The sequence below is a fragment of the Actinoplanes siamensis genome, assembly GCF_016862395.1.
Lineage (GTDB): Bacteria > Actinomycetota > Actinomycetes > Mycobacteriales > Micromonosporaceae > Actinoplanes > Actinoplanes siamensis.
The window spans coordinates 1-113,357 of record NZ_BOMW01000036.1 but is presented as its reverse complement, the minus strand read 5'-3'; the positions used below and the strand labels follow the sequence as shown (position 1 = coordinate 113,357).

The 113,357-nt window shown below is 71.5% G+C and carries 104 protein-coding genes, 1 tRNA gene and 2 pseudogenes (1 of these 107 running past the window's edge); 43 read left to right on the top strand and 64 right to left on the bottom strand.

From position 1 onward, the window contains the following. Both Asi03nite_RS20245 and Asi03nite_RS20240 read right to left on the bottom strand, forming a co-directional pair. On the bottom strand, positions 1 to 776 hold the 5' portion of the coding sequence (locus Asi03nite_RS20245) for an amidase (RefSeq protein ID WP_203681919.1). The gene continues 583 nt to the left of window position 1, outside the view; only the first 776 of its 1,359 coding nucleotides appear in the window; it begins with the start codon at positions 774 to 776; its stop codon lies off the left edge, out of view. A 26-nt stretch (positions 777 to 802) separates the two neighbouring features. Then, positions 803 to 1,954 carry a cystathionine gamma-synthase gene (locus Asi03nite_RS20240; RefSeq protein WP_203681917.1) on the bottom strand — a complete coding sequence of 384 codons (1,152 nt, stop codon included), beginning with the start codon at positions 1,952 to 1,954 and terminating at the stop codon, positions 803 to 805. A 24-nt stretch (positions 1,955 to 1,978) separates the two neighbouring features. On the opposite strand from Asi03nite_RS20240, the gene Asi03nite_RS20235 reads away from it, so the two are divergent. The 7 genes and pseudogenes from Asi03nite_RS20235 (at position 1,979) to Asi03nite_RS20205 (ending at position 4,477) form a co-directional block, all read left to right on the top strand. Next, the gene (locus Asi03nite_RS20235; protein WP_203681915.1) at positions 1,979 to 2,425 is read left to right on the top strand and encodes an HIT family protein; all 447 of its coding nucleotides are present in this window, start codon (positions 1,979 to 1,981) and stop codon (positions 2,423 to 2,425) included. 2 nt (positions 2,426 to 2,427) lie between these two features. Next, positions 2,428 to 3,087, top strand: coding sequence for a peptide-methionine (S)-S-oxide reductase MsrA (gene msrA / locus Asi03nite_RS20230; RefSeq protein WP_203681913.1), 660 nt, complete (start codon positions 2,428 to 2,430; stop codon positions 3,085 to 3,087). 64 nt (positions 3,088 to 3,151) lie between these two features. Next, positions 3,152 to 3,382: a hypothetical protein gene (locus Asi03nite_RS20225; RefSeq protein ID WP_203681911.1), complete on the top strand. Its 231-nt coding sequence runs from the start codon at positions 3,152 to 3,154 to the stop codon at positions 3,380 to 3,382. Continuing rightward, entirely contained in the window at positions 3,372 to 3,683 is a 312-nt protein-coding gene (locus tag Asi03nite_RS20220) for a type II toxin-antitoxin system PemK/MazF family toxin (RefSeq protein ID WP_275409481.1), read from the top strand. The genes Asi03nite_RS20225 and Asi03nite_RS20220 overlap by 11 nt, the downstream gene beginning before the upstream one ends. 47 nt (positions 3,684 to 3,730) lie before the next feature. Further along, positions 3,731 to 3,808 (top strand): annotated as a pseudogene (locus tag Asi03nite_RS20215) (peptide-methionine (S)-S-oxide reductase MsrA); the annotation flags it as partial. Between the two features lie 97 nt (positions 3,809 to 3,905). Continuing rightward, positions 3,906 to 4,190, top strand: coding sequence for a type II toxin-antitoxin system Phd/YefM family antitoxin (locus Asi03nite_RS20210; protein ID WP_203681909.1), 285 nt, complete (start codon positions 3,906 to 3,908; stop codon positions 4,188 to 4,190). Beyond that, positions 4,187 to 4,477, top strand: coding sequence for a type II toxin-antitoxin system RelE family toxin (locus tag Asi03nite_RS20205; protein WP_203681907.1), 291 nt, complete (start codon positions 4,187 to 4,189; stop codon positions 4,475 to 4,477). The genes Asi03nite_RS20210 and Asi03nite_RS20205 overlap by 4 nt, the downstream gene beginning before the upstream one ends. 453 nt (positions 4,478 to 4,930) lie before the next feature. Here the strand turns inward: Asi03nite_RS20205 and Asi03nite_RS20200 are convergent, their stop codons facing one another. Beyond that, positions 4,931 to 5,407, bottom strand: a complete 477-nt coding sequence (locus tag Asi03nite_RS20200) for a hypothetical protein (RefSeq protein WP_203681905.1) — start codon at positions 5,405 to 5,407, stop codon at positions 4,931 to 4,933. A gap of 312 nt (positions 5,408 to 5,719) precedes the next feature. On the opposite strand from Asi03nite_RS20200, the gene Asi03nite_RS20195 reads away from it, so the two are divergent. From Asi03nite_RS20195 to Asi03nite_RS20185, 3 genes are all read left to right on the top strand, one after another. Then, a complete protein-coding gene (locus Asi03nite_RS20195) occupies positions 5,720 to 5,956 on the top strand; it encodes a hypothetical protein (protein ID WP_203681903.1) in 237 nt (78 codons plus the stop codon). A 266-nt stretch (positions 5,957 to 6,222) separates the two neighbouring features. Then, a complete protein-coding gene (locus Asi03nite_RS20190) occupies positions 6,223 to 6,606 on the top strand; it encodes a DUF2267 domain-containing protein (RefSeq protein WP_203681901.1) in 384 nt (127 codons plus the stop codon). Positions 6,607 to 6,911: 305 nt separating this feature from the next. Then, positions 6,912 to 7,289 carry a hypothetical protein gene (locus Asi03nite_RS20185; protein ID WP_203681899.1) on the top strand — a complete coding sequence of 126 codons (378 nt, stop codon included), beginning with the start codon at positions 6,912 to 6,914 and terminating at the stop codon, positions 7,287 to 7,289. 91 nt (positions 7,290 to 7,380) lie between these two features. Here the strand turns inward: Asi03nite_RS20185 and Asi03nite_RS20180 are convergent, their stop codons facing one another. Then, the gene (locus Asi03nite_RS20180; RefSeq protein ID WP_203681897.1) at positions 7,381 to 7,548 is read right to left on the bottom strand and encodes a hypothetical protein; all 168 of its coding nucleotides are present in this window, start codon (positions 7,546 to 7,548) and stop codon (positions 7,381 to 7,383) included. A 93-nt stretch (positions 7,549 to 7,641) separates the two neighbouring features. On the opposite strand from Asi03nite_RS20180, the gene Asi03nite_RS20175 reads away from it, so the two are divergent. The 4 genes from Asi03nite_RS20175 to Asi03nite_RS20160 all read left to right on the top strand — a co-directional run bounded on the left by Asi03nite_RS20175 (position 7,642) and on the right by Asi03nite_RS20160 (position 11,888). Further along, positions 7,642 to 9,075, top strand: coding sequence for a CYTH and CHAD domain-containing protein (locus tag Asi03nite_RS20175; RefSeq protein WP_203681895.1), 1,434 nt, complete (start codon positions 7,642 to 7,644; stop codon positions 9,073 to 9,075). A 3-nt stretch (positions 9,076 to 9,078) separates the two neighbouring features. After that, positions 9,079 to 10,035, top strand: a complete 957-nt coding sequence (gene ppk2 / locus Asi03nite_RS20170) for a polyphosphate kinase 2 (RefSeq protein WP_203681893.1) — start codon at positions 9,079 to 9,081, stop codon at positions 10,033 to 10,035. Between the two features lie 281 nt (positions 10,036 to 10,316). Then, the gene (locus Asi03nite_RS20165; RefSeq protein ID WP_203681891.1) at positions 10,317 to 11,237 is read left to right on the top strand and encodes a ribonuclease Z; all 921 of its coding nucleotides are present in this window, start codon (positions 10,317 to 10,319) and stop codon (positions 11,235 to 11,237) included. Positions 11,238 to 11,384: 147 nt separating this feature from the next. Continuing rightward, positions 11,385 to 11,888, top strand: coding sequence for a GNAT family N-acetyltransferase (locus tag Asi03nite_RS20160; protein ID WP_203681890.1), 504 nt, complete (start codon positions 11,385 to 11,387; stop codon positions 11,886 to 11,888). Positions 11,889 to 12,505: 617 nt separating this feature from the next. On the opposite strand, the gene Asi03nite_RS20155 is transcribed toward Asi03nite_RS20160, so the two are convergent. The 3 genes from Asi03nite_RS20155 to Asi03nite_RS20145 all read right to left on the bottom strand — a co-directional run bounded on the left by Asi03nite_RS20155 (position 12,506) and on the right by Asi03nite_RS20145 (position 14,877). Next, on the bottom strand, positions 12,506 to 12,790 hold the full coding sequence (locus Asi03nite_RS20155) for a hypothetical protein (protein WP_203681889.1): 285 nt from the start codon (positions 12,788 to 12,790) through the stop codon (positions 12,506 to 12,508). Positions 12,791 to 13,170: 380 nt separating this feature from the next. Then, positions 13,171 to 14,529 carry a cystathionine beta-synthase gene (locus tag Asi03nite_RS20150; RefSeq protein WP_203681887.1) on the bottom strand — a complete coding sequence of 453 codons (1,359 nt, stop codon included), beginning with the start codon at positions 14,527 to 14,529 and terminating at the stop codon, positions 13,171 to 13,173. A 3-nt stretch (positions 14,530 to 14,532) separates the two neighbouring features. Next, positions 14,533 to 14,877, bottom strand: a complete 345-nt coding sequence (locus tag Asi03nite_RS20145) for a YkvA family protein (protein ID WP_203681885.1) — start codon at positions 14,875 to 14,877, stop codon at positions 14,533 to 14,535. Between the two features lie 197 nt (positions 14,878 to 15,074). On the opposite strand from Asi03nite_RS20145, the gene Asi03nite_RS20140 reads away from it, so the two are divergent. From Asi03nite_RS20140 to Asi03nite_RS20130, 3 genes are all read left to right on the top strand, one after another. Continuing rightward, positions 15,075 to 16,094: an SGNH/GDSL hydrolase family protein gene (locus tag Asi03nite_RS20140; protein WP_373872142.1), complete on the top strand. Its 1,020-nt coding sequence runs from the start codon at positions 15,075 to 15,077 to the stop codon at positions 16,092 to 16,094. 45 nt (positions 16,095 to 16,139) lie between these two features. Beyond that, positions 16,140 to 16,928 (top strand): SGNH/GDSL hydrolase family protein, encoded by a 789-nt coding sequence (locus tag Asi03nite_RS20135; RefSeq protein ID WP_203681883.1) that lies wholly within the window; start codon positions 16,140 to 16,142, stop codon positions 16,926 to 16,928. 76 nt (positions 16,929 to 17,004) lie between these two features. Continuing rightward, positions 17,005 to 18,249: an acetyl-CoA C-acetyltransferase gene (locus Asi03nite_RS20130; RefSeq protein WP_203681881.1), complete on the top strand. Its 1,245-nt coding sequence runs from the start codon at positions 17,005 to 17,007 to the stop codon at positions 18,247 to 18,249. A 147-nt stretch (positions 18,250 to 18,396) separates the two neighbouring features. Here the strand turns inward: Asi03nite_RS20130 and Asi03nite_RS20125 are convergent, their stop codons facing one another. The 16 genes from Asi03nite_RS20125 to eno form a co-directional block, all read right to left on the bottom strand. Further along, positions 18,397 to 18,702 carry a hypothetical protein gene (locus Asi03nite_RS20125; RefSeq protein ID WP_239102799.1) on the bottom strand — a complete coding sequence of 102 codons (306 nt, stop codon included), beginning with the start codon at positions 18,700 to 18,702 and terminating at the stop codon, positions 18,397 to 18,399. Between the two features lie 401 nt (positions 18,703 to 19,103). Beyond that, a complete protein-coding gene (locus tag Asi03nite_RS20120) occupies positions 19,104 to 19,943 on the bottom strand; it encodes a Bax inhibitor-1/YccA family protein (protein WP_203681880.1) in 840 nt (279 codons plus the stop codon). A 210-nt stretch (positions 19,944 to 20,153) separates the two neighbouring features. Then, positions 20,154 to 20,236, bottom strand: a tRNA-Leu gene (locus tag Asi03nite_RS20115). Positions 20,237 to 20,290: 54 nt separating this feature from the next. Further along, on the bottom strand, positions 20,291 to 21,652 hold the full coding sequence (locus Asi03nite_RS20110) for an NAD(P)/FAD-dependent oxidoreductase (protein WP_203681879.1): 1,362 nt from the start codon (positions 21,650 to 21,652) through the stop codon (positions 20,291 to 20,293). 98 nt (positions 21,653 to 21,750) lie between these two features. Then, positions 21,751 to 22,314 (bottom strand): hypothetical protein, encoded by a 564-nt coding sequence (locus tag Asi03nite_RS20105; protein ID WP_203681878.1) that lies wholly within the window; start codon positions 22,312 to 22,314, stop codon positions 21,751 to 21,753. Position 22,315: 1 nt separating this feature from the next. After that, entirely contained in the window at positions 22,316 to 23,620 is a 1,305-nt protein-coding gene (locus Asi03nite_RS20100; protein WP_203681877.1) for a DUF58 domain-containing protein, read from the bottom strand. Then, positions 23,613 to 24,614: an AAA family ATPase gene (locus Asi03nite_RS20095; RefSeq protein WP_203681876.1), complete on the bottom strand. Its 1,002-nt coding sequence runs from the start codon at positions 24,612 to 24,614 to the stop codon at positions 23,613 to 23,615. Before Asi03nite_RS20095 ends, Asi03nite_RS20100 begins: the two co-directional genes overlap by 8 nt. Positions 24,615 to 24,627: 13 nt before the next feature. After that, positions 24,628 to 25,218: a hypothetical protein gene (locus Asi03nite_RS20090; protein WP_203681874.1), complete on the bottom strand. Its 591-nt coding sequence runs from the start codon at positions 25,216 to 25,218 to the stop codon at positions 24,628 to 24,630. Continuing rightward, the gene (locus Asi03nite_RS20085) at positions 25,215 to 25,907 is read right to left on the bottom strand and encodes a DUF4129 domain-containing protein (protein WP_203681872.1); all 693 of its coding nucleotides are present in this window, start codon (positions 25,905 to 25,907) and stop codon (positions 25,215 to 25,217) included. The genes Asi03nite_RS20090 and Asi03nite_RS20085 overlap by 4 nt, the downstream gene beginning before the upstream one ends. 49 nt (positions 25,908 to 25,956) lie before the next feature. Continuing rightward, on the bottom strand, positions 25,957 to 26,709 hold the full coding sequence (locus Asi03nite_RS20080; RefSeq protein WP_203681871.1) for a uracil-DNA glycosylase: 753 nt from the start codon (positions 26,707 to 26,709) through the stop codon (positions 25,957 to 25,959). A gap of 72 nt (positions 26,710 to 26,781) precedes the next feature. After that, positions 26,782 to 27,453, bottom strand: coding sequence for an LppU/SCO3897 family protein (locus tag Asi03nite_RS20075; protein WP_203681869.1), 672 nt, complete (start codon positions 27,451 to 27,453; stop codon positions 26,782 to 26,784). A gap of 210 nt (positions 27,454 to 27,663) precedes the next feature. Then, entirely contained in the window at positions 27,664 to 28,569 is a 906-nt protein-coding gene (locus Asi03nite_RS20070; protein ID WP_203681867.1) for a Ppx/GppA phosphatase family protein, read from the bottom strand. Next, positions 28,566 to 29,060, bottom strand: a complete 495-nt coding sequence (locus tag Asi03nite_RS20065) for an amino-acid N-acetyltransferase (protein WP_203681865.1) — start codon at positions 29,058 to 29,060, stop codon at positions 28,566 to 28,568. The genes Asi03nite_RS20070 and Asi03nite_RS20065 overlap by 4 nt, the downstream gene beginning before the upstream one ends. After that, the gene (locus Asi03nite_RS20060; RefSeq protein ID WP_203681863.1) at positions 29,054 to 29,554 is read right to left on the bottom strand and encodes a DUF501 domain-containing protein; all 501 of its coding nucleotides are present in this window, start codon (positions 29,552 to 29,554) and stop codon (positions 29,054 to 29,056) included. The genes Asi03nite_RS20065 and Asi03nite_RS20060 overlap by 7 nt, the downstream gene beginning before the upstream one ends. A gap of 1 nt (position 29,555) precedes the next feature. After that, entirely contained in the window at positions 29,556 to 30,155 is a 600-nt protein-coding gene (locus Asi03nite_RS20055) for an FtsB family cell division protein (protein ID WP_203681861.1), read from the bottom strand. Positions 30,156 to 30,256: 101 nt separating this feature from the next. Further along, positions 30,257 to 31,540: a phosphopyruvate hydratase gene (gene eno, locus Asi03nite_RS20050; protein ID WP_203681860.1), complete on the bottom strand. Its 1,284-nt coding sequence runs from the start codon at positions 31,538 to 31,540 to the stop codon at positions 30,257 to 30,259. A gap of 172 nt (positions 31,541 to 31,712) precedes the next feature. Here eno and Asi03nite_RS20045 point away from each other — a divergent pair, with 172 nt between their 5' ends. Further along, a complete protein-coding gene (locus Asi03nite_RS20045) occupies positions 31,713 to 32,342 on the top strand; it encodes a hypothetical protein (RefSeq protein ID WP_203681858.1) in 630 nt (209 codons plus the stop codon). A gap of 71 nt (positions 32,343 to 32,413) precedes the next feature. Here Asi03nite_RS20045 and Asi03nite_RS20040 read toward each other — a convergent pair whose 3' ends face one another. The 4 genes from Asi03nite_RS20040 to mfd all read right to left on the bottom strand — a co-directional run bounded on the left by Asi03nite_RS20040 (position 32,414) and on the right by mfd (position 39,353). Then, positions 32,414 to 34,030 carry a DUF885 domain-containing protein gene (locus Asi03nite_RS20040; protein ID WP_203681856.1) on the bottom strand — a complete coding sequence of 539 codons (1,617 nt, stop codon included), beginning with the start codon at positions 34,028 to 34,030 and terminating at the stop codon, positions 32,414 to 32,416. A 9-nt stretch (positions 34,031 to 34,039) separates the two neighbouring features. Next, positions 34,040 to 34,999 (bottom strand): nucleoside triphosphate pyrophosphohydrolase, encoded by a 960-nt coding sequence (locus Asi03nite_RS20035; protein ID WP_203681854.1) that lies wholly within the window; start codon positions 34,997 to 34,999, stop codon positions 34,040 to 34,042. After that, complete coding sequence (locus Asi03nite_RS20030; protein WP_203681852.1) at positions 34,996 to 35,625, bottom strand: hypothetical protein; 630 nt, start codon at positions 35,623 to 35,625, stop codon at positions 34,996 to 34,998. The genes Asi03nite_RS20035 and Asi03nite_RS20030 overlap by 4 nt, the downstream gene beginning before the upstream one ends. 119 nt (positions 35,626 to 35,744) lie before the next feature. Then, positions 35,745 to 39,353 carry a transcription-repair coupling factor gene (mfd, locus tag Asi03nite_RS20025; RefSeq protein WP_203681850.1) on the bottom strand — a complete coding sequence of 1,203 codons (3,609 nt, stop codon included), beginning with the start codon at positions 39,351 to 39,353 and terminating at the stop codon, positions 35,745 to 35,747. A gap of 401 nt (positions 39,354 to 39,754) precedes the next feature. Here mfd and ppc point away from each other — a divergent pair, with 401 nt between their 5' ends. After that, on the top strand, positions 39,755 to 42,553 hold the full coding sequence (gene ppc / locus Asi03nite_RS20020) for a phosphoenolpyruvate carboxylase (RefSeq protein WP_203681848.1): 2,799 nt from the start codon (positions 39,755 to 39,757) through the stop codon (positions 42,551 to 42,553). 480 nt (positions 42,554 to 43,033) lie between these two features. Here the strand turns inward: ppc and Asi03nite_RS20015 are convergent, their stop codons facing one another. The 5 genes from Asi03nite_RS20015 to Asi03nite_RS19995 all read right to left on the bottom strand — a co-directional run bounded on the left by Asi03nite_RS20015 (position 43,034) and on the right by Asi03nite_RS19995 (position 47,845). Further along, positions 43,034 to 43,744 (bottom strand): ABC transporter permease, encoded by a 711-nt coding sequence (locus tag Asi03nite_RS20015; protein ID WP_203681846.1) that lies wholly within the window; start codon positions 43,742 to 43,744, stop codon positions 43,034 to 43,036. After that, positions 43,744 to 44,649, bottom strand: coding sequence for an ABC transporter ATP-binding protein (locus Asi03nite_RS20010; protein ID WP_373872141.1), 906 nt, complete (start codon positions 44,647 to 44,649; stop codon positions 43,744 to 43,746). Before Asi03nite_RS20010 ends, Asi03nite_RS20015 begins: the two co-directional genes overlap by 1 nt. A gap of 56 nt (positions 44,650 to 44,705) precedes the next feature. Beyond that, entirely contained in the window at positions 44,706 to 45,566 is an 861-nt protein-coding gene (locus Asi03nite_RS20005) for an ABC transporter permease (protein WP_203681843.1), read from the bottom strand. Then, entirely contained in the window at positions 45,559 to 46,473 is a 915-nt protein-coding gene (locus Asi03nite_RS20000; RefSeq protein ID WP_203681841.1) for an ABC transporter ATP-binding protein, read from the bottom strand. Before Asi03nite_RS20000 ends, Asi03nite_RS20005 begins: the two co-directional genes overlap by 8 nt. 109 nt (positions 46,474 to 46,582) lie before the next feature. Continuing rightward, positions 46,583 to 47,845, bottom strand: coding sequence for a glycosyl hydrolase (locus tag Asi03nite_RS19995; RefSeq protein ID WP_239102798.1), 1,263 nt, complete (start codon positions 47,843 to 47,845; stop codon positions 46,583 to 46,585). 175 nt (positions 47,846 to 48,020) lie between these two features. Here Asi03nite_RS19995 and cysC point away from each other — a divergent pair, with 175 nt between their 5' ends. The 8 genes from cysC to Asi03nite_RS19955 all read left to right on the top strand — a co-directional run bounded on the left by cysC (position 48,021) and on the right by Asi03nite_RS19955 (position 58,191). Further along, the gene (cysC, locus tag Asi03nite_RS19990; protein WP_203681839.1) at positions 48,021 to 49,541 is read left to right on the top strand and encodes an adenylyl-sulfate kinase; all 1,521 of its coding nucleotides are present in this window, start codon (positions 48,021 to 48,023) and stop codon (positions 49,539 to 49,541) included. 89 nt (positions 49,542 to 49,630) lie between these two features. Then, a complete protein-coding gene (locus Asi03nite_RS19985; RefSeq protein ID WP_239102797.1) occupies positions 49,631 to 51,352 on the top strand; it encodes a tyrosine-protein kinase domain-containing protein in 1,722 nt (573 codons plus the stop codon). Then, positions 51,349 to 52,719, top strand: a complete 1,371-nt coding sequence (locus Asi03nite_RS19980) for an O-antigen ligase family protein (RefSeq protein ID WP_203681837.1) — start codon at positions 51,349 to 51,351, stop codon at positions 52,717 to 52,719. The genes Asi03nite_RS19985 and Asi03nite_RS19980 overlap by 4 nt, the downstream gene beginning before the upstream one ends. An 85-nt stretch (positions 52,720 to 52,804) precedes the next feature. Next, a complete protein-coding gene (locus Asi03nite_RS19975) occupies positions 52,805 to 54,043 on the top strand; it encodes a hypothetical protein (RefSeq protein ID WP_203681836.1) in 1,239 nt (412 codons plus the stop codon). Then, positions 54,044 to 54,922 carry a sulfotransferase family protein gene (locus Asi03nite_RS19970; protein ID WP_203681834.1) on the top strand — a complete coding sequence of 293 codons (879 nt, stop codon included), beginning with the start codon at positions 54,044 to 54,046 and terminating at the stop codon, positions 54,920 to 54,922. After that, on the top strand, positions 54,919 to 56,466 hold the full coding sequence (locus tag Asi03nite_RS19965; RefSeq protein WP_239102796.1) for a lipopolysaccharide biosynthesis protein: 1,548 nt from the start codon (positions 54,919 to 54,921) through the stop codon (positions 56,464 to 56,466). The genes Asi03nite_RS19970 and Asi03nite_RS19965 overlap by 4 nt, the downstream gene beginning before the upstream one ends. After that, on the top strand, positions 56,463 to 57,200 hold the full coding sequence (locus tag Asi03nite_RS19960; RefSeq protein ID WP_203681832.1) for a class I SAM-dependent methyltransferase: 738 nt from the start codon (positions 56,463 to 56,465) through the stop codon (positions 57,198 to 57,200). The genes Asi03nite_RS19965 and Asi03nite_RS19960 overlap by 4 nt, the downstream gene beginning before the upstream one ends. Continuing rightward, positions 57,193 to 58,191 carry a glycoside hydrolase family 26 protein gene (locus Asi03nite_RS19955; protein ID WP_203681830.1) on the top strand — a complete coding sequence of 333 codons (999 nt, stop codon included), beginning with the start codon at positions 57,193 to 57,195 and terminating at the stop codon, positions 58,189 to 58,191. Before Asi03nite_RS19960 ends, Asi03nite_RS19955 begins: the two co-directional genes overlap by 8 nt. On the opposite strand, the gene Asi03nite_RS19950 is transcribed toward Asi03nite_RS19955, so the two are convergent. Next, on the bottom strand, positions 58,181 to 58,618 hold the full coding sequence (locus Asi03nite_RS19950; protein WP_239102795.1) for a VOC family protein: 438 nt from the start codon (positions 58,616 to 58,618) through the stop codon (positions 58,181 to 58,183). The two genes, Asi03nite_RS19955 and Asi03nite_RS19950, sit on opposite strands and share 11 nt — an antisense overlap. A gap of 102 nt (positions 58,619 to 58,720) precedes the next feature. Here Asi03nite_RS19950 and Asi03nite_RS19945 point away from each other — a divergent pair, with 102 nt between their 5' ends. Further along, a complete protein-coding gene (locus Asi03nite_RS19945) occupies positions 58,721 to 59,263 on the top strand; it encodes a DUF4262 domain-containing protein (protein ID WP_203681828.1) in 543 nt (180 codons plus the stop codon). A 323-nt stretch (positions 59,264 to 59,586) separates the two neighbouring features. On the opposite strand, the gene Asi03nite_RS37950 is transcribed toward Asi03nite_RS19945, so the two are convergent. Next, on the bottom strand, positions 59,587 to 60,726 hold the full coding sequence (locus Asi03nite_RS37950) for a WecB/TagA/CpsF family glycosyltransferase (RefSeq protein WP_239102794.1): 1,140 nt from the start codon (positions 60,724 to 60,726) through the stop codon (positions 59,587 to 59,589). 62 nt (positions 60,727 to 60,788) lie between these two features. Here Asi03nite_RS37950 and Asi03nite_RS19930 point away from each other — a divergent pair, with 62 nt between their 5' ends. The 4 genes from Asi03nite_RS19930 (at position 60,789) to galT (ending at position 64,590) form a co-directional block, all read left to right on the top strand. Then, a complete protein-coding gene (locus Asi03nite_RS19930; protein ID WP_203681826.1) occupies positions 60,789 to 61,721 on the top strand; it encodes a sulfotransferase in 933 nt (310 codons plus the stop codon). After that, the gene (locus Asi03nite_RS19925; protein ID WP_203681824.1) at positions 61,718 to 62,632 is read left to right on the top strand and encodes a glycosyltransferase family A protein; all 915 of its coding nucleotides are present in this window, start codon (positions 61,718 to 61,720) and stop codon (positions 62,630 to 62,632) included. Before Asi03nite_RS19930 ends, Asi03nite_RS19925 begins: the two co-directional genes overlap by 4 nt. A 90-nt stretch (positions 62,633 to 62,722) precedes the next feature. Then, complete coding sequence (locus Asi03nite_RS19920; RefSeq protein WP_203681822.1) at positions 62,723 to 63,499, top strand: DeoR/GlpR family DNA-binding transcription regulator; 777 nt, start codon at positions 62,723 to 62,725, stop codon at positions 63,497 to 63,499. Beyond that, a complete protein-coding gene (galT, locus tag Asi03nite_RS19915; protein ID WP_203681820.1) occupies positions 63,496 to 64,590 on the top strand; it encodes a galactose-1-phosphate uridylyltransferase in 1,095 nt (364 codons plus the stop codon). The genes Asi03nite_RS19920 and galT overlap by 4 nt, the downstream gene beginning before the upstream one ends. Before the next feature lie 209 nt (positions 64,591 to 64,799). Here the strand turns inward: galT and Asi03nite_RS19910 are convergent, their stop codons facing one another. The 8 genes from Asi03nite_RS19910 to icmB all read right to left on the bottom strand — a co-directional run bounded on the left by Asi03nite_RS19910 (position 64,800) and on the right by icmB (position 73,931). Beyond that, on the bottom strand, positions 64,800 to 66,014 hold the full coding sequence (locus tag Asi03nite_RS19910) for an NADP-dependent isocitrate dehydrogenase (RefSeq protein ID WP_203681819.1): 1,215 nt from the start codon (positions 66,012 to 66,014) through the stop codon (positions 64,800 to 64,802). A 317-nt stretch (positions 66,015 to 66,331) separates the two neighbouring features. Further along, a complete protein-coding gene (locus Asi03nite_RS19905; RefSeq protein WP_203681818.1) occupies positions 66,332 to 66,922 on the bottom strand; it encodes a pentapeptide repeat-containing protein in 591 nt (196 codons plus the stop codon). Between the two features lie 133 nt (positions 66,923 to 67,055). Next, the gene (gene purH, locus Asi03nite_RS19900) at positions 67,056 to 68,618 is read right to left on the bottom strand and encodes a bifunctional phosphoribosylaminoimidazolecarboxamide formyltransferase/IMP cyclohydrolase (protein ID WP_203681817.1); all 1,563 of its coding nucleotides are present in this window, start codon (positions 68,616 to 68,618) and stop codon (positions 67,056 to 67,058) included. Next, positions 68,615 to 69,232 (bottom strand): phosphoribosylglycinamide formyltransferase, encoded by a 618-nt coding sequence (gene purN / locus Asi03nite_RS19895; RefSeq protein WP_203681816.1) that lies wholly within the window; start codon positions 69,230 to 69,232, stop codon positions 68,615 to 68,617. Before purN ends, purH begins: the two co-directional genes overlap by 4 nt. Positions 69,233 to 69,277: 45 nt before the next feature. After that, positions 69,278 to 70,696 (bottom strand): cell division protein PerM, encoded by a 1,419-nt coding sequence (locus Asi03nite_RS19890; protein WP_203681815.1) that lies wholly within the window; start codon positions 70,694 to 70,696, stop codon positions 69,278 to 69,280. Positions 70,697 to 70,809: 113 nt separating this feature from the next. Next, on the bottom strand, positions 70,810 to 71,691 hold the full coding sequence (sucD, locus tag Asi03nite_RS19885) for a succinate--CoA ligase subunit alpha (protein ID WP_203681813.1): 882 nt from the start codon (positions 71,689 to 71,691) through the stop codon (positions 70,810 to 70,812). A 4-nt stretch (positions 71,692 to 71,695) separates the two neighbouring features. Further along, a complete protein-coding gene (gene sucC, locus Asi03nite_RS19880; RefSeq protein WP_203681811.1) occupies positions 71,696 to 72,874 on the bottom strand; it encodes an ADP-forming succinate--CoA ligase subunit beta in 1,179 nt (392 codons plus the stop codon). A gap of 652 nt (positions 72,875 to 73,526) precedes the next feature. Beyond that, complete coding sequence (gene icmB, locus Asi03nite_RS19875) at positions 73,527 to 73,931, bottom strand: coenzyme B12-dependent isobutyryl CoA mutase small subunit (RefSeq protein WP_203681956.1); 405 nt, start codon at positions 73,929 to 73,931, stop codon at positions 73,527 to 73,529. A 380-nt stretch (positions 73,932 to 74,311) separates the two neighbouring features. Here icmB and Asi03nite_RS19870 point away from each other — a divergent pair, with 380 nt between their 5' ends. Continuing rightward, positions 74,312 to 75,073, top strand: coding sequence for a M23 family metallopeptidase (locus Asi03nite_RS19870; RefSeq protein WP_203681809.1), 762 nt, complete (start codon positions 74,312 to 74,314; stop codon positions 75,071 to 75,073). Between the two features lie 112 nt (positions 75,074 to 75,185). Next, a complete protein-coding gene (locus tag Asi03nite_RS19865) occupies positions 75,186 to 76,100 on the top strand; it encodes a M23 family metallopeptidase (protein ID WP_203681808.1) in 915 nt (304 codons plus the stop codon). Positions 76,101 to 76,111: 11 nt separating this feature from the next. Here Asi03nite_RS19865 and pcrA read toward each other — a convergent pair whose 3' ends face one another. Beyond that, entirely contained in the window at positions 76,112 to 78,511 is a 2,400-nt protein-coding gene (gene pcrA / locus Asi03nite_RS19860) for a DNA helicase PcrA (protein WP_203681805.1), read from the bottom strand. Between the two features lie 170 nt (positions 78,512 to 78,681). Here pcrA and Asi03nite_RS19855 point away from each other — a divergent pair, with 170 nt between their 5' ends. Then, complete coding sequence (locus Asi03nite_RS19855) at positions 78,682 to 80,514, top strand: bifunctional metallophosphatase/5'-nucleotidase (protein ID WP_203681803.1); 1,833 nt, start codon at positions 78,682 to 78,684, stop codon at positions 80,512 to 80,514. A gap of 731 nt (positions 80,515 to 81,245) precedes the next feature. Continuing rightward, positions 81,246 to 81,557 carry a chorismate mutase gene (locus Asi03nite_RS19850; RefSeq protein WP_203681954.1) on the top strand — a complete coding sequence of 104 codons (312 nt, stop codon included), beginning with the start codon at positions 81,246 to 81,248 and terminating at the stop codon, positions 81,555 to 81,557. Between the two features lie 202 nt (positions 81,558 to 81,759). On the opposite strand, the gene Asi03nite_RS19845 is transcribed toward Asi03nite_RS19850, so the two are convergent. From Asi03nite_RS19845 to Asi03nite_RS19815, 7 genes are all read right to left on the bottom strand, one after another. After that, a complete protein-coding gene (locus Asi03nite_RS19845) occupies positions 81,760 to 82,767 on the bottom strand; it encodes an ABC transporter ATP-binding protein (RefSeq protein ID WP_203681801.1) in 1,008 nt (335 codons plus the stop codon). Then, the gene (locus tag Asi03nite_RS19840) at positions 82,760 to 83,776 is read right to left on the bottom strand and encodes an ABC transporter ATP-binding protein (protein ID WP_203681952.1); all 1,017 of its coding nucleotides are present in this window, start codon (positions 83,774 to 83,776) and stop codon (positions 82,760 to 82,762) included. Before Asi03nite_RS19840 ends, Asi03nite_RS19845 begins: the two co-directional genes overlap by 8 nt. A 25-nt stretch (positions 83,777 to 83,801) precedes the next feature. After that, a complete protein-coding gene (locus Asi03nite_RS19835) occupies positions 83,802 to 84,740 on the bottom strand; it encodes an ABC transporter permease (protein WP_203681799.1) in 939 nt (312 codons plus the stop codon). Continuing rightward, positions 84,733 to 85,659 (bottom strand): ABC transporter permease, encoded by a 927-nt coding sequence (locus Asi03nite_RS19830; RefSeq protein WP_203681797.1) that lies wholly within the window; start codon positions 85,657 to 85,659, stop codon positions 84,733 to 84,735. Before Asi03nite_RS19830 ends, Asi03nite_RS19835 begins: the two co-directional genes overlap by 8 nt. Positions 85,660 to 85,790: 131 nt before the next feature. Further along, entirely contained in the window at positions 85,791 to 87,428 is a 1,638-nt protein-coding gene (locus tag Asi03nite_RS19825; RefSeq protein ID WP_203681795.1) for a peptide ABC transporter substrate-binding protein, read from the bottom strand. A gap of 247 nt (positions 87,429 to 87,675) precedes the next feature. Then, positions 87,676 to 88,341 (bottom strand): response regulator, encoded by a 666-nt coding sequence (locus tag Asi03nite_RS19820; protein WP_203681793.1) that lies wholly within the window; start codon positions 88,339 to 88,341, stop codon positions 87,676 to 87,678. Then, the gene (locus Asi03nite_RS19815) at positions 88,338 to 89,600 is read right to left on the bottom strand and encodes a PspC domain-containing protein (protein ID WP_239102792.1); all 1,263 of its coding nucleotides are present in this window, start codon (positions 89,598 to 89,600) and stop codon (positions 88,338 to 88,340) included. The genes Asi03nite_RS19820 and Asi03nite_RS19815 overlap by 4 nt, the downstream gene beginning before the upstream one ends. 132 nt (positions 89,601 to 89,732) lie before the next feature. On the opposite strand from Asi03nite_RS19815, the gene Asi03nite_RS19810 reads away from it, so the two are divergent. The 3 genes from Asi03nite_RS19810 to Asi03nite_RS19800 are packed head-to-tail and all read left to right on the top strand — an operon-like array spanning position 89,733 to position 92,755. Continuing rightward, a complete protein-coding gene (locus Asi03nite_RS19810) occupies positions 89,733 to 91,091 on the top strand; it encodes a PspC domain-containing protein (protein WP_203681791.1) in 1,359 nt (452 codons plus the stop codon). Continuing rightward, a complete protein-coding gene (locus Asi03nite_RS19805) occupies positions 91,088 to 91,456 on the top strand; it encodes a hypothetical protein (protein WP_203681789.1) in 369 nt (122 codons plus the stop codon). The genes Asi03nite_RS19810 and Asi03nite_RS19805 overlap by 4 nt, the downstream gene beginning before the upstream one ends. Before the next feature lie 54 nt (positions 91,457 to 91,510). Then, entirely contained in the window at positions 91,511 to 92,755 is a 1,245-nt protein-coding gene (locus Asi03nite_RS19800; protein ID WP_203681787.1) for a phosphatidylserine decarboxylase, read from the top strand. Positions 92,756 to 93,161: 406 nt separating this feature from the next. Here Asi03nite_RS19800 and Asi03nite_RS19795 read toward each other — a convergent pair whose 3' ends face one another. The 4 genes from Asi03nite_RS19795 to guaA all read right to left on the bottom strand — a co-directional run bounded on the left by Asi03nite_RS19795 (position 93,162) and on the right by guaA (position 97,815). Next, complete coding sequence (locus Asi03nite_RS19795; protein ID WP_203681785.1) at positions 93,162 to 94,046, bottom strand: CDP-alcohol phosphatidyltransferase family protein; 885 nt, start codon at positions 94,044 to 94,046, stop codon at positions 93,162 to 93,164. A 246-nt stretch (positions 94,047 to 94,292) separates the two neighbouring features. Further along, the gene (locus Asi03nite_RS19790; protein WP_203681783.1) at positions 94,293 to 95,183 is read right to left on the bottom strand and encodes an NUDIX domain-containing protein; all 891 of its coding nucleotides are present in this window, start codon (positions 95,181 to 95,183) and stop codon (positions 94,293 to 94,295) included. A gap of 5 nt (positions 95,184 to 95,188) precedes the next feature. Then, positions 95,189 to 96,136: an NUDIX hydrolase gene (locus Asi03nite_RS19785; RefSeq protein ID WP_203681781.1), complete on the bottom strand. Its 948-nt coding sequence runs from the start codon at positions 96,134 to 96,136 to the stop codon at positions 95,189 to 95,191. 131 nt (positions 96,137 to 96,267) lie between these two features. Further along, positions 96,268 to 97,815, bottom strand: a complete 1,548-nt coding sequence (guaA, locus tag Asi03nite_RS19780; RefSeq protein WP_203681780.1) for a glutamine-hydrolyzing GMP synthase — start codon at positions 97,813 to 97,815, stop codon at positions 96,268 to 96,270. 71 nt (positions 97,816 to 97,886) lie between these two features. Between guaA and Asi03nite_RS19775 the strand changes: the two genes are divergently transcribed. Together Asi03nite_RS19775 and Asi03nite_RS19770 are read left to right on the top strand one after the other, a co-directional pair. Next, a complete protein-coding gene (locus Asi03nite_RS19775) occupies positions 97,887 to 98,984 on the top strand; it encodes an LCP family protein (RefSeq protein WP_203681778.1) in 1,098 nt (365 codons plus the stop codon). 16 nt (positions 98,985 to 99,000) lie between these two features. After that, on the top strand, positions 99,001 to 100,416 hold the full coding sequence (locus Asi03nite_RS19770; protein WP_203681776.1) for a M1 family metallopeptidase: 1,416 nt from the start codon (positions 99,001 to 99,003) through the stop codon (positions 100,414 to 100,416). Between the two features lie 172 nt (positions 100,417 to 100,588). Here the strand turns inward: Asi03nite_RS19770 and Asi03nite_RS19765 are convergent, their stop codons facing one another. Continuing rightward, positions 100,589 to 101,710 carry a GuaB3 family IMP dehydrogenase-related protein gene (locus tag Asi03nite_RS19765; protein ID WP_203681775.1) on the bottom strand — a complete coding sequence of 374 codons (1,122 nt, stop codon included), beginning with the start codon at positions 101,708 to 101,710 and terminating at the stop codon, positions 100,589 to 100,591. Between the two features lie 54 nt (positions 101,711 to 101,764). After that, complete coding sequence (guaB, locus tag Asi03nite_RS19760; protein ID WP_203681774.1) at positions 101,765 to 103,252, bottom strand: IMP dehydrogenase; 1,488 nt, start codon at positions 103,250 to 103,252, stop codon at positions 101,765 to 101,767. Positions 103,253 to 103,387: 135 nt separating this feature from the next. On the opposite strand from guaB, the gene Asi03nite_RS19755 reads away from it, so the two are divergent. Beyond that, positions 103,388 to 103,783, top strand: a complete 396-nt coding sequence (locus tag Asi03nite_RS19755; RefSeq protein WP_203681949.1) for a DUF5319 domain-containing protein — start codon at positions 103,388 to 103,390, stop codon at positions 103,781 to 103,783. A gap of 257 nt (positions 103,784 to 104,040) precedes the next feature. Here the strand turns inward: Asi03nite_RS19755 and Asi03nite_RS19750 are convergent, their stop codons facing one another. Next, a complete protein-coding gene (locus Asi03nite_RS19750) occupies positions 104,041 to 104,886 on the bottom strand; it encodes a response regulator transcription factor (RefSeq protein WP_203681773.1) in 846 nt (281 codons plus the stop codon). 231 nt (positions 104,887 to 105,117) lie between these two features. On the opposite strand from Asi03nite_RS19750, the gene Asi03nite_RS19745 reads away from it, so the two are divergent. Next, positions 105,118 to 105,504 (top strand): WhiB family transcriptional regulator, encoded by a 387-nt coding sequence (locus tag Asi03nite_RS19745; protein ID WP_203681772.1) that lies wholly within the window; start codon positions 105,118 to 105,120, stop codon positions 105,502 to 105,504. 159 nt (positions 105,505 to 105,663) lie between these two features. On the opposite strand, the gene Asi03nite_RS19740 is transcribed toward Asi03nite_RS19745, so the two are convergent. From Asi03nite_RS19740 to Asi03nite_RS19710, 7 genes and pseudogenes are all read right to left on the bottom strand, one after another. Next, complete coding sequence (locus Asi03nite_RS19740) at positions 105,664 to 107,163, bottom strand: molybdopterin-dependent oxidoreductase (RefSeq protein ID WP_203681947.1); 1,500 nt, start codon at positions 107,161 to 107,163, stop codon at positions 105,664 to 105,666. A 41-nt stretch (positions 107,164 to 107,204) separates the two neighbouring features. Next, the gene (locus Asi03nite_RS19735; protein ID WP_203681771.1) at positions 107,205 to 108,683 is read right to left on the bottom strand and encodes a M16 family metallopeptidase; all 1,479 of its coding nucleotides are present in this window, start codon (positions 108,681 to 108,683) and stop codon (positions 107,205 to 107,207) included. Further along, positions 108,680 to 109,627: a hypothetical protein gene (locus Asi03nite_RS19730; protein WP_203681770.1), complete on the bottom strand. Its 948-nt coding sequence runs from the start codon at positions 109,625 to 109,627 to the stop codon at positions 108,680 to 108,682. The genes Asi03nite_RS19735 and Asi03nite_RS19730 overlap by 4 nt, the downstream gene beginning before the upstream one ends. Positions 109,628 to 109,674: 47 nt before the next feature. After that, the gene (locus Asi03nite_RS19725; RefSeq protein WP_203681769.1) at positions 109,675 to 110,853 is read right to left on the bottom strand and encodes an ROK family transcriptional regulator; all 1,179 of its coding nucleotides are present in this window, start codon (positions 110,851 to 110,853) and stop codon (positions 109,675 to 109,677) included. A 2-nt stretch (positions 110,854 to 110,855) separates the two neighbouring features. Beyond that, positions 110,856 to 112,118 (bottom strand): sugar ABC transporter permease, encoded by a 1,263-nt coding sequence (locus tag Asi03nite_RS19720; protein ID WP_203681767.1) that lies wholly within the window; start codon positions 112,116 to 112,118, stop codon positions 110,856 to 110,858. Next, the gene (locus tag Asi03nite_RS19715) at positions 112,115 to 112,918 is read right to left on the bottom strand and encodes an ATP-binding cassette domain-containing protein (RefSeq protein ID WP_203681765.1); all 804 of its coding nucleotides are present in this window, start codon (positions 112,916 to 112,918) and stop codon (positions 112,115 to 112,117) included. Before Asi03nite_RS19715 ends, Asi03nite_RS19720 begins: the two co-directional genes overlap by 4 nt. Positions 112,919 to 113,041: 123 nt before the next feature. Further along, a pseudogene (locus Asi03nite_RS19710) lies at positions 113,042 to 113,357 on the bottom strand (sugar ABC transporter substrate-binding protein); the annotation flags it as partial.

Below are 113,357 nucleotides of genomic sequence, written 5' to 3'. Positions count from 1 at the left end.
TTGACCCCGGCCACCGGCGAGCGCAGCGACACCCCGACCCGCAGCTTCGACGGCTCCACCAGCTTCACCGACGCCTGCCCGGACAGCACGCTGAAGCCCAGCGCAGCGTCCGCCACCGTGGTGGTCAGCACCCCGTTCTCCACCAGGCCGAACCAGTCCTTGTCGCCGAAGTCGACAGGCACCACGCCGCGGCCCGGCTTGAGCCCGACCAGCCCGCAGCAGGCCGCCGGGATCCGGATCGAGCCGAGACCGTCGTTGCCCTGCGCGATCGGGACCAGCCCGGCCGCCACCGCGGCGGCCGAGCCACCGGAGGAGCCGCCGGGCGTACGGTCGAGGTCCCACGGGTTGCGAGCCGGCCCGTCCTCGTCGTCGGTGGTCGCCCAGAGGCCCATCTCGGGCATCTTGGTGACGCCGACGACCACCGCGCCCGCCCCGCGCAGCCGCCGGACCACCTCGTGGTCCTCCTCGGCCACCTCGCGGGTGCGGGCCGCCGCCGAGCCGTGCCAGGTGGGCAGGCCGGCGACAGCGGTGTTCTCCTTGACCGCCACCGGCACCCCGGCGAGCGGGAGATTGGCGAGATCCTCCTGGTCGTCGACCTTCTCCGCCTCGGTGATCGCCTCACCGCCGCGGACCACCCGGAACGCGCCGAGCGCCGGGTCGGAGATGGCGATCTGTTCCAGGTGGTCGGCCACGACCTGGGTGGCGTTGGTGTCCCCGCGCCGCACCGCCCGGGCGATCTGCTTCGCGGTGGCGCCCACCCAGGTCGTCGTGTCCATGCGCAGAGTCTCCCGCTTTGAATGCGTTAGCCGAGCGCCTGCTCGAGGTCGGCGAGCAGATCGTCAACGGTTTCGATGCCGACAGACAGTCGCACGAGATCGGCGGGAACTTCAAGCGCTGAGCCCGCAGCCGACAGATGTGTCATCTGGCCCGGGTGCTCGATCAGCGACTCCACTCCACCCAGCGACTCGGCCAGCACGAAGAGCTTCGCCCGGTTGCAGATCTCGACCGCCTGCTCCGGCCCGCCGGCCGCGCGGAACGAGACCATCCCGCCGAAGCGGCGCATCTGCTTGGCCGCCGTCTCGTGGCCGGGGTGGGTGTCCAGCCCCGGGTAGAGCACCTGGGCCACCATCTCGTGCTCGCTCAGGTAGCCGACGATCCGCTCCGCGTTGTCGCAGTGCCGGTCCATCCGTACCCCCAGGGTCTTGATCCCCCGCAGGGTCAGCCACGCGTCGAAGGGACCGTTGACCGCGCCCATCGCGTTCTGGTGGAACGCCAGCTCGTCACCGAGCCCGGCGTCCGAGACCACCAGGCCGCCGCCGACCACGTCGGAGTGCCCGCCCAGGTACTTGGTGGTGGAGTGGATCACCACGTCGGCGCCGAGGGCGAGCGGCTGCTGCAGGTACGGCGAGGCGAACGTGTTGTCCACGGCGAGCAGCGCGTCGTATTCGTGGGCGAGCCCGGCCAGCGCGCTCACGTCGGCGATGTTGAGCACCGGGTTGGTGGGCGTCTCGGCCCAGATCAGCCGGGTGTGGCCCGGGCGGAACGCGGCGCGCACCGCGTCCAGGTCGTCGAGCGGGGCGGCGGTCCAGTCCAGACCCCAGCGCTCGGCGACCTTGGCGAAGAGCCGGTAGGTGCCGCCGTACGCGTCGTTCGGGATGACCACGTGGTCGCCGGGCCGGCAGACCGTACGCAGAAGCGTGTCCTCGGCCGCGAGGCCGCTGGCGAAGGCCAGCCCGCGCCGGCCGCCCTCGATCGCGGCGAGGCACTCCTGCAGCGCGTCCCGGGTCGGGTTGCCGGACCGGCTGTACTCGTAGCCGAGCCGCGGGGCGCCGACCGCGTCCTGCGCGTAGGTACTGGTCTGATAGATGGGTGGAACCACCGCGCCGGTGCGGGGGTCGGGATCTTGACCCGCGTGGATGGCGAGAGTGTCGAACCCGTAATCGTCGGTCGTCATGTAGCGCAACGCTAGTCTCACCTTGTGGCCGACTGCGTGTTCTGCGGGATCGTGGCGGGAACCATCCCCGCATTCAAGATCACCGACGAGGACGAGGGTGTGGCGTTCCTTGATAGCAGGCCGGTCTTCAAGGGGCACGTTCTGGTCGTTCCGCGCCCGCACGTCGTCCAGCTGATCGACCTGCCCCCGGCCGACATGCCCGGGTATTTCGGACTCGTTCAGCGGATCGCCCGGGCCGTGCCCACCGCGCTCGGCTCCACCGGCACCTTCGTGGCGGTGAACAACCTCGTCTCCCAGTCCGTCCCGCACCTGCACACCCACGTCGTCCCCCGGACCAAGGGCGACGGCCTGCGCGGATTCTTCTGGCCCCGGCACAAGTACGCCGGCGACGACGAGGCCACCGAATTCGCCGAGCGCATCGGTAAGGAATACCGCCGCGTCGGCGTTACAGAGAGCGGACGAAGGGAGTGACCGTGTTCCTGCGGCACAAGAAGCTTGACCTGCCCACCGCCGACACCGCCCTGCCGGGCCGGCTGATCTCGATGCCGGTCGCCGACAAGCACGAGGTCCTCGGCACTCCGCTGGAGGGCCCGTGGCCGACCGGCCTCGAGGTCGCCGTCTTCGGAATGGGCTGTTTCTGGGGCGTCGAGCGGATCTTCTGGCAGCTGCCGGGCGTCTGGTCCACCTCTGCCGGGTACGCCGGCGGGTTCACCGCCAACCCGACCTACGAGGAGGTCTGCTCCGGCACGACCGGCCACAGCGAGGTGGTCCAGGTGGTCTACGACCCCGGCAAGATCGGCTACGAGCAGCTGCTGAAGACGTTCTGGGAGAACCACGACCCGACCCAGGGCATGCGCCAGGGCAACGACGTCGGCACCCAGTACCGGTCGGTGATCTACACCACCACCGAGGCGCAGGCCGAGGCCGCGCGGGCGTCGCTGGAGGCGTTCCAGCCGGTGGTTACCAGGGCCGGGCTCGGCCAGATCACCACCGAGATCAAGCCGCTCGGCGAGTACTACTACGCCGAGGACTACCACCAGCAGTACCTGGCCCCGACCAAGAACCCCAACGGGTATTGCAACCACGGCCCTAATGGCCTGACTTGTCCCACTGGGGTCGCGAAGACTGCCTGATCCTTTCAACGAGCGGCCATCGCCACCTGGACGGTGGCCGCTCCTGCGTATTACAGTTTGTCTTATGTCCACGATTACATTCCGCGCAGACGACGACGTTGATCAGGCGCTGGCCGAACTGGTGTCCGGCGACCGCGACCGCTCACAGGTCATCCGGGATGCGATCCTTGCCGCCTGGCGCGCCCGCCGTGAGGAACAGATCCGTGCCGAGGCGGAGGCCGTCGCTGCCGATGCCGATGATGTCGCCGAGGCGCGCGCGGTTTTGGCGGACATGGAGACGCTTCGTGCGTGGTGACGTCTACGAACTCAAGGCACCCCGGGACGCGCGCGGCCACGAACAGCGCGGCAATCGATACGCCGTCGTAGTCCAGTCCGATCTGCTACCGCTGTCAACGTGGCTCGTCGCGCCGACCTCCACCAGCGCACGGCCGACCAGCTTCCGGCCGGAGATCGAGATTCAAGGCAAGAACACGTATGTGCTCGCCGAACAGACAGCGGCCATTCAGCCCGAACGACTCGGCCGACTCGTCGGTCACCTTTCACACCAGGAGATGTCGGCACTCGAAGACGCGCTGCGCCTCGTCCTTCATCTCTAACACCGCGCGCCGGGCCGCCATCCGTAGCACCACACCGTTCGCCAGAGTCCAAGAACCCGAACGGGTATTGCAACCACGGCCCCAACGGCCTGAGTTGTCCCATTGGCGTGGCCAAGACGGACTAGAACCACAGGTCACCGGGCTTACGGCCCGGTGGCCCGTGGCGCCGAGCCCTTCAAATTTTGTACAGACTTCGCGCCAGTTAGTGCCTATACTTCGAGCATGACTGCCGTGCCGTTCACCGACGCTCGCAACCGTCTCTCGGAACTCATCGACGAGGTGACCTCGACCCACGAGCGGATAGAGATCACCAAGCACGGCCACGCCGCCGCGGTGCTCATCTCCGCCGACGATCTCGCGGCGCTGGAAGAGACTCTGGAAGTCCTGTCCAGCGCCGAGGCCATGCGGCAACTTGCCGAATCCAAGGCGGCGGTCGAGGCCGGTGACGTCCTCGACGCCGATGAACTCGCGGCGTTGATGGCAAAGCGGTCGAAGCGGGCACGATGACTGGCGCTGCCCCCGACCGCTACCGACTTCAGGTCGCCGGCCCGGCCGCACGCGCCTTGGCCGGACGGCTGCCACAAAAAATCGCCGCAGCGGTCTACGAGTTCATCACCACCTACCTCCTCGACAACCCGCATCGCGTCGGCAGACGACTGCTTCTACCGCCGTTCGAGGGGACTTGGTCGGCCAGACGGGGCACGTATCGCGTCCTCTACGAAATCAATGAAGACGACCGCGTCGTGACCGTAACGGCAATCGAGCACCGCGCCGACGCCTACCGGTCGCGTTGACTCAAAGGCGCGAATCAGTACATCCCTGTTCGCGAGGGTCCAAGAACCCGAACGGCTACTGCAACCACGGCTTGAACGGCCGGTCCTGCCCGATCGGCGTGGCCAAGGCCGACGGCTGATCACTCGGTCAGCTTCGGGTGTGACGGACCAACTGAGACGATCCGGCGGTCCGCGTCCGGGCAGTGCCAGATTCGGCCGCCGGCCGTCACCTCGTATTGCCATTGGTCGAGGCGTTTGCCACCGATCCCGCGATGCGCCAAGGGACCGTGGAGTCGATGCTGCCGCGCCGGATTTGTCGGCGCGGTAGGTCGTCCGGCGAGAACGATCCACGCCTCCCAGGTGTTCGACCGGGCCGTCTGGCACAGATGCTCCCACCCCTTGGCGGCCTCGGACGTGGCGAACCGCGCCTCCCACCCGCCCGGTTTCCCCGGCGGTGCGACCCGATCGCCTCGCTTAGCAGGCATCAGCGTCACCATCCACGGGAGCGGGCACCGGTCCCAGGTTCTCGTTCAACGGGCCGCTCAGCTGGCGTAGAAGATCCGGATCGGCATAGACCATTGCCGTCGACTTCCACCCACGCAGCATCTCGGCCAGCACCGACCATTGCCCCAATTCAGCCGATATCCTGGCCGCCTTGATGAATTCGGCGACGAACTGGGCGACCGCGTCGGACGGCAGTAGCCCGAGCCAGGGAAACTCTTCGCTCAGCGCTGCCGCGGCCGTCTCGACAGGAACGTGCGCCAGAAGGTTGCGAAGCGCCCGCACGGTGGCGATGGCTCCTTCGCCGGATGTTGCTATCCGATCTTCCCGGGTCAACAGCAGGTCGGCGCCATCCCTGCGGCGCACACGCACGTCACCGGCATCGGCCAGCGCTGCGACGCTCTTCGGGTCACGCTGCAACTCGCTCCACTGCACTTCCTTGACATCCACAACGCCAATTCTGAACTTTTTCAGAACTCCTGGCAAGGCGGGTAGCCAGGGGCTCGGACCGATCGGCGCCCAGCACAGCAGCACCTTGGCGGCCTCGGACGTGGCGAACCGCGCTTTCCACCCGCCCGGTTTCCCCGCACGGATCCCCGCACGAGGGCCGGCGGGCCGCCGTGGTCGCGGCGGAGGCGATCGAATGTCTCGGACGCCCGCGCCCGCTTGCCGCCGGATGTTCCCGTCCGTTAGCGGGACGGGCAAGCGGGTATGCCGTGAACCGCTGAAAAAGGGGGAGACACCGAGAGAGGACGTGAACCGATGGTGGCCGACGGGCCGAAGACGCCTGCTGCGGAGCTGGACCTCCTGGAGGAGGAGATCGCCGAGCTGGAACGGGGCACCACGGAGCTGCGCCGCCGGATCGGCGAACGGACGGAATACCCGACCGACCCGGCCGAGGTGTCGCTGCTCCTGACCGAGGCGGAGGAGCAGGAGGCGATCCTCGCCAGCCTGAAGGAGCGGCGTGACGCGCTGAAGGATCGCCTCGGCCAGCCGTAGAGCGCCTTCGGGTCCTCCTTGGGTGGACGGTCTGACCTTGCCGAGACCGTCAGTGAGCTTCCGAGCCTCTTCCTTACCTTGGCCATGACCATGTTCCGTTCCTGCTCAGGGGCTACGGAAGTCTCGACATGCGGCCGTACCCGACGCGACCGGCCACACCCGGGCGCGTCGGATTTGCATATGGCATGGCCGGCTCGTTAGAGCGCCCATTCCGCGGGTAGCCCGCGAATTCTGTATCGGAAGCTCTCGCGTAAGGGGCGATCACCATGAAGTTTCCGGAGTTCATCTCGAAGGTGGCCGAACGCGCCTCGTTGCCCCGGGAGGAGGCCGACGCCATCACCCGGGCGACGCTGCGGACCCTCGGCGAGCGGATCACCGGCGGCGAGGCGCGTGACCTCGCCGCGCAGCTGCCCCGCGAGCTGCAGGACAGCCTGACGTCGGCACCGGAGAAAGCCGAACAGTTCGACCTCGACGAGTTCGTTCGCCGGGTCGCCGAGCGGGCCCAGGTTGCACCGGACGACGCCCGCCACGGTGTGAGCGCGGTGTTCCAGACGGTGGAGGAGGCCGTCAGCTTCGGCGAGTTCGACGACGTGATGGCCCAATTGCCGGACGAGTTCGGAGCCCTCGCCAAGCCGATCATCCTGCCCTGATTCCCTGTGGGGGATCGGTTATCGAGGGTGTGGTTGCCTGACGGTCCGTGATGGTGTCGCGGAGGACCGGGGTTGGGGAAGGTCGCCTCGTTAGCGCTTCGAGCGCCGATTTGGTCATGTCCCGTGAGGGCATGGTGAGGGCCTTCCCCAGCCGGCCCGGACCGGCCGGTGATCCGCAAGACAGGTCCGGACACCACGCCGGGATTCACCCCGGGAGTAGCGGTGTTTCACGCGATAGGGGGAAACGATCGACATGTCCCGAATTCCCGCCCACACTCGAAAGTGAGACACGCGGGAGGTGGATCATGTCACCGAGTTCGACGGACGAGGCACCCCATTCCGGTTATCGCGAGACCCACCGTGAGCGCTACCGGAACGCCGCCGAGCACGACGCCTGGGCGCAGGCCGAAGCGATGATGGAACAGGCCCGGGCCATGCTGGTCGAGGCCGAGAACGCGCTGGAGACCTGGAAGACCGGCAAGGAGCTGAACAGGCTACGGTGCGAGCGCCGCGGCATCGAGCCGACCGACGCGGAGATCCGGTGGTCGGCGACGACCACCGCGAAGAACGCGATCACCAACAACAACTTCTACGTCTCGCTGGCGACCATGTACTACGGCGCGGCGTCCGCGAACTATTCGCGCGCGCTCTACCTGAGCAACCGCGGAACGGCGCGGGTCTGACCGGTGCGGCGGCTGTCCGGCCCGCGCCGGACCGGCGAGGCGGTGAGCCCGGTGCTCGGCGCCGACCCGGCCGGCGCCCGTGGTCACCGCGCTACAGGTCCGTCGGCAGGTCGTGCTCGGCCACCGGGGTGGCGTCCGGTCGCGGCGGCGCGGCCTGCGCCTGACTCGCCGGCGCGACGAGCGCCAGCCCGAGGACCGCGCCGGCCCCGATGAGCTTGAGGCCGGCCAGGGAGACCTGGCGGGGATCCGGCTTCTCCATGCACTACTCCTCAACTGCGGCGAATCCCCACGATGCCAGGGCAAGCTGTGGGATCGCTGTGTCAAAGCCGCGCGTGCGGGCACCATTGATCGGGTGGAGACCGCGACCGAGACCGAACGCAAGTACGACGTACCCGAGACCTTCGAGCTTCCGGACCTGGCCGGTGCGGCGGGCATCACACAGGTCGCCGGCGCCGAGATCCACGACCTCGACGCCACCTACTTCGACACCGAGGACCTCCGGTTGATGAGAAGCCGCCGGACTCTTCGGCGGCGATCCGGCGGGCACGACGCCGGCTGGCACCTGAAGACCCCGGCGGACGGGAACGGCCGCAGGGAGCACCGGATGTCCGGCGCCGGCGACGAGGTGCCCGACGAGCTGCGCGCCCTGGTCCGGAGCATCGTGCGGCGTCACCCACTGGCGCCGGTGGCACGGTTGCGGACCCACCGGGTGGAGACCCCGCTGCGCGACGAGTCGGGCCGCACGCTGGCGCTGATCGCCCAGGATCAGGTCCGCGCCGAGTCCGGCACGAAGCATCTCGCCTGGCAGGAGGTCGAGGTCGAGCTCGTCGACGGTGACGAGAGCGTCCTGGACGCGGTCGAGCGGGCCCTGCTGGAGGCCGGCGCACAGCCGGCCGCGGGCCCGTCGAAGGTCGCCCGCGCGCTCGCCGGCCGGCTGCGGAAGGCCACCGGCGAGATCAACAACAAGATCAACCCCGTTTCCCGGTACGCCCGTGAGCAGCGCGACGCGATCCTGGAGCACGACCCCGCCGCCCGCCGTGGCGAGGAGGACGCCGTGCACAAGATGCGCGTCGCGACCCGGCGACTGCGCAGCACCCTGAAGACCTTCCGCCGCTGGTTCCCCGCGGAGGGGACCGCCGATCTCGGCGGCGAGCTGCGCTGGCTCGCCGGGGTGCTGGGCGCGGTCCGTGACCCGCAGGTGCTGGAGGGCAAGCTGCTGTCCGGCCTGCGGGACGCCGGCCCCGACTTCGCGCCCACCGCCCAGCGGATCCGGGCCGCCCTGGAGCAGCGGGTGACGAAGGGCCGCGAGGACCTGGCCGAAGCCCTGGACTCGGACCGCTACCTGGACCTGCTGGACCGGATCGACGCGCTGGTCGACCGCCCCGTGCCGGGCGCCGGGAACCCGGCGAAACGCGTCCGCAAGATACTCGCCAAGGCGGACGGCCGGCTGGACACCGCGCTGGCCGACGGCGTCGACGAGGAGCTGCACGACGCCCGTAAACGGTACAAGCAGGCACGGTACGCGGTGGAGGTGCTCGCCCCGTACTCCGGCAAGTCCGCGAAGCGGCTCGTCAAAGCGCTCACCGATCTGCAGGACGGCCTCGGCGCGCACCAGGACTCCAGGGTCGCGAGGGAAACGCTGCGGGAAATCGGGCCGGACAATTTCCACTTCGGCGTTCTCTACGGTCGGCAGGAGGCAGTGGGTAAGGAGACGCTCATCGCCGTCCCCGCACTGGTGCGGGCGTCACGGCGCAAGAAGGTCCGTCGCTGGCTGGTGAAGGCGTGAAAGATGAGCACTGAGGTGGAGTCGCAGCAATTCGAGGAGGCGATCACGCACCCCTACGAGGGGCCGATCGCCGAGCTGACCGGTTACCGGGTGGTCGACGACGAGGACGACGACCCCCGGCTGCTGAAGGCCGACGGCACCCCTGTCGACACCTGGCGGGAGGACTACCCGTACGACGAGCGGCTGGCCCGCGCCCAGTACGACCACGACAAGCGGCTGCTCCAGATCGAGCTGCTGAAGCTGCAGAACTGGTGCAAGGACACCGGCGAGCGGATGGTGATCCTCTTCGAGGGCCGGGACGCGGCCGGCAAGGGCGGCACCATCAAGCGCTTCATGGAGCACCTCAATCCGCGGGGCGCGTCAGTGGTGGCGCTGGAGAAGCCGAACCAGCGGGAGAGCACCCAGTGGTACTACCAGCGCTACATCAAGCACCTGCCGTCCGCCGGTGAGATCGTGCTCTTCGACCGTTCCTGGTACAACCGGGCCGGCGTCGAGCGGGTGATGGGCTTCTGCAGCCGCCAGGAGTACCTGGAGTTCCTCCGGCAGACCCCGGAGCTGGAGCGGATGCTGGTCAACTCGGGCATCAACCTGATCAAGTTCTGGTTCTCGGTGACCCAGGGCGAGCAGCACACCCGCTTCGCGATCCGGCAGGTCGACCCGGTCCGGCAGTGGAAGCTGTCGCCGATGGACCTGGAGTCGCTGGACAAGTGGGACGACTACACGGAGGCCAAGGAGGCGATGTTCTTCTACACCGACACCGCCGACGCGCCGTGGACCGTGGTGAAGAGCAACGACAAGAAGCGGGCCCGCCTGGAGGCGATGCGGCACGTACTGTCCCGCTTCGACTACACGAACAAGGACGAGCACGTCGTGGGCCGGCCCGACCCGCTGATCGTCGGCCCGGCGTCGCTCGTGGTGGAGAGCCCCGACACCTCCCCGCACGTATTCCCGAAGCTGTAGTGATTCAAAACCGTTGGCGCGTGCCGCGACGGGTGGTTAACGTGGCGGTACACGTGAAGGGAGGTGGTCCGAAGTTGTATAGCAACGGGACTCGTGAGGTGGCTGTCCGCTAGCCGCTGTCCTTGACAGCTTCGTTTCAAAGCGTCGAGACCGTGTGGCAGCGGCCGGCGAGTACCAGACAGCCACCCGACCCCCGGGGATCCGGCCTTGTCCGACCGGACCATGGTCCCAACCGACCATGGAAGTCCCCGGGGGTCGCTTCATATCCGTGGGGATCCGTCATGCGCGAGCTCGTCGTCCTGGGCACGGCCAGTCAGGTCCCGACCCGGCACCGCAACCACAACGGCTACCTGCTCCGGTTCGACGACGAGGTGATCCTCTTCGACCCGGGCGAGGGCACCCAACGGCAGTTGCTGCTGGCCGGTCTCGCGGTCACCCCGATCACCCGGATCTGCGTCACCCACTTCCACGGCGACCACAGCCTCGGCCTGCCCGGCATCCTGCAGCGCATCTCGCTGGACCGGGTGCCGCACCCGGTCACGGTCCACTATCCGGCCGGCGGCCAGGAGTTCTACGACCGGCTGCGGCACGCCACGAGCTACTGGGACAACGCCGACATCGTGCCGTCCCCGGTGTCCGTACCTTCCGCGGCCCCCGCGCCTTCCGCGGCCTTCGAGGTGGAGACCTCCGCCGGGCGCCTCACGGCCCTGCCGCTGAGACATTCGATCGAGACGTACGGATACCGCCTCACCGAACCGGACTCGCGTCGCATGCTGCCGGAGCTGCTCCGCGCCCACGGCATCACCGGCCCCGCGATCGGCGAGCTGCAGCGCGCCGGCCGTCTCGGCCCGGTCACGCTCGACCAGGTCAGCGTCGCCCGCCCGGGTCAGAGCACGGCGTTCGTGATGGACACCGGCCTGTGCGACAACGTGTTCGCCCTGGCCCACGGCGTCGACCTGCTCGTCATCGAGTCCACGTTCCTGGCCGAGGACGCCGGCCTGGCCGCCCAGGTCGGCCACCTCACCGCCGGCCAGGCGGCGACGGTGGCCCGTGAGTCCGGCGTCCGCCACCTGGTGCTGACGCATTTCTCCCAGCGCTACCAGGATCCGTCCCGCTTCCTCGACGAGGCTCGCAAGGAGTTCGACGGCCCGATCACCCTCGCCGAGGACCTCCAGCGGATCCCCTTCCCGGCCCGCCGCTGACCGCAGCCCACTCCCGTTCGCCGTTTCTCCCGGCGTCGGCCCGGACCCTTCCCGCCTCACCCTCCCGCCCGCGGCTCACCCACGGTTCCCGCTCTCCCCGGCGCGGACGCCCGGCCCGGCTTTGCGCCCGGGACTAACGTCGTGCCCATGACCGTCGTGCTGCGCCCCGCCGCCGAGTCCGATCCGGCCCGGGTCGGCGTCCTGCACCAGTGTTCCCGGGTGGCCGCCTACTCCGGCTTCCTCCCGCTGGACGTCCTGGAGTCCCGCGGCGCGGAGTTCTTCAGCGAGTGGTGGACCGAACGCTGGCGCTGGGAGCGGGACACCCACCGGCTGACAGTGGCCGAGGAAGACGGCGAGCTGGCCGGCTTCACCTACATCGGTCCCAGCGAGACCCCGGACGCCGCCGAGCTCTACGCCATCCACGTCGACCCGGCCCGGACCGGCACCGGCATCGGCCGCGCCCTGATGGTCCAGGCCCTGGCCGACCTGCCGGCGATCGGCGGCAGCCGAGCGGTCCTCTGGGTCCTCACCGAGAACCACACCGCCCGCGCCTTCTACGAGAACGGCGGCTGGAAACCCGACGGCGAAACCCGCACCGAGCCGATCAACGACCTCCCCGCCTCCCAACTGCGCTACACCCACCCCTTGTGACCCTCACCCGCCCCGGGTAGGCGCGAGGCGGCGTGGCCACGTGCCGGCCCGGGGAGGGCGCGCCGGCTCGCGAGGCGACGCCCGACGGCGTGCCGGCCGGGTCGCGGGCCGGGCACGCTCGACGCGAGTGCACCCGCACACACAGGCACGTCGCGGGCGCGACGCGGGCGGCCGGAACAAGGGCCAGCGGCGTCGAGGGGTGTCTCACGGGCCGTGCGACACCCCTCGACACCAGCTCCGGTCCGCGGCCGTGGATGGAGCCGGAGCCGGCCGTCAGAACAGCGGGCGCAGCGCGGAAGCGTGGAAATAGGTCAGCCCGCCGCGTGGGGGCGGCGGGCTGCCGGTTGGGCGGGAACGCGCGACCGAGTGAATGCGGGGGAACCTGTGGTCGCGCGCTCCCGCCAACCGCCCCGCTGAGAACCGGTGCGCCTGGCCGGAGGCGCGGACCGGCGGAGGCGTGCCGGTCCGTGGTCCGGTTCAGAAGCGGGCTTGGGCGCGGGAATACCGGAGCGCTGGCGGGGCGCCCCGGCGTCACCGCCGGGAGACGTACGCCGGGCCGGGAAGCCAAGGCCTGCCGGGGGACGGTCAAGCTCTGCGGCGTCGTCGCAGTCCGTGGGTCAGTCGGCGTACCTCCGATGATGGTGGTTGCGGCCGCGGTCGGTCATCGCGACCGGCAGGCTGTTCAAGTCGTGGCGTAGGGTCCAGGCCTCGCGCCAGGGGCGGCGGGACACCGCGTCGGCCCGTTCCGCCAGGCGGCGGGCCGAGCACGGCCAGCGCCATCCGCACCAGACGCACTTGCCCTCTCGATCGGCGGTGATGTGGCGGCCCAGCATCAGCTGCGCGTCCCGCCACAACAGGCGATCAACGATGTCGCCGGATGCCGCCTCTTCGACGTCGACCATCCCCTACCCCTTCGTCCGGGAGTGGCTCATAGCTCCGTCACGACACATACAACCGCGACCACTGGACACCTGGTCGGACTGTGTGTGCGACTGCGGCGACTATCCGTAACCGCTGATGTCCACAGTGCTCCGGAACGGCCGTTCGCCGCGGACAACGCATCAACCGACATCGAAGGCCAGGCACGTGGGTGTCATGCCGCCAGGGATCCCGGACAAGCCGGCACGGGCGCCGCAGCAATCGGCACGAGCGCTGAGGAGGCCGAGGCGGCGTGCCGGCCAACGGGGACAAGGCGCCGCAGCGGCTGACGCCGGCACCGGTGATCGGAGTGGGCCTGTTGATGCCCCTCCCCGCCGGGCCACGGCGGGAAGGGGCCCGGTCCTCAGCTCAGATGCGCGAGCAGGTCCTGCCGGGTGAGCACACCGGCCGGCTTGCCGTCGACCAGCACCATCGCGGCGTCCGCCTTCTCCAGCAGCGCGACGGCCTCGCTGACCGGCTCGCCGCCACCGATCATCGGCAGGGACTCGCCCATGTGCCGCTCGATCGTGTCGTGCAGGTGGGCCTGGCCGGTGAAGAGCGCGTCCATCAGCGTCTTCTCCGAGAGCGAGCCGGCCACCTCGCCGGTCACCACCGGCGGCTCGGCCTTGAGGACCGGGAGCTGGCTGACGCCGTACTCGCGCATGTAGTCGATCGCGTCCCGGACGGTCTCCGTGGGGTGCACGTGGACCAGGGGCGGGATCTCGCCGCCCTTGGCGGCCAGCGCGTCGGCCACCGTCGGGGCGTCGCCGGGAGCGCGCAGGAACCCGTACCGCGCCATCCACCTGTCATTGAAGATCTTGGAAAGGTAACCGCGGCCGCCGTCCGGCAGAAGCACCACGACCACGTCGTCCGGGCCGGCCTTGCGGGCCACCTCCAACGCGGCCACCACCGCCATCCCGCAGGAGCCGCCGACCAGCAGGCCCTCCTCGCGGGCCAGGCGGCGGGTCATCTCGAACGAGTCCGAGTCGCTGACCTCGATCACCTCGTCGGTGACCGACCGGTCGTACGCGGTCGGCCAGAAGTCCTCGCCGACACCCTCCACCAGGTACGGCCGGCCGGTGCCGCCGGAGTAGACGGAGCCCTCCGGGTCCGCGCCGATCACCCGCACGTCGCCGCGCTCCTTGAGGTAGCGCCCGACGCCGCTGATCGTCCCGCCGGTGCCGACGCCGGTCACGAAGTGCGTGATCCGGCCCTCGGTCTGCTCCCAGATCTCCGGGCCGGTCTGCTCGTAGTGCGAGCGCGGGTTGGCGGGGTTGCTGTACTGATCGGGCTTCCAGGCGCCCGGGATGTCCCGGGTCAGCTTGTCCGAGACGTTGTAGTAGGAACGCGGGTCCTCCGGGGCCACCGCGGTGGGGCAGACCACCACCTCGGCGCCGTAGGCCCGCAGCACGTTCTGCTTGTCCTCGCTGACCTTGTCGGGGCAGACGAAGACGCACTTGTAACCCCGCTGCTGCGCCACCAGGGCCAGGCCGACCCCGGTGTTGCCGCTGGTCGGCTCGACGATCGTGCCACCGGGCTTGAGCAGGCCCGCCGCCTCGGCGTCCTCGACCATCCGCAAGGCGATCCGGTCCTTCACCGAACCACCGGGATTCATGTATTCGACCTTGGCCAGCACGGTGGCGCTGATGCCCTCGGTCACGCTGTTGAGCCGGACCAGCGGGGTATTGCCGATGATCTCGACCACGTTGTCGTAATAGCGCACACCTCAGCGTACGACGGCGGGCTTTGTCACTCGCTCCCACTCCAGGAACCGCTCGGTCTCACTGAGCACCGTGCCGGCCAGCCAGGTCACCGCGACGGCGTCGTCGACCAGACCGAAGACCCAGAGGAAGGCTTCCGGTACGGCGTCGATCGGCGAGAGGACGTACGCCGTGGCGGCCGCCATCAGCGCGACCCGCATACCGCCGTCGTACTCCCCCCGGGCGGTCGCCTTGAGCATCCGCGGGAGCGCCGCGAGCCGCTTGCTCAGCGACGGTCCACCCCGGGCGCCCGACATCAGGGCGCGGCCGAGCGCGGTGAACGCGGCAGCACGTTTCAGAGTTTTGGCCATCTGTGTTCCCCTTTCCGCAACTCCAGCATGACTTGGATCCGCCATGATTGCCTCTCGCCGAAGCGAGTTAGCCTCGAATCCCGACGATCAGCGCCGATCAAGGGCCTGTTCGGGATCCGGCCGGAGCCGGATGGTTCCCTTTCCAGACGGGGGCGACTGTGAACAGCACCGTTCCGCACTTCCACGGGCTCACGCCGGTGGACCGGCAACGCATCCGTACCGCCGGCTGGATCGCCGGCTCGGTGACCGGAGCCGTCGCCGGGATGACCGCGATCTCCGCCGGCCTGCTGCTGCGGCAGGCCGCCGACGCTCGCCGGATCATCCCGATGGCCGAGGCGCCGCCGCCGCGCGGTGACGGCGTCTACGGCGCGAAGTTCCACGGCAGACCGGTCAGCCTGGTGATCCTCGGCGACTCGTCGGCCGCCGGCTACGGCGTGCACCGGCCCCGGGAGACGCCGGGCGCCCTGTTCGCCACCGGAATCTCACGCCGTCTGCACCGCCCGGTCAGCGTGCACCGGTTCGCCGTGGTCGGCAGCGTCTCGTCCGGCCTGCCGTGGCAGGTGGACGCCGCGCTGGAGCACCAGCCCGACCTGGCGATCATCCTGATCGGCGCCAACGACGTCACGCACGTCTCGGCCCGAGACGAGGCCGTCCGGCACCTGGCCGACGCGGTGCGCCGGCTGCGCGCGGCCGGCTGCAAGGTGGTCGTCGGCACCTGCCCCGACATCGGCGCGATCCAGCCGATCAAGCCGCCGCTGCGCTGGCTGGCGCGCCGGTGGAGCCGGCAGCTCGCGGCCGCGCAGACGGTCGCGGTGGTCGGCGCCGGCGGGCGGACGGTGTCGCTGGGCAACCTGCTCGGCCCGATGTTCGAGGCGGACCCGGCCCGGATGTTCGGGTCGGACCGTTTCCACCCGTCCGCCGAGGGGTACACGCGGGCGGCGGCCGTGATGATGCCGACGGTCATGGCTGCCCTGGGCGAGCACGACCGGCCCGCGGTGTCGGTCGCCGACGGGGTGCGCTCCCTGCCCGAGGCCGCCGACGAGGCGGTACGTGCTCCGGGCACCGAGGTCAGCCCGGTCAAGGCCGGTCACCGGTGGGCACAGTTGCGCCGGCATCCATGGTTCGGCGAGCCCCGGCACTGGTTCGGATCCTTCCGGCCGGGCGCCTCCGGGTCCCCACCGGGCAGCGCGCCGAATGCGATGCGCGCCGTAGGGTAGAGCAAGAAGGATCATCGAAGTCGGCGGGACGCAGGGAGGCGGGACATGGCTGGGCTGCCGGAACGATTGACCAGGGCCGCGGCCACGAGCCTGCTGGCCGGCGCACTGGGCGGCGCCGCCCTGCTCGCCGGGGAGATGCTGGCCGCCAAGGCCCGCCGCTACGCCAAGCCGACGATGGGCCTGGCGCTGCGCACGTCGATGGGTCCGGCCACCGCCCCGCCGTTGCGGCTGGTGCTGCTCGGCGACTCGGCAGCGGTCGGGGTCGGCGTGGAGTCGCTCTCCGACACGGTCGGCGGCCAGTTGGCGCGGCTGGTCGCCGACGGCACCCCGGAGACCGGCCGACGGCACGTGCTGCTCTCCAGCGTCGGCGTCGCCGGGTCACGTTCCTCCGATCTGGCCACCCAGGTGGCTCGGGCGCTGCTCGGCTCCCGGCCGGACGTGGCGGTGGTGCTGATCGGCTCCTACGACGCGACGTCGGGCCGGGCTCCCGAGGAGGCGGCCGGCCACCTCGGGCAGGCGGTCCGGCGGCTGCGCGCGGCAGGCGTCCAGGTGGTCGTCGGCACCTGCCCCGATCTGGGCGCGCTGCGCTCGATGGCGCCACCGCTGCGGCAGATCGCCGGGGCGCTCGGCCGCCGGCTGGCGAAGGCCCAGGCCAAGGCCGTGACCGAGGCTGGTGGCGTGGTGGTCGACCTGGGCGCGGAGACCGGCGCGGTGTTCCGGGCCGACGCCGGGACGCTCTGCTACGACGGCTTCCACCCGTCCGCCGACGGCTACCGGGTCTGGGCGCACGCGCTCTATCCGGCGGTAGCCCGGGCCGCGATGACCGGAGTGTGAGCCTCCGGGGCAGGGCGGTCGGACGGTGTGACAAATCCACACTTCCGACCATGTTACCGATGAGTAAACTGGGCGGATGCCGGAAGCTGTCATCGTCGCCACCGCCCGCTCCCCGATCGGCCGCGCCCACAAGGGCTCGCTGAAAGACCTGCGCCCCGACGACCTCACCGCCACCATCGTCGACGCCGCGCTGAACAAGGTGCCCGAGCTCGACCGCAACCTGATCGAGGACCTCTACCTCGGTTGTGGGCTGCCCGGCGGCGAGCAGGGCTTCAACATGGCCCGGGTGGTCGCCACCAAGCTCGGGCTGGACGGGCTGCCCGGCGCCACCCTGACCCGGTACTGCTCGTCCTCGCTGCAGACCACCCGGATGGCGTTCCACGCGATCAAGGCCGGGGAGGGCGACGTCTTCGTGTCGGCCGGGGTGGAGATCGTGTCCCGGTTCGCCCGGGGTAACTCCGACGGGCTGCCCCCGGCCGCCGCCGAGCAGGTCGGCGGCCCCTGGACCAACCCGTACTTCGCCGCCGCGCAGGAGCGGACCGCCGCCTACGCCCAGGGCGGCAAGGTGTGGCACGACCCGCGCGAGGACGGCGAGGTGCCGGACATCTACATCACGATGGGCCAGACCGCGGAGAACCTCGCCCAGCTGAAGAACGTCTCCCGCGAGGAGATGGACGAATTCGGCGTACGGTCGCAGAACCTCGCCGAGAAGGCGATCGCCGACGGATTCTGGGAGCGGGAGATCACGCCCGTGACGCTGCCCGACGGCACCGTGGTGTCCCAGGACGACGGGCCCCGCCCGGGTGTCAGCCTCGAAGCGGTCTCGCAGCTCAAGCCGGTCTTCCGCCCCGACGGCCGGGTCACCGCCGGCAACTGCTGCCCGCTCAACGACGGCGCGGCCGCAGTCGTCGTCATGAGCGACACCAAGGCCCGTGAGCTGGGCATCACCCCGCTCGCCCGGATCGTGTCCACAGGCGTCACGGCCCTCTCCCCGGAGATCATGGGCCTGGGCCCGGTCGGCGCCTCCCAGCAGGCCCTCGAGCGCGCCGGCATGACCATCGACGACGTCGACCTGGTGGAGATCAACGAGGCGTTCGCGGCGCAGGTCATCCCGTCCTACCGGGACCTGGGCATCCCGCTGGAGAAGCTGAACGTGAACGGCGGGGCCATCGCGGTCGGGCACCCGTTCGGCATGACCGGGGCGCGCATCACCGGCACGCTGCTGAACTCGCTCGACTGGCACGACAAGAGCATCGGCTTGGAGACCATGTGCGTGGGCGGTGGCCAGGGCATGGCTCTGATCCTCGAGCGCCTCAGCTGACGTCCCTTCCGACAGGGTCCGGCGTGGTTCCGCGCCGGACCCTTCCCGTCCCCGCCCTTCCTCGCTGAGCTCGTCCCGCGCCGGGCCCCGCTCACCCCGGATCCGCTTGTCTCGCGCCGGGGCTCACCGGCCGGCCGTTCCCGGACGTCAGATCCGGTGCCGGACGTCGTCGACGGCGGCGGTGGCGCGGGCGAGCAGCTCCTCGGCGGGTTCGGCGGCCAGGATGTCGTCGGCGACGACCCGCAGCTGGTCGGCCAGCACCAGGTCGTGAATCCGCGGCACCTGGCGCGGCGCCCGCCGCTCCGCCTCGGCGCCCAGATCGGCCAGTTGCTGGACCAGCCGGTACGCGAGGTCGGCCTTGGTGCCGGCGGCGGCGCTCGCCGACCAGCGGCGCTCCTCCCAATGGCGAACCTGGGTCAGCAACCGCTCGATCGACGTGGCGAAGTCGGACACCCGCCGAGCCTACCGACCGCACCTCGGGAACCGGGCAGGGCCGCTGCCGGCGCCACGGCGCGAGCCACCGTGGCCGGAGGAACGCGATGGACCGCGAGGGCGCGGGCCAGGCCGGCCGGCGCGGGGTGAGGCCGGAGCCTGATCCGGGCGCGGTGGGTGGGCCGAGGGCACTGATCAACGCCGCCGACCACGGCGACCCGGCCTGATCCGGGCGCGGTGGGACGGGGGGCTGGGGTCGTACCCAGGAAGAAGGAGACGGCCGGGAGAGGCCGGCGGCACGCGGGAGACGCGAAAGCGCCCGGGCCGCGAAAGCGGACCGGGCGCCAGGGCCGAGACGGGGGGAGCAACGCCCGGTCCGCGGGGAGGCGGGCCGGGCGTTGCCGGGACGAACTGACGAACCGTCAGTCGTCGCCGCTCTGCAGATAGCCGAGGAGACGCAGGATCTCCAGGTAGAGCCAGACCAGCCCGACCAGGATGCCGAACGCCGCGGTCCAGGAGTACTTCTTCGGAAGGCCCATGCGCACGCCCTCCTCGATCGAGTTGAAGTCGAGGATGAAGCTGAGCGCGGCGACCACGATGCAGACCAGGCTGAAGATGTAGCCGAGCGGGCCGTTGTCGCGCAGGCCGGTGTTGACGTCGAAGAACGACAGCACCACGTTGATCAGCATGACCATGAACAGGCCACCCATCACCGCGATCAGGCCGCGGGTGAACTTCGGGGTGGCGCGGATGACGCGGGCGCGGTAGAGCGCCGCCATCAGGAAGAAGACGCCGAAGGTGGCGACCACCGCCTGCAGGACGATGCCGTCGAACCCGAAGATGTCCTGGTACGCCTTGCTGACCATGCCGACGAACACACCCTCGACCACCGCGTACGCGATGACGAGGGCCGGGTTGGCGATCCGCATGAACGAGATGACCAGGCCGAGCACCAGGCCGACCATGGCGGCGCCGATCCAGGCGGCGACGGTCAGGTCGACCGGGATCAGGTTCCACGCGGCGACGGCGGAGATGCCGGTGATGCCGAGCAGGGTGACCGTCTTGACGACGACGTCGTCGATGGTCATCGGCTGCACGGCGGGCGGGGCGGCGGGGTAGCCCTCAGCGGTCGGGTACGGCTGACCGTAACCCGGCTGACCGTAACCCGCGTGGCCGGCCGGCCCATATGGCCCGTACCCGGCCGTCCGCTCCCGCTCGGCCGCCTGGCCGAGGCGCGAGAGCACCGGGTTAGAAGTCTTCACTGTGTCCAGCCTCCCTTGAGGATCGGCACGACGATGCCTGTTGCTCCAGGGTAAGCGCTGCGCGCCCGGACTGCCGCACCAGCAAGCTGTGAGCAGCCTGAAAATGACAGGTGTCATGGGTGCCGGACGCATCCCAGTGGTATCCGGGAGGCAACAAAGAGCCCGAAAGCGGAGCGGCCGCGACCGGTGAGTCGCGACCGCTTCGTTATGTGCCCGGGGCGGGTCTCGAACCCGCACGCCTGTTAGGGCAGCCGCTTTTAAGGCGGCCGTGTCTGCCATTCCACCACCCGGGCGGGCCTGCGAACACCGTAGCTGGTGCCGCCCGGGCTGTGGGACCGGCCTTGCCGTCAGCGTGAGCCGGAGGCGACCTTCTCCTCGGCCTTCGGCTTCGGCGCGACCGGCGGGGTCACCTCGAGGAACTCCTCACGCGGGCGGTGCAGCTGGCCGAGCGCCACGGTCTCCCGCTTGAGCACGAACGCCAGCACCCAGTCGGCGAGCACCCGCACCTTGCGGTTGAACGACGGGATCCGGCTCACGTGGTAGAAGCGGTGCATCAGCCACGCCGGGTAGCCCTTGACCTTGATGCCGTAGACGTGCGCGACACCCTTGTTGATGCCCAGGCCGGCGACACCGCCGACGTGCTTGTGCCGGTACTCCGCCGGCGCGCCGCCGCGGACCACCTGGGCGATGTTGTCGGCGAGCACCTTGGCCTGGCGGACCGCGTGCTGGGCGCTCGGCGAGCACCAGCCACCCGGGTTCGTCAGGTCGGGCACCTGGGCGCAGTCACCGGCGGACCAGGCGCCCTCGAGCACCTCGCCCTCCAGCGTCGCGACCTGCAGGGTGGGCAGGCAGTTGACGTGCCCACGCGGGCCGAGCGGCAGGTCGGTCTGCTGCAGCATCGGCGACGGCTTGACACCGGCCGTCCAGACCAGGGTCTCGGCGCGGAACGAGTCGCCGTCGGAGAGCTCGATCAGGCCGTCGACGCACGAGTTCAGGAAGGTGTCCAGGCGCAGGTCCACGCCGCGGGCGGCGAGCTGGCGAGCGGCGTACGCCCCCATCTCGGGGCCGACCTCGGGCAGGATCCGGTTGGTCGCCTCGACCAGGATGAAGTGGACCTCCTTGGGGTCCAGCTCCGGGTAGTACTTCAGGGCGTCGGCGACCACGTCCTGCATCTCGGCGAGCGCCTCGATGCCGGCGAAGCCACCGCCGACGAAGACGAAGTTCAGCGAGGCCTTGCGCACCTCGGGATCCGGCGTCACGGCCGCGACGTCGAGTCGGTCGAGGATGTGGTTGCGCAGGTAGATGGCCTCACCGATGGTCTTGAGACCGATGCCGATGTCGCTCAGGCCGGGAATCGGGAGAGTCCGCGAGACGGAGCCGGGCGCCACGATGATGTGGTCGTAGGCCAACTCGTAGGAGGGGCCGTCGATCGGCTGAATGGTCACGGTCTTGCGGGCGTGCTCGACCTTCGTGACCTCACCGGAGACGATGCGGCACTTCTTCAGCTCACGGCGCAGCGGCACAACGGCGTGGCGCGGCGAGATGCTACCGGCCGCTGCCTCGGGCAGGAACGGCTGATAGGTCATGTGCGGGACGGGGTCGATGACGACGACCTCGGCGTGGTTCCGGTTCAGCTTCTTGGAGAGGCGGAGGGCGGCGTAAAGGCCGACGTGACCTGCTCCTACGACGACTATGCGCGGCGGATTCACGCCACTATTGTCGCGCGTGCGAGGGGGTTCGTGCGTTGTTCTGTGACCATCGCAACCTTGAAAGTCAAGTGTCGAACGACACATAAACTCCCCGAAATTCAGGTCCGCCTGGTAAGGCGAACCAAAAGAACTGTCACACCAGTCGCAGCAGCCAATCCCACCAATGTCGCCAATTGGAACGCATCTCCCCCGAGGTCAGCCGTCAGCCCCAGGGCGAGCACCGTCAACACCGCCGAGATCAGCACCACCACCAGCGCCCGGCCCAGCCAGAGGCCCGGCACGTCGAGGTTCACCACCGCGTCGTAGGGCAGCACCGCGGCCAGCGCGGTGAGGGTGTGCCCCAGGTAGAGGAAGGTGGCCAGGGAGATCACCCGCCACAGCGCGACCCGGGAGTCGTAGCCGGCCGTGTCGACGATCCAGCCGCCGACCGTGACCAGCGCGGCGAAGGTGGCGCCCCGGCCGCGCGGCGCGGCCGCCGGCCAGATCGCGATCAGCAGCAGCGGTACGACGAACTGGCTCGCCAGCACCTCGGCCGGCCACGCGACGGCCATGGCCAGCACGCCGCACAACGCGATGCCGCAGCGCACCAGGATCGGCACGACGGTGGCCCGCCGCACCACTGTCGGGATGCGGCTCAGCCGGCGGAGCAGCCCGGTCAGCACGTCACCGCCCCCTCGGCGCGGAGGCCATCCGGGCCACGTCGCGCAGCACCAGGTCGAGGCTGCCGGCGCCGGCCCACTCGACCACCGGAACGCCGTGCTCGCGGAGCCGGCCCAGCACGTTCTCCCGCTCGATGCGCCAGAGCCGGGTGGCCAGCGGGGTCCACTGGTCGCGGACCGGCGGCGCGGCGTCCTCGGGCAGGGTGTCCACCGCGACCGTGTACCGGCCGGCCTGGGTGAGCTGGGCCAGCATGTCCGCGGCGCGCGGGTCGATCAGCGGGGTGAGCACCACGACCAGGGCGGACGTGGAGATCTGGTGAGAGCCGAGAGCCGGTTCGTACTCCTCGTCGACCGGGTCGGCACGCACGTCGAGCAGCCACTCCAGGACCGTGAGGTACTGCCGGCGGCCGGACGCGGCGCGCAGCCGGCGGGCGGTGGCGCCGTACTCCAGCAGCGACACCCGGTCGCCGCGGTGCAGGTAGTGCTCGGCGATCGCGGCGGCCGCACGGACGGTGGTGTCCAGCACCGACGCGCTGCCCTTGACCCCGCCGGAGCGGCCCACCTCGCCGAGCAGGTCGAGCAGGAGCAGCACCTCGGCGTCGCGGTCCGAGAGGGTGGACGCGACGTGCAGGTCGCGGGTGCGCAGCGAGACCCGCCAGTCGATGCGGCGCAGCCGGTCGCCGGGCGCGAACTGGCGCACGCCGGCCAGCTCGCCGCCCTCGCCGAGACGCCGCGAGCGGTGCGCGCCGACCAGACCGGCCGCGGCGGGCATCGCCTCGGTGGCCTTGAACGGCTCGGTGACCGGGTAGACCCGGACACCGCGGGCCTGGGTGACCACCGGCCGGCAGGCCAGCAGCCCACCGCAGGCGGCGGCGCGGGCGGCGGCTGGCCCGACGTCCTGCCGTCCCCAGCGCAGCGCCTCGCCGGGCAGGTCGACGGCGGCCCAGCCGTCGGACGGCACGGTGATCGCGAACGGCCGGTCGGCGTGCTCCAGGCGCAGCCACGGGGAGGTCCGGGTGCGGACCACGACCAGGTCGTACCCGATCTCGTCGGGGTTGGACACGGTCAGCCCGGCCTGCACCGCGCTGCCCTCGACCAGGTACGCCTCGTCGGCGGTGACAGCCACCTCGGGCATCGCCTGCGGCCGCCGGCGCAGGTGCAGCGCCGCCCCGATCGCGAACGGCGCGCCGAGCAGCACCAGGTCGACCCGGCCGAGTGCCACCCCGAGCAGCAGCAACAGGCCGGTGAGCAGCACCGAGCGGCCGAGCGCCCGGGTCGGCGCCCAGCTCGGAGCGGCCGGTTCAGTCATGCCGCGCGTACGTGGGAAGCGCCCCGCTGGCCGGGGCCGGCACCGCGGTGAGCACCTCCTGCACCACGAACGCCGGGTTCACCTGGCGCAGCCACATCTCCGGGCGCAGCGTGATCCGGTGCGCCAGCGCCGGCACCGCGACGTCCTTGACGTCCTCGGGCACCACGTAGTCCCGGCCAGCCATCGCGGCCCGCGCCCGAGCCAGCAGCAGCAGCGCCAGCGAGCCGCGCGGCGACGAGCCGACCAGCACCGCGCTGTGCTCGCGGGTGGCGGCGGCCAGCGAGACGATGTACCGGCCGATCGAGTCCTCCACCGCCACCGACTCCAGCGCGGCCTGCATGTGCTGCAGGGTCTGCGCGTTCACCACCGGGGGCAGCTGGGCCTCCTCCTGCCGGCGCGACATCCGGCGGCGCATCACCTCCCACTCCTCCTCGGCGCTCGGGTAGCCGAACGACACCCGGAGCAGGAAGCGGTCGAGCTGGGCCTCGGGCAGCGGGTAGGTGCCCTCGTACTCGATCGGGTTGGCGGTCGCCAGCACGTGGAACGGCGGGTCGAGACGGTACGTCACGCCCTCCACCGACACCTGCTTCTCCTGCATCGCCTCGAGCAGCGCGGACTGGGTCTTCGGCGGCGTCCGGTTGATCTCGTCGGCGAGCAGCATGTTGGTGAAGACCGGGCCCGCCCGGAACGCGAAGTCACCCTTGCGCTGGTCGTAGAGGAACGAGCCGGTGACGTCGGCGGGCAGCAGGTCGGGGGTGAACTGCAACCGCCGGAAGTCCAGGCCGAGCGCCTGCGCGAAGGAGCGCGCGGTCAGCGTCTTGCCCAGTCCGGGCAGGTCCTCCAGCAGCACGTGGCCGCCGGCCAGGATCCCGGCCAGCACCAGCTCCAGCGCCTCCCGCTTGCCGACCACGACGCTGTTCACGGAGTCGAGGACGGCTCCGGCCAGACGCCCGACCTCGTACGGGGGAAGAGCCTGTACGCCTGTCTGCGTCACCGGCGCACCTTTCTCACAGTCGTTCCATCGCTTGTACGTACGTCTCCAGGTCCCGCGTCTTCAACGCGCGCCGGCCGGGGTCGGAGATTACCGCCCAGGCCGGTTCGCCCAGCAACTCCCGGGCGCGACGCGGGTCGCTCCCCCGGGTGAGTCCGTGCCGCAACCGCAGGCGCTCGTCGGCGAGCTCGCCGAGCACCGGCAAGACGTTACGCGCATAGGTGCCGGCGTCCGAGTGCGCCGTGTCCAAAGTCTTCTCCCAGCGGCGCACGGTGGCCCGCAGCGAGTCGTCGGCGCGCGCCGACGCGCTCTGGCCACCGGCCCGGCCGCGCACCGCGCGGGGCGGGCGGACCGCCGCGGCCGCGATGGTGACCAGCCGCAGACCGGCCAGCAGGGCGATCACCAGCAGCAGCGGCGCCTGCACGCCACCGGCCCGCAGCGCGGCCACCACCACGACCGTGGCCGCGGCCACCAGGGCCAGGTTGCCGATCACCCGCAGCAGCGGCGAGCGGCGCCGCTTCTCCCGGGGCGGGGCCTCCGGCGCGGCGGGCGCCGCCGTCATCTCGAAGAGTTCGGCCAGGCCGCCGTCGTGCGGTGCGGAGCTCATGCCAGCGCCCCCAGGTCGGCGCGCAGGCGTTCCAGGGCGAACCGGGCCTGCTGGCGCATCTGGTCGTCGACGGTGTGCGTGGCGTACCGGGCCTCCCGGTACACCTCCATCAGCGCGGCCAGCACGGCCGCGTCCACCCGCTGCTCGGCGAGCAGCCGGCCGACCAGGTCGGTGGGGCTGTCGCCGGGATGCCGGGGGGTGCCGGCCGCGGCAGCCGCCTGCTCCAGGCGCACCCAGCAGGCGATCACCGCGCGGCGCGGGTCACGGTCGGTGTCGGAGAGCTCCTCCAGGCCCGCGTCCAGCGCGGCGACCAGGTCCTCGGCGGTGTTGCCGGTGCGCCGGCGGTCGGTGCGGCCGGTCCGGCCGCGCCGGCGGCGGGCCGCGTCCCGCAGCAGCGCCCAGGTCAGGATCACCACCATCACGATCACCAGCAGAGTGAGAAGCACCACGGTCAGCGTGCCGACCCAGTCCGGCAGGCCCCGGGCCGCCTCGACAGGGGTCTCGGTGGCCGGCGCGGCGGACGGGTCCGGCGTGGGCGGCAGCAGCGGGGCCTGGGTGGTGGGCGTGGCCTCCCGCGGAGTGATCCGGTCCAACTGGGGCGCCGACCGGGTGGCGGCCAGCGAGGCCACGAAGAGCAGCCCGATGACGGCGGCCAGCGGCCACCAGCGACGCAGTTGAGCTAGATCCATGCGGCTGTTTCTCGGCTCCGTGACGCGCGGCGGGATTCGGACAGGCGCATCATGCCAGGCCGGCCAAAGCCTTGGCACGAGTGAACACCGCGTCGAGCATGTCGGGGGTGAGCCGGCCGGTGAAAGTGTTCTGCTGGCTGACGTGGAAACAACCCACCAGCGGGGGTACGCCGGGCAGGTGGACCTCGGCGCCGTGCCCGAAGCGGGGGCGGGGGACCGGGGCGTTCACCCCGTACGCCGACCGCATCGCCGGCCACCAGGCGGCCCAGGCGAACGCGCCCAGGGTGACCACCACCCGCAGGGTGGGTCTGATCATCTCCAGCTCCCGCCGGAACCAGGGGGCGCAGGTGTCGCGCTCCTCGGGGGTCGGCTTGTTGTCCGGCGGGGCGCAGCGGACCGCCGAGAAGATCCGGGTGTGCCGCAGCTGGAGGCCGTCGTCCGCGGAGACGCTGGTCGGCTGGTTGGCCAGGCCGGCCCGGTGCAGGGCGGCGAAGAGCACGTCGCCGGAGCGGTCGCCGGTGAAGATCCGGCCGGTGCGGTTGCCGCCGTGCGCGGCCGGGGCCAGGCCGAGGATCGCGATCTCGGCGTCCGCCGGGCCCCAGCCGGGAACCGGGCGGCCCCAGTAGTCCTGGTGGCGGAAGGAGGCGCGCTTGACAGTTGCCACCTCGGTGCGCCACGCGACCAGACGCGGGCAGGCGAAGCAATCCGCGATCCGGGCGTCCAGCCCGCTCAGCGAGGCCGCCTCGGCCGCCTGGGCGACAACCGATTGGGGGGTACGCGGTGAGCTCCCGGACGGCTGCATGCCTCTACACAAGCATCAGACGTGAACGGCGGGACACCCAGGGGGCGCCCCGCCGTCGAACCCGTGGCCGGATCAGGCCTTCGGGGTCAGGCAGAGGAGGTAACCGCCGTTCGCGGTGGTCGAGTAGACCAGGATGTCCTCGCCCTCCTTGTAGAACTTCTCGCAGGACGGGCTGTTCACGTTGGTCTCGCCGTTGACCCGGCCGACGACCTTGTACTGCGCCTTGGCGTCGGCGCAGTCGACGACCTCGGCCTCGGCCTCGGCGGTCTCGCCCTCCTTGACCTCCGGCGCGTCCACGTTCACGCAGTCACCGGTAGCGGCCTGCTTGGTCTCGTCGGTGACGTTGTCGATGCCCTTGAAGATGCCGAACTTGATCACGATGAAGACCAGGGCCACCGCGATCGCGCCGAGCACGCTGAGGATCTTCCGGCCGACCGACTTCTTCGGCGCCGGGTTCTGGCCGACCGGCGGCAGGCCCGGGGTGCCCGGCGGCGGGTAGGCGCCCGGAGCGGGGTACGCGCCCGGAGCGGGGTACGCGCCCGGAGCGGCCGGGTCACCGGCGTTCGGCGGCGGGTAGGCACCCGGAGCGCCGGCGTTCGGCGGCGGGAAAGCGCCCGGAGCACCCGGAGCGCCGGCGTTCGGCGGCGGGAAAGCCGGGCCGGCCGCGTTCGGCGGCGGGAAAGCCTGGGCGCCGGTGTTGGGCGCGCCCGCGCCGTACTGGGTCGGCTCTACCGGGTTGGACATCGATGATTCCTTTCGCGGACGACCGCCGTCCGATCGTTTGGCAGGCGAGGATAACGACAGCCGGAACCCTCGCGCGACCCCGTTCTAGCTGGGGTTATCGGAGTCCGCTCAAGAAGTGCTGAGACTTTCCTGGGAAGATCACGCTGTGTGCCGCCGCGGCGACCCAGGGACGGCGGAAATGTGGCTGATCGGGTGGACCGCGCTGGCTGATCAGGCGAGTCCGAAAGCGATGCCGTCCAGGATGTCGTGCTCCGAGGCGATCACGGCTTGGTGCCCGGACCGCTCCATGACGATCCGCATGATCACGGCGCCGGCCCCGATCACGTCGGCCCGGCCCGGGTGCATCACCGGCAGCGCCAGCCGCTGCTCGACGGTCATTCCCAGCAGCTCCGCGGTGACCCGGGAGACCTCCGCCAGGCTGATCTCGCTGTGGTGGATGCGGGCCGAGTCGTACTCCGGCAGCCCGTGCGCCAGCGCGGCGACAGTGGTCACCGTGCCGGCCAGCCCGACCAGCGTGCGCGCCTGCCGGCCGCCGACCGCCGCCAGCGCCGTGTCCACCGCCGCCGTGACGTCCCGTTCCGCCTCGGCCAACTCCCGCGCCGTGGGCGGGTCGCCGTGCAGGTGCCGCTCGGTCATCCGGACGCAGCCGATGTCCATCGAGATGGCCCGCTCGACGGTGTCCGTGCCGGTGACGAACTCGGTGGAGCCGCCGCCCAGGTCGAAGACGAGATACGGACCGGGGGCGGCGAGGCCCTTGACGGCGCCGAGGAAGGAGAGCCGGGCCTCCTCCTCGCCGGTGATCACCTCCGGGTCGACGCCGAGCACGCCGCGGACCATGTCCCGGAATTCCTGGGCGTTGGAGGCGTCGCGCGAGGCGGAGGTGGCGCACATCCGTACCGCGACCGCTTCTGATCTCTCGATCCGGGCGGCATAGCCGGCCAGGGCGGCCCGGGTGCGCTCGATCGCGGCGGGGGCCAGCATCCCGGTCCGGTCGACGCCCTCGCCCAGCCGGACGATCTCCATGGTGCGGACCACGTCGGTCAGCCGGTCCCCGTCCACGTCGGCGATCAGCAGGCGGACCGCGTTCGTCCCGCAGTCGATCGCGGCGACCCTCATAGGTGCAGGAGCATTCTCGTGTTCCCCAAGGTGTTCGGCTTGACCCGTTCCAGGTCCAGGAACTCGGCCACGCCCTCGTCGTACGACCGCAGCAGCTGCTCGTAGACGCCGTGCGGCACCGGCGCCCCGTCGATCTCGGTGAACCCGAACGAGCCGAAGAACCGGGTCTCGAAGGTCAGGCAGAAGACCCGCCGGACGCCCAGCTCACGGGCCTGGTCGAGCAGCGCGCTCACGATCTTGTGACCGATCTTGCGCCCGCGCTGGTCCGGGTGCACGGCGACGGTGCGGATCTCGGCCAGGTCCTCCCACATGACGTGCAGGGCGCCGCAGCCGACCACCGTGCCGTCCTCGTCGGCCGCCACCCAGAACTCCTGGACGGACTCGTAGAGGGTGACAGTGGCCTTGCTCAGCAGCCGGCGATCCGTCGTGTACGTGTCGACCAGATGCCGGATCGCCTTCACGTCCCCGGTGCGGGCCCGCCGGATCAGCATTCGTCTTTTCGCACGCAGGGACCGTCGATCCACCAGGGCTCGACGGCGTCACGGACCTCGTCACCGAACGGGTTCACCCCGCGGCCGGCGGCCAGCGCGTGCCCGAGGTGGACGTGCAGGCACTTGACCCGGTCCGGCATCCCGCCGGCGGACACGTTGCGGATCTCCGGCACGTCCTCGATCGACTGGCGACGGTCCAGATAGTCCTGATGGGCCCGGGCGTAGCGAGCGGCCAGCTCGGGGTCGGTGCTCAGCCGGTCCTGCATGTCGCGCATCACACCTGCCGACTCCAGCCGGCTGCACGCGGCGGTGGCGTGTGGACAGGTCAGGTAGTACATCGTGGGGAACGGCGTGCCGTCGTCGAGCCGGGGCGCGGTCTCCACCACGTCCGGGTTTCCGCACGGGCAGCGGTGGGCGATCGCCCGGGTGCCGCGGGGCCGGCGGCCGAGCTGGGCCGCCACGATGTCGAGGTCGGCGGGATCCGGTGTTTCCATGTCAGTTCGAAGGCTCCGCGTTCGCGGCTTGGACGCTGTGCCACAGCGTGTCGTACCAGCGGTCCGGAACGGCCGCCGGGGCTTTCTGGTCGGCGTCGCGGGCGGCGCCCGCCGGGTCGTCGATCACCAGCAACGGCGCCTCACCGGGACGGACGTAGTACAGGTCCTTGCGGGCCTGAATCCGCACATACTCCGGGTCGCGCCACTTCTCCAGGTCCTTCGCGGTGGCCGCGATGGCCGCCCGCTGCTCGGCCTGCGCCCGCTCCAGCTGGGCGATCTGCGACTCCTGCTGCAGGTAGATGCGGATCGGATAGGTGTAGGCCAGGGCCAGCACCACGAAGACCGCGAGCAGGATGGTGGCCCGGCTGGTCAACGCGCGCGGGCGGGGTGCGGCGGTGCGCTTGGCGGCGGGGCCGCCGGATTGCGACGTACGCCGTGAGCCGGCCGGCCGGGCGGTGCGTGCGGTCGGCACCCGGACGGTCGGGCGGGCCTCCACCCGCACCGAGCCCGTCGAGCGGGTCCGGGACGTGCCGGGGCGGCCGCTCGCGCCACCGGAACGGCGGGACGGGCCCTGACCGCTCGGCATGCGACGCTGAGTCATCTCCACCCCTCGGTCATCTCCACCCCTCCCCCGCCGCCGTCCCGGATTGTGGCACCCGAACGGGCTCGGGTGCCACCTCACCCGTGATCGCCGGTCGGGTGTTACGCGACCCGGTAGCGCGGGAACGCGCCGGCGCCGGCGTACCGGGCGGCGCTCTCCAGCTGCTCCTCGATGCGCAGGAGCTGGTTGTACTTCGCGACACGGTCGGAGCGGGCCGGAGCGCCGGTCTTGATCTGGCCGGAGCCGACCGCGACCGCCAGGTCGGCGATCGTGGTGTCCTCGGTCTCACCGGAGCGGTGCGACATCATCGTCTTGAAGCCGGCCCGGTGGGCCAGGTCCACGGCGTCCAGCGTCTCGGTCAGCGAGCCGATCTGGTTCACCTTGACCAGGACCGCGTTGCCGGCCGCCTCGGCGATGCCACGGGCGATGCGCTGCGGGTTGGTGACGAACAGGTCGTCGCCGACGATCTGGATCTTGTTGCCGAGCTGCTCGGTCATCGCGCTCCAGCCGGCCCAGTCGTCCTCGGACAGCGGGTCCTCGATGGAGACGATCGGGTAGTCGGCGGCGAGCTTCGCGTAGTAGGCGATCATCTCGTCGGTCGACTTCGGGGCGCCCTCGAAGTGGTACGCGCCGTCCTTGTAGAACTCGGTCGCGGCGACGTCCATGGCCAGCACGATGTCGCTGCCCAGGGAGAAGCCGGCGGCCTGGACGGCCTCGGCGATCAGGTCCAGCGCGGCGGCGTTGGCCGGCAGGTTCGGCGCGAAGCCGCCCTCGTCGCCCAGGCCGGTGGAGAGGCCCTTCTTCTTCAGCACCGACTTCAGCGCGTGGTAGACCTCGGCGCCGGTGCGCAGCGCCTCGCGGAACGTCGGGGCGCCGATCGGGGCGATCATGAACTCCTGCACGTCCACGTTCGAGTCGGCGTGGGCGCCACCGTTGACGATGTTCATCATCGGGACCGGCAGGACCGCGGCGTTCGGGCCACCGACGTAACGGAACAGCGGGAGCTCGGCGGAGAGCGCGGCGGCCTTGGCCACGGCCAGCGAGACACCCAGGATCGCGTTGGCGCCCAGCTCCGACTTGGTGTCGGTGCCGTCCAGGTCGAGCATCTTCTGGTCGATCAGGCGCTGCTCGCTCGCCTCGTAACCGATCAGCTCGTCAGCGATCTTGTCCTCGATGTTGGCGACCGCCTTCTCGACGCCCTTGCCGAGGTACCGGCCCTTGTCGCCGTCACGCAGCTCCAGCGCCTCGAACGCGCCGGTGGAGGCGCCGGACGGGACGGCCGCGCGGCCGACGGTGCCGTCGTCCAGCCCGACCTCGACCTCGACTGTCGGGTTGCCCCGGGAATCGAGGATCTCGCGGGCGACGATTGCTTCAATGGTGGCCATTTGTGGTGTCGCTCCCTAATGGTTGTACGAATACAGTTTCGGTCCGCGACCCTGCGGGCCGACCACGCCTGTGAGCGTATCGAGCCGACCGGCCCCGCGTTCGGCCGCCCGGTCAACTTCACCGGCCGGTATGCCTCAAAACCGTGGCTCGCCTGCCGAAACAGGGGGCACTATGAGCAGCAGCCTGTTTCCCGAGGACGGCTCACGCGTCGAGATGGAGGTCGGGGGCGATATCCACCCCGGTGTCCGGGTCGTGGCCGCCTCCCCCGCGGCCGTGACGGTCTCGCTCGCCCGCGCCGACGTGCCCCTGATCGGCGCCACGGTGACCCTGCGCTGGTCGGCTGCGCCGCGGGGCCGCTACGAGGTGCCGGCCGCCGTCGCGAGCACCGACGAGAACCGGGTCGAGCTGCGGCTGGCCGGTCCGCCGCAGATCACCCAGAACCGGCTCTACGTGCGCGGGGGCGGTGGCGAGCCGATCGTGATGACCCGCGCCGGGCTGCCGGACGCGATCGGCTGGGTGCACGACATCAGCGAGCGCTCGGTGCGCGCCCACTTCACCGACGTCGAGGTGCGGCCGGGCCACGAGGTGTTCCTGCAGGTGCAGCTGGGGCCGGACGTGCTGGGCCTGGCGGCGACGGTGACCAAGGCCAGCGCGATGCGCCAGCAGGTGCCGGTCCGGGGGCCGCTGTCGGTGGAGATGGTCGCGCTCTACGACCCGGACGAGCCGGACGCGAAGGTCATTCGCCGCTATGTGCTGCGGCACCAGCTCCAGATGCGCGCCGGAGCGGCCGAGTCGGCCTGAACAAACATTCGGGGAACAATTGCGGAATCCGCCGGCGCGAATGCATCGGCGGATTCCATTTCGTGAATGGGTCAGACCCCGAGCAGGGCCCGCAGGTGACGCGGCGGCGGGGAGCCGTGCGCCAGCATGGCGTCGTGCCAGGCCTTGGGGGTGGCGCCGAACGGGCGCAGCGCGGCCAGCGCCGCCACCTCGGTGTAGCCGACGAAGTACGTGGACAGCTGGGTCGAGGTGAGCAGCGCCCGCCGCCACTTGCCGGCCGCCTCGCCCTCCTCCTGGAAGCCGCGCCCGGTCATCAGCTCCATCGCCTCGGACTCCGGCAGCGCCTCGCAGTGCACCAGCTGGTCGACGATCGCGTTGAGGCTCATCCGCAGCTGCATCTTGAGCTGCTGCAGCTTCACCGGGAGCCCGCCGAACCCGAGCCCGGTCATCATCTCCTCGGCGTAGACCGCCCAGCCCTCGACGAACGGCCCCGACCAGCCGATCGCCCGCGCCCGGCTGCTGCCCCGGAACCGGCGGGCGTGCGCCAGCTGCAGGAAGTGCCCGGGCATCGCCTCGTGCACGGTCAGGTTCCGGATCATCTCGTCGTTGTACTCGCGGTAGAAGCTGCGGACCCGCTCGGCCGGCCAGCCGGACGGCGCCGGCGCGATGCAGTAGAACGTCGGCACGTCAGCGGTCTCCAGCGGCCCGGGCGGGTCGCAGTAGGCCACCGCGACGCCCCGCGCGAACTCCGGCATCTCCTCGATCACGCACGGATCGTCCACCAGCGACACGACGTCGTGCTCACGGACGAACGCGGTCGCCTCGTCCATGGTGACCTTGGCCAGGCCGACGATCGTGGTGTTGTCCGGGTGCCGCCCGGCGATGGTGTCCAGGGCGCGGCGCACGGTGTCGCCCCCGGCCGGGCCACCCACCAGCTCGGCCGCGAGCGTGCGCAGCTCGTCGGTCACCCGGTCGACGGTCGCCCGGGCCCGGGACAGCACCTCGGCCGCGGAGAGCTCGGTGTCCAGCGTGTGCCAGAGCCGCGCTTCCCACAGCCTGCGGCCCAGCCGCGGGTCCCGCCCCGGCTCACCGCTGTCCAGCAGGCCGCGCAGCCAGCCGTCGAACTCGCCGAGCGCGGCCAGCGCGGCCCGGGCGGCCGGCTCCACGACGCCGCTCAGGCCCGGCTCCTGGGCCAGCAGGACCGGCAGCTCGTCGCGGATCAGCCCGGCCGTGCCGGCGAACTGGCCGGCCGCGGTCTCGGCGTGCACCCGCGGCACGTCGCGCAGCACGGTCCGGGCGGTGGCCAGCGCGTCCGGCAGCGCGGCGAGCCGGCCGCGCAGGCTCTCCAGCCGCTCGGCGGCCGGCGCGAACGGCCGGGACAGCAGCCCGTGCAACAGCGGGCCGGGATTGTGCTCCAGCGGGTTCCACTCGAACTCCCGGATCTCGGTCAGCTCGAACAGCCCGCGCTCCACCTGGGCGGTGAGGATGGCGTGGTCGACCTGGTCCTCCGGGTCCAGGGCGTCGGCGTCGACGCCGCTGAGCGCGTCGGCGGCGTCGCGGAGCATGGCCACCCGGCCCCCGACCGCGGTGGCGGAGTGGTCGGGCAGGCGGTCGTCGAAGCGGTGGTCCCCCGCGTAGAGGGCCGTCACGGGGTCGCTCTCCAGCAGAGCGTCGGCAATGCGTTCGGCGAGCGGTACGAACTCGGGCATGCCAGAAAACTACTCGCCGGTCCCGCCTTTTTCCGCCGCTCGCACCGCCTCGGCGTACGCCAGGGTCGCCTGTCGCAGCTCGGCCTCGGGATCGAGGCCGGCCTCGCGGGCCTGCGCGACCACCCGCAGCAGCGCCGGGCCCAGATCGTCACCGGCCGGCAGGGGCACGTCCACCCCGCCTCGCGCGGCCCGGTGCAGGATCTTCGCGGTCAGCGCGAGCGCCGGCTGGCTCAGCGCCACACCGTCCAGGACGGACTCCCGCGACTTCTCCTCGCGCTTGATCCGCTCCCAGTTGGCGGTGATCTCCTCGATGTCCTGGACCTGCTCGCCGGCGAAGACGTGCGGATTGCGCCGCACCATCTTCTCCACCAGGATCCCGGCCACGTCGTCGACGTTCCACGCCCGGCCGTCCGGCAGCTCCTCGGCGAGCCGGGCGTGCAGCACCACCTGCAGCAGCACGTCGCCCAGCTCCTCGCGGAGCTCGTCCAGATCGTCCCGCTCGATCGCGTCGTACGCCTCGTAGCTCTCCTCGAGCAGGTACGGCGCCAGCGTCCGGTGGCTCTGCGCCCGCTTCCACGGGTCGCCCCCGGGCGAGACCAGCCGGTCCAGCACCGCCACCGCGTCCAGCAGCCGGGCGCCCGGCGGATCCCAGGAGCCGTACATCAGCTCCAGCTCGGCCAGCCCCGGCTCGCGGGCCAGCCGCAGCCCGAGCTGCCGGGCGAACGGCTGGTCGCCGTGCGGCCCGGCCAGCCAGACCGCGAGCGGCGCGTCCCCGACCGCGTCGAGCAGGCCCTGCGCGTCGGTGTCCAGCACGGTCACCGGCACCCCGGCCGCGCGCAGCGCCGCCGCCTGCGCGGAGTCCGCGGCGGCGAAGACCGGTCCGGATCGGACGGTGTCCCAGGCCTCCGCGGTGAGCAGCCCCGCCGGCAGCCGCGGCGAGGTGACCAGCAGAACGATCCGGGTGCTCAAGAGACGTCGGAGACCGGTACGGCCGCGTCGTCCCCGAGCCGGGCGGCGACGAGCTGGTAGATGGCGTTGGTCTGCTGGTTCTGCACGCCGTAGACGCCCAGCTCCAGCGGCTGGTACCGGGGATTGATCGTGACGTCCAGCGGGGCGGCCACCTCGTGCACCTCGTTGCGCAGCGCCACCGCGGCCTGCAGCTGCTTCATGGCGTCGGCCGGCACGGTGCCGGCGAACGACTCGAAGCTGGTGCCCGGCTGGAGCGCCTTGTTGTCGTTGAGCCGCTGGAAGACGTCCTTCAGATCGGCCTCGGTGAGCGCCGGCCCGTTGGTGATCGACTGCTCCACCTGGTACTGCAGGGCGTTGTACTGCGCGAAGAGGCGCACGTACTCGGTTGTGGCGGGCAGCCGGACCAGGCTCGCGAACTGGTCGTAGGACAGGTCGGCCGGGAGCGTGACGTGGTGCCGGGCCGCGACCCGGTCGATCAGGTCCTTGCTGACCAGGACGTTGACCACGTCGCGGCGGCTGATCGGCATTGCCGCGTTCGCGGTGCCGGCCAGCGCGTCGCGGGCGTCGTCGAGGACCTCCTGCACCCGCTTCTCGGAGATCTGGCGATCACCGATGTAGGCGGCCACGGCGGGCTCCGATCGGCAGGCGGACAGACCGGCAAGCGCGAGGGACGCGACGACGGCCATGGATGCGAGTCGGCGGTTACGCTGCATGGTCAACACCCTCTCACGCGAAATGTGATCCGTCACACCCGGGCCGCGACCGGCGCGTCACCCAGCACGTCCTTGAGCAGCTGGCCGCACCACTGCAGCAGCTCCTGGTCGCGCAGCGGCTCGCCGCCCACCCGGCGGGTGCTCGGGCGGGGGACGCTGACCTGCTCGTTGGCCGCCTTGTAGACCGAGTCCGGGTGGTAGCGCTTGAGCCGCATCTGCTTGGAGTCCATCAGCGCCAGCGGGGAGAACCGGATGTGCTTGCCCTGCATCGACACGTCGGTCAGCCCGTAGGCGCGGGCCAGCTGGCGGAAACGGGCCACCGCTATCAGGTTGACCACCGGGGCCGGCGGCTCGCCGTACCGGTCGGTCATCTCCGCGACGACCTCCGCCAGCCGGGTGTCGTCGCGGGCTTCGGCGAGCTTGCGGTACATCTCCAGCCGCAGCCGCTCGACAGCGATGTAGTCGGTGGGCAGGTGCGCGTCCACCGGCAGGTCGATCTTGACCTCGGGCTCCTCCTCGGGCCGGTCGCCCTTGAACGCGCTGACCGCCTCGCCGACCATCCGCACGTACAGGTCGAAGCCGACGCCCTCGATGTGGCCGGACTGCTCGCCGCCGAGCAGGTTGCCCGCGCCGCGGATCTCCAGGTCCTTCATCGCCACGTACATGCCGGCGCCGAGCTCGGTGTGCTGGGCGATGGTGGCCAGCCGCTCGTGGGCGTTCTCGGTGAGCGGCTTCTCCCGGGGGTAGAGGAAGTACGCGTACGCCCGCTCCCGGCCCCGACCCACCCGGCCGCGGATCTGGTGCAGCTGGGCCAGGCCGAGCAGGTCGGCACGCTCCAGGATCAGCGTGTTGGCGTTCGGGATGTCGATGCCGGACTCCACGATCGTGGTGCAGACCAGGACGTCGAACTCCTTCTCCCAGAAGCCGACCATCACCTTCTCCAGCTGTTCCTCGCTCATCTGGCCGTGCGCCACCGCGACCCGGGCCTCGGGCACGAGCTCGCGCAGCTTGCGGGCCGCCCGGTCGATCGACTCCACCCGGTTGTGCAGGTAGAAGACCTGGCCGTCACGGAGCAACTCGCGGTGGATGGCGGCGGCGACCTGCTTGTCGTCGTAGGCGCCGACGTACGTCAGCACCGGGTGCCGCTCCTCCGGAGGGGTCGCGATCGTCGACATCTCCCGGATGCCGGTGATCGCCATCTCCAGCGTCCGCGGGATCGGCGTGGCCGACATGGTCAGCACGTCCACCGACGCGCGCAGCGCCTTGAGCTGCTCCTTGTGCTCGACGCCGAACCGCTGCTCCTCGTCCACGATGATCAGGCCCAGGTTCTTGAACCGGGTGGACTTGGCGAGCAGCCGGTGCGTGCCGATCACGATGTCCGCGGTGCCGTCGGCGGCCTGTTCCAGCGCGAGCGCGGCCTCCTTCGGGGTCTGGAACCGGGACAGCTGCCGGATCTGCACCGGGAACTGGCTCATCCGCTCGGTGAACGTGTTGAAGTGCTGCTGGGCGAGCAGCGTGGTGGGCACCAGCACGGCCACCTGCTTGCCGTCCTGCACCGCCTTGAACGCCGCGCGCACCGCGATCTCGGTCTTGCCGTACCCGACGTCGCCGCAGATCAGCCTGTCCATCGGGGTCTGCAGTTCCATGTCGTGCTTGACCTCGTGGATGGCGGCCAGCTGGTCGGGCGTCTCGGTGTACGGGAAGGCGTCCTCCAGTTCGCGCTGCCACGGCGTGTCCGGCCCGAACGAGTGACCCTTGGAGGCCTGGCGAGCCGCGTACAGCTGGATCAGCTGGGCGGCGATCTCCTTGACCGCCTTCTTGGCGCGGGCCTTGCTCTTCTGCCAGTCGGCGCCGCCCATCTTGTGCAGCGTGGGCGACTCGCCGCCGACGTAGCGGGAGAGCTGGTCGAGCTGGTCGGTGGGGACGTAGAGCCGGTCGCCGGGCTGGCCGCGCTTGGACGCGGCGTACTCGATCACCAGGTACTCCCGGTCCGCGCCGTTGACCGTGCGCTGCACCAGCTCGACGTAGCGACCGATGCCGTGCTGCTCGTGCACCACGAAGTCGCCGGTCTTGAGCTCCAGCGGGTCGATCGTGTTGCGCCGCCGGGCCGGCATCTTGCGCATGTCCTTCGTGGACGCGCCGCGCCCGCCGGAGATGTCGTTCCCGGTGATCACCGCGAGCCGCGACGCCTCGTCGACGAAGCCGTGGTTCAGCCCGCCGCAGGTGACCAGCAGCTGGCCGTCGGCGATGGGCGTGGCGATCGAGTCCACCGGGGTGACGCCGAGGCCGGCGTCGCGGAGCAGCTCGGTGGCCCGCTGCGCGGTTCCCTTGCCCTCGAAGACCAGCGCGATCGCCCAGCCGGCGGCGGCCCACTCGGACAGGTCGCCGGCCAGCTTGGCGGTGTCCCCGTGATAGAGCGGGACCGGCTGGGCGGCCAGGGCGACGGCGTCGCCGGTGTCCGGCGACACCTCGACCGCCGGCGCGTCCTCCCAGGGCGGCGCCGCCTCCTGCTCCGGGACCGCCAGGCCGAACGGCGAAACCGTCCACCATGGCTGCTTCAGGGCCGCGGCGTGCGCCCGGACGTCCGCCAGGCCGCGGAAGGCGACGGCGCCGACGTCGATCGGCGCCTGGCCGCCGACGGCGGCCGCGGCCCAGGACGCCTCCCGGAACTCGTCAGAGGTACGGGTGAGATCGTGCGCCCGGGTCCGGATCCGTTCCGGGTCGCAGAGCAGCACGTGGGTCCCGGCCGGCATGCAGTCCAGCAGCAGCTCCATGCTGCCGGTGCCGTCCAGCAGCGCCGGGGCCAGCGACTCCATGCCCTCCACCGGGATGCCCTCGGCCAGCTTGTCCAGGATCTCGGCCAGCTCGGGGTGCCGCCCGGCCAGCTCGGCCGCCCGGGCCCGCACCGCCGGGGTCAGCAGCAACTCCCGGCACGGCGGCGCCCACAGACGCTCCACCGGCTCGATCGTCCGCTGGTCGGCGACCGCGAAGGTGCGGATCTCCTCCACCTCGTCGCCCCAGAACTCGACTCGGGAGGGGTGCTCGTCGGTGGGCGGGAACACGTCCAGGATGCCGCCGCGCACCGCGAACTCGCCGCGCTTGGTGACCAGGTCGACACGCGCGTACGCCATGTCGGAGAGCCGCCGGGCGACCGTCTCCAGTTCGGCCTCCCGGCCGGTCACCAGCTCCACCGGCTCCAGGTCACCGAGGCCCTTGAGCTGCGGCTGCAGCAGCGACCGCACCGGCGCCACGACCACCTGCAGCGGCTGCCCGCCGGGGTGGGCCAGGCGGCGCAGCACGGCCAGGCGCCGGCCGACCGTGTCGGAGCGCGGTGACAGCCGCTCGTGCGGCAGCGTCTCCCAGGACGGGTAGACCGCGACCCGGTCCGGCGCGATCAGGCAGCCGAGCGCGTCGGCCAGGTCGTCGGCCTCCCGGGAGGTGGCGGTGACCGCGAGAACCGGGCGCTGGGCGCCGCCGGCGTCGGCCGGGCCGGCCACCGCGGCCACCACGAACGGGCGCAGCGACACCGGCGCGGTGAGATCCATCGAGTCGGAGTCGACGAATCCCTTGCGGGCCAGGTCACGGGCCCGGGCGAGGCCACGGTCGCGCAGGGCGGCCGGGATCAGACCGGCGAGTTGCATGCGAGGACCCCCTGAGGGCACGGCGAACAACCCCGGGCGCGGAAAACACGGGGTGTGCGGAACAGCTTAGTCCGGCCCGGCGACGCTCCCGACGACGCGCGTCTTATCGGACAACATGTCCGGCGTGTGGGCAATGCGCTGCTGAAGGGTTTCCCGTGGCCCGGCACCTGTATGTACACACCGGCGGGCGGTGGCGCCGCTGGGGACCGCTCACCGCCGTACGCCTGGTCGTCGCGGTCCTCGCCCTGCTCCGCCCTGGCCTTGGCCAGGTGTTGAGCGCGAGCCGGCTGAACGATCGTGAGACTCTTGACTCAATTCGCCCCCTCGGCGGGGTACGCCGATACGATCGGCGAAGTCGGGACAGCGCCGTCCTGGAGCCATCCGAGCGAAGGAGCGCCCCGATGACTGAGCTGTCCGCCCATTTCGACGAGCCAGATGGGTCCGACGCCGCGCTACGTGCCGACATCCGCCGCATCGGCACGTTGCTCGGGCAGACCCTGGCCCGCCAGGAGGGCCGGCCGCTGCTCGACCTGGTCGAGGAGATCCGCGCCCTGGTCCGCCAGGACGCGCCGGCGGCCGCCGAACGGCTCGCCGCGATGGACATCACCACCGGCACCAAGCTGGCCCGGGCCTTCTCCACCTACTTCCACCTGGCCAACATCACCGAGCAGGTGCACCGCGCCCGGGACCTGCGCCGCCGCCGCGCCAAGGATGGCGGCTGGCTGGACCAGGCCGCCAAGCGGATCGCCGAGCAGGGCGTGCCGGCCGACGAGATCGCCTCGGCCGCCCGCCGGCTCGCGGTCCGCCCGGTCTTCACCGCCCACCCGACCGAGGCCTCCCGCCGGTCCATCCTGAGCAAGCTGCGCCAGGTCGCCGACTCGCTGGACGCCGAGTCGGCCGCCGCGGTGCTCTACGGCGACACCGACACCACGGTCTCCACCAAGCGGTTCGCCGAGCTGATCGACCTGCTCTGGCAGACCGACGAGCTGCGGCTGGACCGGCCGGACCCGCTCGACGAGGCCCGCAACGCGGTCTACTACCTCAAGGACCTCTACGCCGAGGCCGCCCCGCAGGTCCTCGACGACCTGGCCGAGACGCTGCGCCGGCTGGGCGTGGAGACCGCGCCGACGTCCCGCCCGCTCACCTTCGGCTCGTGGATCGGCGGCGACCGGGACGGCAACCCGTTCGTCACCCCGAACGTCACCCGCGACGTGCTGCTCATCCAGCACGAGCACGGCATCCAGGCCACCGAGAAGGTGATGGACAAGCTGATCGAGGAGCTGTCCGTCTCCCGCCGGCTGCGCGGGGTCTCCCTCGACCTCTCCGCCAGCCTGGCCCAGGACCTGGACAACCTGCCCGAGGTGGCGCCGCGGTTCCGCCGGGTCAACGCCGAGGAGCCGTACCGTCTCAAGGTCCGGGCGATCAAGGCGAAGCTGGCGAACACACGGTCCCGCCTGGAGACCGGCACACCGCACGTGCCCGGCCGCGACTACCTGGGCAGCGACGAGCTGATCGCCGACCTGGAGCTGATGCGCGCGTCGCTGGCCCGCAACTCCGGCCAACTGCCCGCGGTCGGCGTGGTGGCCACCGCGATCCGCCAGGCCTCCGCCTTCGGCCTGCAACTGGCCACCCTCGACGTGCGCGAGCACGCCGAGAAGCACCACGAGGTGCTCCAGCAGATGTACACGCAGGTCGGCGAGGTCGACGACTACGCCACCCTGGACCGGGCCGCCCGCACCAAGCTGCTCGCCACCGAGCTGACCGGCCGGCGGCCGCTGTCCAGTGCGGACACCCCGCTCACCGACTCGGCCCGCAAGACCTTCGACGTGTTCCACACGATCCGCGAGGCGCAGGACCGGTTCGGGATGGACGTCGTCGAGTCGTACATCATCTCGATGACCCTCGGCGTCGACGACGTGCTCGCCGCGGCGCTGCTGGCCCGCGAGGCCGGCCTGATCGACATCCACACCGGGCGGGCCCGGGTCGGCATCGTGCCGCTCCTGGAGACCCCGGCCGAGCTGGACGCCGGCGGCGACCTGCTGGACGAGATGCTCTCGCTGCCGGCCTACCGGGAGATCGTCCGGGGCCGCGGCGACCTGCAGGAGGTCATGCTCGGCTACTCGGACTCCAACAAGGAGGCCGGGATCACCACCAGCCAGTGGCGGATCCACAAGGCGCAGCGGGCGCTGCGCGACGTGGCCGCGCGGCACGGGGTGCGGCTGCGGCTGTTCCACGGCCGGGGCGGCACGGTCGGCCGTGGTGGCGGCCCCACCCACGAGGCGATCCTGGCGCAGCCCTACGGCACGCTGGACGGCGCCATCAAGGTGACCGAGCAGGGTGAGGTCATCTCCGACAAGTACACCGTGCCCGCCCTGGCCCGGGAGAACCTGGAACTCACCGTCGCCGCGGTGCTGCAGGCCACGCTGCTGCACACCACGCTCTCGGTGGACCCGGTCCGGCTCGAGGTGTGGGACTCGACGATGGACACCGCGTCCGACGCGGCGTTCCAGGCGTACCGCGCCCTGGTGGAGAACCCGGACCTGCCGGCGTACTTCTGGGCGGCCACCCCCACCGAGTTGCTCGGCGCGCTGAACATCGGCTCCCGCCCGGCCAAGCGCCCCAACGCGGACGCCGGCCTGGGCGGCCTGCGGGCCATCCCGTGGGTGTTCGGCTGGACCCAGACCCGCCAGATCGTTCCCGGCTGGTTCGGCGTCGGCACCGGCCTGGCCGCCGCCCGCGAGGCCGGACTCGCCGGTGTCCTCGACGAGATGCACGAGAACTGGCAGTTCTTCCGCACGTTCCTCTCGAACGTGGCGATGATGCTGGCCAAGACGGACCTGTCGATCGCCCGCCGCTACGTCGAGACGCTGGTACCGGAGAACCTGCACCCGATCTTCGCCACCATCGAGGCGGAGTACGAGCTGACCGTCCGCGAGGTCCTGGCCATCACCGGCGAGACCCAGATCCTCTCGGCCCAGCCGGAGCTGTCCCGCACGCTGGGCGTCCGGGACACCTACCTGGAGCCGCTGCACCACCTGCAGGTCGCCCTGCTCCGGCAGTACCGCGACCTGGGCGAGGGGGGCCGCCAGCTCCCGACGGCGCCGGGCGCCCGGCGCGGCCCGTCGGACTCGACGGCGCTGGAGCGGGCCCTGCTGACCACCGTCAACGGCATCGCCGCGGGTATGCGCAACACCGGCTGATCCCGCCACGACCAGCAGAGAACCCCGGGCCGCGGCGCGGCCCGGGGTTCTTCGTCCCCGGCTCAGCCCACGGATCGACCAGGTGGTGCCGGGTTCCCCGGCGTGCCAGGTCTCCGGGCGCAGAGACGAGCGGCATTCCACGGTGGGCCTCGGTGGCCCGGGAGTAGTCCTCCTCGCCGGGCCTCGTCCGGACACGGCGCAACCGGTCGTCACCCTCGATCGTCCCGGCGACGCTGATCTCACCGGTCCCGAAGCGCTCCCGGTGCGGCCGGACCACGTTCCCGATCAGCGACGCGCCCCTCCTCCGCGACCCGTTCGCGCAGTTCCTGCGCCGCGGACGCCAGAACCGGCAGATGATCCCCGCGGAATCGAATCGCCGTGAAGCTGCGCACCCGGCTTTTGTCACACCACACAGCGGCACCGACGGGGACGGCCCGCGCGATCGGGAGATCGGCGGGCCGTTCCGGGTTGTGCGGCGGGTCAGCTGGTCTCGCCGGCCAGGCTGAACGAGCCCAGCCGGTTGATCGCCACCACCGTGCAGACGACCACGAAGATCGCGCTCATCACCGCCGCCGTCGCGACGCCGAGCTTCGCGTCCAGCAGCGTGGTCGGCTCGATCTTGTCGGCGATCGCGATCACGTACTGCTCGATGGAGAGGACGCGGGTGCCGGACACCCACCGGCCCAGCAGCCCCTCCCAGATCAGGATGTAGACCAGCCCGAGCAGCACCGGCCGCCGGGTCAGCAGGCTGAGCAGCAGGAACAGCGCGGTGTAGGCAAGCGATCCGACCAGGGCCGCGACCGCCAGGGCGGCGCCCAGCCGGGCCGAGCCGGCCAGCAGGCCGGCCACGAACAGCGGGATCGTCGTCGTCACGGCCGTGGCGACGACGGCGACCAGGAACTTCGCCAGGATGATGTCGCGCCGGGGCAGCGGCTTGGTCAGGATGTGCACCAGCGTGCCGTCGTCCACCTCGGAGCCGAGGACGCCGGTGCCGACGATCAGCGCGACCACCGGCAGGACCACGGCGAAGCCGAGGCCGACGATGACCGCGGCGCCCCACTGGGTGGGCTCCAGGTCGTAGGCCCGGCAGATCGCCGCCAGGCCGATCAGCAGCAGGGGCAGGGGCAGCAGCATGAGCGCCCGGCGCCGGCCGAAGAGGCCGCGCGCCGTGATCATGGCAACGGTCGACATCAGGCCTCCAGCAGGTAGGAGAAGACGCTCTCCAGGGACTCGTCGGACGGCACCAGCTGGTGCAGCCGGATTCCCTGGTCGAGGGCGATGCGGGGCAGCGCACGGGTGAAATCGCCGTAGTCCGACGCCCGTACTGTCAATCCGGTGTTCTCGATCTCGATGCCGGCCACCGACTTCTCGGCGATCAGCGCGACCGCGAGCCGCCGGTCGTCGGAGCTGCGCACCGCGAACACGTGCGGCCGGTTGGTCATCAGCCGGCGGATCTTGCGGTAGTCGCCGGAGGCCGCGAGGCGGCCCGCGACGATCACCTGGACCAGGCCGGCGACCTGCTCGACCTCCTCCAGGATGTGCGAGCTGAACAGGATGGTGTGCCCGTTGTCGCCGAGCGAGTGCAGCAGCCGCATCATGTGCATCCGCTGCCGCGGGTCCATGCCGTTGAACGGCTCGTCGAGCAGCAGCACCCGCGGCTCGTGCACCAGCGCGGCGGCCACCCGGGTGCGCTGGCGCATGCCCTTGGAGAACGTGCCGATCCGGCGGTGCGCCGCGTCTGTCATCTCGACCAGTTCCAGCGCGCGGCGGGTGGCGCCGGCCGGGTCCTTCAGCTTCTGCATCTTCGCGCAGGCCAGCACGAACTGCTCGGCGGTGAGGAAGGCGTGCACCGCCTCGCGCTCGGTGACCAGGCCGAGGTCCCGGTAGACACCCGGGTTGCGCCAGGTGGGCCTGCCGTCGATGGTGACCGCGCCCTTGGACGGGGCCAGGAAGCCGGCCATCATGTGCAGGATCGTGGTCTTGCCGGCGCCGTTCGGGCCGAGCAGACCGGTCACGCCGGCGCCCAGCGACATGGTGATGTCGTTGACCGCGACGACGTTGCCGTACCAGCGGGACACGTTCTGGAGAGCGACCACCCCGGGGGTGGTGGCCCCGGCCGGCGCGACGGGCGCCGTGGGCTGGGTTTCGATGGTCACAGCGCGGCCACCTTCCGGTACCGGGCGAGCAGGAGCAGGAGGCAGGCGGCGATCAGGCAGAACGCCTCGATGCCGTAGATCGGGCCGTACCGGCCGAGGTCCAGGCCGATGTCACTGCCCAGCGCCCAGGCGCCGACCCCGCTGATCAGGGTCATCGGGCTGGCCAGGCCGGCCATGTGGTTGGCCGCGCTGGACGGCAGCACGCTGAGCACGCCGACCACCGGGGTGGTCATCAGGAAGACCGCCACGATGCCGCCGGCGGCGAACGCCTGCTTGCCGGTGAGCGACGCGACGAGCAGCCCGATGCTGGTGAACAGCAAGGCCCAGAGCAGGCTGTACGTCCAGCCGGGCACCAGGTCCTGCACCTCGTTCCAGACCCCCGACATGCCTTTCTTGGTGGTGAACGCGGCACCCAGGAACATGATGAACTGCGGCACGCCGAGCAGCAGCCAGACCGCGGTGACCATGGCCAGGAACTTGGCGATCACGTAGTCGGCGGCGCGCAGCGGGCGGCTGAAGTAGAGCGGCAGCGTGCCGGAGCGGATGTCCCGGGAGACCAGGGCCGGCGACAGGATCGCGACGAAGAAGATGATCAGCCAGCTCAGCGTGTCGTCGAAGTCGACGTAGCCGAAGTCGAAGTCCGGGATCTGCGACTTGACCGCCGCGATGATCACCGCGACCAGCAGCGTGATGGCGGCGACCAGCCAGGGGAAGATCTTCGCCTTGGCGGACCGGCCCAGCCCGAACGCGGCGCGCAGGCCCTGCACGTAGAGCGCGTTGATGGCGGCGCCGCGGCCCAGGCGGGGACCGGTGTACCGCTGATAGCCGATGTCATGGATGACGCCGGTCTCAGACATCGGCGGTCTCCTTCGTGGTGAAGAGCTCGGCGACTCGGTGCCGGCGCTGGTCCAGGCGGTGCAGGTTGAGTTCGAGGGCGGTGACGGCGTGCAGGATCCGGTCGTACGCCGCGTCCGAGTCCAGCGGCACGAGCAGCAGCCGGCCGTCGCGGGTCACCGGCAGCCCCATCTCCGCGAGGCGGGCGGCGAGTTCGTCCGTACCCTCGCTGACCTCGACCGCGAGCACGTCGGACGCGGCGGTCATGGAGGAGATCCGGTCGGCGCGCAGCAGCCGGCCGCCCTGGATCGCGATCAGCGAGTCGCAGATCCGCTCGACCTCGCCGAGCAGGTGCGAGCAGACCACCACGGAGATGCCGAACTCGGTGCCGATCCGGTGGATCAGCGCGAGCATGGCCTCCCGGCCGGCCGGGTCGAGGCCGTTGGTCGGCTCGTCCAGCAGCAGCAGATCGGGGTCGTGCACCAGCGCCTGGGCGAGCTTGACGCGCTGCTTCATGCCTGTCGAGTACCCGCCGATCTGGCGGTACCGCTCCTCGTAGAGGCCGACGTGGCGCAGCGCCTCGGAGGCGCGCTCGCGGGCCGCGGTGCGCGGCAGGCCGCTCATCCGGCCCAGGTGGGTGACGAATTCGGCGGCCGAGACGTCCGGCGGGAGGCAGTCGTTCTCCGGCATGTATCCGACCCGGGCCCGCACCTTGTCGGTCTGGGTGACCGGGTCGAGGTCGAAGATCCGGACCGATCCCCCGCTGGGGGCGATCAGGCCGAGCATGATTTTGATGAACGTGCTCTTGCCGGCGCCGTTGGCGCCGACTAGGCCGATGACGCCGGGCTCGACCGAGACGGTGAGGTCGGCCAGGGCGGTCACCCCGCCCCCGTACGTCTTCGTGAGCGCCTGAGTAGCGATGATGTTCACCGCCTCAGCCTAAGAAGGCGCCGCACCCCCGCGAATCCGGAAGGACCCTGAGGCGCTCTCAGGGTCCCTCAGCGTTTTCACAGGTTTCGTTGGCCGGGAATCGGCCCCGTCACCCCACGGACACCTGGAAGACAGGGAGTCTTCCCAGCCGGCGGTACTCGCGTAGGGCCGCCGGCGTGGAGTCCACGGAGGAGTCCTGGCCCTTCTGGTTGGCAGGCGTCTCGAAGTGCACCATCGCCTTGATCGCCGGGAAGCGCCCGATCTGCTGTCCCACCTCACGGTAGAACTCCGCCATGTGCCCGGGGTTGCGCTTGCTGAACCACACTCCCCACTCGGCCACCATCAGCGGCTTGTCCGGGTGACGCGCGCGGACCCAGTTGTAGAACCCGGGCCAGCGGGGTTTGAGCGCCGACCGCCGGTTCAGCAGTTCGGCGAAGTCGCCGTGGCCGTAACCCGGATCGCTGTACGAGTACGTGTCGAACCCGATCCAGTCGACGACGCTGTCCCCGGGGTACATGTCGCTGAACCAGCTCTTCGTGGTGTGCGGCACATACGCCATGTGCACCAGCACGGTGACCAGGTTGTCCGCGCCGTGCGCGCGCAGCCGCTTCACCACGTGCCGGAACATCGCCGCGTAGTCCCGCGCCGTGTAGCCCGAGCCGGACCGTTCCCGTACCTGGTCCTCGGCCTCGTGGTGGATCGCGAAGAACAGCGGCTCCCGGAAGTTGTGGCGCAGGTGCTCGGCGAGCCGGTCGAGGAACGCGTCGGTGCGCCGGTCGCCGCGGGCGATCCCGGCCCAGGTGGTGCTCTCCGGTTTCCAGTTGAGCAGCAGCACCCGCTTCTTGCCGGGCTGCCGGGCGATCTCGATCTCCTGCGGCGTCGGGAACAGCTGCCGGATCCCGTGGTGGTAGGCGTGGTAGACGGCCTGGTGCCGGCCGGTCTTGCGCTCGAACTCGGCGAGCGCGTCGAAGCCGTGCTCCTCGGTCCGCGCGCCGGGCGCGACACCCCACAGGATGCCGCAGGTCGGCACGAGTTTGTCGCCGGTCCGGCAGCGCTTGTGTCCGGCGGACGCCGCCCGGGCCGGCACGGCGGCGGCCACCAGGCGGTCCGATCCGGTGAGGACCATGGTCCGGGCCCGGGACGGCTGGTCCGGGCCCGGCGCGGAGGTCCCGCCGGATCCGCTGGTCGTGGTGGATCCGATCGGCTGGTACGCGGCAGGGCCGCCCGCGGTCACCGCCGGGCTACCGCCCGGTTGTCGTCCGGGCCGCTCCATGTCACCGGTCCCGGCCCAGGCCAGAGCGACTACACCGGACATGGCGAACGCCGTGCCGACCGTGGCGACGCGCAACAGATGGGTAGGAGTTCGTCTCACAGTCGCCCAGTATTGAAGGGTCAGACGATTTTGTCCAGGAAGGCCAAAATTGATACCGGTATCGGGTAAAAGTATGATTTTGTCGCCGCGACGACGAGATCGCGATCCCGCCTCGACCGAATCGGGCCGGGCTGCGAAACTGTCACCCAAGTCGGCCGCGGCAAGGGGATCGCAAGTGAGTGGCTCGGTATCATCCGAAGACGTCCTACGGGACGCTCCGTCGTACGCCCCGCGCCCGTTCGAGCTGGCAGATCTCGAACTGCTGCTCTCCGGGGCGTACGCACCGCTGACCGGATTCCTGGCACGCGCCGACCTGGTGTCGCTGGCCCGCACCGGCCGGCTCGCCGACGGCACGCCCTGGCCGGTCCCGGTGGTGCTGGAGATTCCGATCGAGCTGGCGGAGCGGCTCGATCCGCGCGACCCGGCCCGGCGCACGGTGGTGCTCACCGATCTGGAGGGCGCCCCGCTCGCCGCGATCGAGGCGAGCGACGTCTGGAAGATCGCCGAGAACCGGTACGGCCTGGGCGGCCCGGTACACCGGATGGGCGACGGCGGGCACGGCCCGTTCCAGCGCCTGCGCCGCACGCCGGAGGAGGTGCGGTCGCTGCTCCCACCGGGCCGGGTGCTCGGCGTGATCGCCGACCGGCCGCTGCACCGGCCGCAGCTGGCGCAGATCGCGCACGCCGCCCGCACCCTCGGGGCGCATCTGCTGATCCTGATCCCGGTCAGCGGCCACGGACCGGACGGCCTGCCGCCGGAGGCGCTGGTCCGCGCCATCTTCGCGGCCCGGGACCGGATGCCCCCGGCCACCGTGGTCGCGGTGCCGCTGCTGCCGCACGGCGACGAGATGCGCGACGCCCTGCTGCGTTCCAAGGTCGCCGCGGCGTACGGCGTCACCCACGTGCTCTCCACCGGCGAGTCGCTCTCCGGCGCCGGGCTGCGCGTGCTGGTGCCGCGCGAGCTGGCCTACGACAACCGGGACGGCCAGTGGCGCTGGCGCGACGACATCCCGCCGCGCAACCGGCGCCTGGCGATGCCGCCCGAGGAGATCGACGATCTGTTGGACCGCGGCTTCCCGCTGCCCGAGTGGCACACCCCGCCGGCGGTGGCCAAGGAGCTGTCCCGGGTCCGGCCGCCACGCCGGCACCGCGGCCTGGTGGTCTTCTTCACCGGCCTGTCCGGCTCCGGCAAGTCGACGATCGCCCGCAACCTGGCCGACGCGCTGCGCGAGACCGGCGAGCGGACGGTCACGCTGCTCGACGGCGACATCGTGCGCCGGGAGCTGACCGCCGGGCTGGGCTTCAGCAAGGCCGACCGGGACCGCAACGTGCGCCGGATCGGCTGGGTGGCCGCCGAGGTGGGCCGGCACCGGGGGATGGCGGTGGCCTGCCCGATCGCGCCGTACGAGGCGGCCCGCGCCGCGGTGCGCCGGATGGCCGTGGAGGCCGGCGCCGGGTTCGTCCTGGTGCACGTGGCCACCCCGCTGGAGGTCTGCGAGCGGCGGGACCGCAAGGGTCTCTACGCCCGCGCCCGGGCCGGCCAGTTGCGTGGCATGACCGGGATCGACGACCCGTACGAGGAGCCGCTCGACGCCGAACTGACCCTCGACACCACCACGATGTCGGTGGCCGAGGCGGTCGAGGTGGTTCTCGGCCATCTGGTGGAAAACGGCTGGGTGGAGCCGAAATTGAATTAACCCCATCACCCGCGGCGGGAGTGTGCGTTTAACCCCTTGGGGCGAAACGCCCAAAGTTGACACTCCTCCTCGAAAGGCCGCGGAAACCGATGGAAGCGTCTCGCCCGCCGTCCTCCGATGTCGCGCACTACCTGGGCGCGGTTCGCCGGCACTGGTGGATCGCCCTGGTCGCGACCGCGGCCGGGCTGGGGGTGGGCGCCACGGTGACGCACTCGCTGCCCAGGGCCTACGAGTCCTCCTCGTCGGTCCTGGTGCAGTCGGTCGACCAGGACGTCAACGCGCAGGGCGGCCGGACCAAGGGTTCGGTGAACCTGGACACCGAGGCCCAACTGGTGGGCTCCGGCGCGGTAGCCGCGAAGGCGGCCGCGCTGCTGCGCACCGACGTGCCGCCGCTGGAGCTGGCGCACTCGGTGTCGGTGCAGGTGCCGGCGAACACCACGGTCCTGGTGATCACCTTCCGGGCGGACACGCCGCTGAAGGCGCAGGCCGGGTCGCACGCGTTCGCCGAGGCGTACCTGCGCAACCGGGAGGAGACCGCCCGCTCGGCGCTGGACAAGCAGATCGCCTCGCTGAACCTGAAGGTCAAGCAGCTCACCGTCTCGCTCACCGGGATCAATGCCCGGCTGGCCACGGTCACCCGGGGCAGTTCCACCGAGAGCAACCTGCTGAGCCTGCGCAGCAACTCGCAGAACCAGCTGAACAACCTGACCGGCCGGCTCAACGAGCTGACCACCACCACGGTCGGCGCCGGCAGCATCATCAGCGACGCGCGGCTGCCGGACCGCCCGTCCAGTCCGAACACGCTGCTGGACATCGCCACCGGCGGGATGATCGGGCTGCTGATCGGGCTGGCCCTGGCGTACCTGCGGGAGCGCTTCGACCGGCGACTGGTCACCGCGGTGGACGTCCGGGACCGTGGCCGGGTGCCGGTGCTGGCCGCGCTGGACGAGCGCACCACCCCGCACTTCGACGACGTGCTGCAGCCGTACGGCCCGGGCGGCCGGGTCTTCAACCGCCTGCGCAACGAGGTGCTGGCCAGCCTGCGGGCCGACGACCGGGTGATCGTGGTGACCGGGACCAGCCGCGGCTCGGCCAGCACGCTGGTCGCCGCGAACCTGGCCGCGGCGCTGGCCCGGACCGGCAGCGACGTGGTGCTGATCGGCGCGCACCTGCCGGACAGCGTGGTGGACGCCGCGCCGCTGGCCCGGATGCTCGGCATCGCCGCCGTGCCCGGCCTCTCCGAGCTGCTGGCCGGCCGGGTCCCGCTGAACCGGGTGCTGCAGCGCACGCCACGCATCCCGGCGCTGCGGGTGATCACCACCGGCGGCTCGGCGACCGCTGCCGGCCTGATGCAGTCGCAGCGGCTGCGGGACACTCTGGACACCCTGCGCGCGCAGGGCGGGTACGTGGTCATCGAGGCGCCCTCCACCAGCAGCAGCGCCGACGCGCAGAGCCTGGCCAGCTTCGCCGACGCGGCGATCCTCGCGGTCGAGCTGCGCCGCACCCGCCGCCCGGCCCTGGTGGACGCCACCGAGCAGCTGCGGCGGGTGGGCACCCGGCTGCTCGGCGCCGTGGTGCTGCCCCGGCTCTCGGCCGGGACCGCCGGGGCGTTGCCCGCTCCGGCCGTCACCCTGCCGCCGCCCGGCCCGGAGCCGGTGGTCGACGAGTCCACCCAGCAGCTGGCCGCCCTGCCGGCCCGCGGCGAGCCGGTCTCCGCGACGGTGCGGCAGCGCCCGGCCGACGAGGCAGCCGGCCCGGCACCGGCCACCGACAGGCCCGGCCCGGGCGCCAAGGACGGCGACCAGAAGTGACCACGGTCGTCCCGGCGGCGCCGCACCCCGGGCCGGCACCGCACCGTGCCGAGAAGGACCGGACCCTGCCGGCCTGGCCGGTGACCGGGATCCTGCTGTTCTACCCGCTCTGGTGGGCGCTCGGCCTGGGCGTGCTGATCTTCCCGCTGATGGCCGCGTCGATGCTGTTCCTGCTGATCCGGCGCCGGGCCGCGGGCCGGCCGCTGCTGCTGCCGCCGGGCTTCGCCTGGTGGGCGATCTTCCTGGTCGCGGTGGTGGTGAGCATCGCGGCGCTGGGCGCCGACCCGGCCGGCACGGTGGTCGAGCGGGCGGCGGGCCGCCTGCCCGCGGTCGTCTACAAGCTGGCGATGTACGTCTCGCTGACCGTCCTGCTGCTCTACGCCGGCAACCTGCGCGAGCCGGAGCTGCCCCGCCGCCGGCTGGTGCGCCTGCTCGCCGCGATGTTCGTGGTGACCGTGCTGGGCGGCCTGCTCGGCATGGTGGCCGGCAGGTTCGAGTTCACCTCTCCGGTGGAGTGGCTGCTGCCGCACGGGGTGCGGAGCAAGGGCTTCGTCCGGTCGCTGGTGCACCCGTACGCCGCGCAGATCATGGACCTGGTCGGCGGTGAGGCGCCCCGCCCGGCGGCGCCCTGGGGTTACACCAACACCTGGGGCAACAACTTCTGCCTGCTGGCCGGTTGGCTGCTGGTGGCCGCCGCGGCCACCGCGAGCCGGCGCAAGCGGGCGCTGGCCTGGCTCTGCCTGCTGGTCTCGGTAGCGCCGGCGGTGGTCTCGCTGAACCGGGGACTGTGGATCGGCATCGGCGTCATCCTGCTCTACGTCTCGGCCCGTTACGTGCTGGCCGGCAAGCTCTGGATCCTCGGCGCGCTGACCCTGGCCGCCGCCGCGGTCGCGGTCGCCCTGTCCGCCACCCCGCTCGGCGGCACCGTGCAGGCGCGGCTGGACAACGGCAAGTCGAACGGGGTGCGCGCGTTCCTCACCGAGAGGGCGCTGGCCGGCTTCGCCGAGTCGCCGGTGATCGGGTACGGCGGCACCCGCAACACGCTGGGCGGCCGCAATTCGATCACGGTCGGCGAGAGCTCCGAGTGCGAGCGCTGCGGCAACTTCACGATCGGCGGAAACGGCCAGCTCTGGCAGCTGCTGTTCGCCCACGGCGCGGTGGGCGCCGCCGGTTATCTGGGCTTCTTCGCGTACGGCCTGTGGCGTTTCCGCCACGACCGCAGCGCGATCGGGGTGGCCGGCAGCGCCGCGCTGGTCAGCTCGTTCTCCGCGATGCTCTGGTACAACTCGCTGGTCACCCCTCTGGCCTTCCTGGTTCTGGCGTACGCGCTGCTCTGGCGCAACTCGATCGAGGGGACTCCCGCATGAGCGACCGCACCGAGCGGCATCCACCCGCACCCGGCCACCGCCTCGCCGGCGAGGGACGGGCGAGCAGGCGAAAGGCAGGCACAGTGTGAGTCCGGTAAAGACCGCCCCGGCCGAACTGACCGCGGGCGACGCCGCCCTGCGCACGCAGTACCTGACCGAGGTCCTCGCGCTGCTCTACCCGGAGCCGTGCCGGACCTCCCGGCAGGACGACAGCGAGCGCAACCTGATCGCGGAGTACCTGGTGGTGCCGAACGCGCACCGCCCGCGCCTGCTGGTCCCGAACGCGTCCCGCCCGGTGGCCGCGGCGGCCGTCCGCAGGTACGCCGAGCCGCAGTCCCGGGTGGCGAAGCTCAAGCGCAACGCGGTGGTGGCCGCCGTGCACGCCCGCGCCGACCGGCTGGTGTTCCGCGACCGGATCTGGGTCACCGGCCCGGTCTCGGCCAGCATCGACGGATACCTGAGCGACGCACTTAGGCGCGATTTGTCCGTAAGTGTCCATATTGGTCCGGCTCGCGCCAACCGCAAGCCGGTGCTCCAGCTGCTCACCCCGGACGGCGACACGTTCGCCTTCGGCAAGATCGGCACGGGGCAGCTCACCCAGCGGCTGGTCCGCGCCGAGACCGCGGCGCTCAACGCGCTCGGCACCAGCGGGCTGACCAAGCTCACCGTGCCCCGGGTGCTGCACGCCGGGACCTGGCGGGGCCTGCAGGTGCTGGTCCAGTCGGCGCTGCCGGTCTGGCTGCCCCGGGCCCCGCTGTCCCCGCGCCGGCTCACCGCCGCGATGCTCGACATCGCCGGGTGCTGCGGATACACCACCGGGCCGCTGTCCGCGAGCGCGTACTGGCACGAGCTGCGGGCCCGGCTCGCCGCGGTCGGCGAGCGGCCGGAGGGGGCCGCGCTCGGCGCCGCCGTCGACCTGCTCGCCGCGCACAGCGGCGAGACCGCGCTGCGCTACGGCGCGTGGCACGGCGACTGGGCGCCGTGGAACATGGCGAACCTCGCCGACGCGCTGCTGGTCTGGGACTGGGAGCGGTTCGCCACCGGGGTGCCGCTCGGCTTCGACGCGGTGCACCACGAGCTGCAGCGTCGCATCCAGACCAGCGGGGACGCCCGGGGCGCGGTGGAGGCCACCGTCCGCCGGGCCGACGAGCTGCTCGCGCCGTTCGGGGTGGCCCCGGTGGCCCGGGAGACGACAGCCCTGCTGTACCTGGTGGACCTCGCCGTCCGCTACCTGACCGACCGGCAGGCCGAGGCCGGCGCCCGGCTCGGCGTGCTCGGCACCTGGCTGCTGCCGGTGCTCATCCGGCGCGTGGAGGAGCTCTAGATGAACGTCCGCAACCTGCCCGCCCCGATGAAACGGGTGGTGCATCTGGGCTCCCGCTCGTACGGCCGGCTCACCGCGGACCAGCGGATGCTGCCGTCCTTCCTGATCTGCGGCGGCCAGCGCTGCGGCACCACCTCGCTGTACCGGGCGCTGGCCGCCCACCCGATGGTGCTCAAGGCGGTGTTCCACAAGGGTGTGCACTACTTCGACACGTCGTACCACCGCGGGATCGACTGGTACCGGGCGCACTTCCCGGCCCGGCGGTCGGCGGAGAAGGTGGCCGAGCGGTACGGCGTGCCGGCGCAGACCTTCGAGTCCAGCCCGTACTACATGTACCACCCGCAGGCGGTGGCCCGGATCGCGCACGACCTGCCGTACGCCAAGCTCGTGGTCCTGGTCCGGGACCCGGTGGAGCGCGCCTACTCGCAGCACCACCACGAGGTCGCCAGAGGTTTCGAGACCGAGCGGGACTTCTGGGCCGCGCTCGCCCTGGAGCCGGCCCGCCTGCACCGGCAGGAGGAGCGGCTGGCCGCCGACCCGGCCTACTACAGCTTCGCCCACCAGCACCACGCCTACCGGGCCCGCGGCGAGTACGCCCGCTACCTCAGCGTGATGGCCCAGCACGTCGGCCGCGAACGCATCCACGTGGTGGAGAGCGAGCGCTTCTTCACCGACCCGGAACCGGTCTACGACGAGGTCTGCGCGTTCCTCGGACTGCCGTCCACGCTGGAGCGCCCGGCGTTCGAACGGCACAACGCCCGGCCCCGTCAGTCCGACATGGATCAGCAGCTGCGCCGCGACCTGGTGGCCTACTACCGGACCCACGACGAGGCGCTGCGCGGCTGGCTGGGGCACGTCCCGATCTGGCGCCACCGGTGACTGCCGGCTCACTGGCCGGCCCCGGCACCCGCGGCGTGGCCCGCGGCGGGCTGGCCAACATGGCCGGCTCCGCCCTGGCCGGGGGCACCGGCGTGGTGGTGACCTGGGTGGCCGCCCGCACGCTGGGCGCCGCCGAGGCCGGCGCGTTCTTCGCCGCCACCGCCGCGTTCGTGCTGGCCGGCGGGCTGGCCAAGCTCGGTACCAACACCGGGCTGGTGTACTGGCCGGCCCGGTTGCGCGCGACCGGCCGTGATCACCTGCTCGGGCCCTGCCTGCGCGCCGGCCTGCTCCCCGTCGTGGTGTTCTCCCTGGTCCTGGCCGCAGCGGTGTGGGTCGCCGCGCCCCGACTCGCGGCGCTCACCGCGCACGACGCGCCGGCGGCGGCCGGTTCGCACACCACGGGCCTGCGCGTGCTGGCCCTGTTCATTCCGCTGCAGGCGCTCACCGACGTGCTGCTCACGATCACCCGCGGGTACCGCTCGATGCGGCCCACGGTGCTGCTGGACCGGGTGCTGCGCAGCGCGCTGCAACTGCTCGCGGTGAGCGCGGCCGGGGTGGCGACCCTCTGGACGGCCGCTTCGCTACCGATCCTCGCACTGGCCTGGGCCGCGCCCTACCTCCCGGTGGCAATCCTCGCCGGGTACGCGGCCCGCCGCGCCTACCTGGCCGGCCGCCCCCCTGGCGCGACCAGCGAGCCGGCCGAACGGGACCGGCTGCGCCGCGACTTCTGGCGGTTCACCGGCCCGCGTGCGCTCGCCGCGGTGGCCCAGCTCGCGCTGCAGCGGGTCGACGTGCTGCTGGTCGCCGCGCTCGGCGGGCTCGGCGCGGCAGCCGTCTACGCGGTGGCCGGCCGGTTCGTGATCCTGATCCAGTTCGCCAACCAGGGCATCTCCCAGTCCGTGCAGCCCCGGCTGGCCGAGGCGCTGAGCACCGGCGACCGGGCCGCCGCCAACCGGCTCTACCAGGTCGCCACCGGCTGGCTGGTGCTGGTCACGTGGCCGGTGAGCCTGCTGGTGATCCTGTTCGCCCCGGCCTATCTGCGGCTGTTCGGCGCCGGATACACCGCCGGGACGCCTGTGGTCCGGCTGCTCGCCGCCGCCATGCTGGTCGCCACCGGCTGCGGCATGGTCGACATGGTGCTGGCGATGGCCGGGCGCACCTCGCTGAACCTCGGCAACGTGCTGATCGCCCTGGCCGTCACGATCGGCCTGGATGTGCTGTTGATCCCGCGATGGGGCGCGCTCGGCGCGGCCGTCGGCCTGGCCGGCGCGATGGTCGCCAACAATCTGCTGCCGCTGACCCAGGTGTTCCGCGGCGCCCGCCTGCACCCGTTCGGCCCGGGGACCCGGGCCGCCGCGCTGCTGTCGATCGGCTGCTTCGGCGTGCTGCCCTGGGCGGTGACCGCCCTGGCCGGGGACGGGCCGGCCGTCCTGGCGGTGGCCACCGTGGTGGCGGCTCCGGCCTTCTGCGCCGGCGCCTGGCTGCTGCGCGGCCGGCTCGAACTCGGCGCGTTCACCCGACGAAAGACCCAGGAGGCGAGTTGACCAGCGATTACACCGAGGTGTTCCGGGACACGGAGGCGGTCGAGAAGTACGAGTCGGTGACGTACGCGCCGGACAGTTACGCGAGCCGGATCAGCGAGCGGCAGCGTGACTACCTGCGCGGCCTGGTCCGCCGTGAGTTCGAGGGGCAGCACCCGCCGGTTCAGCACGACTTCGCCTGCGGCACCGGCCGGGCCATCCGGACCCTGCACGGGCTGGTCCGCGAGGCGCACGGCTACGACACCTCGGCCGAGATGATGACCAAGGCGGCCGAGGTGGGGTCCCGGGCGTACTGGCACCAGGTGGCCACCGACGGGCCGGTCCCGGCGCCGGTGGCGGCCGGCTTCCCGGCGATCGTGACGATCTTCCGGCTGCTGCTCAACGTGCACGAGACGGTCCGCGACCGGGCGCTCGCGTTCGCCGCCAAGGCGCTGCCGCACCGCGGCTCGGGGCTGCTCGTGGTGGAGAACCACGGCAACGCCGGCTCGCTGCGGCACCTGCGGGCGCGGCGGCACCGCGGCGAGCGCTGGTTCGCCGAACTGTCCCACGAGGAGGTGGCGGCGCTGCTGGACCGGCACGGCTTCGAGATCGTGGAGCGGCGCGGGTTCTCCATGCTCACGCCGTCGCTGCACGAGAACCGGCTGGCCCGGCTGGCGGACGCGGCGGCGCGGCGGCTGCCGGGCACCGACGGGTACGCCGTGAACGTGCTGTACACGGCGCGGCGGGTCCATGCGTAGGGCGCTCGTCGGCGTGCTGGTCGGCGTACTGCTGATCGTATCGGCCTGTGGTGAGGACAAGCGCGAGAGGCCGAGCCCACCGCCCGCACCGGATCTCTCCGGGCGGCCGAAGGCCCTCGCGGTGCAGGACGGACCGTTCGACGCCGGGCCGTTCGCGCCGCCGGCGAAGGGGGCGTACGTCGGCGCGTGGATCAAGCCGGAGGAGTTGACCCACGTGGGCCGGCTGGAGGCGGTCGGCTCGCTCGAGACGTCGCTGGGCCGGCGGCTGGACATCCTGAACACCTACCGCCGGTTCGAGCAGATGGTCGGCACCTCGTCGGACCGGGAGTTCCTCGCCCAGGGGCAGTCACTGATGATCAGCTGGGCGACCGGCGACAACCGGTCCATCCTGGACGGCGAGCACGACCGGCTGATCCGCCAGCAGGCCCACGCGATCCGCGAGATCGGCAGGCCGGTGCTGCTGCGGATGCGCTGGGAGATGGACCGGCCGAACCTGCGGGCCACCATGTGGTCCGGCCCGGACTACATCGCGGCCTGGAAGTACGTCCGGGAGATATTCCGCCAGGAGGGGACCGGGAACGCGTCCTGGGTGTGGTGCCCGACCGCCGAGGGCTTCATCCGCGGCGACGCGCCGGCCTTCTACCCGGGGGACGACCAGGTGGACTGGACCTGCGTGGACGTCTATGCCGGGGCGCTGTTCCAGCCGATCGGCGAGCTGATGGGACCCTTCCTGCAGTGGGCGGGGCAGCGGCCGAAACCGATCATCATCGGCGAGTTCGGTGTGGCGAAGGCGTGGGGGTCGGCGAACCGGGCGGCCTGGCTCAAGGACGCGGAGCGGACGTTCAAGGTGAATCGGCAGATCAAGGCGGTCGCCTACTTCGAGTCCGATCCGGAGGGGAACGGGCCGAATCAGCAGTTTCAGCTGACCGGGGATGATCAGGCGTTCCGGGCCTTCTACTCACTTGCCAAGGATCCCTACTTCAATCCGTAGGGTCCGTCTCGCGGAGCACGCCGGCCACCTGAGGCCGAAGCCCCCTGTGATCCGCGAGGCAGGGCTGGTTCCGCTGCAGGAACTCCAGGCGGTTGCCGTGCCCGTCCGCCGAGTAGAGCCGCCGGTGGCCCGGGAAGTGGGGATCCCACTCGACCGGGTGGCCGGCGGCCCGCAGCATCGCGGCCAGGGCGTCGAGGTCGCCGACCAGCACGCCGGGGTGGGACTTGCGGGCCGGCGCGAAGCCGGGAACCGGGCTCAGGTGGACCTCCCAGCCGCCCGCGCGGAACCAGCAGCCGCCCCGGGCGGCCAGGACCGGCGGCTTCGCCACCTCGGTCATGCCCAGGACGCCGCCGTAGAAGGCCCGCGCGACGGCTTCGCCGCCGGGCGGGATGAGCAGCTGCACATGGTGCAGGCCGAGGATGGTCATCCCATGACTTTAACAGTACGTACGTACGTCTTGGTTATCGTCCCGAAAAGTGTCGTACACCTGTTCCATAGTGGGGGCGCCTACTTTCCTGGGGGTCCCACGATGTCCGACTTCTTCCGTGACCAGACCGAGATCATCCAGCGGTTCGGCTGGGCCGTGGTGCACGTGCTGCCCTCCGACGAGGATCCCGCCGACGCCGTCCCGTTCGCGTACACGGTCGGCCTGACCGCCGCCGCCCGGCCGGAGCTGATCATCGCCGGGTTGCCGCCGGACCTCGCGCACCAGTTGCTCAACGAGGTCGCCGCCCGGGTCCACGAGGAGGGTGCCCGCTTCCGGCACGGCCGGCGCGTCGCCGATCTGATCGTGGACCAGGAGGTGGTGGTGCTGACCGGCGCGCCCACCGCCGACCTGTGGCCGGGGGCGGCGCTGGCCCGGTACGGGCGGGAGCGGCTCCAGTTGCAGCAGCTCGTCTGGCCCGACCCGGAGGACCGGTTCCCGTGGCAGGAGGACTATCCGGCGGTGGAGTACCGGCAGCCGCTGATCGACGCGCCGTCGGCCGAGCTGGTCCGTTGCCACGCGCCACGCCGCTTGGCCGGCCCGCGAGGCCGCCGCACCGGGACCGGCCGAGGCGGCCCCACCCCATGACCAGCCCTCCCACTTCAGCGCCCCCGCCCGGCCCACCGGAACACGCAACGCCGAGCCACCACGAGACGCCGACCCCGGCGGCAACGCCAGCCCACCAGGCGACACCGGACCACCAGGCGACGCCGGCCCACCGGACGCCACCGGCCCCAGGCCCGGCGCCAACCCGCTCGGGCGCGACACCGGCCCACCGGACGCGGCACGGACCCACCTGTGCACGACGCGCGGCCCGGCCGACGGACGGCTGGCGGCGCGACTTGCGGAGCCGGCTGGCGCTCGTGGGCCCCTCAGCACCTCCGAGACACCTCGCACAGCCGGCCGGCGGGTCAGCCCCGGAGGGTGCGGCGGCGGGGGGCGCGGGCCAGCAGGCGGAGGGCGTAGGGGGCGTCGTGGCGGAGGTAACGGCGGGCCAGTCGGCGGGGTTCGGCGCCGAGGCGGTGGGCCCACTCCAGGCCGGTGCGTTGCATCCAGCGCGGGGCCCGGTGGACGTCGCCGGCGACGAAGTTGACAGCCGCCCCGCAGCCGACGAACCAGGTGGACGGGAGGTTCTGGCGGAGACGTTCGATCACCGACTCCTGCTTGGGGAAGCCCAGGCCGACGAAGACCAGGTCCGGGCGGGCCTCGACGACTTGGGCGCAGACCTCGGCGTACGTCGTCTCGTCCTGCTCGAAACCGAACGGCGGGCTGATCGCGCCGGCGATGCGCAGGCCGGGATTCGCGGTGGCGAGCCGCATCGCGGCGCGGACCGCGCCCGAGGCGCGGGCCTCGCGCACCGTCACCACGCCACCCCGCGCCTCGCCGGTGCGGGGATCTGTGTCGGCAACCGCAACGTCAGCGGATTCGCTTCCGGGCGCCGTCCCGGTCGGCGCGCTCCCGCCGCGCGCCCGGGGAGACGGCGCCGTCTCGGCGGACGCCTGCGCGGCAGGCACGCTTCCAGCGGACGCCTGCGCGGCGGGCACGCTTCCAGCGGGCCCCTGCGCGGCGGGCGCGCTCGCGGCCGAAAGTTCGGTGACGGGTGCCCTCTCCGTCGTGGTATCCGCGGCCGGCGTGCTTCTGGATGCGGGTGCCGTGGGGAGGGGGCGCGCGTCCGGGCGGCCCGAAGCGATGGTCCGGGAAGCCGGCGCGCCGCCGATGATGAAGATCGAGCGGTTGTCGCGCCCGAGTCCCGCGGAGAGGGTCCAGATCAGGCTGCTGCCGGCCACCCGCTCCGGGAGGGGCTCGCCACCCAGGCGACTGGCCCAGATCAGCGGCATGCCGTCGGCCACGATCAGATCGGCGTCGTTCAGGTGACGGCGGGCCTCCGGATCGGTCGACGCGCGCCGCAGGATGTCGACGTTCGGGGTGATGATCCGGCCCCCGCGACCGTGCGCCAGAGCGTCCCGGACGACCGCGACCACCTCGTCCTCGGTGATCCGGTCGATACCGGTGCCGCCCAGGTGCACACGGTTGAAAGCCTCGATAACCACCTGACGCCTCCTTTTGCCTGCTTCACTCGTTACCAGAGCGAAACGAGCGAAGGCGGACCAAAGTGTCAGAAGTGCTATTTCTGGGTGGATTGGGGCGAAGCGGAACTACACTCGTCGAAAGACTGCTCGGCGAGCTGCCCGGGGTCTGCGCGCTCGGCGAGGTCGTCCACCTGTGGCAGCGGGACCTGCGCGACGACGAGCGCTGCGGCTGCGGCGAGAGGTTCTCCCGGTGCGACTTCTGGCAGCGAGTGGGCAAGAGCGCCTTCGACGGCTGGGAGAACGTCGACGTCGACCGGGTGCAGGCGCTGCGCCGCGCGGTGGAGCGGACCAGGCACATCCCGCGACTCGCCGGCGCCGCCCGGCCGTCCGACGAGGTCCGGGAGTACGCCGCCTACTACGCCCGGCTCTACCGGTCCGCCGCCGAGGTCTCCGGCGCGCAGCTGGTGGTCGACTCCTCCAAGCACTCGGCGCTGGCCCACGTGCTGCGCGCGGCCGGCGGCCTGGACCTGCGGGTGGCGCACGTGGTCCGGGACGCCCGCGGCGTCGCGTACTCCTGGACCAAGCGGGTGGCCCGGCCGGAGACCGACGGCGCCGACGAGATGACCCGCTACCCCCCGATCCGCTCGGCGCTGCTCTGGAACGCGCACAACGCCGCGTTCGACCTGCTCGCCCGCCGCGGGACGCCGGTCCGCCGGATCCGCTACGAGGAGTTCCTGGCCGACCCGCGGGCCGGTCTGCTCGGACTGGCCGACTTCGCCGGGCTCCCCCTGCAGCCCGGCGACCTGGACTTCCTCGGCCTGGGCCAGGCCAACCTCGGCATCGGCCACAGCGCCGCGGGCAACCCGATGCGCTTCACCGTCGGCCGGCTGACGCTGCGCCGCGACGACGCCTGGACCCGCGCGCTCCCGGGGGCCCAGCGCCGGCTGGTCGGCGCCGTGTGCGGGCCGATGCTGCGCGCCTACGGCTACCCGCTCAAGCACGAGGAGACGCGATGAACTGGCCGTCGGTCGGCGTGGTCATCCCCACCCGGAACCGTCCCGAGCTGGTCCGCCGGTCGATCGCCGCGGTACGGGCGCAGCGCTATCCGGGCGAGCTCAAGGTGGTGGTGGTCTACGACCAGACCGAACCGGATTTCACGCTGGCCCGGACCGACAAGGTACCGGTGCTGGTGTTGACCAACTGGCGGCCCGCCGGGCTGGCCGGCGCCCGCAACACCGGCGTCCTGGCCCTGGACACCGAACTGGTGGCGTTCTGCGACGACGACGACCGGTGGCTGCCGGACAAGCTGCGCCGCCAGGTGGCCGCCCTGCTGGCCGAGCCGGACGCCGAGTTCGCCACCTGCGCGATCGAGGTGGAGTTCGAGGGGCGGACCACGCCCCGGCTGGCCGGGCAGAGCCGGGTGACCGTGCAGGATCTGGCCCGTTCCCGGATGGCGATGCTGCACTCGTCGTCGTTCCTGATCCGCCGGGAGGCGCTCGCCGAGGACGCCGTCGGGCTGGTCGCCGAGGACGCGCCGGGCAGCCAGAACGAGGATTGGGACCTACTGCTCAGGGCGGCCCGCCGGGCGCCGATCGTGCATCTGGACGAGCCGCTGGTGCAGGTCCTCTGGGGGCGCAGCTCACACTACGCCTACGAGTATGCCACCAAGATCTCCTCGTTGCGCTGGATGATGCAGCGCCACCCGGAGATCAGCGGTTGCCGGCCCGGCGCCGCCCGGGTGTACGGGCAGCTCGCCTGCTGGTCGGCCGCGACCGGGAACCGCAGTCAGGCGTGGCAGTTCAGCAAGGAGGCGGTCCGGGCCAACTGGAAGGAACCACGCACCGCTATCGCGCTCGCCGCGATGACCGGCGCGGTCAAGGTGGAGAATGTCCTTTCAGCGCTGCACAAACGGGGTCGGGGTATCTGAGGTCACTCTTTCGCGCACACCCGATCAACGGTACTGTTCAAGTGTGTTCGAATTAGTGCGGAAAATCCGGCCGAAGTTGGTGGATTGCTGATGCTCGCGCAACAGCGACAGGCCGCGATCCTGGACCGGGTCCGCGCCACCGGCGGGGTCCGGGTCAGCGAGCTGGCCGCCGAGTACGGCGTCTCCGACATGACGATCCGCCGCGACCTCGAGGCGCTCGCCGACCGTGGACTGCTGGCGAAGGTACACGGCGGAGCGACAACGGTCAGTCCCGGTTCCGCGCACGAGCCCGGATTCGCCGCCAAGTCGGTGCGCCAGCGCGACGAGAAGGCCGCGATCGCGGCCCGTGCCGCCGCCCTGGTCTCCCCCGGCGACGCCATCGCGCTCTCCGCCGGCACCACCACGGCGGTGCTGGCCCAGCGGCTGGTCGACGTGCCGTCGCTGACCGTGGTGACCAACTCGATCCCGGTGGCCGACGTGTTCTACCGCGCCGGCCGGCCGGACCAGACCGTGGTGCTCACCGGCGGCACCCGCACCCCGTCCGACGCGCTGGTCGGCCCGGTGGCCGTGGCCGCGATCGGCACACTGCACCTGGACATGCTCTTCCTCGGCGTGCACGGGATGAGCGAGCGCGCCGGCTACACCACGCCCAACCTGATGGAGGCGGACGTCAACCGCGCCCTGGTCGAGGCCGCCGAGCGCCTGGTGGTGCTCGCCGACAGCACCAAGTGGGGCACCGTCGGCATCTCCTCGATCGTGCCGCTGGAGCGGGCCAACGTCATGATCACTGACGACGGCCTGGACACCACCGCGCGTTCCCTGCTCTCCGAAACCGTCCCTGAACTCGTGGTGGTGAACCCCCAGTGACACCCATCCGCTCGACCGTCGAGCTCTCCGACGGGCGCGAGCTCGTCTACTTCGACGAGAAGCCGGAGTCCGGCCGCTCGGCGTACCCGGACACCCGCGAGCTGCCGCCGCCCCCGCCCGCCTCCCAGCTGCGCTACGACCCGCTGGTCGACGAGTGGATCGCGGTCGCCGCGCACCGGCAGACCCGCACGTTCCTGCCGCCGTCGGACGCCTGCCCGCTCTGCCCCACCACGCCGCGGTTCGCCAGCGAGATCCCCGCGCCGGACTACGACGTCGTCGTCTTCGAGAACCAGTTCCCGTCGTTCAGCTACCGCGAGGTGCCGGGCGGCGAGATCACCGAGCTGACCGACATGGTGCCGGTCCGCCCCGGCCTGGGCCGGTGCGAGGTGGTGTGCTTCACCAGCGACCACAACAGCGCGTTCGGCGCGCTGCCGCCGTCCCGGGTGCGCACGGTGATCGACGCGCTCGCCGACCGCACCGCCGAGATGTCACGGCTGCCGGGTGTCGCCCAGGTCTTCCCGTTCGAGAACCGGGGCGTCGAGATCGGCGTGACGCTGCACCACCCGCACGGCCAGATCTACGCGTACCCGATGGTGCCGCCGCGCACCGCGGCGATGCTGCGGGCCGCCCGCAAGCACGCCGAGCGGACCGGCGGGCGCAACCTGTACGCGGACGTGCTCGCCGCCGAGCAGGAGGCGAAGGTGCGGGTGATCGGCTCCAACGAGCACTGGACGGCGTACGTGCCGGCCGCCGCCCGCTGGCCGTTCGAGGTGCACGTGGCCCCGCACCGGCGGGTCGCCGACCTGCCCGGGCTCACCGACGACGAGCGGGACGCGTTCGGCCCGCTCTACCTGGACGTGCTGCGCCGCTTCGACGGCCTGTTCGGCAAGCCGATGCCGTACATCTCGGCCTGGCACCAGGCGGTCGTCGGCGACGGCCGCGACCTGGGTTACCTGCACCTGCAGCTGTTCAGCATCCGGCGCGCCGCCGACAAGCTGAAGTACCTGGCCGGCTCGGAGTCCGCGATGGGCGCCTTCGTCAGCGACGTGGTCCCGGAGAAGGCGGCTCAGCTGCTCCGCGACGCCCTCTGAACCGTCCGGCACGGTGCGGGCAGCGGGAAAGGGGACAGCGGGGGCCCGGGACAAGGCCCCCGCTGAAGGGGACGGCGAGCGGCGCACCCAAGCCCACCACCCGCACCACTGGGACAAACGAAGCGGCATACCCGGCGGTTACGACACAAAACGCCCGTACCGTCAAAAAGAAAAGCCCGCCGGACCGGTCCGGCGGGCTTTCCACAAGATCAGCCGAGCTTGCGAGCCAGGTTCTCGTCGAGCGCGTTCATGAACTCGTCAGTGGTCAGCCACGGCGCGTCCTTGCCGATCAGCAGCGCCAGGTCCTTCGTCATCCGGCCGCCCTCGACGGTCTCGATGCAGACCTTCTCCAGCGTCTCGGCGAACTGGGTGACCTCCGGCGTCCCATCCAGCTTGCCGCGGTGCTTGAGGCCGCCGGTCCACGCGAAGATCGACGCGATCGGGTTGGTCGAGGTCTTCTCGCCCTTCTGCCACTGCCGGTAGTGCCGGGTGACCGTGCCGTGCGCGGCCTCGGCCTCGACGGTCTGGCCGTCCGGCGTCATCAGCACCGAGGTCATCAGGCCGAGCGAGCCGAAGCCCTGGGCCACGGTGTCGGACTGCACGTCACCGTCGTAGTTCTTGCAGGCCCAGACGTAGCCACCCTCCCACTTGAGCGCGGCCGCGACCATGTCGTCGATCAGCCGGTGCTCGTAGGTGATGCCGGCGGCCTTGAACTGGTCCGCGAACTCGGTCTCGAAGATCTCCGCGAACAGGTCCTTGAAGCGGCCGTCGTACGCCTTCAGGATGGTGTTCTTGGTGGAGAGGTAGACCGGGTAGTTGCGGGCCAGGCCGTAGCGGAACGAGGCGCGCGCGAAGTCACGGATCGACTCGTCGAAGTTGTACATCGCCATGCCGACGCCGCCGGCCGGGAAGTCGGCCACGTGCATCTCGATCGGGGCGGAGCCGTCCTCCGGGGTGAAGGTGACGGTCATCTTGCCCTTGCTGGGCGCCACGAAGTCGGACGCCTTGTACTGGTCGCCGTGGGCGTGCCGGCCGATGATGATCGGCTTGGTCCAGCCCGGCACCAGCCGCGGAACGTTGCTCATGATGATCGGCTCACGGAAGACGACGCCGCCGAGGATGTTGCGGATCGTGCCGTTCGGCGACCGCCACATCTTCTTCAGGCCGAACTCCTCGACCCGCGCCTCGTCCGGCGTGATGGTCGCGCACTTGACGCCCACGCCGTGCCGCTTGATCGCGTTGGCGGAGTCGATCGTCACCTGGTCGTCGGTCTCGTCCCGGTGCTGGATGCCCAGGTCGTAGTACTCCAGGTTGACGTCGAGGTAGGGCAGGATCAGCTGCTCACGGATCTGCTTCCAGATGATCCGGGTCATCTCGTCGCCGTCGATCTCCACGACCGGGTTCTTGACCTTGATTTTCGCCATCGGCCGGCGCTCCTCTCCCGAAACACATGCTTAGCAGTACGAGCGTACTGCCCGCCCGCGGAACCCCGCCGCGCGGCCCCGAACCGGTGCTCCGCCTCTACCATCCCAGCGCACCCCGGGCGATGGTCTCGGTTGGGTATTTCTCGCAATTCGGAAACTTCGATCAGGGTACGACGGATCGACCACCGCCGTTGGGAACCACACGCCACGCCACCTTCCCGGTGGGTCGTGACGTCGGACGCCCCCACGATCGACAACCACCGGGCCGGCGAGATCCCGCGGGACCCCTGTGCCGCAGTCGCCCGGGATCGCCGCGGTCAGCCGACGATCGCTCCGTAGGCGCGGGCGAAATGCGCCGCCTGCGCGATGTCCAGCTTCGCACCGGTGACGTCGACATCGCGCAGCGGCGTGCCGTCCAGGTCCGCTCCGCGAAGATCGGCTCCCTTGAGCACCGCGCCCTTGAGCCGCGCGCTGGACAGATCCGCCCCGCGCAGGTCGGCCTTCGACAGATCCGCCCCGGTCAGGTCCGCCTCGCGCAGCCGCAGCGCGCCGAACCGGATGCCGGCCAGGTTGTGCCCGCGCAGCGACACGAAACCCCAGTCGCCGCCGGTCACGGTGAGCGGCCGCAACGCGCAGTCCACGAACGTCGTGCCGGTCAGCTTGCACTCGTCGAACGTGGCGCCGAAGAACGCGCACCGCCGCAGCGTGGACTGCAGGAACGCGGTGCGCTCGAACGTCGCCGCGTTGAACCTGACATTGCCGAACTCGCAGCGCTCGAACGTGCACGCGGTGAGGGTGGACTCGCTCCAGTCCACGTCGTGGAACACGCAGTCCTGGTAATGGACCCGCTCCTCCACGGCGAGCGCCCGGTCCGTACCGGAGAATCGCCGCTCCGTCACCTGGTTCATGGCTACCTCGCAAAGTGCGGCCGGTGAGGAGGCGATTTCCCGACGCCCGCGGGGCTCGCGGGTGGCGCGGAATCGCCCGCCTCCTCACCGGTTCTCAGGCGGTCGGCCGCGGAGTGCGGCGGAGCCGGTCAGCTCAGTGGTAGAAGTGCCGGGTGCCGGTGAGGTAGACGGTGAGGCCGGCCTTCTCCGCGGCCTCGATCACCAGGTTGTCCCGGATCGAGCCGCCGGGCTGGACCACCGCCCTGATCCCGGCCTCGATCAGCACCTCGAGGCCGTCCGGGAACGGGAAGTACGCGTCCGAGGCCGCCACGCTGCCGGCCGCCCGCTCGGCGCCGGCCCGGGCCACCGAGAGCTTGGCCGAGTCGACCCGGTTCACCTGGCCCATCCCGATGCCGACGGTGGCGCCGTCGCGGGCCAGCAGGATCGCGTTGCTCTTCACACTGCGGATCGCCCGCCACGCGAACGCCAGGTCGCGCAGGACGTCCTCGGAGGCCGCCGCGCCAGTCGCCAGCGTCCAGTTCGCCGGGTCGTCGCCGTCGGCGTCGATCCGGTCCGAGAGCTGCACCAGCATGCCGCCGCCCACCTGCTTGACCTCGGCGGCCGGCGGGTTCCACGCCGGGGCGACCAGCACGCGCAGGTTCTTCTTCTCGCGCAGCCGGTCGAGCGCCGCGGGCGCGTACGACGGCGCCACGATCACCTCGGTGAAGATCTCCGCGACCTGCTCGGCCAGCTCGAGCGTGACCTCCTGGTTGACCGCGATCACGCCGCCGAACGCGGAGACCGGGTCGCACTCGTGCGCCTTGCGGTGCGCCTCGGCCACGTCCGCGCCGATCGCCACGCCGCACGGGTTGGCGTGCTTGATGATCGCCACGGCCGGCTCGGTGAAGTCGTTCGCCGTGCGCCAGGCGGCGTCGGCGTCGACGTAGTTGTTGTAGGACATCTCCTTGCCGTTGAGCTGCTCGGCCTGGGCGAGACCGGCCGGGGCGCCCGGGTCGGCGTAGAGCGCGGCCTGCTGGTGCGGGTTCTCGCCGTACCGCAGAGTGTCCTGCTTCCGCAGGCCGATGCCGGTGAAGTCGGGCCACTGCGCCGCGGGCGCCAGCACCGTGGCCGTCCAGTTCGCCACCGCGATGTCGTACTCCGCGATGTTGATGAACGCCTGCGAGGCCAGCGTCTTGCGCTGGGCCAGCGTGAAGCCGCCGGCCCCCAGCGCCTCCAGGATCAACGGGTACGAGGACGCCGACACGACCACCGCGACCGAGGCGTGGTTCTTCGCCGCGGCGCGGACCATCGCCGGCCCGCCGATGTCGATCTTGGCGATGCACTCCTCCTCGCTCGCGCCCGAGGCCACCGTCTCGGAGAACGGGTAGAGACTGCTCACCAGCAGGTCGAACGGCTCGATGCCGTGTTCGGCCAGCTCCCGCGCGTGGCTCTCCAGCCGCAGGTCCGCGAGGAGGCCGCCGTGCACCTTGGGGTGCAGGGTCTTCACCCGGTCGCTGAGGATCTCCGGGAAGCCGGTCAGGTCCTCCACCCGGGTCACCGGCACACCGGACTTCTCCACGGTGGCCGCGGTGGAGCCGGTCGAGACGATCTCCACCCCGGCGGCGTGCAGGGCCTGGGCGAGCTCGACGATGCCGGCCTTGTCCCACACGCTCAGCAGCGCCCGCTTGATCGGCCGGCGCCCCTCATCGGTGCTCACGGAATCCGTACCTTCCTGTTCTCGATGGTCCAGCCGTCGCGGACCAGGCGGCCGACGAACTCGACCAGCTGGGCCCGCTCGGCCACCTTGATCCGCTCGGTCAGCGTCTCCTCCGTGTCGTCGTCGAGCACGGGGACGCTGACCTGGGCGATGATCGGCCCGGTGTCGACGCCGGCGTCGACGAAGAAGAGCGTGGCCCCGGCGATCTTCACGCCGTACGCCAGCGCGTCGCGCGGGCCGTGGATGCCGGGGAACGACGGCAGCAGCGCGTTGTGGGTGTTGATGTACCGGTCGCCGAACGCGTCCAGGAACTGCTTGCCGACCAGCTTCAGGAAACCGGCCGAGATGACCAGGTCGGGGCGGTGCTCGGCGACGTGCTCGGTGAGCGCGGCGTCCCAGTCGTCCCGGGACGGGTAGGACTTCACCGCATCCACGAACGTCGGGACACCGGCCGCGGCGGCGATCTCGAGACCGGCGATGCCGTCCCGGTCCGCGCCGACCGCGACCACCTCGGCGCCGTACGCCGGGTCCTTTGCCGCTTCGAGGAGAGCTTGCAGGTTGCTGCCCGATCCGGAGACGAGGACGACCAGGCGGGCGGGCGCGGGGTCAGTCACCTGAGCACCCTATCCGGGCCGCGCGGGCGCGCCGAAATCGGCCGGTTATTTCCGGCTCTTCGGGCGACGCTGGTGGCTCAGCGTCCGGGCCGCGGCCGCCCCACCGACCACCGAGATCGCGGCGACGATCGTCGCCACCACGCAGACCGACCCGGCCGCCGGGCCGATCTGGGCCAGCCGCCCGTCCCCGACCGGCCCGCCGGAACACCAGGCGAGCGCCGCCAGCAGCAACCCGGCCACCGGGCCGGCCAGCAGCCCCGCGCCGATCAGCAGCGACCAGGGCGGTTGCGGCCCGTCCGCGCCGGAGCCGCGGCCCGGCCCCCAGGCGTGCGCGCGGCCGTACCGCAGGCGCTGGGTCAGGCCCCAGCCGGCCACCGCCCCGGCGATCACCGGAAGCGCCAGCAGCAGCGTCCCGGCCCCGCCCACCGGCCCGTTCGGCAGGCCGGCCAGCAGCGGCAGGGTGGGCAGGTCACCGACCGAGAACTCGGTGATCCGGACGATCGTGCCGGCGCCCAGCGCGAAGCCCGGCCCGAGCAGGTAGGCGGTGGCCCAGATCGCGGCGTTCGCCGCGTACGAGATGCTGATCAGGGTGATGCCGGCCTGGCCGGCCACCCCGGTGTGGTACGCCGAAATGATCTTCGTGGCGTCGCTGCCGCCGAGCGCCACCGAGAGCCCGCCGACCGCCGCGCCCGCCCCGACCATCAGGAACGCCGCGACCAGGCCGGTCCGGACGCCGTGCCGCAGCGCCACCGGCACCCGGCGGGCCAGCGTGGTCACCGCGTCGGTGCCACGCAGCGACCCGAGCAGAGCCCCGATCAGGCCGAGGAGCAGGAAATCCGACGCGGCGCGGGCGGTGGAGACCGCGGTGCCGCGACCGTCGGTCAGCTGGGCGGTCACGCCGCCGACGAGGGCGTACGCCGCCGCGACGCACAGGGCCACCAGCAGCGCCGACCCGGTCGATCCGGAACGTCGCGCCCCGATCGCCCGGGTCACGTGCAGCCCGGCCCGCTGCAGCCGCCACAGCACCAGCACGGTGAGCAGCAGCGGCGCGAGCCCGAGCGAGCCGATCGAGGTGCCGATCGGCACCCCGTGACCGAGCAGCCAGGCCGCGGCCCCGGCGTGCGCCGCCCCGGCCAGGCCGCCGGCGCCCTCCAGGGTGCGGGCCAGCCCGAGCACCGCGGCCACCGGCAGATAGGTCAGCAGCGCCGCCCAGAGGGTGGCGAAGGCCACCGCGACCGGCAGCGGCGCGCCGCGCGTCCGCTCCGGGGGCCGCCGCTGGCCGGGGACCCGGACCGTCTCCCGGCGACCGAGCATCTCCTCGTCGACGACGACGGTGTCCCGGGTCTCCGGCTCGGGGTCGCCGGCGACCGGCACGGCCTCGGTGTCCCGCACGACGGACTGCAGCGCCTCGGCGACCGCGAACGGGTCCTCCGAGCCGCCGGGACGGTCGGTTGTGCTGGGCATCGCGACCTACCTTGTCACGCCGCGGCGCTCACGGCGATGCAGATACGGCGGCGCGCCGCCGATCGGATCGCACTGACCCCGATCGACGGCGCGCCGTTGTTACTCGGTGCTTTTCAGCTCATGACCTCACGCATCAGCCGCGCGGTCTCGCTCGGCGTCTTGCCGACCTTCACGCCGGCCGCCTCCAGCGCCGCCTTCTTCGCGTCGGCGGTGCCGGCCGAGCCGGAGATGATCGCGCCCGCGTGGCCCATGGTCTTGCCGGGCGGCGCGGTGAAGCCGGCGATGTAGCCGACCACCGGCTTGGTCACGTTGGCCTTGATGAACTCGGCGGCCCGCTCCTCGGCGTCGCCACCGATCTCACCGATCATGACGATCGCGTCGGTGTCCGGGTCCTCCTGGAACGCCTTCAGCGCGTCGATGTGGGTGGTGCCGATGATCGGGTCACCGCCGATGCCCACCGCTGTGGAGAAGCCGAAGTCGCGCAGCTCGTACATGAGCTGGTAGGTCAGCGTGCCGCTCTTGCTGACCAGGCCGATCCGGCCCTGCGGGGTGATGTCGGCCGGGATGATGCCGGCGTTCGAGGCGCCCGGCGACGCGATGCCCGGGCAGTTCGGGCCGATGATCCGGGTCTTGCCGCCCTTGGCGACGTTGTACGCCCAGAACGACGCCGAGTCCTGCACCGGCACGCCCTCCGTGATCACCACGGCGAGCGGGATCTCGGCGTCGATCGCCTCGATGACGGCGGCCTTGGTGCCCGCCGGCGGTACGAAGATCACCGATACGTCCGCGCCGGTCTCCTTCATCGCCTCGGCGACGGTGGCGAACACCGGGAGCTCGGTGCCGTCGAAGTCCACCTTGGTGCCGGCCTTGCGCGGGTTGGTGCCACCGACCACGTTGGTGCCGGCGGCGAGCATCCGGCGGGTGTGCTTGGAGCCCTCACCACCGGTGATGCCCTGGACGATGACCTTGGAGTCCTTGGTGAGCCAGATAGCCATTAGTTCACTTCCCCGCAGCCGCGAGCTCGGCGGCCTTCTCTGCCGCTCCGTCCATCGTGTCGACCCGCGTGACGAGCGGGTTGTTGGCGCCGTCGAGGATGGCACGGCCGGCCTCGGCGTTGTTGCCGTCGAGACGCACCACGAGCGGCTTGGTGACCGTCTCGCCGCGCTCGTCGAGCAGCTGCAGGGCCTGGATGATGCCGTTGGCCACCGCGTCGCAGGCGGTGATGCCGCCGAAGACGTTGACGAAGACCGACTTCACGCCCGGGTCGCCGAGGACGATCTCCAGGCCGTTCGCCATCACCTGGGCGCTCGCGCCGCCGCCGATGTCGAGGAAGTTCGCCGGCTTCACGTTGCCGTGCTTCTCACCCGCGTACGCCACCACGTCGAGGGTCGACATGACCAGGCCCGCGCCGTTGCCGATGATGCCGACCTCGCCGTCGAGCTTGACGTAGTTGAGGTTCTTGGCCTTGGCCGCCTGCTCGATCGGGTCGACGGCGGACTTGTCGACCAGCGCCTCGTGGTCGGGGTGCCGGAACGACGCGTTCTCGTCCAGGGTGACCTTGGCGTCCAGCGCCAGCACCCGGCCGTCGCCGACCTTGGCCAGCGGGTTGACCTCGACCAGCGTGGCGTCCTCGGCCACGAAGGCCTGCCAGAGCTTCACCGCGATGTCGGTGACCTGGTCGGCGACCTCGGCCGGGAACTGCGCCGCGGCGACGATCTCGCGGGCCTTGGCCTCGTCCACGCCCTTGCTGGCGTCGATCGAGATCTTGGCGACCCGGTCCGGCTGCTCCTCGGCGACCTGCTCGATCTCCATGCCGCCGGCGACGCTGGCGATGCAGAGGAAGGTCCGGTTGGCCCGGTCCAGCAGGTAGGAGAAGTAGTACTCCTCCTTGATGTCGGCCGTCTCGGCCAGCATCACCTTGTGGACCGTGTGGCCCTTGATGTCCATGCCCAGGATGTCGGCGGCGCGGGCCTGCGCCTCGTCCGGGCCGTCGGCCAGCTTGACGCCGCCGGCCTTGCCCCGGCCGCCGACCTTGACCTGCGCCTTGACGACGACCTTGCCGCCCAGCCGCTCGGCGATCGCCCGGGCCTCCTGCGGGGTCTCGGCGACACCGCCGCCCAGCACGGGCAGGCCGTGCCGTTCGAACAGGTCGCGCCCCTGATACTCGAACAGGTCCACGTGTCTCCTTTCGCTCGCGACGCCAAGCGCCGGCAAGCCGCACCATTGCGTCCCGACCTGTTGTGTGCGCGGCGCGTCGCAGTGGCGCCGCCAGCGTGAGGATCGTCCGGCCATCGGAAATGGCCTTCTTCCGCAGAGTAGCGACCGATTCGGGCTTCGTGCCCGCGCGGGTACAGGGTGTGCAAGACCACACACCAGAGGGACGAAATCGCAGCTCCGGGACGGTAGGGACAGGTGTGCCGGGGGAGCCTGCCGGTGCCCCGCTGTCGATCTCCGTGACCGGCCCGCGCAACTGGCCGAAAAAAGTCACGCGAGCCCGCGTAACCCTCCGGAGAAGGCGTCGTTGAGTGTGATGTCGGCGGCCTGCCAGCGGGTCCGCGGACGGGAAAGCGGCCGATGCCCTGTCGGTCGAGGGGTGGCGGCGGGGCATCGCGCATAGAGGGGCCGGACGTGTGAGGGGTGCGTCCGGCCTCTCCCTCTGTCTGTCCACCGCCGGCCGGGTCCGGAACCCGGGCCGCGGATCGCGCGGGGCCGCGGCGGCACCTGACGGCACCCGGAAAGGCCAGGTACGACACCGGTATGCGACCTTTCCGGTCGACGCCGGCCACCGCCCGGACCCCGCATTGCGCTCGCGTGGTCGGCGAGACGGGCCCTAGGCGACCTGCGCGCCGACATTGGCGCGAACCCATTCGATGATGGATGCGGTCGTCGCACCCGGAGTGAATACCTTGGCTACACCGAGTGATTCCAATTCGGTGATGTCCTCCTCCGGAATGATGCCGCCACCGAATACCACGATGTCCGTGGCGTCGCGCTCGGCGAGCAGTTGCAGCACCTTGCGGAACAGCGTCATGTGCGCCCCGGACAGGATCGACAGGCCGATGGCGCCGGCGTCCTCCTGGATCGCCGTCTCGACGATCTGCTCGGGCGTCTGGTGCAGCCCGGTGTAGATCACCTCCATACCGGCGTCGCGCAGCGCGCGGGCCACCACCTTGACTCCCCGGTCGTGCCCGTCCAGCCCCGGCTTCGCGACGACGACCCTGATCCGTGCTTGCATGCCCACTCCTTGGCCGAGGACCTCGGTGTCCACCTGAACGAACGGTAACCCGCCGTACGGGCCCCGGGGTAGCCGGTCCGACCAGGACACGCCCAGGGAATGGTTATGCCCGTCACATTACTTTGTGTTTTATCGACGATTACTCAACGTTGGCCATTCGTCGTCGTGGAAAGGTAACCAATTCGGACAATAGCTGATCAATACCGGCGCGGAACTGTCACGAAATTGGCGCTGCGACTTGTGAGAGACCGGCCGTTTCGTTACCGTGGCCACGGCTGTCGCACAGGTTCACCCCCAAGCGGCAACCCGGCCAACACTCGTTAACCGCTTGACGCGGGGCTCGAGGGTGCCGCCGCAATGTCGTCGACGGAGGGTCTTTCGTGCGCCAGCGCTTGTCGTCTGAGCCCGATCGCTATCGCGGGCGGCGCCGCGTACCCACTCCTCCGCGCAGCCGCTACGCCGCAGTCGTCACCTCCGCCTTCGTCGGCGCCGGCGTGGTCGCCCTCGGCGCCGCGTCGAACCTCTCCGACGCCAAGACGATCAACCCGGACGTCCTGCAGAGCCTGGACAAGGCGCAGAGTCAGGTCGCCGCGGACGCGCTGCAGAGCCGCACGGACGAGGCGGGCCGCGCCTCCCGCAGCGAGAACCGGGACGCCACCGCCAAGGCCGGCACGAAGCTGACCGAGGAGCAGGCGGCCGCCGAGGTCTACGTCCTGCCGGTCGACGACTACCAGTTCACCTCCGCGTTCGGGGTGCGGTTCGGCAAGCTGCACGCCGGCATCGACCTGGCCGCCCCGGAGGGCACGCCGTACAAGGCGGTGCACGGCGGCACGGTGACCGCGGCCGGCTACAACGGCGGCTACGGCTACTCGATCACCGTCCGGCAGGACGACGGCACCGAGGTCATCTACGCCCACTCCCGGCGGCTGCTGGTGAAGAAGGGCGACGTGGTAAAGGCCGGCCAGGTGGTCGGCGAGATCGGGAACACCGGCTACTCGTACGGCACGCACCTGCACCTGGAGATCCACGTCGCCGGCAAGCCGGTCGACCCGATCACCTTCCTCAAGGGTCACGGGGTCGACATCCAGCTCCAGATCGAGTCGGTGTACGCGGGCATGGCCGCCGCCGAAGCCGCTTCCTGATCCATCCGGTTGCAGGTCGGTTGAACCGGCCCCACACCCCCTCAGCGCTCCCCGGACCGCGCCGACAGAACCGTGTCGGCACAGATCACGGTCGTCGGGAGGAGAGTCTCGCGTGGGGCAGTCTTCGGCAGCGGACCACAGCGGGCGGCACCGTCAGGAGCGCCTGCGCCGGCACCGCGCCCCGGCGTTCCCAGCTCTCTTCGCCACCCGTGGCCGCTCCGCGCTCTCGCTGACCGCGCTGACCGCCACCCTGGCCACCGGCATCGGCGCGGCCGGCGCCGCCGCGTCCGCCGCCGGCCCGGCGGACCACGCCTCCAGCGGCGGGCACACCGCCGCACACGCCTCCGCCGCCCTGCCGATCGTCCCGCCGGCCGGCGACGAGGCGCCCGGCAAGGCGTACACCCGGCAGTCGCTCCTGCCCGGCGACGCGGGCCCGGGCAGCGCCGCCCGGTCGCTCCTGCCCGGCGACGCCGGCCCGGGGACGGCCGCCCGGTCGCTCCTGCCCGGCGACGCCGGCCCGGGGATCGCCGCGGTGAAGCGGAAGAACCGGCCCGTGCCGGTGGCCGTGGCTGCCGCGGCGCCCGCGCCGGGTCACGTGACGCCCGGCGGAACCGGGGCCGCCTGGGTGAACCCGAACCCGGCCGCCCGGGTCACCTCCTGCTTCGGCCAGCGCTGGGGCCGCCTGCACGCCGGCGTCGACATGGCCGCGCCGGACGGCAGCCCGATCCTCGCGGCCGGCGCCGGCGTGGTCGTCCGGGCCGGGATGGCCGAAGGGTACGGCAACGCCGTGCTGATCGACCACGGCGACGGCTGGCTCACCCACTACGGCCACATGTCCCGGATCGCGGTGACCGCCGGCCAGGTCGTCCGAGCCGGCGAGCAGATCGGCGACGAGGGCTCGACAGGGCACTCGACCGGCCCGCACCTGCACTTCGAGGTGCACGAGGGGCACTACAAGAACCCGGTCGAGCCGACCGCGTGGATGCATCGGCGTGGGATCGACATTCCCGGCTGCGACTCGTACTGAGAGATCGGCTCCTAGATCTTCTCGATCGGGGCGTGGCGCAGGATCAGCCACATCACCTGATCCCCGAAGTCGATCTGGGCACGGGCCCCCGGGCCCTGACCCTCGACGGTGACGACCCGGCCCAGGCCGTACCTCTGGTGGTTGACCCGGTCGCCGGGCTCGACCTTCGGCGCCTGCTTGAGCTCGCTGGCGGTGGCCAGCTTGCTGCCGTCGATGCCCAGCCGCTCGGCGATGCGCTGCGCCTTCGGCGTGCCGCCGGCGAAGCCGCCACCCCGCTGGCGGTCGCCGCCGCCGCGGCCGCCGACCCCGCCGCCGGTGCCGGACCACGACGTGTACGACCCGCCGGTCCGGTCCCAGCGCACCAGTTCGCCCGGCAGCTCGTCGGTGAACCGCGACGGCGGGTTGTACTGCGGCTGGCCCCACGCCGACCGGGTCACCGCCCGGGACAGGTAGAGGCGCTGCCGGGCGCGGGTGATCCCCACGTACGCCAGGCGGCGCTCCTCTTCCAGCTCGGCGTTGTCCGACATGGCCCGCATGTGCGGGAAGACGCCGTCCTCCAAGCCGGTCAGGAACACCACCGGGAACTCCAGGCCCTTCGCGGTGTGCAGGGTCATCAGCGTGACCACGCCCTGGTGCTCCGGGTCGTCGGAGGGGATCTGGTCGGCGTCCGCGACCAGCGCCACCTGCTCCAGGAACCCGGCCAGGGTGGCCGTCTCGTCCTCCTGGGACTCGACCCGCTCGGTGTACTCCCGGGCGACGCTGACCAGCTCCTGCAGGTTCTCCACCCGGCCCTGGTCCTGCGGGTCGAGACTCTCCTCCAGCTCGCTGAGCAGGCCGGAACGCTGCAGCACCCCCTCCAGCACCTCCTCCGGCGGTGCGGTCAGCGACAGCTCCCGCAGGTCGTCGAGGAGCCGCACGAAGTCGGCGATGCTGTTCGCCGCGCGGGTGGAGATGCCTGGCGCGTTCCGCGCGTTCCGCAGCGCTTGGCCGAACGAGATCCGGTCCCGGTTGGCGAGCGCCTCGACGCAGGCTTCGGCGCGGTCCCCGATCCCGCGTTTCGGCGTGTTCAGCACGCGGCGGACGCTGACCGTGTCGTCCTCGTTCACGATCGCGCGCAGGTAGGCCAGCGCGTCGCGCACCTCCTTGCGCTCGTAGAAGCGCACCCCGCCGACCACCTTGTAGGGCAGGCCGACGCGGATGAACACCTCCTCGAACACCCGGGACTGGTTGTTGGTGCGGTAGAAGACGGCCACGTCACCGGGCCGCACCTGGTGCCGGTCGGCGAGCCGGTCGATCTCCCGGGCCACCCAGTCCGCCTCGGCGTGCTCGGTGTCGGCGACATATCCGACGATCTGCTCACCGGCGCCCTGGTCGCTCCAGAGCCGCTTGGGCTTGCGCGAGGTGTTCCTGTCGATCACCGCGTTGGCCGCGGTGAGGATGGTCTGGGTGGAGCGGTAGTTCTGCTCCAGCAGGATCGTGCGCGCGGCCGGGTAGTCGCGCTCGAACTCCAGGATGTTGCGGATCGTCGCGCCGCGGAACGCGTAGATCGACTGGTCGGCGTCGCCGACCACGCACAGTTCGGACGGATCCTCGGTGCCCACCAGCTCCCGGATCAGCGTGTACTGCGCGTGGTTGGTGTCCTGGTACTCGTCGACCAGCACGTGCCGGAACCGCCGGCGGTAGGCCTCGGCGACCAGCGGATGCGACTGGAACAGGTGCACCGTCGCCATGATGATGTCGTCGAAGTCCAGCGCGTGCGCCTCGCGCAGGCGGCGTTGGTACAGCTCGTACGCCTCGGCGACGGCCCGCTCGTTCGGCCCCTTCGCCCGCTGCTTGAACTCTTCCGGGTCGACCAGCTCGTTCTTCAGGTTCGACACCTGGGCGGCCAGGCCCCGCGCGGTGTACCGCTTCGGGTCCAGATCCAGCTCGCGGGCGACCAGCTGCATCAGCCGGCGCGAGTCGTCAGCGTCGTAGATGGAGAACGTGCTTTTCAGCCCGGCGTGCTCGTGCTCGGCCCGCAGGATCCGGACACAGGCGGAGTGGAACGTCGACACCCACATCAGCCGGGCGCGCGGGCCGACCAGCTGGGCCACCCGCTCCTTCATCTCGCCGGCCGCCTTGTTGGTGAACGTGATCGCGATGATCTCGCCCGGGTGCACGTCCCGCGCGGCCAGCAGATACGCGATCCGGTGGGTCAGCACCCGGGTCTTGCCCGAGCCTGCTCCGGCCACGATCAGCAGCGGCCCGCCGGCATGCGTCACGGCGTCCCGCTGCGGGCCGTTCAGCCCCTCGAGCAGCGACTCGGGGTCGGTCCCGCGCGACGGCCGGGGCGCGACCGGGCGAACCGGCGGCGGCGCGGCCGTGGGGAGCGCGAACAGGGCGTTGTCGGAAGGTTCTGAAGAAGGTCGCATCGCGGGAGCCAGTGTATGCCGGCCCTCCGACACGACATCGCACCGTGGCGGCGTGGACATCGGCGCCCGGCAATGCACTTGTCACCTCGAAGTGCTGGCGCCGGACCGGCCGATCGGCGAGTCTGATCTCGTTGCCTGATCATCCACACCAGATTCGGGGATCGAAGATCATGACCTCTCCGCTCCGGCGGCGCATCGGCCTGCCAGCCGTCGCGCTGGCCGTCGCCGGCACCCTTTCCGCGCTGCCCGCCGCCCCGCCCGCGGCAGCCGCCGAATTCGCCCCGGTCACCGCCTCCTACGGCGCGCCGCACGGCGCCCCGGTGGTCACGGGCCAGATACTGAGCTACAACGACTTCCACGGCGCCATCGACCCGCCGGTCGGCAGCGGCGCCGTGGTCAACGCCGGCGGCACGAGCACCCCGGCCGGCGGCGTCGAGTACCTGGCGACCTACCTGAAGAGGCTGCGCGCCGAGGCGGACAGGGCTGGCCGGAACACCATCACCGCCGGCGCCGGCGACCTGATCGGCGCGTCGCCGCTGGTCAGCGCCGCCTTCCACGACGAGCCGACGATCGAGCTGATGAACACCATCGGCCTGCAGGTCAGCTCGGTCGGCAACCACGAGTTCGACGAGGGCGTGGACGAGCTGATCCGCCTGCAGCGCGGCGGCTGTCACCCGGTCGACGGCTGCCAGGACGGCGACGGCTTCCGGGGTGCCCGGTTCAGCTACCTCGCGGCCAACACCATCGACAACAAGACCGGGCGGCCGGTCCTGCCGCCCGTCGAGATCAAGTACGTCAAGGGCGTGCCGGTCGGCTTCATCGGCCTGACCCTGGAGGGCACGGCCGGCATCGTGAACCCGGCCGGCATCAGGAACGTGCACTTCACCGACGAGATCGTGACCGCGAACAAGTGGAGCGACATCCTCCGGCGGCTCGGGGTCAAGGCGCAGGTGCTGCTGCTGCACGAGGGCGGCTCGCAGGGCGCGGCCACGCCCACCCCCGGCGTCTCGGACTGCGTGAACTTCTCCGGCCCGGTCGTCGACATCGTCAAGGGCCTGAACCCGGAGATCGGCCTCGTGGTGTCCGGGCACACGCACCGGTTCTACTCGTGCACGCTGCCGGACCGGACGGGACAGCCGACGGTGGTCACCAGCGCCGGCACCAACGGCCAGCTGGTGACCGACATCGATTACTCGCTGGACAAGCGCACCGGCCGGTTCACCGAGATCACCGCGAAGAACGTGATCGTCGAGAACGGGGTCCCGGACGGCAACGGCGGCTGGAAGAAGGACGCCGCCGGCGTCTTTTTGAAGAACCCGGACACCGTCGACCAGGCCGCGAAGAAGGTGGCCGACAAGTACCGCACCGCCGTCGCCCCGATCGCGAACCGGCTGGTCGGCAGCATCTCCGGGGACATCGCGCGGACCCCCGCCGCATCCGGCGAGAGCCCGCTCGGCGACGTGATCGCGGACGCCCAGCTGGCCTACACCAGGTCCGCCGGCGCCCAGCTGGCCCTGATGAACCCGGGCGGCATCCGCGCCGACCTGGACGCCGACCAGTCCTCCGGCGGCGAGGCCTACGGGCAGGTCACCTACGGCGAGGCGTTCACCGTCCAGCCGTTCAACAACCTGGTGGTCACCCAGACCCTCACCGGCGCCCAGCTCAAGAACGTGCTGGAGCAGCAGTTCGCCGGCTACGGCGGCCAGACCTCCACCAAGATCCTCCAGGTTTCCACGGGCCTGACCTACACCTGGAGCGCGTCGGCCGCGCCCGGCTCCCGGATCACCGCCCTGTCGCTGAACGGCACGCCGATCGACCCCGCCGCGAACTACCTGGTCACCACCAACGACTTCCTGGCCAACGGCGGCGACGGCTTCAGCGCCCTGGCCCAGGGCACGGGACGGGTCACCGCGCCGGGCTTCGACATCGACGCCCTGACCGCCTACCTCGGCACCGGCACCATCCAGCCGGGCCGCGCCGACCGCATCACCACGATCCCCTGACCGGGCGGCGGCCCGGCCACCTCCCGGCCGGGCCGCCACGCCTTGCGGCGCGCCGCCTGACCGCTTCCGATCCTTTGCCGGGGCCGCTGGCGGTCCGGGCGGGCGTTATCCTCCCGCTTTCCGGTCCCCCGGTAGGACCAGGCAAAACACTCGGCCGTACGCCCTGAGCACCGCCCCACCACAATCGCGTCCCATCGTTCGGGCGGTTTCCTTGCGGCCCGGTCCAGGCGAGAGGCATACTCGGCTGCGTGATCCAGCAGGCGCGATTTTTTTACTACGGCACCGAAGTCCGGCAGCCGTAGGTCGCCCTTGAACGACAGACCTACAACAAGCCCCGGGCTTCCACAGCCCGGGGCTTGTTGCTTCCCGGGCCCGCCTGTCCGGGGCGATGAGCACCCGAGGAGCACGACATGACCGCCGACGTGATGGCCCAGTCCACCGACGCCGACTCCCCCACCGCCCAGCCCGCCCGGCACAGCACCGCCCAGGCGCCCGCCGCCCGCCAGACACCCGGCGCGAGCGAACCGGCCGGCGGAAGCCCGCTCCCCGGCGCAACCCGACCGACGAGCGGAAGGCCGCTCCCCAGCGCGGGCCAACCGGCCAGCTCAGGCCCGGACACCACGGCTGACCCGGCCGTCACCGGCGATTCGGCGGCCGGAACAGGCCAGGTCACCGGCGTCGGCCCGGCCGCCGGGGCGATCCTCGCCGCCGGCTCCGGCCAGGCGACCGGCATGGCCTCCGCCGCGGGAAGCCCGGCCGGCAGCGCGGCGGACGAGTACACCGGCGCGGCCAAGCCCTTGGCGGCCGGCGAGATCCGCGCCATGCGGGAGCGGATCGACGAGATCGACCAGGCCATCATCGACCTCTGGCAGGAACGGTCCCGCCTCTCCCAGGCAGTGGGCAAGACCCGCATGGCCTCCGGCGGCACCCGCCTGGTCCTGGCCCGCGAACGCGAGATCGTCGACCGTTTCCGCGCGGCCCTCGGCCCCGACGGCACCCAGGTGGCCCTGCTCCTCCTCCGCTCCGGCCGCGGCCCCCTGTAGCGCCGTCACCCCAGCCACCAGAAGCGGCCTCCACCCGCCGGACGCACGCCCCAGCGCCGGCCGGAGAGCGTGAGCCGGCCACCAGAGGTCGCTCGGCACGCGGGGGCGTGGATGGCCGGGGCGGCTTCGAGCCTGCTGTTTCGGGTACGGGACGGCGAAGGCCGGACCGGAATGAACCGGCCCGGCCTTCGCTGTGCGTGGGTCAGCGACCGCGCACCACGTCGCGGATCTCCGCGAAGTGGCACGCGCTCGGGTGCGGGGAACGCTCGCGGATCTGCAGCAGCGGCTCCTGCTGGGCGCAGGCCTCCTGAGCCTTCCAGCACCGGGTGCGGAAGCGGCACCCCGACGGCGGGTTGGCCGGCGACGGGACGTCGCCCTCCAGGACGATCTGGTCGCGGAGCCCGCGCAGGCGCGGGTCCGGGACCGGAACGGCGGAGAGCAGCGCCTGCGTGTACGGGTGCGTCGGCTGCTCGTAGATCGCCTGGTCGTGACCCGTCTCGATGACCTTGCCGAGGTACATGACGGCGACCCGGTCCGAGATGTGCCGCACGACCGAGAGGTCGTGCGCGATGAAGATGTACGACAGGCCGAACTCGTCCTGCAGGCGTTCCAGCAGATTGATCACCTGGGCCTGGATGGACACGTCGAGCGCCGACACCGGCTCGTCGCAGACGATGATCTCGGGCTTGAGCGCGAGCGCGCGGGCGATGCCGATGCGCTGGCGCTGGCCGCCGGAGAACTGGTGCGGGTAGCGGTTGATGTGGTCGGGGTTGAGGCCGACCGTGTCCAGCAGATCCTGCACCGCGCGCTGACGGCCGCCCTTCGGGACCACCTCGGGGTGGATCTCGAACGGTTCGCCGATGATGTCACCGACCGTCATGCGCGGGTTCAGCGAGGTGTACGGGTCCTGCAGCACCATCTGGATGTTGCGGCGGGCCCGGCGCAGGGCCGCGCCCTTCAGCTTGACCATGTCCTCGCCGCGCACGTTGATCGAGCCGGCGGTCGGCGTCTCCAGGCCGACCAGCAGCTTGGCCAGCGTGGACTTGCCGCAGCCGGACTCGCCGACGACGCCGAGCGTCTCACCGCGCCGCAGCTGGATGTCGACACCGTCGACCGCCCGGACCGCGCCGACCTTGCTCTTGAAGACGATGCCCTGGGTGATCGGGAAGTGCTTGACCAGACCCTTGGTCTCGAGGACGACGTCACTCACCGAGAACCTCCCGGAAGAAGTGGCAGCGGGCCGTGCGGTGCGGCTGGACCGAGACCTGGTACGCCGGGGGCGGCGGGTCCTGGCGGCACGCGTCCCGCGCGTAGGCGCAGCGCGGGTTGAAGGCACAGCCCTTCGGGATGTCGGTCAGCGCCGGCGGCAGGCCGCGGATGACGCTGAGCTGCTGGCCCTTCATGTCGAGCCGGGGGATCGACTCGAGAAGAGCGCGGGTGTACGGGTGGGCCGGGCGCGCGTAGATGTCGTAGACCGGCGCCTCCTCGACGACCTTGCCGGCGTACATCACGGAGATCCGGTCGGCCACGTCGGCGACCACCCCCATGTCGTGCGTGATCAGGATCAGCCCCATGTTGCGCTGCCGCTGCAGGTCCGCGAGCAGGCCCATGATCTGCGCCTGCACGGTGACGTCGAGCGCCGTGGTGGGCTCGTCGGCGATCAGCACCTCGGGGTCGAGCGCCAGCGCCATCGCGATCATGACGCGCTGCCGCATGCCGCCCGAGAACTGGTGCGGGTAGTCGTTGACCCGGACCTTGGCGGCCGGGATCTTGACCTGGTCGAGCAGGTCGATCGCCCGCTTCCTGGCGTCCGCACGGGACATTCCGCGGTGTTTGCGGAACAGCTCGCCGAGCTGGAAACCGACCGTGTAGACCGGGTTCAGCGCGGAGAGCGCGTCCTGGAAGATCATCGCGATCTTGTTGGCCCGGACCTTGCGCCGCTGGTCCTCCGGCAGCTTCAGCAGGTCGACACCGCGGTAGCGGATCTGACCCTGCGTCACGTAGCCGGGCGGGGTGTCGAGGATGCCCATGATCGCCTGCGCGGTCACCGACTTGCCGCAGCCGGACTCACCGAGGATCGCCAGCGTCTCGCCCGGGGAGAGCCAGAAGTTGGCGCCGTTGACGGCTTTGGCCACACCGTACCCGGTGCGGAACTCGACGTGCAGATCGTTGACTTCGAGCAGGGGAGCGCGCGCGTCGACGCCGGGTAGGACGTCCATCTGCGCCTTGATATCAGTCACAGGGTCACCGCAACTTCGGGTCGAAGGCGTCGCGGACGGCGTCGCCGAGCATGATGAAGGCGAGCACCGTCGCGCCGAGGAAGATCGCCGGCCAGACCAGCGGCCACGGCTCGGTACGCGCGAACTGTGTGCCGTCGGCGATCATGATGCCCCAGCTGATGGCGCCGTTCTTGAGACCGACGCCGAGGAACGACAGAGTCGCCTCGCTGGCGATGTTGATGCCGAGGAGCAGGGTCAGCAGCACGATGAACGATGCGATGGAGTTCGGCAGGATGTGCCGGAAGATCAGCCGGGCCGGGGGGGATCCCAGCATCCGGGCGGCCGCGACGTAGTCCTGGTTCTTCGCCGAGATCACCGCGGAGCGCATCACCCGGGCGCCGGTCGTCCAGCTGAGCAGGCCGAGGGTCAGGGTCACGGCGAAGATGCCGTTGCTCTTCGGGTCGGACGAGAGCCGGTTCGAGAGCACGATGCCGGCCAGCAGGAACGGCACGCCCAGCATGATGTCGATGAACCGGGACAGGATCGCGTCCACCAAGCCGCCGAAGTAGCCGGCGGACAGGCCGAAGATCAGGCCGATGACGCCGGCCAGCAGCGTGGCGAGCACACCGACGGTGATCGAGTTCCGGGCGCCGTAGATGACCTTCGCGTAGATGTCGCAGCCCTGGTAGTCGAAGCCGAACAGGGCTCCGCCGGTCGCGCCCTTGTACTGGTTGGCCAGCGCGCAGGCCCCGGGGTCGGCCGACGTGAACAGCGTCGGCCAGGCCGCCATCACCAGCACGACCGCGACCAGCACGACCGCGATCCAGAAGATCTTCCGCTTGCGCAGATCGGCCCACGCGTCGCCGGCCAGGCTGCGAGGCTTGTCCTTCTTGACCGGGCCGTGGGGGACGTTCGGCTGACCGCCGGGCGCCTCGGCCGCGGTCACGGTGTTCAGGTCACTCATAGCGGATCCTGGGGTCGAGGGCGGCGTAGAGAAGGTCGACGAGCAGGTTGATGAACAGGAACAGGATCACCAGGATGCTCACGAACCCGACCACGAGCGGACCGTCCTCGGTGCGGATGGCCCTGGCCAGGTTGAAACCGACGCCGGGAATGTTGAACACGTGCTCGGTGACGATGGCGCCGGCCATCAGACCGCCCAGGTCGACACCGATCAGCGTGACCACCGGGATCAGCGAGTTGCGCAGCACGTGCACCCAGATGACGCGCATCCGGGTCAGGCCCTTGGCCCGCGCCGTGCGCACGTAGTCGGCGCGGAGGTTCTCCACCACCGAGGTCCTGGTCACGCGCATCTCTGGGGCGATCACGATGCAGGCGAGCACGATGGCGGGCAAAAGCAGTTGCCAGACCGTCGCGTCGCGTGTTGCGGTAGGGGGGAACCAACCCAGCTGGATGCCGAAGATCAACTGGAACAGGGGCGCGATGACCACGATCGGCATGGCCAGCAGCACCAGGGTGATGACCAGCGAGACGTTGTCGAAGAGGCCACCCCGCTTGAGGGCGGAGTAGACGCCGACGGTCACGGAGAAGGTAGCGGCGATGACGATGGCGATGAGTGCCAGGCGGAGGGTCACCGGCCACGCGTCGGCCATCATGTCGACGATCTTGCGGCCGGTCAGCGAGGTACCGAAGTCCCCGGTGAGCAGGCCTTTCATGTAGTACCAGTACTGCATGAAGAAGCCTTCATCCAGGTGGTACCTCTGGGTCAGCGCGATACGCTGACTCTCGGTGACGGGTCGTTCGCCGACGAGGGCCTGGATCGGGTCCTTCTGGTTGGCGAACACCAGCGCGTACAGCAGGAAGGTCGCACCGAAGAAGGTGAGCACCATCTGCAGTAAGCGCCGCACGATGTAGCGGAACATACGGGTTTAGCCTCTTCCGCGGAAGAGCGCCGGCCTCGTGAGCACGGCGACGATGAGGTTTCGGGGGTAACGCAGTGGTGGCGCCACGGTTTCACATTCTCCGTGACGCCACCACCGGTCGAGCGGTCAGATCAGCCGACGACTTCGATCTTGTAGAGATCGACCTTCTGGAACAGGTCGACGTTCACGTTGTTGACCTTGGTCGAGTAACCGAACACGTTCTGGCCGTTACGCAGCGGGATCACCGGCATCTCCTTGGCCAGGATGTCCTCGGCGGCCTGCCACTTGGCGATGGCCTCCTGCGGCGTCTTCGCGACGGAACCCTCCTTGACCAGGTTGTCGAAGGTGGGGTTGCTGTACCCGTAGTAGTTGGAGGAACCGCCGGTGCTGTACAGCGGGCCGAGGTAGTTCTCCATCAGCGGGTAGTCCATCACCCAGCCGAGGCGGATGAGGCCGACCGGCTGCTTCTTCTCGACCTTGCTCAGCAGGTCCGCGAACTTGGGCTCCTCGCCGCCGACGCAGTTGATGCCGAGGGAAGCCTTGATCTGGTTGCACGTCGCGTCCACCCACGCCTTGTGGTTGCCGTCGACGTTGTACGTGATCTTCATTTCCTTCGGACCGTTGGCCGCGGTGTACAGCTCCTTGGCCTTGGTCGGGTTGTACACGCAGTTGTCGCCACAGGTGTTCTCGCGGTAACCCGCGACGACCGGGGAGACGAACGAGGTGGCCGGCGACTGCGAGCCGAGGAAGATCTGGTCGGTGATCTCCTGGCGGTTGATCGCCATCGAGATCGCCTGACGGACCCGGACGTCCGAGAACTCCTTCTGGAACGTCGGGAAGCCGACGAACTGGAAGGTCGAGTTCGGGGACTTCTTGAACCGGTCACCCAGGTCGGCGGACGCCTTGGCCAGGCTCTCGATCGGGATGGTGGTCTGCACGTCGACGTTGCCCGCCACCAGGTCGGCGTACTCCGCCTGCTGGTCCTGGTAGATCTTCCAGGTGATGCCGTCGATCTTCGGGACGGTGCCCTTGAAGTCGGCCACCTTCTCCACGACGATCTGGGCGTCGTGCTCCCACTTGCCCTTCAGCTTGAAGGGGCCGTTGCCGATGATGGCGTCCTCGAAGCCGTCGGCGAGGACGCCATCGGACTTCCAGGCGGCCTTCGGCAGCGGGTAGAACGCGCTGTAGCCCATGACGGACTCCCAGCCGGCGAACGGAGCCGAGAGCGTGATGGTGAAGGTCGTGTCGTCGACCTTCTTCAGCCCCTCGAGAGTCTTCGCCTTGGGCTCGGGAGCCTTCTGCGGGCCCTCCTCGCCGTCCGGGTCCTTCGACTGCAGGTCCGCGAAGCCCTTGATCCGCTCGAAGAAGTACGACGCGCCCTGGCCGTTCGGGCCGTAGGCGCCGTAGTTCCACGCGTTGATGTAGTTGTCCGAGGTGACCGGCTCACCGTTGCTGAACGTGAAGCCGGACTTCAGCTTGACGGTCCAGACGGTGCTGGTGGCGTCGGCGGTGATCGACTCGGCAGCGACCGGAACGGGGTTGTTCTGGGCGTCGAAGTCGACCAGCGGGTAGAACAGCGAAGCCAGGACCTCGGAGCCGTTCGACTCCGTGGAATTCGTCGGGATCAGGTGCTGCGGCTCGCCGATACCGATGACGACGGTATTTGAAGCGGAGGACGAGTCGTCCGACCCGCCGCTGCCGCAACCAGCGGCCAACAAGGCGATGGCGGTCGCGCCGACCGCCATCTTCCATGGGCTTTTCCCAGGCATGGGAGTGCCTCCTTCAGGGGCGCTCACGAGGGGTTGTGTGAGTAGCTGCCACTGTGACACAGAGGCACTGAAACCAAAGAGCGCCGTTATCAAGCCGATATTAGCCGTTTACGTCCGTACGCAAGCCCAAAGATCGTTCTATCGACTGATTCGACGGGCCTGAGCTGCGGGGACTCCCTGCAGTGGCCAAACGTACACCCAGTGCAGCCATTCGTGCGGTCTTTGGCGACGCTCGGTCGATGGCGGCTCAGACGAGACGTCGGTCCGCCGCCCAGCGTGACAACTCGTAACGGTTGCTCATCTGGAGTTTCCGCAGCACATTGGACACGTGCGTTTCGACCGTCTTGATCGAGATGTACAGCTCCTTGGCGATTTCCTTGTACGCATAGCCCCGCGCCAGCAGCCGCAGCACCTCGCGCTCGCGGTTGGTCAGCTGGTCCAGCTCCGGATCGGCCACCGGCACATCCGGCCGGGAGGCGAAGGCGTCCAACACGAAGCCGGCCAGCCGCGGGCTGAACACCGCGTCGCCGTCGGCCACCCGGCGCACCGCGGCGGCCAGCTCGTCCGGCGAGATGGTCTTCGTCACGTAGCCCCGGGCGCCGGCCCGGATCAGGCCGATCACGTCCTCGGCGGCGTCCGAGACGGACAGGGCCAGGAAGCGCACCTGCGGATGGCTGCGCCGGACGGCCTCCAGCACCGCGCGGCCGCCGCCGTCCGGCATGTGCACGTCGAGCAGCACCACGTCGGGCTGGATGGCGCCGATCCGGTTGATCGCCTCGGCCACCGTGCTGGCCTCGCCGACCACCTCGACGTGCCGGCCCAGCTCGGCGCGCACCCCGGCGCGGAACATCGCGTGGTCGTCCACCAGGAAGACGGTCAGCCGGCCGGCCGACTGCGTCACGGGCTCGGTCATCGTGCTGACTCCTTACCGGCGGTCACGCTCTCCCGGGAGACGGGAAGCGTGAGACGCACCTCGGTACCGTTGCCGGTGGCGCTGCGGATCTCCGCGCGCCCGCCGTGGCGCTGCATGCGCCCGATGATCGAACCACGGACCCCGTGCCGGGTGTCGGCGACACCGCTGAGATCGAAGCCGGCGCCGCGGTCCCGGACGAAGACGCTCAGCTCCTCCGGCTCGACCTCGGCGTAGAGCGAGACGGTTTGCACGCCGGCGTGCCGCGCCGCGTTGACCAGGGCCTCGCGGGCCGCCGCGACCAGCGCCGCGACCCGCTCGTCGCACTGGGTGTCGCCGACCACGACGGTCTCGACGCTGATCGCGTAGGTGTCCTCGACCTCGGCGGCGGCCTGCTCCAGGGCCGCGGCGAACCGCTCGGTCGGCGAGGCGGTCGGCTTGTAGAGCCAGTTGCGCAGGCTGCGCTCCTGGCCGCGGGCCAGCCGCTGCACCTCCTTGATGTCCGCCGAGTTGCGCTGGATCAGGGCCAGCGTGTGCAGCACCTGGTCGTGGATCATCGCGGCCACCTCGGCCCGCTCCTGCTCGCGGATCCGGCCCTCCCGCTCGGCGCGCAGCTGGCCGAACGTGCGCCAGGCCAGCGGCGCCACCACCACGCCGACGCCGAGCAGGCCGACCAGCGCGAAGATCATGCCGTTCAGCACCGAGGAGAGCGAGCCGGCCGGCGAGTAGATCGCCACCACGCCGATCACGCCGATCGCGACCAGCACCCCACCGCCGATGAAGCGGAGCATGAACGAGCGCCGGTCGGTCTCGCCGACGATCGCGGCCACCCACCCGGACGGCGCGTTCGGGTCGGTCCACTGTTCCCGCCGGCTCGGATCGGACTGGTGCCAGATCACCCCGGCGCCGACCGCGACCACCGCGATCATCCAGCCCACCGTGGTGGCCACCTGGTCGCCGAAGACCAGCGCCTGCAGCAGCACCACGCCCAGGCCGATCGCCGCGAACGGCACCAGCGCGGCGAAGTCGCGGCGGGCGGGCTGCTCGTCGTTGCGCGCCTCCTGCGGCAGGACCGCCCAATACGCCGCGTAGAGCAGCAGGCCGAGGGCGTTGAACCCGAGCAGGACCACCAGGCCGATGCGCACCGCGAGCACCGGCAGGCCCAGATGGCGCGCCAGCCCGGAGGCGACACCGGCCACGATCCGGTGCTCGCGGGGGCGGTACAGCCGGCGCGGTTGCGGCGGGGCGGCGGTTGCGGTCACCCCCCGATCGTCACACGTGCGGCAAGCCCTGGCCACGGGGATCTCCCCGGGTACCTTGCGGCCCGGATCTCAGGGTGGCCTCAGGGTCGGTTCCTGAGGCGGTTCGGGCCGGGCCGGCCGGAGGATCGATGCATGAACGACGAAGCTGCCGAATCCCGTACCCCGGGTGCCGGTCCGGAGGGCGGGCCGACACCTTCCGCGAACATTCCGCCCTGGCTCTCCGCGGCGCAGGCCGCCTTCGCCCGTCAGCAGCTGATCCGCCCGCGCGAGGGCCGCTACATCGCCGGCGTCTGCGGCGCGCTGGCCCGGCGCACCAACACCGACCCGGTGCTGTGGCGGGTGCTGCTCGCCGTGCTCGGCGTGCTCGGTGGCGCCGGCGTGCTGTTCTACCTCATCGGCTGGCTGGTCATCCCGTCCGAAGGGGACACCGCCTCGCCGGTGGAGTCGCTCCTCGGCAAGGGCCGGTCCGGCATGTCGCCGCTCTCCGTGGTGCTGCTCGGCGCGGCCGCGCTGCTCACCTTCTCGTTCGTGGTCAGCGACGGAGCCCGGGCCAGCATGCTGGCGGCGGCGGTGCTGGTCGGCGCGTTCCTGCTGATCAAGCGAGGTTCACCCGCCGGGGTGTTTCCGCCGCCCGCGGCGCCACCTCCCGGCCCGGCGCCGGCGCGCCCGGCCGACGAGCCGACGGCGGCGTTCGCCGCACAGCCGGCCGCGGCCGCACCGGCCGCTGAACCGGTGTCCCCGCCGGCCCCGCCGCCGTACGAGCCGCCCCGCTGGACCCCGCCGGCCGAGTCCGGGTACCGCCCGCCGTTCGCGCCGCACGGCCCGTTCGCCGGCTCCGGGGCGTACCCTCCGCCCCCGCCGCCGGCCCCCAAGCCGAAACCGCCCAAGCCGCCGAAGGAGCGCTCGATCCTGGGCCGGCTCACCTTCTTCGCGATCATCATGGTGATGGGCGTGCTGGCCGCGCTGGACATGGCCGGGTTGAGCGTGTCGGTCCCGGCGTACTTCGCGGCCGCGCTGGCCACCATCGCGCTGGGTCTGCTGATCGGCGCCTGGTTCGGCCGCGCCCGGGGGCTGATCTTCCTGGCCTTCCTGACCACGGTCGGGCTTCTGATCTCCACCGGTGCCGAGCGGTGGGGCGACGAGTTCCGGGACAGCGTGTACCGTCCGGCCAACCTCGCCGAGGTCGCCGACTCGTACGAGTTCGCCCTCGGCAACGTGACGCTGGACCTGCGCGGCGTGGACTTCGCCGGCGCCGACCAGAGCACCTCTGTCACCATGCGGGTCGGGCAGCTGCGGGTGCTGCTGCCGGACGACGTCGACACCACCGCGGACGTCCGGGTCGGCGGCCGGGCCCTGATCTTCGGCCAGGAGTACAGCGGTTCCACTGCCGATGCGGAGTCGGTCAACGATCTCGGCGCGGACGGCGCCGGCGGTGGCAGGCTGCGGCTCGACCTGCGGCTGGACACCGGAAACCTGGAGGTGATCCGATGAAACCGCACCGGATGGACGCCGTCTCGCTGACCTTCGGCCTGCTCTTCCTGGTGATCGTGGCCTGGTGGGCGGCCTCCCGGGTGTTCACCCTGCACCTGCCCGCGCTGGGCTGGACCGTGGCCGGCGGTCTGATCCTGTTCGGCGTGATCGGGCTTCTCGGGGCGATCAGCTCCGGACGCCGCGACCAGCCCGTCCCTGTCGCGGCCGAGGCCCGGGTGGCGCCCGCCCCGGGCGACCTGCCGCCCGAGGTGCACGCCTCGATCGTCCAGGAGCTGCTGGAGGACCCGGCCGCCCGGTTCGAGAACCAGCATCCCGCCGCCGAGGGCCGGACCGCACCCGAGACCAAGCACGAACCGGAGAAATAACCCGATGCCCCGCCCACGGACCGAGCGCCGCGGGCGGGGCAATATGCTCGCGGAATGACCCAGTTTCCCGCCGTGTCCGCCACACCCGTCCCGGCCGTCGGAACCCGGGCCGCCCGCGCCCTGACCGCCGAATTCGCCCGGCAGAACGCGGCCACCACCGCGCTGCTGGTCGGGGCCGATCACGCATCGACAGTGGTCGCCGCCGTCGTCGAGGCGCTGCTGCCCGGGGACACCCTGACCCTGGTCGCCGGCGAGCACAGCAGCGCCGACCTGCTCCGCGGCCACATCACCGGCCTCGGCAGCTGGGTGGCCGACCGGGTGAAGATCCTTGAGTCGCTGGACGAGGCGCAGCCGGCCGACGTGGTCATCGTCGGTGAGCCACTGACCGGCACCGCCGAGGACACCCGCGGCCTGATCGACAGGCTGGCGAAGTACCTGAACGACGGCGCGGTGCTCAGCCTCGCCGCCCCGGCCGGGCCGGGCCGCACCGCCGGCGCCGCGGCCGAGCTGTTCCGGCAGGGTTCCCTCTTCGGCGTCGGCTCCGACCTGGTGGTCCGCAACCAGCCGCCGCTGCGGGTGCACAAGCTGCGCTTCACCCCGGCCGACGTGGCCAGCGCCGCGACCCTGGCGCCCACGTTCCGCACGTCGAGCGTCCCGCTCACCCGGACCATGCACATCGACTCGAACGGCGTCGCCGCCGCCGGCATCGCGCTCGGCCTGGCCGCGCTCGCCCGCCGCGCCCGCCCGAAGTCCAAGCTGTGGCTGCTCCCGGCGCTGGCCGCGGCGCCGGTCGCGGCGTTCTTCCGCGACCCGGAACGCGACGTGCCCGGCGACCCGTCGGCAGTGGTCGCCGCCGCCGACGGCAAGGTCCTCTCCGTCGAGCGGATGCGCGACGACCGCTTCGGGCCCGGCGAGTTCCTCCGGATCGCTGTCTTCCTGTCCGTTTTCGACGTGCACGTGAACCGCTCCCCGGTGGCCGGCCGGGTCGCCGACTACTTCGTCGAGGAGGGCGGGTTCGCGAACGCGGCCACCGCCGCCGCCGAGCACAACGTCGCGGCGTACACGGTGCTGGACACCGAGCACGGGACGGTCGCGGTGGCGCAGCGGACCGGATTGATCGCGCGGCGCATCGTGCAGCGGGCGCCGGTCGGGACCCTGGTCGCCAAGGGTGAGCGGTTCGGCCTGATCCGCTTCGGCTCGCGCACCGACGTGTACCTGCCGGCGGACAAGGCGGAGGCGCTGGTCGGCGTGGACGAGCGCGTGGTTGGCGGGGCTACCGTCATCGCGCGCTGGATCTGACCGCCTCTGATCAGCCGGTGAGGTCGCCGGGTCCGCTGTGAATCACGGCTGGTCCTCAGGGGTCTCAAGGCCCTTGAGGCACCTCTGGAGGACCAGCCGGAACCTGGAGTCGCGCCGCGGCCGGGAGCGGGCCCGGCCTCGCGCCGAGATGCCACCGGGCCCGCGCGAGAGTTCCGGGACCCGCACGGAAGCGCCACGCCGCCCGCGTGTGCGAGCCAGGCGACTCGTGCGAGCGGGAGCCACGCGACTGCTGGCGCGGGAGAGCCACGCGACTGCTCGCGCCGAAGCGCCACGCGACTCGCGCGGGAGAGCCACGGGCGGGAGCGGAGAGCGCGCCGCACGGACCGCGTTCCCGGGTGGAAACGGAGAAGCCGCCTCCGGAGAGGCGGCCTCTGCGAGAAGAAGGTCAGGCGCGCTTGGCGCGGACCCACAGAATCGGGCCACTGACCAGGTACGTAGCGACGACCAGCACGAACGTCATGCGAGGCTGCAGCAGCGCACCCACCACCGGAAGCAGCCACAGCCACGGCGGCAGCTTGACGATGCGGGCGAGCTTCGCGTACGGGAAGCTGGACACCATCGCGAACGCCAGCAGCGCGACGCCGGCCAGCACGGCCATCCCTGGAAGCGGCAGGCCGATCAGCACGGCCAGGGCGAGAACCGCCGCCGCCATCGTGGTCGGCACGCCGCAGAAGAACCGGCCGTCCTTCGGCGAGACGTTGAAGCGGGCCAGGCGGATCGCGGCGCACCCGGCGACCAGCGCGCAGGCCAGGGCCGCGGCGGACTGGGGCACCTCGTGGACCAGGGAGGCGTAGACCACGACCGGCGCGGCCAGGCCGAACGAGCACATGTCGGCCAGCGAGTCCATCTGCGCCCCGAACGGGCTGGCGACCCCCAGCTTGCGGGCCAGCGCTCCGTCCAGACCGTCGAAGGCGACGCAGGCGACCAGGCAGCCGGCGGCGATCCGCGGCTGTCCCTCCATGGCCAGGAAGATGGCCAGCAGGCCGAGGCCCAGGCTGGACAGCGTGCACGCGTTGACCAGCGCGAAGCTGGCGCGGCGGGCCATCGTGTGCGCGCCGGGCAGCAGCGGGATGGTCCCCGGCACCGACTCCTCGTCGAGGGCGGCCGGCGGGGCGACCGGGGCGGGAACGGCGGGGCTCGAGCCGACCGGCTCCGGCCCGGTGTAGATCACCTCGGCGCGGGTCGCGGTGGCGGCCCGGCCCGTCTCGGAATTCCGGCGACCCACCCGCACCAGCAGAGCTTGCCGGGCGAGACTCCCGCCGCGGCGCAAGCGGCCAGCCCAACGGCGCCCGGCGGGACGCGGACTATCCGTCGATCGACGCCGGCGCCAAGGGGTACTCGGCACGTGGTTCCTCCATGGAGTTCGTGGTCACCGGCGTCATCCTTGAAGCCCGGCGAAATTGCGGGTTACACCATCGCACAGCGGCGCTGCCTTGGCGAGAGGCCGTTTGGTCGCGCTGTGCTACGTCAAACCTCGTGGCGCAACGGGCCGCTCTCCATCTTCCGTGTGAAGATTTTAGCCCGCCTGGGCCAAAGCGTCCTGGGCCAGTTCGGTCAGCTGAAGTTCCGCAACCTCACCCCGGGTGAACCAGGACGCCCGGTCGGTTGATCCGCCGGCCGCTTCGGTCACGCGCGCGATGACCGGTTCGTCCACTCTTACGCGGTATACGACGCGGATTACCTGCCAGTCCATCGGCACGCCTTCCGGCCCGAGGGCCGCGGGGTCGTACCGGTGACCCACGCTGAGTAGTCCGTCGATCCGCCCACGTTGTGAAGTTTCTTCATAAAGTTCACGGATGAGGCCCTGCTCCGGGGTCTCGCCGAAGTCGGTCCCGCCGCCGGGGAGATGCCACTGCCCGCCGCCGGGATAACCCTGCGTGATCCGGGCCAGCAGGATGCGCCCGGCCGGATCGGTCACCCAGCCGTACGCCCCGAACCGCTGCACCCGGTCGGCCCGCAGCACCGGCTCGTCGTCGTGCGGAACCTCGCCCGGCGCCTCGAACTGCACCCCGAGCGTCCGCGCGGTGAACGGCAGCAACGGCCGGGCGGCCACCTCGGCGTGCGTCACCCACTGCGCCAGATCGGTCGTGCCGTCGGTCTCCGCGCGCACGTCGCCACCGGTCACCGTCACGTCGTAGACGATCCGATCGGTGTGCTCGAGCGGCCCGTCCGGCAACGCGACCACGTCGGCTACCACGGCGCGCACGCCGGTGACGGCCACGGCCAGTCCGGTCTCCTCGGCGACCTCCCGGACCACCGCGTCGGCCGGGTGCTCACCGTGGTCGACGCCGCCGCCGGGCAGCGACCAGACACCGGGGAAGGCACTGCGGTCCGATCCCCGGGTGAGCAGGACACTGCCGTCGGCGGAGCGGGCCACGCCGTACGCGGCCGTTCTTCTGATCTTCACTGTGCCTAGATTAGCTTCGCCGCCCGCAGCGCATCGGCGGTGACCTCGGTCAACTGATCGGCGGCCAGTTCAGCGACGTCCTTCAACGGCATCCAGCGCGCCTCCGAGGTGGAGCCGCCGACGTCGTGGATGACCACCTCGGTCGGCCGGTCCACGATGACCCGGTAGAACGCCCGGACGCCGTGCCAGTCGATCGGGTACCCCTCCGGGCCGAGCGAGGCGGCGTCCCGGTGGCTGGCCACCCCGAGCAGCTCGATCAGCCGGCCCGCCTGGCCGGTCTCCTCGACCAGCTCCCGGATCAGGGCGGTGCCGGGCTGCTCGCCGTAGTCGGTGCCGCCGCCGGGCAGATGCCAGCAGCCGGCGCCGGGATATCCCGGAGCGATCCGGGTCAGCAGCAGATTCTCGTACGGGTCGGTCGCGATCGCGTACGCCGCGAACCGCTGCGCCCGATGCAGGCCGTCCGGCCCCTCGTAGGCGTAGAAGGACGGGAACGTCGGCGGCACGTCGGGGCGCAGGTCGGGTGAGCCGGCGCTGAGCCCGAGGGCGGCCGCGGCGAACTGCCGCAGCTTCAGCTGCTCGGCTTCTTTCAGGGTGAACCAGCGCGCCAGGTCGGTGGCGTGCCCGACCCGGTCGATCAGGTTGCCGCCGCGCACCGACACGGTGTAGATCAGCCGGTCGGTGTGGATGGTGACGCCTCGGTGCGGCATCGAGCGCATGTCGGCCAGGACGTCACGCAGCCCGGTCACCGCGACGGAGAGTCCGGTCTCCGCCGCGGTCTCGCGGACGACTGTGTGGTTGGGATCTTCGCCGTGATCGACGGCGCCGCCGGGCAGCGACCAGACGCCGGGAGTACCCGACTTGGCCGAGGCCCGGACCAGAAGGACCCGGCCCTCGTCGTCGGTCGCGACGGCGTAGGCGGCGATCCTGCGGAGCGGTTCCAGTGCGGGGGTCACGAAGCGGCATTCTGCCCGGATTATGTTACCTATCCGGGCCGTCTGTCGGGTTCCTGACAGTTGAATCGCGCTGCGTAATCGCAGCTCAGGGTGGATTTAGCCGCCCTGGGCGATTGATCCACTACTCACCGTCACTCCCACTCGATGGTGCCCGGCGGCTTGCTCGTGACGTCCAGCACAACCCTGTTGATCTCCCGGACCTCGTTGGTGATCCGGTTCGAGATCTTGGCGATCAGGTCGTACGGAAGACGCGACCAGTCGGCGGTCATCGCGTCCTCGGAGGAGACCGGCCGGAGCACCACCGGATGCCCGTACGTCCGGCCGTCACCCTGCACGCCGACGCTGCGCACGTCGGCCAGCAGCACCACCGGGAACTGCCAGACGTCGCGGTCCAGCCCGGCGGCGGTGAGCTCCTGGCGGGCGATCAGGTCGGCCTGGCGCAGGATGTCCAGGCGCTCCCGGTCGACCGCGCCGATGATCCGGATGGCCAGGCCCGGGCCCGGGAACGGGTGCCGCTGAACCATCGCCTCGGGCAGTCCCAGCTCGGCGCCGAGCGCGCGCACCTCGTCCTTGAACAGCGTGCGCAGCGGCTCGATCAGCGCGAACTGCAGGTCGTCGGGGAGGCCGCCGACGTTGTGGTGGGACTTGATGTTCGCGGTGCCGGTGCCACCGCCGGACTCCACCACGTCGGGGTAGAGCGTGCCCTGGACCAGGAACTCGATGTGCCGCTCGGCGTCCAGGTCACGGGCCGCGGCCTCGAACGTCCGGATGAACTCGCGGCCGATGATCTTCCGCTTCTGCTCCGGGTCGGTGACGTCCTCGAGGTGGCCGAGGAACTGCTCCTCCGCGTCCACGACGACCAGCCGGATGCCGGTGGCGGCGATGTAGTCCTTCTCCACCTGCTCCCGCTCGCCCGCGCGCAGCAGGCCGTGGTCGACGAAAACGCAGGTGAGCTGGTCGCCGATCGCCTTGTGGACGAGCGCCGCGGCGACCGCCGAGTCCACCCCGCCGGAGAGCGCGCACAGCACCTGCTTGTCGCCGACCTGCTCGCGGATCGCGGCGACCTGGTCCTCGATGATGTTGCCGGGCGTCCAGGTGGGCTCGATGCCGGCGATGTCGTACAGGAAGCGCTTGAGCATCTCCTGACCCTGCTCGGTGTGCGCCACCTCGGGGTGGAACTGCACGCCGGCCCGCTTGGCGGTGAGGTCCTCGAAGGCCGCGACCGGGGCGCCCGGGGTGGACGCGGTGACCATGAAGCCGGACGGGGCGACCGAGACGCTGTCCCCGTGGCTCATCCAGACCGGCAGGTCGGCCGGCAGGTCGCGGAGCAGCGAGCCGCCCTGCGCGGTGAGCAGGGTCCGCCCGTACTCCCGGGAACCGGTGTGGGCGACCGTGCCGCCGAGCGCCCGGGCCATCGCCTGGAAGCCGTAGCAGATGCCGAAGACCGGCACCTCGCTGTCGAAGAGGCCGGCGTCGAGCGAGGGTGCGCCCGGCTCGTAGACGCTGGACGGGCCCCCGGACAGGATGATCGCGGCGGGATTCTTCGCCAGCATCTCGGCGACCGGCATCGAGTGCGGGACGATCTCCGAGTAGACACGGGCCTCACGGACCCGGCGGGCGATCAGCTGGGCGTACTGGGCGCCGAAGTCGACGACGAGGACGGGACGCGGGGTGCTCACCCGGCGAGTTTACCGGCGTCCGCGCACTCGGGCATTGAGCACCCTCGCGGGGCTCCTCTACTGTTCGCGCTATGCGGAGCAACAAGATCACCTGGGCCGTGGTCACCGGGGTGGTTGTCGCCGCGCTCGCCGGGGTCGGGGTGGCGATCGCCGTCAATCGGGGCCCGGACGGTTCCGGGGTGTCGCCGGCGCTCCCGGGCCCGGCGGCATCGGCGCCCGTCACCGAGGCGGCGGCCAGCCCGTCGCCTTCCCCCGGCGCCGACCTCACCGGCCCGCTCGACCTGCTGCTCGCCGGTGTGGACACGCGCATCACCGAGCCCGGCTGGGAGCCGCACTCCGACGCCATCATGTTGCTGCACGTGGAGCCGGGGCTCAGATCCGCGTATCTCTATTCCCTTCCGCGCGATCTGCGGGTGCGGATCCCCGCCTACCGGAAATCCGGTTTTCCGGGTGGAAGACACAAACTCACCGAGGCGATGGCGTACGGGTCGCGCCTGCCCGGCAAGAAGACCAAGAACATCCAGAACGGGTACGAGCTGCTCACCAGGACGATCAGCGACTACACCGGCATCAGGACGATCCAGGCCGGCGCCATCCTCAACTTCGGTGGCCTGGACCAACTGGTGGACGAGCTCGGCGGCATCGAGATCACCGTCGATCGGAAGGTGAGGTCGCGGCACCGGCAGCCCGACGGCAAGCTGCGCGAACTCTCCGGACACGACTTCACCGGGCCGCAGGCGGTGTATCCGCCGGGCCGGCAGCACATGGTGGGCTGGCAGGCGATCGACTACGCCCGCCAGCGGTACGGCCTGCCCAACGGCGACTACGACCGGCAGCTGCACCAGCGGCAGATGGTCAAGGCGATCCTGGACAAGGCGCTGGGCGAGGGGCTCACCGATCCGGCGCGACTGCAGTCGGTGATCACCGCGTTGGGACAGTCGCTGGTCACCATCGGTGGGCGGCAGCCGGCCGACTACGCGTACGCGCTGCGTGATCTCACCCCGGCCGACATCGTCTCGGTCCGGCTCGACGGCAGCGGGGTCGGCAGCGGCGGCGGTTACCTCGGCGAGCAGCTCAACGCGGAGGCCCGGGGCTTCCTCACCTCGGTCGCCAGCGGAAAGATCGCGGCCTATCTGAAGGCGCATCCGGAACTGGTTGACAGAAAGTAACCGTATCCTGGCTCAGATGAAACAACGGGGTTCGATTCCCGCCGCGATGGCGCTTCTGCTCCTCGCCGCAGGGTGCACCAAGGACAATGCGTCGCCGCCCCCGAGCGTCGCCGCGCCGGCTTTCCGGCCCGGTACGGACGGGATCGGTGATCCGTACTTCCCGAAGTACGGCAACGGTGGGTATGACGTGGCCGGCTACAACCTCGACCTGCGTTACGACCCGAAGGCCGGCAAGCTGGCCGGCCGCGCGACGATCACCGCGACCGCGACGCAGGATCTGTCTCGGTTCGACTTCGACCTGGCCCGTCTGCAGGTGTCCGGAGTCACTGTCGACGGCGTCGCGGCGTCCAGCCTGGCCAGCGACAACAAGCTGGTCGTCACGCCGGCCACCGGAATCGCGAGCGGGCAGAGGTTCACCGTGGTGGTGAACTACGCCGGCGTTCCCGGCCTGCTGGAGAACAAGGCGCTGGGCAACGGCGGCTGGATCCGCACCAAGGACGGCGGGGGCATCGCGCTCGGCCAGCCCGAATCGGCAAGCACGTGGTACCCGGTCAACGACCACCCGGCCGACAAGGCCACGTTCGCGCTGTCCATGACGGTGCCGAGCGGGCTGGAGGTGATCAGCAACGGGGTGCCCGGGCCACGTGCCACCGCGGGCGGCTCGACCACCTGGCGGTGGAGCGAGAGCTCGCCGATGGCCAGCTACCTCTCGTTCGTGGTGATCGGGCAGTACCGGGTCGGCACCGGCACGCACGACGGCGAACCGATGATCACCGCGGTGCCGGACTCGCTGCCGGCCACCGGTCCGGCCGCCCGGTCGCTGGCCATGACCGGCGAGATCACCGACTATCTGGCGAGCGTGTTCGGGCCGTACCCGTTCGACGCCAACGGCGGGGTGGTGGTCGCCGACGACCGCATCGAGTACGCCCTGGAGACCCAGTCCCGGCCGGTCTACGGGCCCTCGTTCTTCACCCGCAAGCCGAACCCGGGAGTGATCGCCCACGAGATCGCGCACCAGTGGTTCGGGGACAGCGTGTCGCTCGACAGGTGGCAGGACATCTGGCTCAACGAGGGCTTCGCGACGTACGCCGAGTGGCTCTGGTCCGAGCACTCCGGCGTGGAGACCGCGCAGCAGCACTTCGACGACTCGTACGCCCGGTTCGACTGGCGCACGCCGCCCGGGAACCCCGGTCCGGCTCAGCTCTTCGGCGACGCGGTCTACGAGCGCGGCGGGATGACGGTGCACGCGCTGCGCACGACCATCGGCGACAACGCGTTCTTCAGGCTGCTCAGGACGTGGACCAGTGAGCACCGGAACGGCAACGGCACGACCGCCGAGTTCATCGCCACCGCGGAGAAGGTGTCCGGAATGGACCTCGACGGCTTCTTCCAGTCCTGGCTCTACGGAACCGTCAAACCCACGGCCCCGTAGCCGGGGAACGCCGGTGCGGAGGCGGCTGAATTCCACGCGCCCGCGAAGTATGCGGACGCCGGGGATTCAACTGACTCCGCACCGGGTATCACCTGTTCTGCCGCGCGACGGGGCGCGGCAATCAAGTCACGCAGCGAAGCAAAGCGCTCAAGCACTCAGCGAAGCGCGGCGATCAGGCGCGGTCCAGCACCAGGGCGACCTTCTGGAACTCCTTGACGTCGCGGTACCCACACTTGGCCATCGCCCGACGCAGGCCTCCGAACAGGTTGAGCTGGCCGTCCGGCCGGTCCGCCGGGCCGTACAGCAACTGCTCCAGCGTGCCGTCCGGCTCGCCCGCGATGCAGAAACCACCGCGGGGCAGGGCCGGGTGGCTGGCCGCCGAGTGCCACCAGGCGCCGCCGGCCGGCGCGCCGTCGGCCAGCGACAGCGGCTCACCCAACATCACCGCGTCGGCGCCGCAGCCGATCGCCTTGGCGATGTCGCCCGAGGTGGCGATGCCGCCGTCGGCGATCAGGTGCACGTAACGACCGCCGGTCTCGTCCAGGTAGTCCCGGCGGGCCGCGGCCGCGTCGGCGATCGCGGTGGCCATCGGCACCCGGATGCCGAGCACGGTGTCGGTGGTCGACCACTCGTCCGCGCCGATGCCGACGATCACGCCGGCCGCGCCGGTGCGCATCAGGTGCAGGGCGGTCTTGTAGTCCGTGCAGCCGCCGACGATGACCGGCAGGTCGAGGTCGGCGATGAACTCCTTGAGGTTGAGCGGCTCGTCGGTGGTGGAGACGTGCTCCGCCGAGACCAGGGTGCCCTGGATCACCAGCAGGTCCACACCGGCGTCCAGGATCACCGGGGCGAGCGCCAGGGTGTGCTGCGGCGACACCCGGACGGCGACGGTGACCCCGCCGTCCCGGACCTGGCGGACGCGCTCACCGATCAGCTCCGGCTTGATCGGCTCGGCGTACACCTCCTGCAGCCGCTTGGTGGCGTCCGCCTCCTCGTCCAGCGCGGCGAGCTCCTCGAGGATCTTGGTGGGATCCTCGTACCGGGTCCACAGGCCCTCGGCGTTGAGCACGCCCAGGCCGCCGAGGCGGCCCAGGGCGATCACCGACTCCGGGCTCTGGGTGGCGTCCGACGGATGCGCGACGCAGGGGATCTTGAACGGGTACGCGTCGAGCTTCCACTCGGTCGAGACGTCGTCGACATCCCGGGTCCGCCGGCTCGGCACGATCGCGATGTCATCCAGGTGGTAGCCGCGCTGCGCGGTCTTACCGAGGCCGATCTCCACTACGTCACGCATGGCTCAGGGACGCCTTCATTCGTTTTCCGGTCGGCGGGTGGGGTATGGGAAGGCTTATCGGGAGTGGTAGTTGGGGGCCTCGACCGTCATCTGGATGTCGTGCGGGTGGCTCTCCTTGAGCCCGGCCGCGGTGATCCGGATGAGCTGTCCCCGCTCCTGCAGATCGGGGATGGTCTCCGCGCCCACGTAGCCCATGGCCGCGCGCAGGCCGCCGATCAGCTGGTGCGCCACCCTGGACAGAGGACCACGATAGGGCACCTGGCCTTCGACGCCCTCCGGCACCAGCTTGTCCTCGTTCACATCCTGCTGGAAATAGCGGTCCTTGGAGTACGACTTGGCCTGGCCGCGGGACTGCATGGCGCCGAGCGAGCCCATCCCCCGGTACGACTTGAACTGCTTCCCGTTCATGAAGATCAGCTCGCCGGGGCTCTCCTCGGAGCCGGCCAGCAGGCTGCCGAGCATCACCGTGCTGGCGCCGGCCACGATGGCCTTGGCGATGTCACCGCTGTACTGGATGCCGCCGTCGCCGATCACCGGGACACCGGCCGGCCCGCACGCCCGGGTCGCCTCCATGATCGCCGTTATCTGCGGCACGCCCACGCCCGCGACGATCCGGGTGGTGCAGATAGCGCCCGGTCCGACGCCCACCTTCACCGCGTCGGCGCCCGCCTCGACCAGCGCCTTGGCGCCCGCGTAGGTCGCCACGTTGCCGCCGACGATGTCGATCGGCACGTCCTTCTTCAACCGGGCCACCATCTCCAGCACGGCCCGCTGGTGACCGTGCGCGGTGTCGACGATGACCACGTCGACGCCCGCGTCGACCAGGGCCCGGGCCCGCTTGTACGACTCGTCGCCGACGCCGACCGCCGCGGCCACCCGCAGCCGGCCCTGAGGGTCCTTCGCCGCGTTGGGGAACTGCTCGGATTTGGTGAAGTCCTTCACCGTGATCAGCCCACGCAGGCGGCCGGCCTCGTCGACCAGCGGCAGCTTCTCCACCTTGTGCCGGCTGAGCAGGGCCAGCGCCTCGTCCTTGGTCACGCCGACCGGCGCGGTGATCAGCGGAGCCTTGGTCATCACGTCCCGGACCTTCGCGTCCAGGTCGTTGACGAACCGCATGTCGCGGTTGGTGACGATGCCGACCAGCACGCCGGCGGCGTCCACCACCGGGGCGCCGGAGATCCGGTAGCGCCCGCAGAGCGCGTCGACCTGGCGCAGGGTGTCGTCCGGGCTGCAGGTCACCGGGTTGGTGATCATGCCGGACTCGGAGCGCTTCACCAGGTCGACCTGGGTGGCCTGGTCCTCGACGGAGAGGTTGCGGTGCAGCACGCCGATGCCGCCCTGCCGCGCCATGGCGATCGCCATGCGCGCCTCGGTGACGGTGTCCATCCCCGCCGAGAGCAGCGGAATGGACAGCTCGACGTTGCGGGTCAGACGCGTGACCGTGTTGACCCGGCTGGGCACCACGTCCGACTCGCCGGGCTGCAGGAGCACGTCGTCGAAAGTCAGACCGAGGGGAACAGTGCGAGCGCTGTCAGTTTCCACAGATCATCCCTAGAACAGGTCATCCCTAGACAAGAGGCGGAGTCCATCATCCTACCCATCCCGGGCGGGGCACCCTGGCGGCGGACAGAACGTGCGGGCCAGCACACTCCCCCGGGAGGTGAGTACGGTATGGGGGTGCAAGAAGAGCCGATCGACCCGTTCAACGGCGACCCCGCCGACCCGGCCGCGGAACTCGACGACCTCAACGAGGACGCCGAGAGCGAACCGCTGACCGAGGAGGAGCGGCAGGACGTTCTGGAGGATCTCTCCGACCTCGAGATCTATCAGGCTCTACTGAGCCCGACCGGCATCCGTGGCTTGGTCATCGAGTGTGAGGACTGCCACGAGCCGCACTACTTCGACTGGGACCTGCTCCGGGGCAACCTGCGCCACCTGTTGAGCAGTGGGCGCCCGCGGGTGCACGAGCCGGCCTACGACCCCGACCCCGATCATTACGTGACCTGGGAGTACGCGAGGGGCTACGCCGACGGCGTCCACGACACCCTGACCGAGGGCTCCGACGACGACTGACCGGCACCCCCACCGAGCTCTCGACGACCCCGGCATCCCGGCACGGGCCCGGCGACGCCGGCACCCTGGCCGGGTCCCGGCGCGGACCGGCATCCCGGCCGGAGCTTCCGGCGACGACCGAGTCCCGCCGCGCGTGGCTTCCGGGACCACCCACCCATCGTGAACAGCGCGCCGGCGGGCAGACCGCCGCGCCCGGCTCCACCGGGAGCGACGGCCTGCGCCACGGCGGACCTCCGGGCCGGATCGCGAGGTGTCGATCAGGCGACCAGGCCCGCCCGGAAACCCGCGGCGACCGCATGCGCCCGGTCCCGGGCCCCGAGTTTGCGGAACAGCCGGCGGGCGTGCGTCTTCACGGTGTCCTCGGAGACGAAGAGCTCCCGGCCGATCTCCGCGTTGCTCTTCCCGTCCGCCATCCCCCGCAGAACCTGCAGCTCACGCTCGGTGAGCGTGAGCCGCCGCCCGGCCGGCTGGCCATCGCCCATGCCGACCCCCTCGTTGCCCGGCCAGGCCACCATCGGCCGGCCGGTGGCCGGGTCGATCGGGGCGTCGCCGCGCTGAGCCGGCACCATCGGTGAGTTCGGCAGCATGGCGGGGACGGCGGCCGCGTTCGGCGCGCCCATACCGATCCCGTCGCGGTACTGACCGCGTGCCGCCGGTGAGTTGTTGTTGCGCATCCCGCCGGCCACCCCGGCGGGCTGAGCGTTGGCGCCGTTGATCGGCATGCCCTGCGGGCGTACCGGCAACAGCAGCAGGAGCAACGCCTTGGCGACGACACTGACCAGGTCGTGCTCGACGCCACGGATCACGCCGCGGGCGCCGGCGGCGACGGCCGCCGCGGCCACCCGCGGATCTTCCGCCCCGAAGAGCACCACTTGTGCCTGCGGGGCGCGGGCGAGTACGCGCCGGGTGAAGCCGACGCTGTCGGGTCGGGTCACGGCGGTGTCGGCCAGGACCACTTCGGCCGGCCGTTCCGCCAGTCGGATCATGGCCTCGGTCTCGCTGACCGCGGTCCGGACGACGCCGGTCATGCCGAGCCGGGCCGCGGTGGACGCGACGGTCTGGGCCGCCAGCGGGGTTCGGACGCACACGAGGACGGTACGCACAGTGATCCTCCTTCTCTCTCAGAGGAGATCACGCGAGGGCCGCAGCATTACGCGCTTTAGATGGAAAAAACGGGAAAGAAAGGTATGGCTTGCGAGCTCTTTGCCACACGACTCGCGGAGACATCGACATGTTGCGTGTGAGCCGGCGATCGCCGGGGTACATGCGCGTGAGGCCTGCGTCAGGCCCCCATGTCGACCACTCCGCGGTGCCGCGCGGTAGGGAGGGTGTTGATGTCGAACGTTCGCAGGCTGCCCGGGCCGATCGCCGACCTGTGGGACTGGCAGCGCCTGGGGCTCTGCCGGGGTCGGGACACTGCGCAGTTCTTCCACCCCGACGGCGAGCGCGGTTCGTCCCGCAATCGCCGGGAGGCCAAGGCCAAGACGATGTGCGGCGCGTGTCCCGTGCGGGCCGAGTGCGCCGCCCACGCCCTCGCGGTGCGCGAGCCGTACGGGGTGTGGGGAGGGTTCAGCGAATCGGAGCGGCTGCGGCTGCTCGCGGTCGGCTGGGAGGATCTGGCCGATCGTCACGGACGGGTCGACCTGGCCCGGCTCGAGGCGCGCCTGGGCCGGCCCCACAAGTCGGCAGTGCCCGCACAACGGCAGGCACCGGCGGCCTGAGGCCGCCCGGCACGCGGCATCACCACACGACTGGCGACACGGTCCTCCCCGGGGGGCCGTGTCGAGTGGTTCAGCGGTTCTTCAACCGCATTGGTGGACATGCAACCCACCGTATGAGCGACTTGTGTTTTCGAGTCGGACCAAAAGTGCGGTTTTCGGCTAGCCGACGGAGACGGTCACCTGGTGCCATCCGGTGGCGCCGTCGGGCGCCGGATCGGCGATCTCCGACGTCTGCGGATGGCCGTCCAGATCGGTCGCCCGCACCCGCAGCACATGCTGGCCGGGCATCGCGTCCCAGGTGTGCGTCCACTGTCGCCAGGTGCCGTCGGAGACCGCCGGCGCCAGCGCGGCCGTCTCCCAGGGACCCTCGTCGACCTGCACCTCGACCTTGGCGATGCCCCGGTGCTGGGCCCACGCCACACCGGCCACCACGACCGGGCCGGGCTCGCGCCGGGTACGGTCGCGCGGCGTGTCGATCCGTGACCCGGTCTTGATCGGGCCCTGCGCCGACCAGCCGCGCGGCACCCAGTAGGCGTCGAAGTCGGAGAACCGGGTCAGCTCGATCCCGGTGATCCACTTGCAGGCCGAGACGTACCCGTAGAGTCCGGGAACGACCATCCGCACCGGGAAGCCGTGGTCGACCGGCAGCGGCTCGCCGTTCATCCCGATGGCGAGCAGCGCGTCCCGCCCGTCCCGCAGCGCCGCGGTCGGCGTGCCGCACGTCCAGCCGTCGATCGAGCGCTGCACCACCTGGTCCGCGCCGGGCAGCGGGTCGGCCTCGTCGAGCAGCGCCTTGATCGGCGTGCCCAGCCAGAGCGCGTTGCCGATCAGGTCGCCGCCGACCTCGTTGGAGACGCAGGCGAGCGTCACGTAGCGCTCGACCATCGGGCGTTTCATCAGGTCCGCCCAGGTGATGGTGATCGGGTTGCGGACCATGCCGTGTATCCGCAGCGTCCACGTCGCCGGATCGACCTGCGGGGTGATCAGGGCGGTGTCGATGCGGTAGAAGTCCTCGTTCGGCGTGACGTAGGGGACCGCCCCGTTCACCTGGGCGCCGGCCGGGACCGCCGGCCGGGGTCCGCTCGCCGCCGGCAGGGTGAGCTCGCTGCGGGCCGCGGTGGCCGCGCCGCGTGCGGTGAGCCAGCGGCCGGCCAGGCCGCCGCCCGCGGCGACGGCGCCGACGATCCCCACCTGCTTGAGGAATCGCCGCCGGCTCTCGCCGTCCGCCGGCTCGTCCGATCGGGAGTACGGCGTGAGCCGCACCAGATGGCGCAGCACGAACCCGGCCAGCACAGCCCCGGCCAGTGCCGGGACCGGGGCGCCGGCCCCGGCGCCCGGGCGGGTCCAGGCGGCCGCCGCGCCGACCGCCCCGAACAGCGCGATCCCGGCCACCGCGAGCGCCCACCGGCGCACCGCGAGCACGCCCACCCCGAACGCGTAGAGACCGAGAAGGATGGCCGTCCCGGTGAGCAGCGCGGTTTTGTCGTGCGTCCCGAACGCCGCGATGGCGAAGTCCTTCACCCCGGCCGGCACGTGGTCGACGACCACGCCGCCGACCGCCACCAGCGGCGCCGACCGCGCCCCGGCGAAGACCGCTGCCAGCTCCGCCAGACCGAGCGCCGCCGCGGCCGCCGCCACGCCGGCGAGCCCGGCCCGCATCGATGTTCTCACCAGGCCATCCTGCCTCGCGGAACGCCGGATCACCGGCCTCGTAAGCGGTTCGTAAGACGTCGGATCCAACCGGCCGGGGGCGCCGGGATCAGCGACGGGTCCCGGGCCGGCATCTCGATCCGCGCGCCCGCCGGCACCCGGGCGTCCACCGCGCGGATCACCTCGGCGGCGTCCCGGAACACCGCCGGCTCGATCCGGACCGCGATCCCGTCCCGGCCGATCAGCTGCCGGGCGCCGTCCGGCCAGGCGAGCAGGGCCACGCAGTCGTCGTACCGGACCGTCGAGGGCTCCCCGCCGATCACGTGGCTCACCCCGCCCGGACCGCTGACGAGGTGCTGCTCCGGGGCGCGGACCGCCTGGTGGAGCCGGCCGGCGACGGTCGTCCCGGAGCAGGCCGGCGCGCCGGCGTACCCGGCCCAGTCGGCGCGGGCGCCGGACGGGACCATCAGCAGCCCGGCGTCGTACGCCCTCGCCGCCACCCCGGCCACGTCGTCCACGGTCACCGCCCGCACCTCGGCGACCGCCTCGTCCAGGTCCTTCAGATCCTGGCCGGACAGCAGGTTGAACGCGTGCCCGGGGAGCCGGCCACCCCGGGCGTCGGCGTCGGCCAGCCCCTCCGCGGTCAGCCGGACCACCGCCGACACGTCGTCCGCCGCGACAACTCCGGCCCGCATCGTGGCCAGCACGTCGACCAGGCCGCCGAGGACCGCGCCGCGCTTGTCGGCGGGCGCGCCGGCGTAGGCGACGATCCGGGCGTCGCCGCCGGACCGCGGCTGATAGTCGGTCCGGACCGCGTCCGAGATCCCGTCCCGCTGCCACAGTTCCCGGAACATCTGCCGTTCCAGCACGTTCGCGAAGACCGCGGCGCGCGCCTCCCGGCGGACCAGGCTGTCCCAGGCGACGTCGCTGTCCGGGCCGGCGAACCAGGCCGGGGTGGCCGGCAGCGCCGAGGACGGTTCCGGGGCGGGTTGCCGCGCCCCGCTGGCCAGGTGCAGTTTCAGCGCCGCCGGCACCTCGTCGCCGGCGATCCAGAGAGCCGCGTTCTCCCGGTTGAAGTAGCGCGCGATCCAGTCCAGCAGCCGCTGTTCGCCGATCCCGTCCAGACCCCACTCCGGGTAGCCCGGCAGGCCGAAGTCGCGGGCGCCGTGCCGCCACAGCGCGAGCGGGTCGGTGCCCCGGTCGGTGGCGCGCATACGCTCACGGGCCGCGGCGATCCGGTCGGCGCGGGGTTCGCGGAGCGCGTCGCAGACAACGGTGAGGAAACCGGTGATCTCCTCGGCGGTGCCCCGTACGTGGAAGAAGGTGTGCTCCACCCCGGTCGTGCCGTTGTGCCGCTGCCCGGCGGCGCCGAGGGCGTCCAGCGCGAGGTGCTCGGCCAGGCGGGTGATGCCCCGGACCGGCAGCGTCTCGTCCGCCGTCCCGACCCGGAAGACCAGGCCGGCGTGCATCGGCCCGGTGGCCGGCGCCAGCACCGTGGGCACGCCGTCCACGTCCACCTGGCGGATCATGCGGCGCCTCCGGCGGGCAGCGCGCGGGCGCGGTACCGGCTGATCACCGTGGCCGGATCGCCCAGGTACGACCAGGGCTGCCCGGTGGCCAGGTCGCCGAGCGCGGTGAACATCGAGGCCACCGCCGGCATGTCGTCGAGCAGCGCAAACGCCATGGCGAACGTGCTCATCACGGACACCCAGCCGTGCGTGCGGCGGAACTCCGGGTGCCAGACCGAGCGCTTGGCCGCCTCGTAGAGTTCGCCGCGGACCGGGTCGGCGCACAGGTGTTCCCGCTGGGCCGCGGCGTCGCCGTCCAGGCCGGCCCAGTGCTCCAGGTGCGCCTCGGCGACCAGCACCGGGTTCAGCGTGCCGGGCGGCGCGGCGTCGGCCGACTCCCTGGCGAACGCGTGCGCCAGCGGCCAGTCCCCGCCCCACTTCGGACACAGTTGCCGCAGGAACTCCGACTGGCCGGGCAGGAAGTGCGGGTCGATCCCGGCCAGCCGGTCGTACCGCCTACGCGCCTCGGACCGGCCCAGCCGCAGGCCCCGGGCGGTGGTGATCCGGGCGGTCCAGACCGCCGGGTCGTCCGGCGTGCGCGCGGCCGCGTCGATCAGCACGATCTCCGCCTGGCGCAACTTGTCGTGGAAGGCGGCGGACTGCTCGCGGCTCACGTCCCGCGCGCGCCGGGCGGTCCGGACCGTCCGGCCGGCCTGGATCAGCTGCTGGCCGAGCAGCGCGCCGGCGGTGCTGTCGGCGGGCTGCCCGGCCAGCACGCCGCGCAGCAGATCCTCCCGGCCGGAGTGCGCGCCGCCCGCCTGGATCAGGTAGCCGCGCTCCACCGGCTCGGCGGTGTCGAGCAGGGACCGGGCCGCGGACCAGTCCCGAGAGTCCAGCGCGGAGCGAAGTTCGGCGATCTTCGGGTACGCGGCGGCAGGGTCCAGTACCGGGTGGTGCGGGGGCATGCGCGGCAGCATAGATCTTCCGGCGACGATTCGCGCCCGCCGGGTGATCAGGGGATCAGGGGATCGTCGAGCAGCCGCTCGAAGGCCAGCTCGGCGGCGCCGATCAGGGCCGCGTCGGCGCCCAGCTCGGGGGTGCGCAACCGGACGTGCTCGCGGCAGGCCGGCAGCCCGACCGCGTTCAGCCGGCTGCGGATCTGCGCCGCGGCGACCAGGTACACGTCGCGCAGCGTGCCACCGAAGATCACCACCTCCGGGTTGAAGATGTTCACCAGGTTGCCGACGCCGAACCCGATCCAGTCGCCGACGTGCCGCAGCGCGTGCTGGGCCTGGCTGTCCCCGCGCACCGCGGCGTCGACGACCTCGAGCACCACGTCCCGCCCGGTCCGGTTCTCCCGGCCGGACAGGCGCAGCAGCGCGTGCTCGCCGATCTCGGTCTCCCAGCAGCCGCGCGAGCCGCAGTCGCACGGCCGGCCGTACGGGTTGACCACCATGTGACCGACCTCGCCGCCGTACCCGCCGTGGCCGGTGACCCGCCGCCCGCCGGCCACGATGCCGGCGCCGACCCCGACGTCGCCGTACAGGTAGATGACGTTGTCGCAGCCCACCGCCGCGCCTCGGGCGTGCTCGGCGAGCGCGCAGACGTCGGCGTGGTTGCCGATGCTGAGCGTGCCGGGCGAGCCCAGCTCGGCACTCAGGGCCGCGCCGACCGGCTCCTCGACCCAGCCGATCGTGGGCGCGAGCCGGACCATGCCGTCCTCGCGGCGCACCATGCCGGCCACCGCGAGACCGCTGCCCACGCAGCGGGCGTCGTCGCTCACCTGGTCGTGCATCGCCCGGACGAACCGGGCCAGCGGCTCGACCGCCTCGTCCGCGCTCATCCCGGGCGGCCGGACGGTCTCGTACTGTTCCAGGATCCGCCCGCCCAGCCCGACCCGGCCGGCGCGCAGGCGATCCACCTCGATGCTGAGGGAGTACGCGAAGATCTTCTCCGACTCGGGCCGGACGACCAGTGACGGCCGCCCGGCCCGGCCGGTCTCCTTGGGCGGCGCCTCGCTGACCAGCCCCTGGCTGATCAGCTCGGCGGTGAGTGCCCCGATGGTGCTGCGGTTGAGGCCGAGCCGGGTGGTGAGCTCCGCCCGGGACGTGGCGCCGTGTACGTGGACGTACCGCAGCAGTGTCCCGAGGTTGTGCCGGCGGACCTCTTCCTGGCTGGGGCCTGCACGCATCGTCAGCGGTTGCCCGTGGCCGCGGCCCGTCGCCGGGCCAGCGCGTCCACGCCCGCCGCGATCAGCAGGATGATGCCGGTGAACATGTAGCGCGTGCCGGACGAGAAGTCCATCAGGAACATGCCGTTGTCGATGACCGCGATCACCGCGCCACCGATCACCGCGTGGATCATCTTGCCCTTGCCGCCGAAGAGGCTGGTGCCACCGATGACGGCGGCGCCCACGGCATACAGCAGGGTGCTGCTGCCACCGGTGTTGGGGTCGACCGAGCCGGCCCGGCTGACCAGCATGACGCCGCCCACCGCGGCCATGAACGAGCCGATCACGAACACCGAGATGCGGATCCGGTCGACCGGGATGCCGGCGCGGCGGGCCGCCTCGGCGTTGCCGCCGACGGCGTAGACGTGCCGGCCGTACGTGGTGCGGCCCAGCACGAACGTCCAGAGCACCAGGAAGCCGCCGATCACCGGCGCCGCGATCGGGACGCCCTTGAGCGTGGCGATGGCCGGGTTGATCGCCCGCTCCTGGGTCAGGATCGCGGTCGAGACCAGCAGCAGCGCCGCGATGCCGACGACGCGCAGCACGATGATGCCGATCGGCTCGGTGACCAGGCCGCGACGGGCCCGCCCACGGTGCCGCAGGAACTGGATCAGCGCGAAGCCGGCGACCGCCGCCACAGCGAGAGCCCAGCTCCAGGCGACCGGGAGGCTGTCCTTGTTGAGCGACTTGATGAAGCCGTCCGGGATCGAGATGTTCTTGCCCTCGCCCAGCAGGTTCAGCAGCACGCCCTGGAAGGCCAGGAAGGCCGCCAGGGTGACGACGAAGGACGGGATGCCGACCTTCGACACCAGCAGGCCCAGCAGCAGGCCGATCACCACGCCGGTGGCCAGCGCGGCGGCCAGCGCGACGCCCTGGTTGTAGCCGTGCTCGGTGAGCAGGATGGCCATCACCGCGCCGCAGACGCCGGCCGCGAAACCCGCGGACAGGTCGATCTCGCCCAGCAGCAGGACGAAGATCAGGCCCATCGCGATCATGATGGTGCCGGCCGCCTGGTTGAACAGGTTCGCGAAGTTGCCGGCGCTGAAGAACGTGTCGCTGCGGGCGCTTCCGAAGATCGCCACCAGGATGACCAGGCCCAGGACGGCGGGCAGCGCGCCGAGGTCGCCGCCCCGGATCCGGCCGAAGTAGTCGCGGAAGTGGCTGGCGACGGTGGGCTTGACGACCTTGACGCCACCGGCGGTCTCAAGGGTGGGTGTGGTGGTCACTGGTCCGCTCCAGGCGTGATGTCGACGAAGTCGGTGGGCTTCTCCGGCGGGAGGCCCAGGTTGCCGCTGCGCCCGCCGGTGATCAGCTCGACGACCTGCGAGTGCGTGACGTCGCTCGCCTTGACCTGGGCCGCCATCCGGCCGAGGTACAGCGTGGCGATCCGGTCCGAGACCGCGAAGACGTCGTTCATGTTGTGCGAGATCAGCACCACGCCGAGCCCGTTGTCGGCCAGGCGGCGGACCAGCTCCAGGACCTGGGCGGTCTGCGCGACGCCGAGGGCGGCGGTCGGCTCGTCCAGGATGACGACCTTGCTGTTCCAGAGCACGGCCTTGGCGATCGCCACGGTCTGCCGCTGACCGCCGGAGAGGCTGGCGACCAGCTGCCGCAGCGACTTGACGGTCCGGACCGACAGGCTGGCCAGGGTCTCACCGGCCATCTGCTCCATGGTCGGCTCGTCCAGGACCACGCCGCGGACCTTCTCCCGGCCCAGGAACATGTTCTGGACGATGTCCAGGTTGTCGCAGAGCGCGAGGTCCTGGTAGACGACCTCGATGCCGAGCTCGGCGGCCTCCCGGGGACTGTGGATGGCGACCTGCCTGCCGTCGAACGTCACCGTGCCCGCGTCGATCGGGTAGATGCCACTGATGCACTTGACCAGCGTCGACTTGCCGGCGCCGTTGTCGCCCACCAGGGCGGTCACCTCGCCGGGATAGACGCTCAGTTCGACATCGTGCAGGACCTGTACGGGACCGAAGCTCTTGTCGATCCCGCGCAGCTCCAAAAGGGGTGTCGCGGCCACGGATGTTTCTCCTTCGTTCGGTGACCGGCCGTTCGGGAACCGCGTGAACCAGACTCAGGCGCCGCCCACGCGGGTTGCGTGAGCGGCGCCGTCGCCGGTTCGAGCGGTGGTGCTGCTGCTGGATCAGCTGATGCCGGCAGCGGTGCAGGCCGCCGCGAAGGCGGCGGTGCAGAGCTCGGCCTTGGTCACGAAGCCGTCGTCGACGACGGTCTTGAGGTTCGCCTTGGTGATCGCCTCCGGCTTCAGCAGCACGGACGGAACGGACGCCTTCGACTGCGGGTCGGTGACGGTGCCGGTCGCGCTGGTCGGCTTCTCCCCCTTGGCCAGCGAGACGGCCAGGTCGGCGGCCGCGTTGGCCTCCTTCTTGATGGCCTTGTAGACGGTCATGCACTGGTCGCCGGCGAGGATGTTCTGCAGACCCTGCACGGTGGCGTCCTGG

What these genes read in the sequence shown, in the direction of transcription:
- Asi03nite_RS20240 (WP_203681917.1), bottom strand. Translation starts at nt 1,954, where the DNA reads ATGACGACCGACGATTACGGGTTCGACACTCTCGCCATCCACGCGGGT.
- Asi03nite_RS20225 (WP_203681911.1), top strand. Translation starts at nt 3,152, where the DNA reads ATGTCCACGATTACATTCCGCGCAGACGACGACGTTGATCAGGCGCTG.
- Asi03nite_RS20210 (WP_203681909.1), top strand. Translation starts at nt 3,906, where the DNA reads ATGACTGCCGTGCCGTTCACCGACGCTCGCAACCGTCTCTCGGAACTC.
- Asi03nite_RS20205 (WP_203681907.1), top strand. Translation starts at nt 4,187, where the DNA reads ATGACTGGCGCTGCCCCCGACCGCTACCGACTTCAGGTCGCCGGCCCG.
- Asi03nite_RS20195 (WP_203681903.1), top strand. Translation starts at nt 5,720, where the DNA reads ATGGTGGCCGACGGGCCGAAGACGCCTGCTGCGGAGCTGGACCTCCTG.
- Asi03nite_RS20190 (WP_203681901.1), top strand. Translation starts at nt 6,223, where the DNA reads ATGAAGTTTCCGGAGTTCATCTCGAAGGTGGCCGAACGCGCCTCGTTG.
- Asi03nite_RS20185 (WP_203681899.1), top strand. Translation starts at nt 6,912, where the DNA reads ATGTCACCGAGTTCGACGGACGAGGCACCCCATTCCGGTTATCGCGAG.
- Asi03nite_RS20180 (WP_203681897.1), bottom strand. Translation starts at nt 7,548, where the DNA reads ATGGAGAAGCCGGATCCCCGCCAGGTCTCCCTGGCCGGCCTCAAGCTC.
- ppk2 (WP_203681893.1), top strand. Translation starts at nt 9,079, where the DNA reads ATGAGCACTGAGGTGGAGTCGCAGCAATTCGAGGAGGCGATCACGCAC.
- Asi03nite_RS20165 (WP_203681891.1), top strand. Translation starts at nt 10,317, where the DNA reads ATGCGCGAGCTCGTCGTCCTGGGCACGGCCAGTCAGGTCCCGACCCGG.
- Asi03nite_RS20160 (WP_203681890.1), top strand. Translation starts at nt 11,385, where the DNA reads ATGACCGTCGTGCTGCGCCCCGCCGCCGAGTCCGATCCGGCCCGGGTC.
- Asi03nite_RS20155 (WP_203681889.1), bottom strand. Translation starts at nt 12,790, where the DNA reads ATGGTCGACGTCGAAGAGGCGGCATCCGGCGACATCGTTGATCGCCTG.
- Asi03nite_RS20145 (WP_203681885.1), bottom strand. Translation starts at nt 14,877, where the DNA reads ATGGCCAAAACTCTGAAACGTGCTGCCGCGTTCACCGCGCTCGGCCGC.
- Asi03nite_RS20135 (WP_203681883.1), top strand. Translation starts at nt 16,140, where the DNA reads ATGGCTGGGCTGCCGGAACGATTGACCAGGGCCGCGGCCACGAGCCTG.
- Asi03nite_RS20130 (WP_203681881.1), top strand. Translation starts at nt 17,005, where the DNA reads ATGCCGGAAGCTGTCATCGTCGCCACCGCCCGCTCCCCGATCGGCCGC.
- Asi03nite_RS20100 (WP_203681877.1), bottom strand. Translation starts at nt 23,620, where the DNA reads ATGACTGAACCGGCCGCTCCGAGCTGGGCGCCGACCCGGGCGCTCGGC.
- Asi03nite_RS20090 (WP_203681874.1), bottom strand. Translation starts at nt 25,218, where the DNA reads ATGAGCTCCGCACCGCACGACGGCGGCCTGGCCGAACTCTTCGAGATG.
- Asi03nite_RS20085 (WP_203681872.1), bottom strand. Translation starts at nt 25,907, where the DNA reads ATGGATCTAGCTCAACTGCGTCGCTGGTGGCCGCTGGCCGCCGTCATC.
- Asi03nite_RS20080 (WP_203681871.1), bottom strand. Translation starts at nt 26,709, where the DNA reads ATGCAGCCGTCCGGGAGCTCACCGCGTACCCCCCAATCGGTTGTCGCC.
- Asi03nite_RS20075 (WP_203681869.1), bottom strand. Translation starts at nt 27,453, where the DNA reads ATGTCCAACCCGGTAGAGCCGACCCAGTACGGCGCGGGCGCGCCCAAC.
- Asi03nite_RS20070 (WP_203681867.1), bottom strand. Translation starts at nt 28,569, where the DNA reads ATGAGGGTCGCCGCGATCGACTGCGGGACGAACGCGGTCCGCCTGCTG.
- Asi03nite_RS20065 (WP_203681865.1), bottom strand. Translation starts at nt 29,060, where the DNA reads ATGCTGATCCGGCGGGCCCGCACCGGGGACGTGAAGGCGATCCGGCAT.
- Asi03nite_RS20060 (WP_203681863.1), bottom strand. Translation starts at nt 29,554, where the DNA reads ATGGAAACACCGGATCCCGCCGACCTCGACATCGTGGCGGCCCAGCTC.
- Asi03nite_RS20055 (WP_203681861.1), bottom strand. Translation starts at nt 30,155, where the DNA reads ATGACTCAGCGTCGCATGCCGAGCGGTCAGGGCCCGTCCCGCCGTTCC.
- eno (WP_203681860.1), bottom strand. Translation starts at nt 31,540, where the DNA reads ATGGCCACCATTGAAGCAATCGTCGCCCGCGAGATCCTCGATTCCCGG.
- Asi03nite_RS20045 (WP_203681858.1), top strand. Translation starts at nt 31,713, where the DNA reads ATGAGCAGCAGCCTGTTTCCCGAGGACGGCTCACGCGTCGAGATGGAG.
- Asi03nite_RS20040 (WP_203681856.1), bottom strand. Translation starts at nt 34,030, where the DNA reads ATGCCCGAGTTCGTACCGCTCGCCGAACGCATTGCCGACGCTCTGCTG.
- mfd (WP_203681850.1), bottom strand. Translation starts at nt 39,353, where the DNA reads ATGCAACTCGCCGGTCTGATCCCGGCCGCCCTGCGCGACCGTGGCCTC.
- ppc (WP_203681848.1), top strand. Translation starts at nt 39,755, where the DNA reads ATGACTGAGCTGTCCGCCCATTTCGACGAGCCAGATGGGTCCGACGCC.
- Asi03nite_RS20015 (WP_203681846.1), bottom strand. Translation starts at nt 43,744, where the DNA reads ATGTCGACCGTTGCCATGATCACGGCGCGCGGCCTCTTCGGCCGGCGC.
- Asi03nite_RS20005 (WP_203681843.1), bottom strand. Translation starts at nt 45,566, where the DNA reads ATGTCTGAGACCGGCGTCATCCATGACATCGGCTATCAGCGGTACACC.
- Asi03nite_RS19985 (WP_239102797.1), top strand. Translation starts at nt 49,631, where the DNA reads ATGGAAGCGTCTCGCCCGCCGTCCTCCGATGTCGCGCACTACCTGGGC.
- Asi03nite_RS19970 (WP_203681834.1), top strand. Translation starts at nt 54,044, where the DNA reads ATGAACGTCCGCAACCTGCCCGCCCCGATGAAACGGGTGGTGCATCTG.
- Asi03nite_RS19955 (WP_203681830.1), top strand. Translation starts at nt 57,193, where the DNA reads ATGCGTAGGGCGCTCGTCGGCGTGCTGGTCGGCGTACTGCTGATCGTA.
- Asi03nite_RS19950 (WP_239102795.1), bottom strand. Translation starts at nt 58,618, where the DNA reads ATGACCATCCTCGGCCTGCACCATGTGCAGCTGCTCATCCCGCCCGGC.
- Asi03nite_RS19945 (WP_203681828.1), top strand. Translation starts at nt 58,721, where the DNA reads ATGTCCGACTTCTTCCGTGACCAGACCGAGATCATCCAGCGGTTCGGC.
- Asi03nite_RS19925 (WP_203681824.1), top strand. Translation starts at nt 61,718, where the DNA reads ATGAACTGGCCGTCGGTCGGCGTGGTCATCCCCACCCGGAACCGTCCC.
- Asi03nite_RS19920 (WP_203681822.1), top strand. Translation starts at nt 62,723, where the DNA reads ATGCTCGCGCAACAGCGACAGGCCGCGATCCTGGACCGGGTCCGCGCC.
- Asi03nite_RS19910 (WP_203681819.1), bottom strand. Translation starts at nt 66,014, where the DNA reads ATGGCGAAAATCAAGGTCAAGAACCCGGTCGTGGAGATCGACGGCGAC.
- Asi03nite_RS19905 (WP_203681818.1), bottom strand. Translation starts at nt 66,922, where the DNA reads ATGAACCAGGTGACGGAGCGGCGATTCTCCGGTACGGACCGGGCGCTC.
- Asi03nite_RS19890 (WP_203681815.1), bottom strand. Translation starts at nt 70,696, where the DNA reads ATGCCCAGCACAACCGACCGTCCCGGCGGCTCGGAGGACCCGTTCGCG.
- sucD (WP_203681813.1), bottom strand. Translation starts at nt 71,691, where the DNA reads ATGGCTATCTGGCTCACCAAGGACTCCAAGGTCATCGTCCAGGGCATC.
- icmB (WP_203681956.1), bottom strand. Translation starts at nt 73,931, where the DNA reads ATGCAAGCACGGATCAGGGTCGTCGTCGCGAAGCCGGGGCTGGACGGG.
- pcrA (WP_203681805.1), bottom strand. Translation starts at nt 78,511, where the DNA reads ATGCGACCTTCTTCAGAACCTTCCGACAACGCCCTGTTCGCGCTCCCC.
- Asi03nite_RS19855 (WP_203681803.1), top strand. Translation starts at nt 78,682, where the DNA reads ATGACCTCTCCGCTCCGGCGGCGCATCGGCCTGCCAGCCGTCGCGCTG.
- Asi03nite_RS19850 (WP_203681954.1), top strand. Translation starts at nt 81,246, where the DNA reads ATGGCCTCCGCCGCGGGAAGCCCGGCCGGCAGCGCGGCGGACGAGTAC.
- Asi03nite_RS19840 (WP_203681952.1), bottom strand. Translation starts at nt 83,776, where the DNA reads ATGGACGTCCTACCCGGCGTCGACGCGCGCGCTCCCCTGCTCGAAGTC.
- Asi03nite_RS19835 (WP_203681799.1), bottom strand. Translation starts at nt 84,740, where the DNA reads ATGAGTGACCTGAACACCGTGACCGCGGCCGAGGCGCCCGGCGGTCAG.
- Asi03nite_RS19830 (WP_203681797.1), bottom strand. Translation starts at nt 85,659, where the DNA reads ATGTTCCGCTACATCGTGCGGCGCTTACTGCAGATGGTGCTCACCTTC.
- Asi03nite_RS19825 (WP_203681795.1), bottom strand. Translation starts at nt 87,428, where the DNA reads ATGCCTGGGAAAAGCCCATGGAAGATGGCGGTCGGCGCGACCGCCATC.
- Asi03nite_RS19820 (WP_203681793.1), bottom strand. Translation starts at nt 88,341, where the DNA reads ATGACCGAGCCCGTGACGCAGTCGGCCGGCCGGCTGACCGTCTTCCTG.
- Asi03nite_RS19810 (WP_203681791.1), top strand. Translation starts at nt 89,733, where the DNA reads ATGAACGACGAAGCTGCCGAATCCCGTACCCCGGGTGCCGGTCCGGAG.
- Asi03nite_RS19805 (WP_203681789.1), top strand. Translation starts at nt 91,088, where the DNA reads ATGAAACCGCACCGGATGGACGCCGTCTCGCTGACCTTCGGCCTGCTC.
- Asi03nite_RS19800 (WP_203681787.1), top strand. Translation starts at nt 91,511, where the DNA reads ATGACCCAGTTTCCCGCCGTGTCCGCCACACCCGTCCCGGCCGTCGGA.
- Asi03nite_RS19775 (WP_203681778.1), top strand. Translation starts at nt 97,887, where the DNA reads ATGCGGAGCAACAAGATCACCTGGGCCGTGGTCACCGGGGTGGTTGTC.
- Asi03nite_RS19770 (WP_203681776.1), top strand. Translation starts at nt 99,001, where the DNA reads ATGAAACAACGGGGTTCGATTCCCGCCGCGATGGCGCTTCTGCTCCTC.
- Asi03nite_RS19765 (WP_203681775.1), bottom strand. Translation starts at nt 101,710, where the DNA reads ATGCGTGACGTAGTGGAGATCGGCCTCGGTAAGACCGCGCAGCGCGGC.
- Asi03nite_RS19745 (WP_203681772.1), top strand. Translation starts at nt 105,118, where the DNA reads ATGTCGAACGTTCGCAGGCTGCCCGGGCCGATCGCCGACCTGTGGGAC.
- Asi03nite_RS19740 (WP_203681947.1), bottom strand. Translation starts at nt 107,163, where the DNA reads ATGCGGGCCGGGCTCGCCGGCGTGGCGGCGGCCGCGGCGGCGCTCGGT.
- Asi03nite_RS19735 (WP_203681771.1), bottom strand. Translation starts at nt 108,683, where the DNA reads ATGATCCGCCAGGTGGACGTGGACGGCGTGCCCACGGTGCTGGCGCCG.
- Asi03nite_RS19730 (WP_203681770.1), bottom strand. Translation starts at nt 109,627, where the DNA reads ATGCCCCCGCACCACCCGGTACTGGACCCTGCCGCCGCGTACCCGAAG.
- Asi03nite_RS19725 (WP_203681769.1), bottom strand. Translation starts at nt 110,853, where the DNA reads ATGCGTGCAGGCCCCAGCCAGGAAGAGGTCCGCCGGCACAACCTCGGG.